The following is a 115,343-nucleotide window of genomic DNA, read 5'->3' as shown; positions in this document are numbered from 1 at the left end:
GATTCTTGTCGGCACTGTCGCCCGGATAGATGCTGTTCATGTTCCACGCCATATCTAGGAAGAGTTCAATCTGATACTCTGCCGGCTTGATGTCGCCCACGTTCAGAATCCAGAATTTCTGGATGCCCTTGTGCCAAGCCATCGACATCTGCTGATACATCACCGATGGCGAGAAGGTACCGAGCCAGAGGTAATCATGCGGACGCCCCCAGTAGCTCACGTGGTAGTAGATGCCGTTGCCACCCTTGCGGGCACGCTCTGTGGCAGTCGGGAAGTGGCGCACCATGCCATAGTTGTCGTCACACCATACCAGGCACACGTCCTCCGGCACCTGCAAGCCTGCATGATACACGTCGAGCACCTCCTTGTAAGGCACGAACAACTGAGGCACCTGCGTCACATCCTTCTCCACATATTTTCCCAATAACTCTCTCTGCGCCTTCAAGACGCTATCTAATACTGTTTTTTGCTCCTTCACGGTCTTGGCTCCCTGCATCGCTCCGTCGTGTACGCCTCGCATACCGATGGTGTAGAGGATAGGCTGACCAGCCACCTCCTTCACTCTGTCTTCCCAGAACTGGAGCACGTTTTCCCTGTTATGCACAAAGTCATACTGTCCCTTGCCTCTTGCCGGCCATTCGCCAGCCGTGCTCGAAGCCATCGGCTCGCAATGGGAACCGCCGATGTAGATGCCATACTGCTGGGCCACCTCTCTGTTGCCCTGAGTCAGGAAGAAAGGCTTGGTGCATTCGTGCATCGCCGGCCAATAGGTGTTGGCACGAAGACGGAGCAGCAGCTCGAAGATGCGGGCGTTGGTCTTCGGACCGATATGCCCCTTGATATCCGATGGCTCGTAGGTCTTGCCCGACCATGGCATCAAGCCCCAATCCTCATCGTTGATGAAGATGCCTCGGAACTCCACCGATGGTGCCTGCTCGTTGCGATAGCCATCCTTCAGGCAGAAGCCGTTGAGATGCTTCGGCTTGGCATCCGCCCACCATTCCCAAGGCGATACGCCCAGCAATCTGGAAACTTCCAGGATGCCGTAGGCGAGTCCGTGGTCGTCGCTACCTTTTATATATAGGTTGCCATTCTCTGCTTTTATCTGAAACGCCTCCTTCTTGTAAGCGAAGGCTGCAGCATCCTTAAAAAGAATGATGATGTTCTTATCAGAACTTCCCTCAGAAGATTCATTCTTATCAGAAGTCTTGCTGAGAGAAGACATCTGCAGTTTCATCTCACTTCCCAGCACCTTCTTGATGTCGCCCTGCAACATTTTCAATGCAGTCTTAGCCACAGGTGCCATCTGCGTGGTATCTCCTTTTATAATCACTGGGCTTTCAGTCTTGAGGTCGAAGGCAAATGATGATAGGCTCATCCATGCAGCCAGACCTGCGAATAATATCTTTTTATATCTCATTTATATCCATCATTTAAAGGTTATTTGCATTTTCTTCTGCAAAGGTAATACTAATCAATAAATTGGAATGCGTAAAATTCATCAAAAAGTAGTAAAATTCATCAATCATTGCATTTAAAGGTATGGCTTTTCGAGTTATTTTTTGTATTTTTGCAGCCGATAACGCATCTGGCGAATAAAGACAGAAGCAAAAACAGTTTTTAAAAAGAAAGATAAGAAATAACAAAGAAAAGAGATAAAATGAAGAAAATATTATATTTTGTGGCAGCCTTGGCTGCAACTTCCTTTATCACGACGATGGGCACAAGCTGCAAGTTTGCACCCGATCAGCACGACGGCGACACGGTAGCTGCCAGCGAGTTCTATCCGGAAGATACCGCTGCCATCCATGCCAAGAAGACGGCGAAGATGGCTGCAATGAAAGCTATCAAGGACAGCGTGGGCATCTACTACATAGGAAGCGGTTCTACCAAGGACATCATCCAGCTGATCTCCTACCCTTCCCGTCGCGACACAATGATGTTCGGCAAGACCCGCCACGTGAAGGTGAAGGGTAATGCTGACATCAACCACGTGGTTAGAGTGGATTACTACCTGCTCAACGGCAAGGATTCACTGGTGAAATATGTGGAGGAAGTGGAGCTCAAAACAAATCATTGAGCACCACTTCATTCTGGGCAATGCCTGAATACATATTCCGCTGAAGACCATAACTGCTGATAAACGTCAACTGTATCGACTTTCGGGTCTTCGTTTCCTCCATAAAGCGGACGATTTTATTTCTCAGAATCTTCTCGTAATCCTTATTGATGGCAAACTCACTTTCCGAAAACTTCATTTCGCAAAGATTGATGGTATTGTCACCACGCTCTATCACCATGTCTATCTGGGCTGCCCGCTCCGCCGATCCGGCATCACTCTTGCTTCGCCAGGAATACAACTGGGTGGCCACACCAGAAATTCCCAACCGCTGCTTCACCTGGTCGATATGATTCATCGCCAATATCTCGAAAGAGACTCCAGCCCAGGCATAAAAACGGGGCGTGCGCTGCAACTTGCTCCAATACAGAAGATTACGGAATGAACTATCGCGCAGGAAACGGAAATAGAACAAGGTGAAGAAATCTACCAACTGATAGAGAGACTTTCGGGTAGAACAGCCATAGTTTACATACTTTCTGATGAAACCGCAAGATTCCAGATTGTCGAGAATCGTGGTCAACGATTTGCCCGACTTCATCCCTGTGGCATCGGCTATTTCCGAGCGCATCATACCATAACCACGCTCGTTCAGGCATTCTACCACCTTGACGTATGCCTCAGAATCCTTAAACAGAGAGCGATAGAGAATCGTAAACTCATTGTACAACTGACCATTGGGATTGAACAGCAGACGATCTATATTCTGAGCCAAACTTAACCGTTCATCCAAAAGATTCAGGTAATACGGAATTCCTCCCAATATCATATAAAGTTCTGCCAGTTCATATCTAGACAACATCATCCCCTTGGTCTTCAGAAATGCTTCCGACTCCCCAAGAGAAAAAGGCTGCAGGAAAAGACGATGAGTAAGACGACCATAAAGTCCGCCATGGTTATTGATGAGTTTATCCATCATCCAGGAAGTGGCAGAGCCGCAGACTATCAGAACGATGTCACGACGTGCAGAGGCCCATCCATTCCAGAAATGTTCCAAGGCAGAGATAAAATTAGAGCCTGCAGTATCCATCCAAGGCAGTTCATCAAGAAAAATCACCTTACGTTCTATCCCGTTCAAAGAATCAAGATAAGTGATAAGCATTTCGAAAGCATCGAGCCAGTCGTGGGGAACAGAGGTTACATTCCTGTCGTAACGTCGAAGCGTATAAAAGAAGTTTTTCAACTGCTCCTGTGTGTTTCCACCCGCCAATCCTGATGTCTGAAACACCATTTCCTGCTCAAAGTATTCGCGCACAAGAAACGTTTTCCCCACTCTGCGGCGTCCGCATACTGCCACAAATTCCGACTGCCTTGACTCGTATATACGTGCCAAGGTATCTTGTTCACTCTTTCTGCCGATAATATTATTCTTCATTTTCTTATTCTCCTGCTTAAATTTCTCACTCAAGTTTCGCATGTAAGCTCCACACGCCCTGAAAGGGCAGAAGCTCCTAGCCCAGGGCATCGCCCTGGGTAATTACGGACACAAACTTGTCGCCCTGTAAGGGCAAAAGCTTTAAAATACTGGGCAATATACAAAGCTTTTGCCCTTTCAGGGCGCCTTGCTGATTGCCATTATCCCCAGGGCGATGCCCTGGGCTAGGAGCTTTTGGGCCTTCAGCCCGTTCTTGAACCACATGCGAAAGTTCAGTTTCTCATTCTCCTGCTTTAATTTCTAACCATTTGCAAAAATAACAAGAAAAAGCAATTATTGGCTAATTATTATATAACTTTTAGCCAATAATACATATTTTTAAGCATTATTGGCTAAAATAAGTGGTATATTTAGCCAATAACCAGAAAATCTGCAAAAAAAAATAAAGGCTAGCATGCAAAAACGCACGCTAGCCTTTTTCGTATTTTATCTAACCTGAATTTCAAATCACTTAATAGCCTATCAACTATAAACTAAGCCTAAGCCTATAAACTATAAACTAATCATAAAATCCTGGCTGCTTGTACTCTATGCCCAGCTCATCATCCACGGTAGCAATCACGCCCTGAATCTGACCCATGGCAAACATGCGGCCCAGAAGGGTGTAACCGGCATTGTGGCCGTGGTTGCTCTCATCGAATACGCCACCAGGCTCATCGGTGAAGGTCATGCCATGATCTACTCGCATAGGCAAACGGCGACCCGAATTGCACTTGCCTTCCTGCTCTGCCTTCTCAAAAATGCGGCAAAGATCTATCAGATGGCCACGACCACCCAGGTGGGAAGCCTCAGTGAAGTTGCCGTTAGGGAAGATGTAGCAAGAACGAAGGTGAACGAAATGGGTGCGGTCGGCAAACTGCTTCGCCATAGCCACACAGTCGTTGTGCTCCCCGGCAGAGAATGAACCTGCACAGAAAGTCAAACCATTATGCTTGTTTGGCACAGCATCCAACATCCACTGGATATCCTCGGCACGACCGATGATTCGTGGCAAACCGAATACTGGATAAGGAGGATCATCCGGGTGAACACACATGTTGATATCGTACTCATCGCAGATAGGCATGATGGCCTCCAGCCAATACTTCATGTTCTCCTGCAACTTCTTCTTGTCGATGCCATCGTAAAGCTTCAACAGGTCGCGGAACTTCTGCACAGGAGCAGCATCACCCTCGCTGAAGTTACCGGATACGAAGCCCTGGGTCTTGATGATGATGTTCTCTACCAAGGCGTGATCCTGCTCTGGTGTAGAAGTCTTCTTGATTTCATCAGCCTCAGCCACCAGGTCTCTGCCCCACTTGTGCTCCTTAGAGAACTCAGCCCAATCCTCACGGGCACCTTCACGCTGGAGGATATAGATATCGAAGTAGGCAAACTCGCCCCAGTTCATATAGAGGTTGTTGGCTCCGTTAGGATTCTCGTGTGCCAAATCGGTACGAGCCCAGTCCAAAACCGGCATGAAGTTGTAACAGATGCACTTGATGCCTTCCTCGCCCAGGTTGCGGAGACTCTGCTTATAGACCTCAATCTGATGGTCACGGTCGGGGCCGCCATACTTCAAGGTTTCAACCACTGGCAAAGACTCTACCACGCTCCATTTCATACCATAAGACTCGATGTACTCCTTGAGTTCATGAATCTTCTCGCGTGTCCAAACCTCGCCCAGAGGAACATCGTGCAATGCGGTAACGATGCCCTCAACACCTATTTGCTTCAACTGTGCAAGTGTAATCTTATCCTTCTTGCCAAACCAGCGCCATGTTCTTTCCATATATATTATATAATGTATAAGTTTAAAAATGAATTATCTTGCTGCAACATATTTATGCAATGTCTGTCTTACGGCACCCTTGCCGGCGAAGAGTTCCTTCACCATGCCTTCTATCTGCTCACCGAAGCCAGCCTCGTAGAGATCGAGTCCGAACACATCCTTGCGAGAATAGAGATTCTTCAGGCAAGAATAGTCCTGCTCTGCCTTGCCTACCTCCAGAGGAGCCACGATGGCCTGGAGTTCTGCCAGCAATGGGTCGGAAGATGGCTCGAATGGCTTCAGGTTATCATCCAATGCCTTGAGATAACGGGCGTAACCTGCCAATACCAATGGAATCAATACCAGATTGCTCTTGTCGAGACCACGGTCGATGTACTTCTTGATGGTCTCACCGAAACGGATAGAGAGCTTCTGGCTGGTATCGGTAGCGATGCGCTGAGGAGCATCTGGCATGAATGGGTTAGGCAGACGCTTGTTGATAACGGTACCGATAAACTCGTATGGGTTCAATACGCCTGGATCTGTAACCACTGGCATTGCCTCGATGTAACCTATCTTCTGGATGAAGGCACGAAGGTCCTCATCAGCCATCTCGGCAGAAATCAGAGTATAGTCGAGCATGCAGCCATAGATAGACATCGCAGTATGCAATGGGTTCAGACAGGTGGTTACCTTCATGGTCTCCACCTCATCCACAGTCTTGCGGGTGGTATAGAGCGCACCGCCCAACTCCAATGGCGGGCGACCGTTGGTATAGGTATCCTCGCAAACGAGATACTGCACTTCCTCTGCATTTACGAAAGGAGCGGTGAAGGTATGCTTTTCGGTGATGATGGTATCGTTGTCCTCGAAACCATCCTCGGCAAGCATCGCCTGTACCTTCTCGTGAGGACGAGGAGTAATCTTATCAATCATAGACCAAGGATAGGTTACCTTGCTGCTGTCGTTGACGTAATCCAGGAATCCAGCCTCAACAATGCCATCCTTTACCCAGCGCTCGGCGTAAGCCTTGACACCAGCCTTTACATGGTCGCCATTGTGAGAACAGTTGTCTGTTGACTGAAGGGTTACAGGCAACTTGCCAGCCTTATAACGCTCGTAGAGAAGAGCCGTGAGCTTACCCATGGCGAAGACTGCATCGAGGCCACGAGCCAAATCGGCATCATTGAAAGAATATCCCTTCTCTGTGATGGTGAAAGTTACCATCTGCAGACTTGGTGCCTGGAAGATCTGAACCAAGCGAGCCCAATCCTCCCCAAACTGCTTATCAGCTTTGAGGCTTTCTGTGATAGAAGCGATAACCTTCTTCTCGATGGTTCCGTTGCTCTGGAGGCTGACGAGAAGCGAGAGGTTATGATAAGGGCGATAAGCCTTGTCGATGATTTCGTAGTCGAAGCTTTCGGCCACGATTACGCCACGATCGTACTTGCCCGTGTTGAGCGCATCGTTGAGGATGGCTGCCGGGAAAGCACGGAAGATGTTACCTGCGCCGAAGTGAACCCAAGTAGGCTCGTCGTGAGTCTTCTTAGCTACGGCTGCGATGTCATACTGAGGAAGCTGATAACCTTTAGCTTCCCATTCTGCAGCATTAAAGCTGTCTGAGAGAATTTCGTTCAGTTTCATGATTATACGGTATTTTTTGATTGTTCCATGTATGCGCCTATCTTTCCGAATAGGCGTGGCAAAAGTACAAAGAAAAATCGAAACCCGCTCATTTTTAGAGAACTAATTTCAAAAATTGAACGATTAGCAAATACTTTTGAACAATATGGTAAACCAGGAAAAGAAAATGTTACGATTCCTCCAGCGATTTAATCTGCTTCTTCGGCGTAACGCCCAGCCCTTTCAGGCTTTCCACCCTGCGCATCACGTTGCCGCTTCCATCGTAAAGCTGCTTTCTTGCCTTGTCGAAGGTGCCGGAAAGACGGGTTATCAGATCGCCGATGCCCTGGAAGGTATCTTCGAAAGTCGCTACCTTATCATATAGGTCGGCTGCCGTCTTCACGATTTTCTCCACATTCTTGTTCTGGCGGTCGTACTGCCAGAGATTGTACGCCAGCTGGAGTGCCATAAGCAGATTGCTTGGCGAGATGATGATAATCTTCTTCTGATAAGCATAGCGACTGAGATCCGGCTGCTGCTTCATGGCAGCGATATAGCTGGTCTCGTTAGGGATGAACATCAGGACGAAGCCGATGGCATCATCCACCAGTTTGGAGTAATCCTTTTCGGCAAGTTCGTCGATATGCTTACGGACACTGAGGGCATGCGCCTTCATCAACCGCTCGCGTTCCTCATCACTCCCGGCAGCCAGGGCATCGGTATAGGCGGTGAGCGAAACCTTGGAATCTATCACCACGCTTCTGCCCTCAGGGAAGCGGACGATGACATCGGGACGGAAGTTCTTGCCGTTCTCGTCCTTGGTGTTTTCCTGAATGAAGAACTCTTCGTCCTTTCGCAGACCGCTATTCTCCAGAATGGTTTCCAGCACCATCTCGCCCCAGTCGCCCTGCATCTTGCTATCGCCCTTTAATGCCTTGGTGAGGTTGGCGGCATCGGATCCTATCTTCGAAGTCTGCTCTTTCAGACTCGATACAGCCTGCTGCTGCTCCTGCTGGAAGAGTTTCATCGTAGCCTCGAAGGTATTCTGCAGTTCCTTCTTGTTCACTTCGTTCTGGGTCTTGCTCTCTTCTACCGATTTCTTGAAATCGGCGAATTGCTCCTTGATTGGTTTCAGAAGCTCGTCCATCTGAAGTCGGTTGTTTTCCTGCAAGGCAGATTGCTTGGCTGCGAGCTGTTCTGCCGCCACGCGCTGCTGCTCGATGGTCATGCGTTGCATCTCCTGCTTCAGGTTTTCGAGTTTCTGTGCCCACTGCTGGTCGCTTTCCGCCCTGAGTTTCGCCGCATACTGCCGCTCGTTCTCCATCTGAACTTTTAAGGATTGAACTTCTACAGCATGAGATTGCTTCAAGGATTGAACCTCAGAAGCATGATGCAGATTGCTCTGTTCAATGTTAGCCTGCAGCACCTGCGCCTTCGCAACAAGCTGCGTTTTCTCCTCTCCCGCCTTCTTGGCTTCCAGCAGTTTGCCCACGAAGAAGCCGATGGCAAGACCAATGACTATTCCTATTATTTCCATTATCTTTATTTTAAATGATTCTGTAAATCTGCAAAAAATTGTTTTGCAAAATTAATGTTTTCAAAACATAACACCAAACATCATGGGGGATTCTTGTAGATATTTAACTCTTCTGCATTTAACTATGCAAACAAAAAGAGCGCACCGCTATTGGCACGCTCTTTTCTTTAACTCATCATCTTTTAAATATACATTACTGAAGTTTCGCAAGTAGTTCAAGTACGGGCTGAAGGCCCAAAAGCTCCTAGCCCAGGGCATCGCCCTGGGTATAATGGCAATCAGCAAGGCGCCCTGTAAGGGCAAAAGCTTTGTATATTGCTAGGTATTTGAAAGCTTTTGCCCTTACAGGGCGACAGTTTTGCGTCCATAAACACCCAGGGCGATGCCCTGGGCTAGGAGCTTCTGCCCTTTCAGGGCGTGTGGGGCTTACTTGCGAAACTTGAATACATTATCGGTTGGCAGTAGGCCACTGATAAGTATCAGTGCAATGGATATCGGCACTCTGGTCAGCAATCATCAACTTGAAGTCGCCTTCCTCCAATCTCCATTTGCCATCCCAACCAACGAAGGCCAAATCGTCTGCCTTTAATTCAAATGTCATGGTCTTGGTCTCACCAGGCTGAAGTTCCACCTTGTCGAAGGCACGGAGACGACGGCCATCAGGCACCATACTAGCGATGAGATCGCTGCTGAACAGGAGGACACTCTCCTTGCCTGCCACCTTTCCCGTATTCTTCACATCCACGCTCACCTTGATGATGTCGCCGTGGCGGAAATCAGACTGAGAAACCTTCAGGTTGCTATATTTGTAAGAGGTGTAGCTCAAACCATATCCGAAGCCCCACTGCTGAGTAATCTTCGCATTGTAGTCGTAAGCACCTTCCATCGTACCCACCTCCTCACTCTTCTTGAAGTCATAGTTGGCGAGCGAATTGATTTCCTTTGGATAAGTGTAAGGCATCTTGCCACTGAAATTTGACTTGCCCGATACCAAGTTTGCCAAGGCATCGCCACCCATGTTGCCAGGGATAAGGATGTCGATGATGCCCTGTGCCAATGGTTCGATGTCGGCGATGAGACGAGGACGACCTTCATTCAATACCAGAACGACAGGCTTACCGGTCTTGGCGAGTTCCTTCACCAGATTGCGCTGGTTCTCTGAGAGCCAAAGGTCGGTCAGGTTGCCCGGAGTCTCTGTGTAAGAGTTCTCGCCAATGCAAGCCACGATGATGTCAGCATCCTTTGCTGCATCAACTGCGCCCTGAATCTGAGGTTCGTTCTCCTCCCAGTATTTTCCCTTCTCATTATAGGTAACACCCTGGTTCAAGATGACATTCTCCTTGCCATACTCATTGCAGAATGCCTCATAGATGGTATTGTACTTGCCGGCAAACTCATCGGCACGATGACCCTGCCAGGTATAGCTCCATCCACCGTCCAGGCAGCGCATCTGATTGGCATTAGGACCCGTGAGGAGAATCTTCTTGCCATGCTGCAAAGGAAGGATATTACCCTCGTTCTTCAGGAGCACCATACTCTCGGTAGCTCCCTCCAAGGCGAGCTTGGCAAACTCCTCGCCACCAAACTTAGGATAATTCTTCAGTTTCTGGGTTGGGTTCTTGAAGAGGTCGAGACGGTACTTCATGCGAAGCACACGGCGACAGGCATCGTCGATGCGACTCATCGGAATCTTACCTTCCTTCACCAATTCTATAAGGTAGCCACAAGCATCGCAAGAATAAGGTTCCATAATCATGTCGATACCGGCATTAATGGCGATGCGGAGCGCATCCTTCTTGTCCTTTGCTACCATCTCACGAGTATAGAGATTGTTGATGTCTGCCCAGTCGGTGATGAGCACACCATCCCATCCAGTCTCTTCCTTCAGCCATCCTGTCAGGATGTCCTTGTTGGCATGCATCGGCATACCATTGACGGAAGCGGAATTCACCATCACGGTCAAGGCTCCAGCCTGCAGACCCGCCAGGAAAGGAGCGAAGTGCTTCTCTCGCAAGTCGGCTGGAGAGATATAGGCTGGCGTACGGTCTTTACCGGTCCAAGGCACACCATAGCCCATGAAGTGCTTCATTGAAGTGGCAATGTGATACTGGTCGATGTTGTTTGGATCCTCGCCCTGGAAACCATAGACCATCGCCTTGCCCATCTCAGAACTGAGGTAGCAATCCTCGCCAAAGTTCTCCCAGATGCGAGGCCAACGGGCATCACGACCGAGATCAACGGTAGGACTGTAAGTCCAAGGCACGCTCACCGCACGAGTCTCATAAGCGGTAGCCTCAGCCGAACGGCGAGCTATCTCACGATTGAAGGAGGCAGCCACATTGATGTTCTGCGGGAAGAGGGTTCCGCCCTGTGTATAAGTAGAACCATGGTTCTGGTCGAGACCGAAGACACAAGGAATGCCGATGCGCTTCATCGAGATCTTCTGGATTTGTGCGATGTACTTCTCCCACTGCTTGGCTGTAGGAGCGCAGGTATTTGGAGCGTTGAGGATAGAGCCAATCTTATAGCGGGAAAGGATAGAATCGGTCTTGTGCTCGTCGATATAGAACACACCGTTCTTGTCGTTGGCACCAAAAAGGTCAGTCACCAATTCCATCATCTGACCTATCTTTTCCTCCAAGGTGAGTTTCTTCAGGGTTTGTTCTACCTGAGCCTCTATCTTAGGGTCGCTCTTGATAACTGGAACATTGGCACTGGCTGTATAAGCCAATGCCAACATTGAAATAGATAATAATATTTTCTTCATAAATTCAAAGGTTTGACGTTTTATGATATAAACGGAAATCTTTCTAATATATTATTCAATAGTTACTTTTTTTACGGTGTAACCGTCACCCACGAGGAAGAGGCCATTCTGCTCAGTCAAGATTAATGATGATTGCTCCTCATCATAATAGTTCTCATACCTAAAGATAAAAGTATTCATCTCTAGATAAAAGTTTCGTTCAACGACGTTGAACCGACATTCAGCGACGTTGAACGCACATTCAGCGTCGTTGAACACACATTCAACGTCGCTGAACGAAACTTTCTATTAGGCAAAAGCACATTTTTCCCTAATAGCAACGAAGACTTTTCCTAAGATTAACACAAAAATAATACTGGAAGGAGTGAGTCCAGCATCAGTACATTTTGCTTTCTTACCCTAAAATAACTAAAAAATAAGGAGATGCAAGCCGTATTCCGAAAAAAAGTATTATTTTTGCAAAAAAGAAACGAATAAAAGTGCAAGACACTTACATGGAATAAAAATTAAAAAGATATGATTAAAAGACTATTATCCTTTCTTGACGCTTCGCCAGTGAATTTCCTGGCTGTCAAGAACATGGCGGATGAACTGGAGAAGAATGGTTTCCGCCACATCAATCCGCAGGAGCCACTGGGCAAAGTAGAGGCTGGTGATAAGTTCTTTGTCACCAAGAACGACTCTTCTATCTATGCCTTCCAAATCGGAAAGAAGACGCTTGCCGATGCAGGCTTCCACATGATTTGTGCTCACTGCGACTCCCCTACCTTCCGCATCAAGCCTAATGCCGAGATGCTCTGCGAGGGCGGTATCGTAAAACTGAATACTGAAGTTTATGGTGGTCCTATCATGTCCACCTGGTTCGACCGTCCGCTGACCCTGGCGGGTAGAGTCATCGTGAAGGGCGAGGATGCGATGAATCCCCAGACACTTCTTCTTCATGTAAAGCGCCCATTGTTGCAGATCAGCAATCTTGCTATCCACTTCAACCGTCAGGTGAACGATGGCGTGAAGTTGAGCAAGCAGAAGGATGTACTCCCTATCCTCGGCATCATCAACGATGAACTGGAAAAGGGCAATCTGCTGATGAACGTGATTACCAGCGAACTGAATATCCAGAAAGAAGATATCCTCGACTTCGATCTCTATCTGGCTGATGCCACTCCAGCCTGCACCTTCGGCGTACACAATGAGTTTATCTCTTCTGGCAGACTCGACGATTTATCGATGTGCTGGGCTGGCATAGAGGCGATGATTGCATCAGATGCCAATGATACCACCCAGGTTCTCGCCATCTTCGATAATGAAGAGACGGGGTCTCAGACCAAACAGGGAGCCGGAAGTCCATTCCTTTCATATATGCTCCAGCGCATCGCCCTGGCACAGAGCCATACAGAAGAGGCTTACTATCAGGCTGTGGAACGTGCCTTCATGATTTCTGCCGACAACGCTCATGCCTGGCATCCTAACTATAGCGAAAAGTTTGACCCTACGAATCATCCGATGCTGGGTGGTGGTCCGGTCATCAAGTTCAATGCAGCACAGAAGTATGCGAGCGATGCTGTATCAGCAGCCATCTTCGCCAACATCTGCGATGCAGCCGGTGTACCATGCCAGCGTTTCGTAAACCACAGCGATGTAGCAGGTGGCAGCACCTTGGGCAATATCCTCGCCTCTTCCATCCCATTGAAGGGTGTGGATATGGGCAATGCCATCCTCGCTATGCACAGTTGCCGCGAAACCGGTAGCGTCATCGACCACGAATACTGCGTGAAGGCTTTCACCAAGTTCTATCAGTTGTAATATAAGCAATCCCGATTTATCTCTTCACTCTTCACCTTCTCGCCCGTAACCTCTCTGTTTATCGGGGTTTCGGGAGGTGAAGAGTTTTCTTTATCTCTTCACCCACTCTTCACCCCTCTTCACCCATTTATCTTTTTTCTCATTAAAAATTATTTAAAAATCAGTTTCTCCGTTCTATCAGCCAGGAAAAGAGGGATGTTGATAAAGGAATCATCCCTCTTGAGATTAAGCATCGAATATCTGATGCGCAAACCAGGTGAGTACCTTTTGTTATACTCTATCAAACTACGCCCCATGACACTGGTACCCGACTTCACTTCCACCGGAATAACTTCCAAACCACGCTGAACAATAAATTCCACTTCTGCTTTATTACCCGAAGCCCAATAATGGGAACAATTAACGCCATTAGCCACTAGACTCTGAAGAATATAATTCTCTGCCAAAGCGCCCTTATATTCTTTAAATATAGGATTATCAACCAGATAAGCCTCAGGACTCAAATCAGCAAGCACTCTCAATAATCCCACATCAAGACTATAAATCTTGAAGATGCTCAAATCTTCATACGATTTCAAAGGAACTTGCGGAGTAGAGCACAAGCTTACCTTATATATCAATCCCGCATTTTTAAGCCATGTAAGAGCATCCTCATATTCCCTCGCTCTTGCACCAGGACGAACCAGCTGATAAACAAACTTTCTATTTTCCTTAGCCAACTGTGACGGCAAAGACTTCCAAACATGCGAAATCCTATTAGCCAGTAAAGGCGTAGCATGCTTCACAAAGTCCAAGGAATAATCTTGCAAGATATTACGTAGAGTTGTTTCCACGCCACTCAGATCCTTTTCTATCATCTTCATTGCCGCAGCTGGCATTCCACCAGATATACGATAGGCAGTAAATGCCTGAGAAAGTCTATCAAAAAAAACGTCAGGAAGAGGTTCCAAGCTATCTATTGACATATAATATTGGTAAAGCCTTTCATCTCGCTGCTCCAAAAACTCAGAAAAAGTGACAGGATACATATTTATATGGTCAACCTTACCCACAGGAAACGAAAAGCCTTGATGCCCAAAAGCCAACCCCAAAAGAGAACCAGCACAAGCCACAACATATTCCGGCGTCTTTTCGCAGAAATATTTCATTGCGCTAATGGCTTCCGGACAGTCTTGTATCTCATCAAGAATAAGCAAAGTCTTCTGAGGCAAAATAGGTTCTGAAGTAAGATATGACAATTGCTCGATGATTTGCAGCGGGTTCTTGGTCTTGCGAAAGATATCGCAGACTCCCTCTTCTTCATCGAGACTAAAATATGCGCAATGCTCAAAATATTCTTCTCCGAACTTCTGAAGTACAGAAGTCTTTCCTACTTGTCGAGCGCCCAGCATAATCAATGGCTTACGGTCTTTTTTAGCTCTCCATTGTTTTAATTCTTGAATAATTATTCTATTAAACATTTTTTAGCACCTCCATCGTTAAAGTGCGGAAAATGTGTAAGTTTACACATTTCTGATACTTCTTTTGTGAAATTCTCCACATTTTCCACACTTGAGTTTTATTTTTCATCGCAAAGATACTAAAAAAACGACAAGCAAACAAGCATTTACTACATTTTTAACCAACTTTATCACATCATTTATTTCAAGAGGAGCATAAGACCATCCGTAAGATTCTTTCTAGCTCATTAAAAAAAAGAGGAAAAGCATGGCGGTTTGGAAAAATAATCGTAAATTTGCAATTGGAAAACAAAGATTAGGAATTATGATAGAGACAAACGATAGAATATTGCCGGTAGGCATCCAGTCTTTTGAGAAAATCAGAAAGGGTGGATACCTTTACGTTGACAAGACAGATATCATCTGGCAACTTGCCAACAGAAACAAAACATATAATTACCTGAGCCGCCCACGCCGCTTTGGTAAATCGGTGCTGGTAGATACGCTAGAAGCCTACTTCATGGGCAAGAAGGAACTCTTCGAGGGGTTGAAGATCATGCAGATGGAAACGGAATGGGTGAAGCGACCTGTCATTAGACTGGATATGAGCCGTGCAGGCGCAGAGCCGGAAACATTGCGCTCTTATCTCAATAATATATTCAGACAATACGAAGGAGAATATTCATTGGCTCCTGACCCTACAGATAGTCTTGCTGACCGCTTTGATGCAATAATCGTGGGGGCATATAAGCAAACCGGACAGCAGGTTGCCATCCTCATCGATGAATACGACTCTCCATTGCAGCATTCCTGGAAGACTCCTTATCACGAAGCATGCACCGCTATCTATAGGGAGGTGTTTGCCATTCTCAAAGCAGACGACAAATACGAGAAGTTTGTCTTCATTACCGGCATCACCAAGTTTACGCAGATTTCTCTCTTCTCTGTGCTCAACAATCTGAGCAACATCAGCTTCGAGCCGGAATACGCTGCCATCTGCGGTATCACGAAGGAAGAAGTTTTACGTGATTTCAAGCCGGAAATCAACAAGTTGGCAGAATACGAAGACTGGACATTCGATGAAGCTGTAGCACAACTGACCGCCTACTATGACGGCTATCATTTCAGTCGCCGTAACATGGTGGATGTCTTCAATCCGTTCAGCCTCATCAATGCATTGGCAGATTCTGATTTGAAAAACTACTGGGCTTCATCGGGCGCAACCTCGCTGTTACCTAAGTTTGTGGATGACATGGAACTGAAATTGGGTAATTTTGATCCTTGCACCATTCTCCGTCAAACTATCGAGACTTCGGATGTAACGGGCGGAGGAGCAGAACTGTTTCTCTACCAGTCGGGTTATCTTACGATAAAGGATTACCAGATGGGAGTTTATATTCTGGGATTCCCTAATTCTGAGGTAAGACAAGCACTTTACGAAACGGTGTTACCGGCACTTATGCTGCGAGGCAATGGTGACATCCAATCTACTCAGTCTGGTTTATTTCTTGCCCTTCAGCTTGACAATCTCCCCGAAGCCATGAAATGCCTGAAGGCACTTATTGCGGATGTACCTTACAGCAACAAGAAGCTTGCCAGCATGGATATGGAAGAGCGCTACCGCCTGATTCTGAGCACCATCTTCAATGCCATCGGCTGCCGGGTGGAAGTAGAGAAGATGATTGCTACGGGCAGGATTGATATGGTGGTAGAAACTACCAACTTTATCTATGTGCTTGAATTGAAGCTGAGCAACAATGGCGGTGTGGATGCTGCCACGGAGCAGATAAAAGCCAAGCAGTATGCCGAGCCTTTCCAGGCTGATAAGCGGAAAGTAATCGCCCTTGCCATAGAGTTGGATGATAAGGGAAAAGGATTGGTAGATTGGAAGGAAGTATAAGGAAGAAAGCGGAAAAAGCCCCCGAAGCGTAATAGCTCCGGGGGCTTTCTGTTCAGCAGCAAACGCCAGCATATAACTTATCTATAGGGAATATCAAATCCCAATTTTTTCCCCAAACGATATTTCCAAACTCTATCTTGAACTTTTTGAATTTGTTTTCATTCAAGTAAGAGTTATATTGCGGATGTGGGTGATTTCTAATAAAAGCCCCAACATCTATCGTCTTAACAGTGTCATCATTAAAGTGTAATTCAACTTTTAATGGTGCCACATATCTTGCAGAAACAATACTTAAGTTCATAGTTTCTTCGTTATTTTAGTTGAACGTATTCTTTTCTTACTCAAGTTTCGCAAGTAAGCCCCACACGCCCTGAAAGGGCAGAAGCTTCTAGCCCAGGGCATCGCCCTGGGTGTTTATGGACGCAAAACTGTCGCCCTGTAAGGGCAAAAGCTTTCAAATACCTAGCAATATACAAAGCTTTTGCCCTTACAGGGCGCCTTGCTGATTACTTTTATACCCAGGGCGTTGCCCTGGGCTAGGAGCTTCTGCCCTTTCAGGGCGTGTAGAGCCTACTTACAAAACTTAAATTATTTAATAATTATATAAATACAGGCAGCAAAGGTGCTGCCTGTCGGGGAATACGATAGAGAATCAGGGGCTAGTCTGCCCAAATTCCCTTATTTGTTGAATTATCCCAGAAATCCTTCACATTTTCATCGCTGTAATCCTCATCTGACGCCCTCTGGATAACAGAGCCGGCGAGGATGGCTGTGGTTTCCATTTCCATGACGCTAACCACTGGCTTGATATATCTTTTCTTTTTCATATCTGTTTTTATTACTATTTTTTATTACTTAATGATAACCTTCATGGTCTTGCCGCCACGCTTCACGATGTTCACACCCTTCTGCAAATTCTGGAGGCGACGGCCCTGGAGGTCGTAGTATTCAGCCTTGCTATCTGCTGTAGTCTCCAACTGCTCGATGGCTGTGGTACTGCCGCCGACGCTGATGCTGAACATTCTGGCACCTGCGGCAGGAGCAGATGAGTTACCTACCATGTAAGCACGGAAAGGCTTGCTGCCCACAAATTCTGTTGATGTACCCAACAGCTTGGCTGGGTTCATCAACTTGTCGCCCTTCACGATGTAGCAGTTGTTATCAGTATCCTTGCTGAACATCTTTTGGGTATAGAGTCCCTGGAGCTGATAGTTGCCATTAGCTGTTTCTGCCGTCTTTACTTCATTTGCAATCTCCTTGTTGGCTACAGTGAAGTTGAGCTTTGTTGCTCCATCCTTCATCTTGATGATAACAGGAGTACCAGCAGCGATACTTGTCTTTATCTCTTCGAGTTCTACGGATTCTGTAACATCATCAGCCGAAAGGAGTTTGAAGGCACGGAAGTTCTGATTTGCGAGCGATACCTCGAATGGCAGGCAGAGCGTAGCCCAGGTGGTGCCAGCATTCATTGTGCGGTTGTAAGATGCAGCCTTGGCTGCGAATGGCTCGTAAGCCACGAAGTCCTTGTCATCGTCAAGAACGAGATTATCCGTAGCAAGAGTTTTTCCCGCTGCTCCTATCTTCTCATCGCCATTCTTGCCTACCAGCTTGGTAAAGTAGCCAGTCGTGTAATTGGCGTAGGTGTAATCGGTCTTGCTCGCGTCATATTCAGTTATTGCCCCTTTAAGTTTTTCGCAACCAAAGAACAAGCTATAATTTTTATTGTTTATTACAAACTTATCGCTAACGTAGATGGTTGTAAGATTTCGGCAGTTAGAGAACATATTGCTCATATCCGTCACATTAGCGGTATTGAAATTAGTAACATCAAGCGAGGTGAGTGAAGAGCAACTATAGAACATATTGCGCATACTCGTCACATTCTCGGTATTGAAATGTGTAACATCAAGCGAGATGAGACCTGAGCAGCCATAGAACATATTGCTCATATCCTTCACATTCTCGGTATTGAAATGTGTAACATCAAGCGAGATGAGACCTGAGCAGATATAGAACATATCGCTCATATCCTTCACATTCTCGGTATTAAGATTCTCTATGCCTGCTATTTGCGTCAGATTTCTGAAACTCTTGAACCACGCATAACAATTCGTAGGTCTTGCATTGGCAAACGAGGCTTCGAATACAACTTTGGAAATTTTACGGTTGTAAGTGTTCCATGCTGGCAGATACTTGTCACTATTGAGTTCATACTCATTTTCGCCCAAAGTCTTCTTGTAGCCCCAACGGAAAGTCAGCGTGCCGTCAGCATATTTCACCCAAGGGCGGTTATCATAAGCCTTGTCACGAAAGTATCCGCCATCTGTCTTGGCATAGGTCTTATCGACTGCTTTATCTGACCAATCGATGTCACCGGAGAGAGATTCACAATATGCAAACATTTGGTAGCTGTTTGTCACAGCATCAGTGACAAACTTGTCTGATACGTAAATTTCCTTCAAATTATGGCAGCGACAGAACATATACCCCATATCCGTCACTTTAGCGGTATTGAAATTAGTAACATCAAGCGAGGTGAGTTTATCGCAATTACAAAACATATCGCGCATACTCGTTACATTCGCAGTATTGAAATTAGTAACATCAAGCGAGGTGAGACCTCTGCAAGCATAAAACATACTGGTCATATCCTTCACGTTCGCTGTATTGAAATGTGTAACATCAAGCGAGGTGAGACTTGTGCGACCAAACATAGCGAGCATATTCGTTACATTAGCGGTATTGAAATTAGTAACGTCAAGCGAGGAGAGACCTTTGCAACACTCAAACATATACTCCATATTCTTCACGTTCGCTGTATTGAAATGTGTAACATCGAGTTCTGCGAGTTTATTGCAAGAACTAAACATATAAGCCATACTCGTTACATTCTCGGTATTAAGATTCTCTATGCCTTCTATTTGATTCAGAAAAGTGAAATTTTTGAACCACGCATAACAAGTCGTAGGTCTTGCATTGGCAAACGAGGCCTCGAACACAACTCGGGTAATCTTATTTTTGTGAGTGTTCCATGCTGGCAGCTCCTCGTCACTATTGAGTTCATACTCATTTTCGCCCAAAATCTTCTTGTATCCACAACGGAAAGTCAGCGTACCGTCAGCATATTTCACCCAAGGGCGGTTATCATAAGCCTTGTCACGGAAGTATCCGCCATCTATCTTGGCATAGGTCTTATCGACTGCTTTATCTGACCAATCGATGTCACCGGAGAGAGAGCCACAATATGAAAACATGTTTTTGCTTTCTGTCACAGCAGCAGTAGTGAATTTGTCTGACGCATAGATAGTCTTCAAGTTGGAACAGTTACTGAACATTTTGTTCATATTCGTTACTTTCGCAGTATTGAAGTTAGAGAGGTCGAGCGAGGTGAGCTTTTGGCAATGATCGAACAGGAAACTCATATTCGTCACATTCGCTGTATTCAAATATTCCAGACCTGTAATTGTTTCCAACTCAGAGAGGGCTGCAAAGAAACTGCTTAAAGTTGTTGGAGTGAATGTTTTGAAACTCTCATTGATAACAATGTGCTTGATATCCCGTAGAGAAGAACCGAACATTTCGAACACCGACGTACCATCTTCCACCCATTCACTTTCACTATCGCTTGGAAGGCTTTCACCCTCATATTTCTCGAAAGTCAAGGTTTCGGTGTCGGAATCAAACGTTGCTATATACTTAGAACTGGAAGCTTCCTTCTGCGCCACCATGCGAGCAGGCAGAAACAACAACATGAGCAATATCATTGGGAAGAACAGGGCGAATCTTCGGAGCATGGCTCTTCCCATCAAAGAATGGCCGCGGTGCGACCCATTGGATTGATTGATAAAATGATTCATAAAAACTATTTTTATTTAATAATTATATTAATACAGGCAGCAAAGGTGCTGCCTGGGGGTACGATAGAGAATCAGGGGCTAGTCTGCCCAAATTCCCTTATTTGTTGAATTATCCCAGAAATCCTTCACTTTTTCGTCGCTGTAATCCTCATCTGACGCTTTCTGGATAACAGAGCCGGCGAGGATGGCTGTGGTTTCCATTTCCATGACGCTAACCACTGGCTTGATATATCTTTTCTTTTCCATATCTATTTTTATTACTATTTTTTATTACTTAATGATAACCTTCATGGTCTTGCCGCCACGCTTTACGATGTTCACACCCTTCTGCAAATTCTGGAGGCGACGGCCCTGGAGATCGTAGTATTCAGCCTTGCTATCTGCTGTAGTCTCCAACTGCTCGATGGCTGTAGTGCTACCACCGACGCTGATGCTCAACATTCTGGCACCAGCTGCAGGAGCAGAAGCAGAAGAGTTATCTACCATGTAAGCACGGAAAGGCTTGCTGCCCACAGACTCTGTTGTTGTTTTATCCAACAGTTTGGCTGGGTTCATCAGCTTGGCGCCCTTCACGATGTAGCAGTTGTTATCAGTATCCTTGCTGAACATCTTTTGGGTATAGAGTCCCTGAAGCTGATAATTGCCATTAGCGGTTTCTGCAGTCTGAACATCTTTTGCAATCTCCTTGTTGGCTACAGTAAAGTCGAGCTTTGTTGCTCCATCCTTCATCTTGATGATAACAGGAGTACCAGCAGCGATGCTTCCCTCAATCTCTTCGAGTTCTACGGTCTCAGTACCCTCATCAGCCGAAAGAAGCTTGAAGGCACGGAAGTTCTGATTTGCGAGAGATACCTCGAATGGCAAGCAGAGCGTAGCCCAGGTGGTGCCAGCATTCATTGTGCGGTTGTAAGATGCAGCCTTGGCTGCGAATGGCTCGTAAGCCACGAAATCCTTATCGTCGTCAAGTACGAGATTATCCGTAGCAAGAGTTTCTCCCGTTGCTCCTATCTTCTCATCGCCATTCTTGCCTACCAGCTTGGTGAAGTAGCCAGTCTTGTAATTGGCGAATTTGTAGTTGGTCTTGCTCGCGTCAAAATCTATAGCCCCTTTTAGTTTTGTGCAACCAGAGAACAAGCTATAACTTTTATTGGTTATATTGGTTATTACAAACTCATCGCTAACGTAGATGGTTGTAAGAGATTTGCAGCCAGAGAACATAACGTACATATTCGTCACATTCGCAGTATTGAAATGAGTGAGGTCGAGTTCTGTGAGATTTGAGCAGCCAGAGAACATACCGTTCATAATCGTCACTTTCGCGGTATTGAAATGAGTAACATCGAGTTCAGCGAGATTTGAGCAGTCATAGAACATATAGGACATATCTGTCACTTCCGCGGTATTGAAATGAGTAACGTCGAGTTTTACGAGATTTGAGCAGCCATTGAACATTTCGTACATATTCGTCACATTCGCAGTATTGAAATGAGTAACGTCGAGTTCTGCGAGATTTGAGCAGCCAGAGAACATACTGTCCATAGTCGTCACTTTCGCGGTATTGAAATGAGTAACGTCGAGTTCTGCGAGATTTGAGCAGCCTTTGAACATATAGGACATAATCGTCACTTTCGCGGTATTGAAATGAGTAACGTCGAGTACTGCGAGATTTGAGCAGCCTTTAAACATATGGGACATAATCGTCACTTTCGCGGTATTGAAATGAGTAACGTCGAGTACTGCGAGATTTGAACAGCCTTTGAACATATAGGACATATTCGTCACATTCGCAGTATTAAGATTCTCTATGCCTTCTATTTGATTCAGAAAAGTGAAATTTTTGAACCACGCATAACAAGTCGTAGGTCTTGCATTGGCAAACGAGGCTTCGAATACAACTTTGGAAATTTTACTGTTGTGAGTGTTCCATTTTGGCAGTTTCTCGCCACTATTGAGTTCATACTCATTTTCGCCCAAAATCTTCTTGTATCCACAACGGAAAGTCAGCGTGCCGTCAGCATATTTCACATAAGGGCGGTTATCATAAGCCTTGTCACGGAAGTATCCGCCGCCTGTCTTGGCATAGGTCTTATCGGTTGCTTTATCTGATGTCCAATCGATGTCACCGGAGAGAGAGCCACAATATGAAAACATGTTTTTGCTTTCTGTCACAGCAGCAGTAGTGAATTTGTCTGACGCATAGATAGTCTTCAAGTTGGAACAGTTACTGAACATTCTGTTCATATTCGTTACTTTCGCAGTATTGAAGTTAGAGAGGTCGAGCGAGGTGAGCTTTTGGCAATGATCAAACAGTGAACTCATATCCGTCACATTCGCTGTATTCAAATATTCCAGACCTGTAATTGTTTCCAACTCAGAGAGGGCTGCAAAGAAACTGCTTAAAGTTGTTGGAGTGAATGTTTTGAAACTCTCATTGATAACAATGTGCTTGATATCCCGTAGATAAGAAGAACCGAACATTTCGAACACCGACTTACCATCTTCCACCCATTCACTTTCACTTTCACTTGGAAGGCTTTCACCCTCATATTTCTCGAAAGTCAAGGTTGCGCTTTCGGGATCATACATTGCTATATACTTAGAACTGGAAGCTGCCTTCTGCGCCACCATGCGGGCAGGCAGAAACAACAACATGAGCAATATCATTGGGAAGAACAGGGCGAATCTTCGGAGCATGGCTCTTCCCATCAAAGAATGGCCGCGGTACGACCCATTGGATTGATTGGTAAAATGATTCATAAAAACTATTTTTATTTAACTAAACTTTCGCATGTGACTTCCCCACACGCCCTGAAAGGGCAGAAGCTCCTAGCCCAGGGCAACGCCCTGGGTAATTACGGACGCAAACCTGTCGCCCTGTAAGGGCAAAAGCTTTCAAGTACCAAGCAATATACAAAGCTTTTGCCCTTTCAGGGCGCCTTGCTGATTACTTTTATACCCAGGGCGTTGCCCTGGGCTAGGAGCTTCTGCCCTTTCAGGGCGTGTGGAGCCTACTTACGAAACTTAAATTATTTAATAATTATATTAATACAGGCAGCAAAGGTGCTGCCTGTCGGGGAATACGATAGAGAATCAGGGGCTAGTCGGCCCAAATTCCCTTATTTGTTGGATTATCCCAGAAATCCTGCACCTTTTCGTCGCTGTAATCCTCATCTGACGCCTTCTGGATAACAGAGCCGGCGAGGATGGCAGTGGTTTCCATTTCCATGACGCTAACCACTGGCTTGATATATCTTTTCTTTTTCATATCTGTTTTTATTACTATTTTTTATTACTTGATGATAACCTTCATGGTCTTGCCACCACGCTTCACGATGTTCACACCCTTCTGCAAATTCTGTAGGCGACGGCCCTGGAGGTCGTAGTATTCAGCCTTGCTATCTGCTGTAGACTCCAACTGCTCGATGGCTGTGGTGCTGCCGCCGACGCTGATGCTGAACATTCTGGCACCTGCTGCAGGAGCAGATGAGTTATCTGCCATGTAAGCACGGAAAGGCTTGCTGCCCACAGACTCTGTTGCTGTACCCAACAGCTTGGCTGGGTTCATCAGCTTGTCGCCCTTCACGATGTAGCAGTTGTTATCAGTATCCTTGCTGAACATCTTCTGTGTATAGAGACCCTGGAGCTGATAGTTGCCATTAGATGTTTCTGCAGTCTTTACTTCATTTGCAATCTCCTTGTCGGCTACAGTGAAGTTGAGCTTTGTTGCTCCATCCTTCATCTTGATGATAACAGGAGTACCAGCCTCGATCCTTCCCTCAATCTCTTCGAGTTCTACGGTTCCTGTAACATCATCAGCTGAAAGGAGATTGAAGGCACGGAAGTTCTTGTCGGCGAGAGATACCTCGAATGGCAAGCAGAGCGTAGCCCAAGTAGAGCCTTCCTTCATTGTGCGGTTGTAAGATGCAGCCTTGGCTGTGAATGGCTCGTAAGCCACGAAGTCCTTGTTGTCGTCAAGAACGAGATTATCCGTAGCAAGAGGTTCTCTCGCTGCTCCTATCTTCTCATCGCCATTCTTGCCTACCAGCTTGGTGAAGTAGCCAGTCTTGTAGTTGGCGTTATCAATTCCCGTTTGTGGATTATTCTTATCTAAAGCATTGGCTCCCTTGAGTTTGTTGCATCCCTGGAACATCGTGCCATCACCAGTATCGCCTGTTCCTACAGCAAACTTATCGCTCACGAAAATGGTAGTAAGTTCTTTACACGTATTAAACATGTCGCCCATAGTACAAGTTTTTTCCCTAGTATCAAAACCAGACAAGTCAAGTGTCTTTAGGGAATGGCATCTTTTGAACATCCTAGTCATACTTTTTACATTTCTAGTATCCCAACCCGACAAATTAACAGACAAAAGGTTAATACAAGATTGGAACATCGAAGCCATAACAGACACTTTTGATGTATTAAGATGAGAGAGATCAAGTGACGTCAGCCCAATACAACTATCAAACATGCCTCTCATATCCGTCACTTCCGACGTATTGAAATTTGAAATATCCAGCGATTTCAAACTATCACAGTTGTAAAACATATAACTCATATCCTTTACTTTTCGAGTGTCGAAGCCAGAAAAGTCTGTTGTTTGGAGATGATAACAATTATAGAACATATTATGCATATCAGTAACCTGCGATGTATTCAAATATTCGATACCCTCTATGTTCGTGAGGTTTTCGCAGCCTTGGAACCATGCATAACAGTTGGTTGGTCGCGCATTTGCAAAGGCGGGATCAAACACTACCTTGGTAACCTTGGTAACGTTAGGGTTTTTCCACACCCAGTCAGGTTTCGCTCCCAAACCATAGATTCCATACTCATTTTCTCCCAAAGTCTCCTTGGATGCGAGAAAGAAGGTCAGCGTGCCATCAGCATATTTTACCCTAGGGATTGCACGACTAAAATATCCACCTTCTATCTTGGCATAGGTCTTGTCGGTAGCCTTGTAGTTTGTACATACTTCTTCGCCTTTGAGTTTTTCACAATTCTTGAACATACCGCTACTATTAGATACCTGGGTTGTTACAAACTTACTGCTGGCGTAGATGGTGGTGAGAGATGAGCAGTCAAAAAACATGCATCCCATATTCGTCACATTCGCGGTATTGAAGTTTGTGAGGTAGAGCGAGGTGAGTTTTGAACAGCCAAGGAACATATAACTCATATTCGTCACATTCGCGGTATTGAAGTTTGTGACATCTAGCGAGGTGAGAGATAAGCAGTCAAAAAACATGTTTCCCATATTCGTCACATTCGCGGTATTGAAGTTTGTGACATCGAGTGAAAGGAGAGCAGAACAGCCAGTGAACATATAACTCATATTCGTCACATTCACGGTATTGAACTTAGTGACATCGAGAGAGGTGAGAGATGAGCAGCTGCGGAACATGCAGCTCATATCCGTCACCTTCTCAGTATTCAGGTATTCCAGGCCTGTAATTGTTTCCAGTTTTTTGAGATTCGCAAAGAAATAGTACAACGATGTAGGAGTGTATGTGCTAAAGCTCTTATCGAAAACAATGTGCACGATTGTACCATTCCCTAATTTCGTATTCATATTCTCCACCGTCATCTTATCTTTCACAACAACACTATTGCTAGGAAGGGTTTCTCCCGCATATTCCTTGAAAGTCAAGGTTTGGGTGGAGGATTCATACGTTGCTATATACTTAGAACTGGAAGCTGACGTCTGCGCAACCATGCCGGCTGGCAGAAGCAACAACATGAGCAACATCAATGGGAACAGGGCAAATCTACAGAACTTTGCCCCCCCATTGTACATACGGCCGGCTTGCGACCCATTGGATTGATTGGTAAATCTTTTCATAAATTAATACTATTTTTGTTATTATTTTTTATCAATAAATTACTGAATACTGATTGCCATCAGACTGACTACCAGACACACGAACGTGATAAACACTACGCCGAGAATGAGGCAGATATAGAAACGCCCTCTCCTGATGAAATCACCCAAGCTGAAATGATACATCGGGTAATCATCAAGATAGGTCCTATATTCCCTCACCATGACATTAATCATGGTGCCAACATAAATGAGGAGAAACAAAGCTACTATCAGGATAGCCTGTTCTTCTTTGGCAAATGAATCTATTATACTTTTCATGGTGCAAAGATAGTGTTTTTCTTTGAAACAAGGTGTCCAGTTGCCCCCACTAGGTGTCCAGTTGCTACAAAATAGGTGTCCATTTGGTGGGCAAATGGACACCTTTTATACATTCTTTAACAGTTCTTCTCTCTCCAAGCCGTAGGAGAACAGCCTTCTTTCTCTTTGAACATACGGTAGAGATTGGAGCGGGAAGAGAAGCCGCACTCGGCAGAAATCATATCATTGCTATAGTTGGGGTTCTCCAAAATCATCTTTTTGGCAGCCTCAAAACGTACCTCGGCAAGCCAGAAACGGAAGGTGGTATTGAGACCCGAGAAGTATTTGGATAGCTCCGGCTTAGGGATATCCAACGTGCGTGACAGGGTAACCATATTCAATATGGTATCCCTGTATCCTCCATTGGCACACCAGGTTTCCAGTTTCTCGCGGATGATTTTCTGCCGTCTTTCAGCATACTGCAATTGTAAAGTTTCTTTGTTATCAGCAACTTCTTCTTCCTGCGGTTCTAAAACGGCATCGTCTCCCACGCTTTCCATGGCAGCATCCTCTTCTTCCTCCTTATCCAGAAGTTCTTCGGAAGGTACGTAATTATAGCCCAAAGCCATAAAACTGAGCGTGAAGAAAAAGACGGCAAGCAGTCCCAGAGGTCCGATTACATATAGAGATTTGGTGGAAAGAACTGCAAAAGGCAGGGCTACTGCAGGGAAAAAAACGATGAATACACTGGCTCGCGCATATCTCACGTAAGGCAGGATATCGTAACCAGCCATCACCTCAAGCATCCTTCTGCGCTTTCTGATTTCCACTATTATCATATAGATGCAATAGGCTACGTTGATGCCGAACAGGACTATCATCACATAAATCCAGCTGCCGATATGGAAGTTTCCGCTCTGGATAAAGCCGATGCAGAAGGCAGCCAATATGGCGGCATAAATGCTGGCGCAGACGATGTTCATCTTCCGGCGGTTGGCATGCGTTGCCTCGATATTGTAAATGCCAATAGAGATGAGCGAGAAGCAAGGGGGATAGGCCAGCATGTTGAATACGGCTCCCACTGCAGCGTCTTGAGCCCGGAAGCCCAGAAGCATCTGCATGAGAAATTGTATGGCCAGTCCTACCATGGCTCCGATAATCAGCCATCGTGACACTTCATATCGCCGATTCATCCACTTCATGTGCAGGCGGGTAATACCCAGGATGAGGATATTGATGAACATAAATAGGAAACAGGCGAACTGCAATAAATATAATGTATCCATTTCTTTCTTATTTTTGTATTTGGCATCTGCCAAGATTACTGTTTAATCGTCTTAATACGCATGCAAAAGTACAAATTTTATTTTTAAACGGAGGGGAGAAATGGGGAAAAAGTGAATAAAAGGACGAAAAAAATGGTTTTATTTAAATGTATCCTCGCTTGAGGAATGATAAAAGGACACAAATATAGTAAAAATCTACATAAATTTTGCGGGATTAAAATTTATTTGTAACTTTGCACCCGGTTAGCAGAGAGCTAACTAAGGGGTGCTACCGCCGGAAATGAGAAAAAAGCGGATGCTGAGAATATACCCATCGACCTGAACCAGGTAATGCTGGCGTAGGAAAATAAGGCAAATTCCCCCTTATATGATGTTTTTAATTTAAATAAATGAAAAGATTCAACGGGATCGCACTCAGTGTAGCGTTTTGCTCTTTGGCAAGCCAGGCTGCACTGGCACAGACAAAAATCGACACCTTGAAGGTGCAGAATTTGAACGAAGTGATTGTAAAAGGCGTACGTGCCACAAAGGAAGCTCCATACGCCGTGGCTAACATCAGGAAATCAGAACTCAAACAATTCTCTTGCTCAGGTCAGGAATTGCCATTTCTCCTTTCTCGTACACCGGGCATCCTCGCCTGGAGTGAGAACGGTATCGGCACCGGTACTACCTATATGCGCATTCGTGGCGCTGCCGGAAGCCGCATCAATGTAACACTCGACGGAGTGGCCCTCAACTCACCGGAAGACCAGACCGTTTTCTGGGCTAACATGAACAGTTATTCTTCGCTCCTGGGCAGCATCCAGGTACAGCGCGGCGTAGGCTCTTCTACCAATGGCGACGGTGCCTTCGGCGGAAGCATCTCTATGGCTACAGCTGCTCCTTCGCTCACCCCTACTGCAGAAGTTACCGGTTCTTTCGGTTCTTACAATACCTATCATACAGGCGCCAGCTTCTCTACAGGTCTGCTCGGCAAGCATCTGATTTTTGACGGTGCTTATCACGAGACAGCTACCGACGGTTATGTAGACGGCACAGCAGGCCGCTCAGGTTCTTACTATGGCGGACTGACCTGGCTGGGCGATAACTTCAAGATAAGCTACAAGAACATCGGCAACTTCGAGAAGACCGGTCAGGCTTGGAACGGTGTGCTGGGCGGAGATTACAACTCTAACTTCAGCCTCCTTCAGGATGGCATCCGCACTTATAAAGATATGTATAAGGCTGGTCTGGATAAGTTTAACGTGCTGACAGGCGATATGGTTCGCAACGACAAGGGCGATTATACCATCACTCCTTATACCCTGCGCGACGGAAGCAAATGGGACAAGACTACTGATAACTTCTATCAGAACCACAACATCCTTTCGGCTACCTGGACACCAAGCAGCCACTGGAGCCACAGCCTCTCACTGCATTATACCTATGGCTACGGCTACTACAAGGAGTTCAAGAACAACGCCAAGTTTGCCAAGTTCGGACTCGTTTACAAGGATGCAGAGGGTAATTTCATTAAGAAGTCTGACTTCATCCGCAAGAAGGGACTCACCCAGCATACCTACGGCATGGTATACAATACCAACTACAAGGATGAGCACTGGGATGTTATCGGCGGATTGAACCTGCAGCAGTTCCGCGGCAACCACTGGGGATACCTTACTTATATCGCCAACCAGGATGCCGAGAAGAAGTTCTTAGGCAGCAACGGCCAGTATAAGTACTATGATTCTGATGCCCACAAGTATGACTACAGCGCCTTCGTCAAGGCAAGCTATCGCTTTGCAGACTACTGGAATGCCTTCGCTGACCTGCAGTATCGCCGTGTAGAATACAAGACCGACGGTATCAACGATAAATTTATCGCCCAGGCAGACGGCAGCTACAAGAACCAGGAGCTGAACATCAACGAGAAGTACAACTTCTTCAACCCTAAGGCAGGTATCAGCTTCAACAAGGATGGCCACAAGGCATACGCATCTGTAGCCTACAGCAACCGCGAGCCAGAGCGCAACAACTTTACCGACAACTTCAACTATCCATTCCCTAAAGAGGAGAAGCTGCTCGATGTAGAGTTCGGCTATCAGTATCAGGGCGACAACTGGCATGCAGGCGCCAACTTCTACTATATGGATTATGACAACCAGCTGGCTCAGACCGGACAGCTGAGTGACATCGGCGAGGCACTGACCACCAACATCAAGGATTCTTACCGTATGGGCGTAGAGCTGACAGCCGGCTGGGCACCATTGTCATGGTTGTCTGTAGAAGGAAATGCCGCTTTGAGCAAGAACAAGATCAAGGACTTTGATGAGTTTGTAAGCAACTGGGAAGACGATAAGAAGCCAGGCGTAGTACATTACGACAACTCAACCCTGTCTTATTCTCCATCAGCCATCCTGAACGGATTCATCGACATCCACTATGCCGGTTTCTCAGCTACCTGGCACACCAACTTTGTAAGTCGCCAATATATTACCAACACAGAAGACCGCGACTTCTCACTGCCATGCTATTCACAGAGCGACCTGAGCCTGAACTACAGCACTAAGGTAACCAAGGTACTCGGCATCAAGGAGGTAAGCTTCGGTGTGGACATCAACAATATCTTCAACCGCCACTATGCAGCCAGCGCATTCACCTGGGGGAATGCTATCGGTTACGGATATACATTGGACAACAGATTCAAGCAGATAGCCTACATCCCGATGGCAGATACCACCTGGATGACGCATCTTACATTGAAGTTCTAATCAGAAATCATCATGATGGATTATATTGCATCACATGGTTTAGACATCTTTACCACGGTACTCGGACTGGTTTATATCCTGTTGGAGTACCGTGCCAGTATCTGGCTCTGGCTGGTAGGCATCATCATGCCTGCCCTGGACGTATGGCTCTATTGGAGCCATGGTCTTTATGGCGATGCAGGTATGGCGGTCTACTATACGATAGCCGGTATATATGGTTATGCCGTATGGAAATATGGCAAGAAGCACAACCAGAAGGAGAAAGAAGAACTTCCGATTACCTATATGAAGAAGTCGCTCTATCTCCCTACACTTCTGTTCTTCCTGGCAGCCTGGGGCATCACCTATTATATACTGATAACTTTCACCAACTCTACGGTTCCTATGCAAGACAGCTTCACCAATGCCCTGAGCTTTGTGGGTCTCTGGGCGCTGGCACGCAAATATATCGAGCAGTGGTTCTTCTGGATTATCGTAGATGCCGTTTGCTTCTATCTCTATATCGTCAAAGGCATCCCTTTCAAGGCTGGACTTTACGGTCTCTACGTCATCATCGCCGTAGCCGGATACTTTAAATGGAAGAAGATGATGATGAAAAAGAGTTGATAGTTTACAGTTAACAGTTTATAGACGGAAAAAGGAAGCCAAGGCAAATACAAACTTGCCAGACTTCCTTTTATTTCATTTATATAAACGAGAACCACTATACCAAGGTTCCGTGCTTATCTATGTGATCAGGGCTTCTTTAGAAAAAAAACGCCCTAGAATTACTTCTTTATTTTCAAGCCGCTCTCGATGCTTGCCAGTTCATCGCTGAACTCAGCGTCCACCTTCAAGCGTTCCTCCACCTTTGTAGTACTGTGGATAACGGTGCTATGATCACGATTACCAATCAGTTTGCCCACTCTCGAAGCCGGCATCTTGATAAGTTTCTGTGCCAGATACATCGCCACCTGACGTGCCTCCACATACTCACGCTTGCGACTCTTGCTGTTTACGGCAGCCACCGTCACCTTATAATGAGAGCATACAGCCTCTACCACTTCATCAAGGGTGAGAGTCTTGGTACTCTCCTCTACCTTCACGGCACGCTTTACCACACGTTCAGCCAACTTGATATCGATGCTGCTGTTGTAAACGATGCTATAAGCCAACAGGCCATTGATGGCACCCTGCAAGTCACGAACACTGCCGTTACAGGTCTGGGCGATGTAAGAAACCACATCCTTAGGAATCTTCAAGCCGTCTTTGCGAACCTGACTGCTCACGATATCGACACAAAGTTCCACATTTGGCTTCTCCAACTCAGCTACCAATCCACAAGAGAAACGGGTAATCAGACGATCAGGCATGTCCTTCAACTCCACAGGAGGTCGGTCGCTTGCCAGAATGATTCGCTTACCATTGCGGAAGAGGTGGTTGAAAATATGGAAGAAGGTGTTCAAGGTCTTAGCCTTTCCTGCCCAATCCTGCACATCATCCACAATCAGAATATCGATAGACTGATAGAAGTTGATGAAATCGTTGCTTGCATTATGCAGCACAGCATCCGTATATTGCGTTTGGAAGAGACGGGCACTTACGTAAAGCACTCGTTTCTGAGGATACAACTGCTTGGCTCTCAATCCGATGGCATTCACCAAATGAGTCTTTCCGCTACCAGAAGGACCATAGACAAACATCGGGTTAAACTGCGTAGTGTTCGGATGCTCAGCAATAGACAATCCCACCGATCGAGGCAGCTTGTTGCTGTCTCCCTCTACGTATGTATTAAAGGTGAGCTTTGGGTCAAGCTGGGTATCAATGTCTTCCTGCTGCTGAACATCGGCTGGCATTCCTACCTGATGATTCATCGCATTTCGCGAGGTATCAACATCGTCGCTCGCTTCGGCATCTACTCCCTGCGCCACAGGCTGCTGTTTATCAGCAGCTACCACACGATAGGTGAGACGGATTCCGTCGCCAAAATTTCGATGAAGCACCTTACTTAACAAGCCAACATAATTCTGTTCCAAGTACTCGTATACAAACGGACTTGGAACTTGAACCAATAAAGTCTTAGTCGAAGGTTTATACGACTCGAAGACTATTGGTCTAAACCATGTATTATATTGCTGCTCCGAAACATTATCCTTTATGAACAAAAGACTATTGTCCCAAAGCGCCTTTGGACTTGCTAACATTGACACTTATTACCTAATATTTTAAATTGTTTAATTAACCTATTTTTAAAGATTTTGAAATATCTCCACACCACCTGGATGCGAAATCGGTTGCAAAGTTACGAAAAAAAACGGAGAGTAGCAAATCACCCCATTTATAATATTTTAAGACACACTTACAACCAACTGAGAATCAAGCAACTAAGAAAGTTATCCACAGTTGCGTTTTAGTGACAGTGAAACAATTTTGCAACACCCCGAAATGGCTAAACTACAACAAGTTCGGTTCACATTTCGGGGCGTGAAACATCGTCTTTATTATTTAGACAAAATTAATTTAAGCTGTTTCCTGATTTCCTAGCATTTTAGGACAAAAACGCCCCTTTTACTTGTCTTTCTTGCCGAAGATAGAGAAGTGAACATAACGCTTTGGATGCGCCTTCAGGTCGATGACCAGAGAATCTGCGTGCGACATCGTAGAGGTCAGGTTGTCATAGAGCTTGGTATCGTTCATCAACAAGCCCAGACTACCCTTTCCGCTGTTCAACTGGTCGGTAAACTTCTGCGCACCCTCCAGTGTGGCATTCACTCTGTTGAGTGTGCCCTGCACATCGAGGCTAGCCAGGTTTGCCGTCAGTCGATTGGTATTATCGAGCACACCATTCGCCTTGCCAATCATGCCAGGCACCTGCTTGTTGAGACCAGCCATCAGCGTATTCAACTCTCGGGTAGAAACGGTGAGGTTGTTGGTGATGGTCTCCACGTTGTGAAGCGAAGCTGCCAGGGCAGGATCAGCCAGAAGGGCATTCACGTTTGTGAGGATGGAATCCAACTTAGGCAACATCTTCTCTACCACCGGCACCAGTTCGGCCGCCTTTCCCATCATTCCGGCGTTCACATAGCCAGGAATAATATCACCTGGTTCTATTCTCTGGCGCGGATTGTTGGCAAGCAGAAGGTTCACCTGGAGATTGCCCATGATGTCTTTCTCTATCTCAGCCTTGCTCCCCGCAGGAATTCTCAAATCCTTATTGATGTCGGCCTTCACCTTGATAGGACCATCACCCGAATAGTCGAAATCCACCTTGTCTACCGTTCCCACCTTGTAACCATCGGCATAGATAGGAGTAGAGGCGCCCAGACCCTGGATGTCATCAAACGTCATATAATAGGTGTTGTTGGTGGAAAATAGGTTGATGCCTTTCAGAAAATTGATTCCGAAATACATCACCAAGATACCAACAACAGCTACCAACGCTATCCTAATTTCCTTTGTAAGTTTCATATCTATCTAATTTTGTTCTTTTTATTATCTGTTCCTATTCTGCTTGAATTCTCGGATAGCCTGATTCACATCATACTTCTTCCCATTCTTGAAGGCGATAATGAATGCTTCCGGGAACTTCTCCATCTTTTCCTTGCGCAAGCGATAAATCTCATTATAGTTGGTAGATGCCCCCAAGGTGTATTTCACCAGGTTGCCCTCCTGGAAACTGTCGAATTCCGTCTCACCCTTGAAATGAGCATCGCCCTTTCGGAGATTCCGATTGCCTACGAATATCTGAAGTTTGAACACCGGTGCATCTTTCGGAGCATTTCGCGACTGAGAAGCTACCGTATCAGCCTTTCTGTCAGAATCATCAGTTTTTGATGCTCTCGTTCTCCTTACGGGTTCCTGCTTCTTCACCCTTCTGTTTTCCGCCTCTTCCTTATAAGAATCCGGAACGATTTTCGGCAGGGTGCTTTCCTGTCGATTCGCAGCACGATAAGGCACGGAAACCGACCGGTCGTACTTGTTCTTATACTTGGCGAAAGCCTCGTAGATGCCTTTGGCGATGTCGTCAACCTTGGCATTATCATTCAAGAGCCGCTCCTCATCAGGCGTAGTGATGAAACCCAACTCTATCAAACAGCTCGGCATCGAAGTTTCTCTAAGCACCAGGAATCCAGCCTGATGAACGCCTTTGTCAGGACGGCAACCGCTATCGCACACGCTGCGCTGAATCATTCGAGCCAGATCCACGCTGCGCTCCATATTCTTACCCTGGATGAACTCGAAGATGATGTAACTCTCAGAAGATTTCGGGTCGAAACCTTCGTAAGTCTGCTCAAAGCCCTTCTCCATCGAAATCACCGAGTTCTCTCGCATCGCCACATCCAGATTGTCCTTGGCGCGGTGCATACCCAGCGTATAGGTCTCGAAGCCACGTGCCACCTTGCCTGCCGGAAGCGCATTGGTATGCACAGAGATAAACAGGTCGGCATTGGCACGATTGGCGATATTCGCACGCTCGTGAAGCGGAATAAACACATCCTGCTTTCGGGTATAGATAACACGCACCTCAGGCATGTTCTGTTCCACGTATTTACCGAAGCGCAGAGCCACGGTAAGATTGATATTCTTCTCCATGGAGATGGCACCTCTTGCACCAGCATCATGGCCGCCATGTCCTGGGTCGATAACCAGCGTAAAACGCTTGTTGGCTGCGAACGCCGTCACTACCAGCATACACATCAAAGCCAACAGCAATGTTATTTTCTTACACATCATTCAGATGATTTTGCAAAATTACTACTTTATTATCAGAAAACCTAAATCTACAGTTAAGTTTTATCATTTGTTAATACAACTTCCACCCCAGCGCCGTCACTATCGGCTCCCATCGGCGGATTTATCTTGGTAACAGACAATTGTATTTCCTTGATGGAAGGATAGGCGGCAAAGAGCGAATCGCCGATTCTGCCAGCCACATGCTCAAGAAGCTTGCTAGGCTTCGCCATTTCTCTTTTCAGCAGTTCATACACCTCAGCGTAATTGATGGTGCCGCTGAGTTCATCGGTCTGCATGGCACGGGTGAAATCGTATTCCAGCGACAGATTGACGAGATAATCGTTGCCCACCGTATTCTCTTGCTCCAGCACTCCATGATAGGCATGGAAGCGAATATTCTTAAGAAAGATCTTACTGCTCTTCACCATCGCCAGCATTTTCTAGAGAGTTATTTTCTTCAACACCGTTCCTTTCATCAACAACGTTCTTCTCCTCTCCATTCTCTTCGTTGAGATACTTCTTAAGGGCTCTCTCCACTCCCACACGCCAGGTGTTGAGGGTTTCAGAGGTAAGCTGAAGCTGATCAACCAGTTTGATGACGTTGGCGATAGGCATGCGATAGCGCAGCACGCCGGAAATCAGCTTGGCATAGTTCCAATACTCCGGATTGAACTTCTCGCTCAATCCCTCGACGGTAATCTTATAGCCACGCTTGTTGACAAACTGGAAGTCGTATCGTTTCTGTCCCTCTCCGGTCACAGTCTTGATAATCTTTCCCTTGGTCACGGATTTCGGGAGCATGATGCCTTCGTCTTCATCCTGCAAACCGGTAAATATCTCGTATGGATGCCCGTTGAGCAATCCCACCAGGGCAACCCATTTTTCTTTATTATTCTGGTATCTCACCACATCACACTCCAATTCCTTAGGGCGCACTTCCACCACCTCCGGGTCGCAGAGGGTACCATGCGTCTCATTAGAGATCATTTTAGCCAAAGGTAGATGGAGTTTTTCCCAATCGGTGGTTTCTCCATCAAAATGCTCGTGAAGAGTAGCCAAACCGGCCTTCATCTCCGCCAGAAAAGCCTGGCTAGCTTCTTCGAAGCTCATATCTTCAGTATATTTCATATCAAACGTTTAATAATTAGCTGCAAAATTAAAACAATATTTCTAAAATATGAAACGTTTGGGCAGATATTTCTTCAAAAATTCGCTGATTGAACGATAATTAACCAAAAATTACTATAGAAGACGGCCGTTTTCGGAAAACTTTCAGTATCTTTGCATTAAAAAAGGAAAAAAGATATGGAATCAATCAAGAACAGAACCTCTATCCGCAAATATGCCGACAAAGAGGTAACAGATGAACTTTTGAACCAGTTGCTCGAAGAGGCGATGCGCACCCCTACCATGGGCAACCTGCAGCTCTACAGCGTGGTGGTAACCCGAAGCGAAGAAGGCAAGAAAGCCCTGGCTCCTGCCCACTTCAACCAGCCGATGGTAACAGGCGCTCCTGTGGTGCTCACCATCTGCGCCGACTATCGCCGCACCACCCTCTGGGCGGAAAACCGCAATGGTACTCCGGGATACGACAACATCCTCTCGTTCATGAATGCGGCTACCGACGCCCTGCTCTTCACCCAGACATTCACCAACCTGGCAGAAGAGGCTGGTTTGGGAACCTGCTTCCTGGGCACCACGGTCTACATGCCAAAGATGATCATCGACACCCTGAAGTTGCCGAAACTCGTGATGCCAGTTGCTACACTCACCGTAGGATGGCCAGCCGAACAGCCTGCCCAGACCGACCGCCTGCCATTGCGCAGCATCATCCACAACGAGCATTTCGAGGATTACAACCCAGAAAAGATAGATGATTTCTACGCCGAGAAGGAATCGCTGGAAGAGAATAAGGAGTTTGTACGCATCAACAACGTAGAAACCCTCGCCCAGGTATTCACCGACATCCGATATACCAAGAAGGATTGCGAAGCCATGAGCATCGGTTTTCTCGATGCCCTCAAGCAACAGGGATTCCTCAAGTAAACAAAAAAGCGCATCAGAATTCTGATGCGCTTTTTTGTTTACTTGTTAAAACCGGTAATCTCCACGTATGGAGCCTGACCTCTGCCATCCTCATTGCGATAAGATACCTTAATCTTCTTGCACTCATTCGGCATCAGACTGAAGTAGTTGTCGCTGTAGATAACAGGCAGAATCTGCTCGCCATCACCACCCTTCAGGTTCAAACGGATCAAGAGAGCTGGCACATTGCCCGTGTTGCGGATTTCAACCTCGCCAATCCACTCTTCACCCTGCTGAACAAAGCGCTTGCCACTGATGGCAACCGTTGCCTTTGGCAGTTTAGAGAGTGCCTGGAGATTGTCCTCCTCCTTACCCATCACGTAAAAGTTGTCAGATACCACCTGGTTGTTCTGCTGAAGCGTCAACTTGATGTAATAAACAGTCTCATCCGGCTCGCTTACGCTTACCGCATCAAGAGTCTGGTCTTCATCCACATTCACTTCCTGGCTATCCTCCTTAATCAGTTTTCCGTACATATCGAAAATCTGAGCCTTAGCCACCAGACCGTTCTTGGCACCACCGGCAAAGTTAACCACCTCGGCAACCTTCTTCACTGGATTATACTGGATATGCAATGGCTCGCAAGCCTTCTTCACACCAAAGTAAGCGGCGGTTGGCTCGAAGTAATAATCGTAGGTACACCAAACCATGCTTGGCCAGCAGGCATGACTCATCCAGATGAGCAAACCGAGACGGTCTTGCTGAGAAGACTCGTACATCGCACGGTAACCATCATAGTTCAGCCACTGTGCCCACTTGGTAAACTGCTCTGCACTCTGAGGCTTGCCATATCGCTTTTCCATGATGTTGTTGAAAGATTCACCTCCCTGGGCACCCTTCAATGTATAATCATGCTGTCCCCAGGCATCGTTTTGTGGCCACAGATGCTCCGGTTCCATCATTCTGCTCAGCGATTCGAAGGTAGGAACATTAGGCATACCACGCTCCGAATGCAGCTTATGGCTCTGGTTAGCGAAGTAGAAAGATGGTGACTTCATCTGGTAAGGACCATGGCCGCTCACACCCAGGTCGGCGGAGCTAGGAATATAGCCCAACTGTGGATGAATCGCCTTCACCTGCTCTCTCAGCACCTTATCAATGGATGCAGGAGGGAAGCCCTCATTTCTGCCGCAATAGATGCCGATACATGCATGACTACGGATACGGGAGATGTAATCGGCAGAGTTCTCGAGGAACATCTTGTCGTCATCAGGGTCTGGTCCGTCCCATGGGTTCGCCAGCCAGAAGTCCTGCCATATCATGATACCATGCTTATCGCATGCCTCGTAAAGTTCCTCATCGCCAATCTGTCCTACCCAGTCGCGAATCATATTGTAGTTCATCTCCTTATGGTAACGAACGGCTGCATCATATTCACGTCCGCGATAGTTGAGGTTGGTCTCCGAGAAGCCCCAGTTACCGCCCAGCGGATTCAGTCGCTTGCCATTGATGTAAATCTTGGTCTGGGTCTCCAGGTCGGTATAGCTCATCTGGCGGATACCAGCCTTATAGGTCAGCTCAGAAAGCATCTCGCCAGATACCTTGTCAGATACCTTGAATCCGGCATCATATAAATAAGGTGAACCATAGCCGTTAGGCCACCAGAGATTCATGCGCTGGTTCTTGAGCTGTGGATAATCAGCAGGCGCAAAAGCCACCTCACGCTTTTCGTTTGGCTGCAGACTTACTTCCTTCTCAAACTTGATTTTCCCTATATAACCCGTCAGTTTCACGGTCTTTGCCACAGCGTCCGCATTCTGCAGGAACACAGATGGTGTCATCGTTGCCAGGGTATCAGGCAAGTTCAGGGTGGATGTAACCACTGGGTCTGAAATACTTACACCATTGTCATGAGTAAGATACACATCATTCCAGATACCGATTTCACGACCTGGGGTATTGGTAATCCAGTCCCATCCGATAGATGCGTGGAAGGTAGGGTTATCAGCACCCAACTCACCACCATTCAAATCGGTGTTCTGAAGATTTTTCTGCTTCACTACGCCGAAGTGGGCATTCTTGATAACATGCACCTCCAACTTGTTGGCACCTGGTTTCAACTTATTCGTCACATCGATGCGGGAACGGATAAATGCACCATCGATACGTCCTATCTTCTGACCATTCAGAAGGATATCTGCCTTCCAGTTGATACCATCGAAGTTAAGATAGGTATGCTGGTTCCTGTTGGCAGAAGGCTGATGGTTGATGGTGGTACGATACCAGAAATCAGAATTGAAGAACGACTCGGAAATCTGTCGCATATTATCATCGTAGCGGTTATCAGGCACTGCCCCGATATTCATATAGCTGGTAAGCACAGTTCCAGGAACGGTAGCCTGAATCCAAGCATTGCTTCCCTCGCGGCGCAGCTGCCACTGGTTGAGCATCTGCTTGCCGTTTTTTGAAGCCAGCGTATTGGCTGCCTCGGCATGCAAACCGCCCTTACCCATCACCTGCATCTCAGACAAGGCGAATCGGCCGGAAGCATCTGGTTCAATCAACTGCAGTCTCACATATCTGCCATGACCCTTGCAAGCCACCTTCTCTACCAGTCCCTTCTGTTTCTGATGTCCCAGAGTAGCAATATCGCTCCAGTTCTTGGCATCATTGGATACCTGAATCTTTCCGTGGCGAGCCTTGTTCACCCAGAAGAGATTCACCTGGTCGAAGTCGGCCTCTGTACCCAAATCTACATAGAGCCACTGCGCTTTGGCATCCTGCTTATGGGTCAAGCCGGATTTCCAGACACTTGAAAAGTGCATGGATGGACGCCATGAAGTGGTGTTATCGATGAGTTTGATACGCCACCATGCCGCACCCTTCATCTTCATTTCGATGCGAACATGCTCATAGTTGCCCTGCTTCTTCAAAGGAATGTTAACATTCAGTTTTCTAAGCGGCAGGCGCACCACGTCCTGGAATTTATTAGGGTCGGAGCTCACCTGCTGCTTGGTAGCCTCACCAGGAAGTCCGGCGCCTTTCTCCTCGCCGAGCACCTCCCATTTGGTACCATTATGCGAACCCAAAACACGAATCACATAACCTTCGGAAGCCTTTTCCTTGTAGTAAGCCAGCTCACCGGTGAACTTCAGATTCTTGAGGTTCACCTTCATGGCATCCCAATTGAACTCCACGAAAGCATCTTCACCTTTAATATATTGGCTTGTCACCGTATTGCCGTCAATCATCTTCTCCTTGTCACGGTTAGACAGCTCTCCCTCATTGGTTTTCACGCACAAGAACGAAGGAGCCTTACTGGTGATGATTCCATCGGTTACGAGATGTCCCGTAAGATTGAAATCAGCGTTGGATGAAGTATATACCATTCGGTTCAAGGCGATGTTCCTATAGGTTTGATCCTTCACCATTTTAGGAGCCGTAAACTGCGATGGGCGTCCCGGATACTGTCCGATGCCCCTAGTCTCGGTCAGATTATCAGCAAACGTCAAGCCTAGACTTTGGCTGAGTAAAGCTAAAAACATAACTGCTTGTTTCTTCATTTTTGTTTATTGAATAATTGATCTTACTAAGTTTTTGTGCAAAGTTACAAAAAAAATAGATACCTCGCTATATTTTAAACTAATTTATTTATTCTTGTAGATTTTAAGGGCAGGAAAAGGGGTATCAGATTAATAAGAAAAAGCGCATCGGCAACTTTTATAAGTCCGATGCGCTTTTATATTTGATATACGAATCAACAGTCAACGATAAACAGAGTGTTAACTATAAACTGTTAACTATAAACTATTAATTGTTAACTGTTAACTATAAACTACTCCACAACAATAGGCTTGTACTTTGGTACCAATGCTTTCATGATGCACCAGCCTACGAGGTAAGCCACACTACAGATGCAGAATACAATCATGTAGGCTCCTGGCTTGCCATCGAAGCCCATGAAGGTGAAGGCTGAACCCTGACCCTCAGCGTAGGTGAAGAGCATACCGGAACCCTTGTTGATCAGGAAAGAACCGATACCACCTGCCATCGCACCAATACCTGTGATGGTAGCAACGGTTGACTTAGGGAACATATCACCAATAGTAGAATAAAGGTTAGCAGACCATGCCTGATGACCTGCACCAAGCAAACCGATGATGATAGCTGGCCACCATGCACTGTACTCACCCATAGGCTGAGCAATCAAACCGAGCAATGGGAAGCAAGCGAAAATCAACATCGCACGCATTCTACCGATATATGGATTCATACCCTTCTTATCTACAAAGTAAGTTGGCAAGTAACCACCACCAATACTCAATACGGTTACAATCGCATAGAGAGTAAAGATGAGAGCAATACCCATACCAGAATCTGAAGAATAACCATACTGATCTGAGAAGTAAGCAGGAGCCCAGAAAAGGAAGAACCACCATACACCATCAGTCATCAACTTACCCACGATGAACGACCAGGTCTGGCGATAGCTGAAGCACTTCAGGAAGCCGATGGTCTTCTCCTCAGTTGCCTCTGCGTTCTGATTCTCAGCCTCAACCTTGTCAAGGTCTTCATCCTGCTCAATGTAAGTAAGCTCAGCCTTGTTTACATGCTTGCTCTGAGAAGGCTTCTCATAAAGCCACATCCAGAGACCCATCCATACATAACCGAGCACACCGATGATGATGAAAGCCCACTCCCAGCCCATGCTGCGAGCCAACAATGGAATGGTGGCTGGAGCTGCCAAAGCACCTACAGAGGCACCACTGTTGAAGATGGCAGTAGAGAACGCACGGTCTTTCTTTGGGAAATACTCGGCTGTTACCTTGATGGCTGCAGGGAAGTTACCAGCCTCACCCACTGCAAGAATCAAACGGCAAGAGAGGAACAACCATACGCTGATGGTGGCGATAGCTACGGCTGCATCACTACCAGCCTGTACCATGCGGAGTGCCTCGATAGAGTCATAACCCTCCATCTGCATAGCTACCCAACCGCAACCTGCATGCATCACGGCACCTGTTGACCATACGAAGATGGCAATGAGATAACCCTTCTTGGTTCCCATCCAATCCACAAACTTACCTGCAAAGAGGTTGGCGATGGCATAGAAGATGGAGAAAAGACCGGTAATCGTACCGTAGTCGTCATCAGTCCAGTGGAATTCTGGAGCGATGAAGTCTTTCCATGTTAACGACAGAACCTGACGGTCCATATAATTCACTGTGGTCGCAATGAAGAGCAACGCACAAATCACCCAACGGAAGTTGGACATTTTACTAGTTGAAATAGAGCTCATTTGCTAAGTTTTTAAGCGTTTTGTTATTCTAATGTAGGAATCTTCACTACCTGCATATCGTTATAGATAAGGTTTTCACCTGCCATACCCCAGATAAAGGTATAGTTGCTGGTGCCGGCAGCGCAGTGGATTGACCACTCTGGAGCAATCACGGCCTGCTCGTTGTTCAGCCAGATAGGACGGGTCTCCTGTGGCTCACCCATTACGTGAAGAATCTTCTGACCCTCTGGTACATTGTAATAAAGGTATGTCTCCATGCGGCGGAGGTGAGTATGAGCTGGCATGGTGTTCCATACAGAACCCTCCTTCAACTCGGTGACACCCATCTGCAACTGGCAGGTGCGAACACCAGCCACACCATCGATAATCAACTGATGAATCACGCGGTCGTTGCTCTCCTTCAAGCTACCAGCCTTGATGTTGTTGGCATCCTTCAGAGTCACCTTCTTGGTAGGATAAGTCTGATGAGCGCAGGCACTGTTCATATAGAACTTAGCTGGCTTGGCTGCATCCTTGCTGCTTACCTCGATGTTCTTAGCACCACGACCTACATAGAGGGCCTCCTGGAAACCAAGGGTATATTTCTTGCCATCCACGTTAACAGTACCCTCGCCACCGATGTTGATGATACCCAACTCACGGTTGTCAAGCAGGTTCTTCTGATCGTTTGGCTTGTCTGTATAGAGAGGAGCGATTGAAGTCAGCTTCAAAGGAGCGGTTGTTGGCTCTGCACCACCGATGAGGAAACGGTCGAACATGGTGTAGGTCCAGTTTACCTCACCAGGAGCGAACACCTTCTCGATAGCGAACTCGCTGCGGAGGCGATCTGTTGTGTAATGCTTGGCATCCATAGGGTTGCTAGCATAACGAACGTTGTAGTTGGTGTAGGCATTCTCAGCCTTCACCTCGTATCCACACTTACCACACTGGCCAAAAGCCTGACTTGCTGTTAATACCATTGCTGCTAATATTAATGTTAATTTTTTCATTACTTTTTTATTTTACTTTTTTACCTTTTTACTTTTTTACCATTCTCTCTTCCTTCACGATGCGCTGGCGGTTGATAACCATCAGGGCGATGGTGATGATGGTGAGCACGCCCATACCGATGTAAGAGAGCTTCACGCCACGATAGATAACCCATCCAAAGAGAGAGGAGGCGAAATCGAGGGCACCACCAGCGAAACCGTCAGGGATATGAGCAGCATTATCGCCTGTAGCTGCATAAACCTGGTTGGCTGCCATCGTAAAGTCGGGAGCCATATCGGTTACGAAATAGAGACCGATAATTAGGGCTACCAAACCGATGATCAGGGTCTTCACCACATTACCCTTGGTAAATGGCAAAATCATTGGGAAGAGGTAGAACATACCTGCCAATGATGCCAATGGCAAGAACTGGTTGCCTGGCAGGAATACGGCGATGGCAAGAATAACCGGAATCAGGATGACCGATACTACCAAGGTAGTAGGATGACCAATCACCAGGGCTGGACTCATACCGATATGCACCTTCTTGCCGTTGAACTTGGTCTTCACCAATTCCTGGGTCTTCTCAGAGATAGGCTTCAAACCGTCAATAAACAGAGAAGTGATACGAGGAATCAGCTCCATCACGGCTCCCATGGTCACACCGAGGAAGAGAATCTTCTTGATGTCGAGCTGTGCTGCCCAACCAATCAAGGCTCCCACGATAACACCCAGAACCAATGGCTCACCCAGCACGCCAAACTTCTTCTTCAATCCCTCTGCATCGATATCGAGCTTAGAGAAACCAGGAATCATATCCATTGCCTTGTTGAAGAGGATGGCGAATGGCATGAAGCTCTGGCAGAATGGCTGCGGAATGGAGATACCATCCAAGTCGTAGTACTTCTGGAACTTCTCTGCGGTCAAATCTGCACATACCAATGTAATGATGTAGCAGACGATGGCTGCAAAGTAACCCCAAAGCAGACTCTCACCCATCACGAAGTAAGCCACGGCTCCGATAAAGGCGAAATGCCAGTAGTTCCAAAGGTCGATGTTCACCGTACGGGTGGTCTTGGTTATCAACATCAGGAAGTTGACTCCCAAGCAGATTGGGATAATCAAGGCACCCACCGCTGTGTTATAAGCCACGGCAGCGGCTGCAGGCCAACCCATGTCAAACACGTTCAACTGTAGGTGATAGATGTCTGAGATTGCCTTCAAAGGGTCATTGAAGTTGGTTGTCAGCAAAGCCGTCACCACACCCAAGCCCACGAAACCCACACCTACGAAGAGTCCCGATTTCAAAGCCTTTCCGAATTTCATGCCGATACACAAGCCGATGACCGTGAAGATGATTGGCATCATCACGCTCGCTCCCAAGCTTATGATATAGCTAAATACCTGTTCCATTATTACTTTTGAATTGTTAATTAGTTAAGGAAATACATGCAAGTGTACCCCTTCACTTGTTTTTAGATGATTTGTTGGTTGCAAAGATACACTTTTTTCTTCAATTTTAATACGTTTTCTTAGAAAATATTACTTAAAAAAAATCCCATCCGAGCTTTTCGGACGGGATTTCCCTATTTTTATACGTTTTTCTAACGATTTTTATCCTAATCTTGATAGTAAACTCGCTTCACTCGGCTGCTGATGGTGGTCAGCACTTCGTAAGGAATGGTGTCAAGAATATCGCTCAGCGTCTGAACTGGCAGATGTTCGCCGAAGATTTCTACGGAGTCGCCTTCCTTGCAGTTGATGTCGGTTACATCTATCATGGCTACATCCATGCAGATGTTGCCCACATACTCTGCCTTCTGTCCGTTGACCAGACAGTAGGCATGGCGATTGCCCAGATGGCGGTTCAAGCCGTCGGCATAACCGATAGGAATGGCGGCGATGACGCTGTCTCTGTCGAGGATGGTCTTGCGGCTGTAGCCCACGCTATCCCCAGCCTTGATGTTGTGCATCTGCAGGATGGTGGTCTTCAGGGTGCTCACGCAGTTGATGGTCTCGTTGTTGCGTGAGTTGATGCCGTAAAGTCCCAGACCCAGGCGGCACATATCCAACTGGCGCTCCGGGAAATGCTCAATACCTGCCGAATTACAGATATGGCGCAGAATCTTATGGTCGAAAGCTGCCTGCAACTGCTTGCTGCCCTTGTCGAACAGTTCAAACTGATGGGCTGAGAAATCATCGAAGCAATCGGCATCACTGCCCACGAAATGAGAGAACACCGAACGAGGGATGATGGCATTCTGATGCTTCAACTTGCCTATCAGTTCCTCCATATCGTTCTCTGGGTCGAAGCCCAGACGATGCATACCTGTATCCAGCTTGATGTGGACAGGGAATCCGGTGACTCCCTCCTTCTCGGCTGCCTTGATCAGTGCATCGAGCAGACGGAAGGAATATACCTCAGGCTCTAGGTCGTAATCAAACATGGTCTTGAAGGCGGTCATCTCAGGGTTCATGATCATGATGTTGCTGGTGATGCCGTTCTTGCGAAGGGTAACACCCTCATCGGCCACTGCCACGGCAAGATAATCCACACGGTGGTCCTGCAGGGTCTTGGCTATCTCCACGGCTCCTGCTCCATAACCGTCTGCCTTGATCATGCAGACCAGTTTGGTTTCCGGCTTCATAAACGCACGGTAGTAGTTCAGATTGGCTACCACGGCATTCAGGTTCACTTCGAGCGTGGTTTCGTGTACCTTCTGAACCAGCAACTCCGTCAACTGGTCGAAACCAAACTGGCGGGCGCCCTTCAGCAGGATTACCTCGTCACGAAGCGATGCAAACACCTCGCTCTTGATAAACTCCTCCACGTCCTGGAAGAAGAACTTTTCTGAAATCTGAATGGCATCATGCTGCTGGCAGAGTTCTGGTCCGATACCGATGAACTTCACCACGCCACGCTTGCGAGCCAGGTCGCTTACTTCCTTATAGAGAGCCTCAGGCGACAGACCGCTCTGATAGATGTCGCTCAATATCAGCGTATGGCGACGGCCACGGTGGTCAGGACGGCGGTTCATGAAGTCGAGGGCGATGTCGAGCGAATTGATATCGCTGTTGTAGCTGTCGTTGATAAGGGTGCAGCCATGCTGTCCCACCTTCACTTCCAGTCTCATCGCCACAGGTTCCAGTTTTGCCATGCGCTTGTCGATATCCTCGGCAGAAACACCGAGCTTCGAAGCCACCACGGCACTGATGATGGAGTTCTGGATAGATGCATCATCGATGAATGGGATGGAGAAGCTGTCAATCTCTCCTTTATAGATATAAGTGATGACGCTCACGTTCTGCTGCTTCTCGATGTTCTTCACATAGAAAGGAGCCTCAGGGTTCTTGAGCGACCAGAAAAGTTTTTCTCCCTTATAATCTGGATATTCAGCCACCACCTTGGTAATCAGTTCGTCATCGCCATCGTAAACCACGGTCTCTGCATCATGGAAGAGGATAAGCTTTTCTCTGCACTTCTCCTCCAGGGAAGAGAAGTTCTCCTGATGGGCAGAACCCACATTGGTGAGTACGGCGATGGTAGGCTGGATGATGTCACGCAGGGCAAGCATCTCGCCCGGCTGACTGATACCAGCCTCGAACACGCCCACCTGGGTCTGCTCGTTCATGAGCCAGACCGACAATGGCACACCTATCTGCGAATTGTAACTGCGTGGACTGCGGGTAACGAACATGCTCGGTGAGAGCAGCTGATAAAGCCACTCCTTGACCATGGTCTTGCCATTAGAACCCGTAATACCCACGATAGGGATGTTGAATTCATCACGATGACGTTCTGCCAGGCGCTGGAGAGCCTCCAGCGTGTTGACAACCTTCAGGAAGTTGGCTCCCGGATAATCAGAAGCATACCCCTTAGGGACATCAGTCACCACAAAGTTCTTGACTCCACGACGATACAACTCCGGAATGTAGTTGTGACCGTCATTACGCTCAGACTTGAGCGCAAAGAACAGAGTTTCCTCTGGGAAACAAAGTGAACGACTATCGGTCAGGATAAAACCGATGCTGGTATCATTGTCTCCATAGCGACGCGCACCTATCAGTGTGGTTACCTTTTCAATAGTATATGTCATTGTCTTTATACTTTAATGTTTCTATTATCAATAAGAGAAAATCATCTTTATTTTATAGAAGATGATACTTCTCCTCAAATTGTCTTTTCTTCTCTTCCGTCCGGACGATGAACTTCTGATGTTCCTCGCTTTCGGGGTGGAAGGGCTTGTGGCCGAGTGCTTCCCGGATGGGTCTCCAGTCTTCCAGAAACTGTTCTGCGGCTTTGCCGAAATAGGTGGAACGGAACTTTTCCCAGATATACTCCACAGCCTGCTGGCTCGGATGCAGCATGTCTTCCTGATAGAAGCGATAATCACGAAGTTCATCGTTCATGATTTCGTAAGCAGGGAAATAACTCACCACTCCCGGATTCGCCTTCACCAGTTTATCTGCTGCCAACTGGAGCGTTGCCTTCGAAAGCTGGCTCCCGTGGTAGCCGTATTTGGCGTAGCGGATGGGACTGACGGTTATAATCACCTTTTCAGCTTTCAGCAAATCAACGGCCTTCTGCAGATACCCGGCACATTCCTCCACGCTCAATTCCCTTTCCTCGAAAAGGCGCTGCGGACGCTTTTGGCAGTTATCCACAATCTCGCCCGTTTCCTTCAGAATATACACGTGGTTCGTACCCAGCGTAAACACAGCCACACGAGGCTGAACCTCCAGGCTCTTCTCCACGGTATGGAGAATGCTTGCCGGATTATACATCACCCCGAAGGGATTCACCGTGGCACGGAAGCGGTTTTCCACAAACCTGCGACCCAGATTGTCGGCAAAGCAACTGCCCACAAAGAGCATTTGCTCTGCCGGTTGTATCTCGAAGTCGGCCTTCGGAATCTCTATTTCAGTTCGAAACAGCATCTTCTGGCTCCCTTCTATTCCTTCACTTCCTGTGAAGCCTTCTTGCGTCTCTTCACTTTCACTCCTATACCTATTATAATAAGGAGTACGAGAACGCCGTAACCGATGTAAGCGATGGTCTCGGTGTTCTTCAGCGACTGAGGATGGAAGTCGAGCACCACCTTGTGGCTGCCTGCCTTCACGTTCAGGGCACGCAGAATGTAATCCACTCTGCCCAGTTCCACAGACTCTCCATCCACCGTAGCCGTCCAGCCAGGATAGTAAATCTCAGAGAAGACGATGACACCACCCTTGCTTGACTTCACCTCGTAAGTCAGGTTGTTTGGCTTATACTGAATCATCTTCACCACCGAAGTATCATCCTGCTTTACGCTCTGATCCAATTGCTCCTTGAACTTGGCATCAGCCACAGCCACATGGCGGAGGTTCACCTTGCCCACGCCCTCGATTTCCTCGTTGGCATTGTTCACATACTTCACCTCATCCACAAACCAGGCATTGCCGTAAGCGTATGGATTCTGCACCGGAACAGTCTGACCGCCCTGCAGAGGCATGATGAAATATTTGGTGTTCAGCATGTTCAACACAGGGAAGATGCTGTCGCCGTTCACTTTGGTCATGTCGCCGCCGGCAGCAGCCACAGCCTGCATGGTCTTCTGCATCTCCGGAGCGATATGCGCATCAATCATCTCCTGATAACGGCGCAGCTTGGCAGCATGATAACCGCCGATGCTCTTATGATAGTAAGAGGTCTCGTTCTCATTGAAGGTATTCGATGCCAGATTGAGCACACGATAGTCGAGCGACTTGTCACGACAGATAATCTTGTCGGTCTCCGTCATCTGCTGAGGTGCATCACGCTCAATCTTATCTACAAACATATCATCGTAGAGATAGCGCTTGTTCACCATCCACATATCCACCAGACAGAGCACGGCGATACCGGCAATCATGAACTCGGCGCCCAGCTTCTTCATCTTGTAAAGCATCAGGAAGCCGAAGCCGATGAGGATAATCCAGAACGAACGCCAGCAGTCGGATGTAAAGATGCCCTTACGGATTTCGATGAGGTTGCTCATCAGCGGACCCTGATATTCGGCAGGCAACTGCTGCAGTGCCTGGGTCTCCTGCACGGAGATGAAATCAGGGAAGAATACGCCTGGCATCAGGGCGAAAAGCAGGCAGAAACCTGCCGTCAGACCCAAGCTGGCATATACATATTTTATCTTGGTGGTCAGCACCTCAGGCTCATCCACCAGTTTCTTCAGCGCCATCATCGCCAGCAGCGGAATGGTAAACTCGGCTATCACGAGGATGGATGCCACCGTTCGGAACTTGGCATACATCGGGATATAATCCAGGAAGAAATTGGTAAACGGCATGAAGTTTCTACCCCAAGAGAGCAGGATGCTCAGGATGGTGGCAGCCAGCAAAGCCCACTTCATCGGACCCTTTACGATAAAGAGACCCAGGATGAAGAGCATGCAGACGAAGGCGCCCACGTAAACCGGACCGCTCGTGCCAGGCTGGTTACCCCAGTACTGACCCAACTGCTGATAAATCTGCACAAAGTTAGGATCAGCCTTCTCCATCGCCTTCTCGTTATGAGAAAGAGGCACAGAAGCGCCACCCTTGGCATCAGGAATCATCAGAGTCCAGGTTTCGTCGATGCCGTAACTCCACTGGGTAATATAGTCTCTATCCAATCCGCTACTGGTCTGATTGGCAGCGTTTTTCTTCACCAGTTCACTCTTGCCGCGCATGGTTTCCTGTCCATACTGCCAGGTGTGATAAAGGTTCGTCAGGTTGAGCGAGATACCGATGAGGGCACCCACCACGCACACTGCCGTAGCCTTTCCGAAACGGGCGAGTTCTCCCTTCCTGATGGCATCCACCAGGTAGGCAATCACCATGAAGAGGATGATGAAGAGATAGTAGTAAGTCATCTGCACGTGGTTGGCATTCACCTCGAAAGCCAAGAAGATGGCGGTGAGGAGCAAGCCTTTCAGATACTTACCCCGGTAAGCCAGCACCACGCCCGCAATCATTGGCGGCAGATAGGCAAGTGCCCACACCTTCCAGATATGACCGGCGGCGATGATAATAAAGAAGTAGGATGAGAATGCCCAGATGATACTTCCCAATGCTGCCAGCGACTGTCGGAAATCGAAGGCTCGCAGCATGATATAGAAGCCCAGAAGATAGACAAACACATACCATACATAGTCGGGTAACCACAGATGATAAGCCTTCGTCACCTGGTCGAGCACCTTGGTACTTCCATACGAAGGTGCAATCTGGTAAGTTGGCATACCACCAAACACGGAGTTAGTCCAGCGAGTCGTCTCGCCGGTCTGCTGCTGGAAGAGTTCCTTCTCGTGTCCCAATCCCTTGCTTGCCGCAGAGTCGTGACGGAAGAGGATTCGTCCGTCCATGTCGGCAGGCATAAAGTACACGAAGGAAATCACCGCAAAAACAATCACCACTAGAATATCTAGCAGATACTTCTTCAAAAAATTCATTTTCCTGTATAAACGTTTATAATTTGCTTGCAAAGATAATGAGAAATGAAGAATCTACAAAATAAAAAAAGAAACTTTTTACTTTTTTTATGGCATAAACCGGTTTATGCCCCCAACGGCTTACCCATATAGGGGTTTTCCCCCATTTTTTAGGGATTCCCTCGCAGCAGCTTTCTTAAAATATATTACCTTTGCATTGACAAGACAATATTTCTTCACCCCCATACGTTATAATAGTCAGTAACATTAAAATAAAAGGAACAAAAAAACATGAAAAGAATTGTATTCTTCCTGATGGCAATGCTCATGATAGCACTCCCATCATCAGCACAGAACTATAAGAATAGTCAATACTACAACGAGAAGACGGGTCATCTCGACTACAAGTTCAACAACTATCTGGGCGAAGCCTACCTGGGCGTGCGCCTCGGTCCTGCCTTCACTTACGTTACTTCCGACGATGCCCGCCTGGATGGCGGCAAATGGCAGACCGGTCTCAACGTGGGTGTAGTAGGCGGTTTTGCGCTCAGCGAGTCAACTCCTGTATTCATGGAGACGGGTCTCTACTATATAGAAAAAGGTGGAAAGAAAGACCTGGGCGGAGGCAAGAAGATGACCTACGACCTCAACTACCTGGAGATTCCGGTGCTCGTGAAATACAAGTACGAGGTGGATGATGAGTTCACCGTAGAGCCATTTGCCGGTGGATATTTCGCCATGGGCGTGGGCGGCAAGATCAAGAACTTTGCCGAGCGTGAGGCTCAGAGTTCCTTCAGAAGCAACAACTTCAGAAGATTCGACGGCGGTCTGCGCCTCGGATGCGGCGTGGGCTACGACATGTTCTATGCCGACCTCACCTACGACCTGGGACTTGCCAACATCTGCCACGACGATTTCGACAAGGCAAGAAACAGAGCCCTGATCTTCAACTTTGGCGTAAACTTCTAATTTTTCAAAACGGGAAAGAAATCAGCAGATAACAGATATCAGAATATATCATTAGAAATGAGAATAGGAATTATCGTTGCGATGGACAAGGAGTTCGCGCAACTCAAGACATTATTGACAGAATCGCAGACAGAGCGAAAGAATCAGAAAGACTTCGTCATCGGAAAGATTGGTGCCAACGAAGTGGTGATGCAGCAGTGCGGCATCGGTAAGGTGAACAGTGCCATCGGAGCGGTGGAGATGATTGATAACTATCATCCCGACCTCGTCATCTCTTCAGGCGTTGCCGGAGGTGCCGATATCAACCTCAATGTAACCGAAGTGGTGGTAGCCACCAACTGCGTATACCACGATGCCTACTGCGGCGACGAGTGCGACTACGGTCAGATTCTCGGCATGCCAGCCACCTTCAAGACTCCACAGGAGTATGTGGAAAAGGCACTTGCCATCAACAACCTGCCCGACAACAAGCACCCTAAGATTCATGCCGGACAGATTGTAAGCGGCGAGTGGTTTGTGGATAGCAAGGAGAAGATGCGTTCCATCCTGGAGCACTTCCCTCATGCCATGGCCGTGGATATGGAGAGCTGCTCCATCGCCCAGACCTGCCACATCTACAAGACGCCGTTCATCTCCTTCCGCATCATCAGCGATGTGCCGCTGAAGGACACCAAGGCGCAGATGTACTTCGATTTCTGGGCAAAAATGGCAGAAGGCTCGTTTAATGTCACCAAGGCTTTCCTCGAAAGTCTGTAAACTATAAATTGTAAATTATAAACTATATGAATAAGATTCCAAGTTTCACCATCAATCATAACAAGTTGCTCCGCGGCATCTACGTAAGCCGCAAGGACGAAGTAGGCGGAGAAGTAGTAACCACCTTCGATATCCGCATGAAGGTGCCTAACCAGGAGCCTTGCCTCCACAACGGTGCCATCCATACCATCGAGCACCTGGCTGCCACTTACCTCCGCAACGACGAGGAGTGGAAAGACCGCATCATCTATTGGGGACCGATGGGATGCCTCACCGGCAACTACCTCCTCATCCGTGGCGACCTGCAGAGCAAGGACATCGTGCCGCTGATGCAGCGCACCTTCCAGTTCATCGCCGACTTCGAAGGCGAAATTCCAGGACAGGCTGCCAAGGATTGCGGCAACTATCTGCTCCACGACCTGCCAATGGCCAAGTATGAAGCCAAGAAGTATCTCGAAGAGGTACTCAACTGTATCACAGAACAGAATCTGATTTATCCTACACAGGATTAATCATCCATCGGCTTAGGATATCACCCATATTATCACCAGCGCCCGCAAATGAGAATTTGCGGGCGTTTATGTTTAATTAACCAGAAAAGTTTTGCAGCCATCCATAAAAACTATATCTTTGCAGCTGAAATTTATTATTAACAATCGCCAGTTTTGACAATATATAAAATAACTATAACAATAACTATAACAATATATCAACTTCTCTTATGATAAGAATAAAGTGTATCGATTTAAATACGACAACCATGAACATCAAAAAAGTTTTTGTCGGAGTGTCTCTCATCATGTCTGCCATGGCGGGTCACTCCCAGAGTGCATTCCAAGTTAAGCAGCAGTCGTTGCCGAACCCCGACAACGAGCCTAACGCTGTTTTCCCTGTTCCAAGCGATCGCCAGATGAAGTGGCAGGAGACGGAGTTCTACGCCTTCTTCCATTACGGCATGAACACCTATACCAACCGCGAGTGGGGACTGGGAAGTGAAGATGTTACCCTTTTTGCGCCTACTGCAAAGCCTAATCCGGCTCAGTGGCTCAAGGCGGTGAAGGCAGCGGGCATGAAGGGCGGCATCGCCGTGGTGAAGCATCACGATGGCTTCTGCCTCTGGCCTACAGCCACCACCGACCACTCCATCGTCAATGCCGGAAACGAGAACGGAAAGAATACCAACATTCCGCGCGACTTCGCCCAGGCTGCACGCAAACTGAACATGAAATATGGTTTCTATGTCTCTCCATGGGATAGAAACAGCGTATACTATGGCACCGAGAAATATGTGAACGATGTCTTCCTCCGCCAGTGCGCAGAATTGGCTCAGTACGGAAAAGACCAGTTTGAAATGTGGTTCGATGGTGCCAACGGAGGCGACGGATACTATGGCGGCCGCAACACCACCGTCAACGTAGACCGTTCCACCTATTATGATATCCCGAACCTCAGAGACTCCATCCACAAGGTTTGCCCTGATATTATCCTCTGGGGTGTGGGCGCCGAGTCAAGATGGATTGGCAACGAGGCTGGATGGGCTGGCGAAACCAACTGGCTCACCGACGAGAGAGGATATGCCCCTGAAAGCAACGGCATGTATGGCACTGAAGACGGATGGCAGTGGGACCCGGGAGAGAGCGATGCCAAGCTCACCGACAAGGGATGGTTCTGGCACGAAGGCGAGAAGCCTCTCTCTGTGGAGCGCCTCTTCCAGATGTATCTTGAAACCGTGGGTAGAAACGCTACCCTCATTCTGAACTGTCCTCCCGACAAGAGAGGTTTGCTACCTGATATCGACGTGCGCGTGCTCAAGGATATGGGCAACATGATCCGCATCCGTCTGGGCAAGGACCTGGCTCAGAAGGCCAAGGTTTCCGTTAGCAACACCCGCCAGGCAGGAGCCAAGCGCAACTATACCGCCAGGAACCTGACCGACAACAACAAGAATACCTATTGGGCCACCGACGACGGCGTAAAGCAGGCCACCATCACCTTCAGCTGGGATAAGCCACAAACCCTGCGCTATGTGGATATGATGGAGTACATCCGCAAGGGGCAGCGAGTAAGAAAGTTCCATATCGAAATCTCTGAAGATGGAAAGACATGGAAGCCTATCGCAGAAAAGTGCACCACTACCACCATCGGATACAAGCGCATCATCCCGCTGAACGGCAGCACATCAGACAGTTACGGCAAGGGCTATCAGGCTAAGGGTTTGAAGATTGTCATCGACGACAGCAAGGCTTGTCCGCTGCTGCATTCCATAAAAGTATTTTAAACTTTTTCTCTACACCAAGAACATGAAGAAATTACTCATAGCATTGTGCCTGTTGCCATTGGCAGTAATGGGACAGGAAATTAAGTTCGACACCCAGGATTACAAATCCGTGGGAGTATACGACAGATGGGAGCATTCCCCATTCCGCACGGGAGAACTGGCTGGCAACTGCGCAGTAGTGGATAATCCCGACCTCACCAACAATCCCAACACGAAGGTGCTCGCCTTTCAGCGTTCACGCCTGGCATCCAACATCTTCGGTGCAAGAATTGATCTGAAGAAGCCGATTGCACTCGGCCCTGCAGGAAAAGTGGTTCACGTGCTCATCAACCGTCCGATGGAAGGCCGCGTGATGCTGGTTGGTCTCGGCAAGCGCAGAGACAGAGCCGGACAGTCGCAGGAAGTAGAGCAGTTCTGGATTAAATCCACCACTCCGGTTCCTGCCGGTCAGTGGGCTGATGCCGTTTTCCCTATCAAGAGTGCCGAGGGTGTGGATATCTACAGTCTGGTAGTGGTTCCTCACGCCGAGTCACCTCACGAGATGAAGCAGGATGCCGTGGTGTATATCGATGATATCAATATCCACCTGACCAACGCCCCTCGCATCACCCTGCTGAAGACAGAAGGTGCAGCGAAGAAGAAGGCTCACAGCGACTTCGTATCCGTTACCGAGGCCAACCGCAACGGTATGGTGACAGCCGCCGACGGAACCACCCTCAACAACCACAAGGTGGCATACGGCAAGGCATTCAAGGTAAAGATGGTACCTGCCCCAGGCTTCACCTACGGCGATTTCACCATCACCCACGGCGACAAGGTAGAATCGCTCAAGAAGACGGATATTGCCAAGGATGGCACCTATACCATTCCTGCCCAATGGATGGATGGCAACGTAACCATCGAGTGCATCTTTATTTCTACAAGCAAATAAAATCCTTGATTTCTACAAGCAAATAAAATCCTCTATATATAAAATAAGGTATGGTATCAGTTGATGCCACACCTTATTTTATATTTCTACCATTTCAGTCTTCCGTATTTCTCTTTATACCATAGCTGCCAGCCATTCACCAGGTTCTGCCAAACCACATAGGCACCCGGTGCTACGGCGGCAAGAGGATTCAGGAAAGTTAGAGTGAGCCAGATGCCCACAATGGTATTCTTCTGTCCCAACGCCTGACCGGCACTGATGCTCGCATCATAATGTCTGCCCACCGCCTTGCCAATGGCAAACTGGATAAGACATACCAAAAGGGGTACCAGAAGCAGCAAGGCTAGAATCCATCCCGAAACCTCGGCATGGAGGATATTGCGAACCGTCTCGCCCATCAATATCGTCAGGTTGAAGCACCACATATAGAATCCCAGATCCTTCACGCTCTTCACCTTATCCACCCATTTAGGCAGAAACTTGCGGCTCAGCAGAGCCAGAAGCAAAGGCACCACCAGTACCGTGGTCACGTTTCGGAACACCATCGCACTCATAAAAAGAAAGGAAACATCCGCCCCCTTCTCCACCATCGGGAAGAGACTCGGAATAATCACCATCGTGAATACATTCGCTATCACCGTATAAGTAGTCAGCGAACCGATGCTTCCACCCAACTTCTCCGTCACCACCGCCACGGCAGCCGCCGTAGGACAGATAAAGCAGATAAAGGCTCCCTCCAGCACCAGCTTGGTTTCATAATCATCGCCGAATTCGAAAATCAGCACCACCATCGCCAATGCCAGACTGGTTCTGATCAGCTGCAATACAAAATGCCACGCCTTCGGCTTCATCTCCTTGATTTCTATCTTGCAGAAAGTAACATAGAGCAGGGCGAAGAGCACCACCGGCATCAGATCTACCAGTTTCGGTCCCACCGCATCGCCCAGAGGTTCCAGAAACGGAACATTGGCAAAAATCAGATAGCCCACGGCTCCCAATACCAGCGAGCAGGGCAACGAGAATTTCCTAAAGAATTTCCACAACCACATACGCTTACATTAAAATAAAGAATCCCCTGCAAGCAGACTGCCCTGGGCAATCGGCAAGAGGGGAATTCTTACGGATCCATTTATATATAAGCTATAACTTATTCCTTGTTACTGCGCTTGCGCTCCAAGTGATCGAGAATCACCTTGCGCATACGCATGCTCTTAGGGGTAACCTCTACATACTCATCCTCGCGGATATACTCCAGGCACTCCTCAAGGCTCATCACGGTCTTTGGAATCACGCGAGCCTTATCATCAGAACCGGAAGCACGCACATTGGTCAGCTGCTTTGCCTTGGTTACGTTAACCACCAGGTCGTTGTCGTGAACATGCTCACCAACAACCTCGCCGCCGTAAACCTCCTCACCTGGGTCGATGAAGAACTTACCGCGATCCTGCAACTTATCGATGGCGTAAGCATAGGCAGTACCTGTCTCCAGCGCAATCATGCTACCGTTAGAACGGCGGGTAATCTCGCCCTTGTATGGCTGATACTCCTTGAAGCGGTGAGCCATGATAGCCTCGCCCTGAGAAGCAGTGAGCACATTGGTACGCAAACCGATGATACCACGTGAAGGAATATCAAACTCGATATCCACACGCTCGCCCATGTTCAGCATGGAAGTCATATCACCCTTGCGGCGGGTAACCATATCAATCATCTTAGAAGCAAACTCCTCTGGCACGTTGATGGTCAACTCCTCGATAGGCTCGCACTTCACGCCGTCAATCTCCTTGTAGATTACCTGAGGCTGACCCACCTGCAGCTCGTAGCCCTCGCGGCGCATGGTCTCGATGAGCACAGAGAGATGGAGCACACCACGACCAGAAACAATCCACTTATCGGTGGTATCCTCGTAAGGCTGAACACGAAGAGCCAGGTTCTTCTCCAGCTCCTTGTTCAGGCGGTCCTGAATGTGGCGTGATGTACAGAACTTACCCTCCTTGCCGAAGAAAGGAGAATCGTTGATGGTGAAGAGCATACTCATGGTAGGCTCGTCCACAGCGATAGGAGGCAGTGGCTCCGGGTTCTCGTAGTCGCAGATGGTATCACCAATCTCGAACTTCTCAAGGCCGACAACGGCGCAGATATCGCCAGAATCCACATGGTCTGTCTTCTTATGACCCATACCCTCGAAGGTATGCAGTTCCTTGATCTTGGTCTTCTCCTGGGTTCCGTCACGGTGGCAGATGGTAACGTTCATACCATCCTTCAGAGTACCACGGTGTACACGACCCACGGCGATACGACCAGTGTAAGAGCTATAGTCAAGAGATGTAATCAAGAGCTGAGGAGTACCCTCCAGCTGCTTAGGAGCAGGGATAATCTCCACAATCTTGTCGAGCAGATAGTCAATGTTATCAGTTGGCTTGTTGTAGTCATCGCTCATCCAGCCGTTCTTAGCCGAACCGTAAACCACAGTAAAGTCAAGCTGTTCCTCTGTAGCATCGAGGTCGCACATCAGGTCGAACACCATTTCGTACACCTCTTCAGGGCGGCAATTAGGTTTATCCACCTTATTAACCACCACGATAGGCTTCAATCCGAGCTGCAAAGCCTTCTGCAGCACGAATCGGGTCTGAGGCATCGGACCCTCGAAAGCGTCGACGAGGAGGAGGCAACCGTCTGCCATGTTGAGCACGCGCTCCACCTCACCACCGAAGTCAGAGTGTCCAGGAGTATCGAGAATATTAATCTTAGTACCTTTCCAATTGATAGACACATTCTTTGAAAGAATGGTTATACCACGCTCTCGCTCCAAATCATTGGAATCGAGCACTTCGCCGCTGTTATCCTGGCCGTCACGGAACAGCTTACCGGCGAGCATCATCTTGTCAACCAGGGTAGTTTTACCATGGTCAACGTGTGCAATAACTGCAATGTTTCTAATGTCTTGCATTTCGTTTACCTTAAATACTTAATGAATTTGGGTGCAAAATTACAAAAAATTCCCGAAAAATTTGCATAATTCATGGAAAAGTTGTACCTTTGCACCGCATTTTTAAGGAAACCGCCGTGAGGAAGGTCCGAAATTGCATCATATTACATTTATAACAATTAAATTTTTAAGTATCACAGCTATGTATTTAGACAAAGCAAAAAAAGAAGAGATCTTTAGCAAGTACGGAAAGTCTAACTCTGATACTGGTTCAGCAGAGAGCCAGATAGCATTGTTCTCATACCGTATTGCTCATTTGACGGAGCACGTTAAGAAGAACCGTAAAGATTATACTACAACACGTGCGTTGACACAGCTTGTAGGAAAGCGTCGTGCATTGCTCGATTACTTGTATGATCGCGACATCAATCGCTATCGTGCTATCATCAAGGCCCTCGGTCTTCGTAAGTAATCAGCGAAAGCAGACACATTGCTTAACAGAATTAAAAATCCCATCACTCGCAAGAGCGATGGGATTTTTCTTTTTAAGATTCTATCTTCCATTCCAGGCTGTTCACCTCATCCTTCACCGAGAAGTTCAAGCCTATCTTCACCATCTTCTTGCCGCTCATCTTGAAAGCATCGACATAGTGTTTTGCCTCTATCTGAGCGAGAGCCTCCTCGGCACTTTTGTTGAATTTCAGCTCCATCACGTAGATGGTATCTGCAGTCTCCATCGTGATATCGATTCTGCCCTTCGCCGTATGCTGCTCCACGAGGATATCATAGTTGGTGAGCAGGGCAAACATGATGTAGAGCGTCTGCTGCCAATGACCCTCATAGTGTGTGTTGTCGCAGTAAGGCACCGTCTCCAGAAAGTTGTTCAGCAGGCAGAAGGCTGCATCCATATCCCCCTTCTTCACCAATACCGACATCTTGGCGATGGTCGTGTTAGCCTTTGCCGACTTGTCCGTCAGATAATGAGGCAAGAGACTTCCATATAGCCCCACCCTTATCTCCTGGTTAGGCAATGCCAACAGGTACAATTTTGTAGGCTTGTCATATCCCTTGATGGTGACATACCCGCTCTGATAAAGCAAAGGTACGATGGTGGTCATCGTTTCGGTGGGGGCATCAAAGTCCTTCTTGCCCACCTCTATGGCCTCGCCAAGGTCAGCTGGCAGGAAATCATACTTTCTCATCATATTGATAAGATAGGTAGGTGTGCCCGATCCGAACCAGTAATCATCCATTCTGCCATCAGCAAAGCAATTAAGCAGACTGTAAGGATTGAAGACATCAGGCGATGGCCAGCAGAAATGATAGCCATCATAATGGTCTTTCAGTTCCTGGATGGTCTCCTCCCTGCTCAGTTCCAGATGCTCGGCAAGTACGTCGATATCATCGCTCATCTGGGTCAACAGTTCCTCTTTGGTGATGCCGCAGATACCGGCATAAGGCTCGTCCATGCTCACATTCTTGATATTGTTCAGTTCGCTGAAGATGCTGAGCTGCGAGAACTTCGTGATGCCCGTCATGAAGACGAAGCGCAGCATGGACTCGTTTCCCTTCAGAGGACTATAGAAGTTGCGCATCGTGTTGCGGAGCTCATCGAGTTTCTCCTTCTCATGCGCCACATCCAGCAGCGGTGCGTCATATTCATCAATGAGCACCACCACCTGCTTGCCCGTTTTCTGGTAAACGACATTTATCAAATCGTCAAGACGAATATTAACATCTATTTTATTGCTCTTGCAATCAAACCTTGCCTCTTGTTTCTCAATAATATCCAACAAATAACGATTCAGCTGCTCCTTCTCCATGTGCTTGCCCTTGCTCAGGTCGAAGTGCAGCACGGGATATTCGTTCCACTCCTTCTCCAGCTTCTCGATGGCAAGCCCCTCGAAGAGTTCCTTCTTGCCCTCGAAATAACTCTGAAAAGTGGAAACCAGCAGCGACTTGCCGAAACGGCGTGGTCGACTCAGGAAGAAATACTTTCCATCGGTATGTGTCATGCGATAGATGTATTCCGTCTTGTCGATATAGAGGTTGTCCAACTTGCGGATTTCCTCAAATGTCTGAATTCCTATAGGATATAATTTTCTTGCCATAATCAAACGCTATCTAATGAATTGCAAATATACATTAAATCCCTGAAACCGCCAAGTATTTCTACGATTTTAACAAAAAATAAATCCCGACCCAGAGATTTCGTTAGGAATCTTTAAGTTTTTCACCAAAGGCTGCTGCAATGTGGGTTAAGAAAAATGAGGGTGTGTCATAAGTCCATGACACACCCTCATATCACTCCAGGCGGAAGATTACTGAGCTGAAATCGCCTGATTGCGAATCTCGATGTAATAGCTGCCTGCCATATCACTGAACTCAAACTTCAGAATGCTGAACTGGGTGGCTGCATCGGATACGCCCGTAACCACAAACTTTGCCTTTACAGGAATGCCCTTCACCAGACGGATATTGGAATACTGACCCCATGTGCCGTTGGCTACAGGCGACATGTCGCCGTTCAGACGGCATGCCTCACCCTCGTTGTCATAGATGGTAACCGTGCCGGAAGTATCAAACTCCAAATCCTTGCCGCCCGTGTTCTTCAGCATCGCCGTGATAATCACATTGTCGCCCAAGCGCTTGCACTCCTTCAGGGTGAATGCCAACTGAGGCATGGTGCACACAATGTTGTCGGCACTGGTGTTTACCACTGCAGCAGGAGTCTTCGCGCCAATGTTCCAGGTAAACTGCTCGGACGAGTTGTTGAACTTGCCCTTGATGACGCACGATCTGATGCTTGCCACCGAGCGCTCCACATCCTTCACTACCACCGTGAGCTTCACAGGAACCTTTGAAGGGATGTTCTTGTTGCTGTAAGTGCCCATACGCTCGCCACCCACGATAAACTCGATGGTGTGCTTGGCACTCTTGCTGTCCACCGCATAGGTGTTGTTGCTGCCGGCATCAAACCACAACGGGGCATCCTTGCCCAACTGGCTTGTGAGCACATAGTTGATGTGCACATCATTGCCGTTGCGCTTGCAGTCGGTGTACTTCAGCGTACAGTCAGGAATGGTTCCGCTGGCATCATCATCCAACAGCGTGCTTGCCACCTTGCCCAAAGTCTTGAGCCATTTCTGTGCCTGAATCTGCTGAACGCCTACACAGGCAAACAGCAGGATAAATACGATCAGTTTTTTCATACGTATCTTGTTTTAAAATGAATAATCCGAAATATCTTGTATCTAAAAATGAATCATCTAAAATAGCTTGGATTGCTTCCAGGTGGAGGTCAACTCGCCCGATGCATTCACCGATGGTGTCTGACTCTTCTCGTTGACGACGATGGATTTCTGTGCCACCTGCGTCCTTACGTAGTCGAAGAGTTCGCCGAAGGTTGTATTGCCCTTGGTTTTCTGCAACTTCTTGAGCAGGAAATAGGTGAAGAGTCCGTGGCGCTTCTCCCGGTAAGGATAGGCCGTCTCGTTGCCCTGTGCCGCACTTATCACCAGCATGTTTCCCTTGGGAGCCTCAGCCTTCGACTTGATGGCCACGCCTCGGGCAGAAGCCAGCATGCCTTCGCCTCGCTTGGATCCGCTGAAGCAGGCATCCATCACCACCGTCACATTCTGGGAGCCCAGGGCATGGAGCTGGTCATAGAGCTTGCCGATGCTGTAGCCCGTGGCCAAGATGCTGCTCTTGCCGTCTACGGGCAGCAGATAGGCAGTGCCGTTGCTTTCGTCAGGCACGCCATGTCCGGCATAATAGAAGATAAACCTAGCCTCGTCGCCATAGGCCTTGGCGATGTTCTGCATCCAGCTGATTTCTGCCAGGATATTGTTGAGCGTGGCATCCTGGCGCACGTGCACATTCTCCTGAGGGATGCCCAGCGTCTTGGTGCAATACTGGCTGAAAGCCACTCCGTCGTTGAGGGCGAACTCCACGTTCACCTCCTCCTCGTAGTTCTCGTTGGCGATGATTACGGCAAAGGTCTTCTCCTGCTTCGCCTTGGAAACGGGGATGTCGATATCCACATCCGACCTCAGATTGCCTGCCAGTGCCTGGAGATGATTGGTTTTCCTGGCTCTGTTCATGCGGCTTCCGTCCTGGTTCACTATTTCCTGCGCGCTGGTAGAATCGGTTCGCATCACCACCACGCGCCCCTTCTTGCCCACCGAGATTCTCTGAGCCTCGGCAGGCTGCGCCGCCATGCACAGCAGAGCGACAAGACTTGCGAGATATAGATAGATTTTCATAAGCTTCCTGTTATTTACCAATTATCATCAAAGCCTTCAGAAGAATCGGCGAGCAGAGCTTCCTTCATCACGTCGATGATGGAGTTCTGGAAGGCAGAAGCCATCACGAAAGCCTTGCTGGAAGCCTTCTTGTGCTTGTCTTTCTGCACATAAGGATAGCACATGTTGATGTCCCATTCCTCGTCGGTGCCCTTGGTTTGCTCGGAGCTTTCCTCGGCTTCTTCGCCTGTGGCTACAGATGCCAGGGTGCTGGCTATGGCACTGGTCCATCCTCCGCCGGCGGTAACGGTAACCAGATAGGAACCCATATATACGCTGATGCGTGCCTTTTCTTCCTTTACGTCTACTCGGATGTAAGGGGCGATGTCTACCTGATAATGGTTCATTCCGGCATTCTGAATGGCCACTTTCTCGATGTAGGCACGTGCCACGATGAGTCCTTCTTCCTTGTTTTCCTCCTGTATCACGCCGTGGGTATCCTTGCTCTTGAAGGCTTTCTTGAACCAGGCCATCGCCTTGCCGTAGATCTGGTCTTTCGTCTGTCCAGTGCAATCAATCACTTCCTGGTAGTTGAGTCGGTTCTTGTTGTCGAGAGCCACCTCCTGATGCAGGTTGTCAGCCGCCTTGGTCCAGTTGTCGCCATATTTATCCTTGGCGTATTTCTCAAGTTGGTCGGCGCTGAATGTCTGTGCGCTGGCAGTGAGTGCGAGTGCAAAGAGGATGATTGCTGTGAATATTTTCTTCATTTTCTTTATTATTTATAAGATGATTATTTTTTGTTCATGTTAAGTTCTCTATGAGTTCTTATGAAGTTCGCTACTGCAAAATTAAGAAATAATCTCGATTTTTCAAAGCTCTGAGCATTCATTTTTACCATTTGGTGCCTTTTTACGCTATTTTTTTACCATTTGACGCATGGCCGTAACAGAAATGAAGTTTTTTCAACGGATTTATCAGCCATTTCAATTTCAGTTATTTCTGTTTTCAGGGAGCCATCATGAGGTACTTATAAAATGAGAAACATGGTATGGGTAAACAAAAAAGCTTCCTCTCAACGGAGAGAAAGCTTTCTTGTTATTGTAGCTTGCGTATCCATCACGGACACTTTTCTTCCATCAAGGGTATACCCCTCTACCTTATTCGATGAGGCATCTCTTGGCTTGGATATGATCATCACGCCCCAAACTGGCGAATAGATCTTCACATTCTTCATACTCTTCTCTTTCACCTTGACATCTTCCATGCCTGCGGTGCTGCGAGTCTGCGTCAGGAAGTATCTGCCGTGCTCGTTTGGCTGCACCTTGATTTCTTCGCCATCCTTTATCTCCTGATACTTTCGGGTGGCGGCATCATAGAGATAGAGAGGAGAAGAGAGACGATTGACGCCTTCTATCTTCAACTCTACGGAAGAAGCCCCTACTACTCCCAGCGGCAACCAATCCACATTCGGCAGGGTATTCAGCGCCACAGCCTCATCGCCTGCCACCATATAAACCACCGGAACTTCCTTCAGCTGGGCATCATAGAGCAGCTGGGCATCCACGGCATCATCATAATCTTCCGAAGCTGATGCATCAAGAACAATTCTCGAACGGCTGCGATAACCCGATGCAGATGCTGCAGTGAGGGTTAAAGTGATGTTGTCCTCACCCTGCCCCTCATCCGATGCCGTCTTTACTCCGCCAAACACTTCTCTATCTACCGTCATCGCCGACGTAAAATTAAGCTGCGATGCACTCTGTCCATCCTGCAGACGGACAAAGAACGACTGCATCGGCGAAATCTTCACGTCATTCTTCGACTCATACGTGGTGGTCGACATATCCAGCTTATCATAAAGTTTCAAGGCTCCATCCTCGTAAACATAGAAGCTGGACTGTAGCGATGGATTTGCCTTCAGGAACTTATACATGCTGAGCGTCGCCATATAAGGATTACCCACCAGATAATAATTGTTGCCATCCTGCAACTGCACCAGCGAATAGCTCATCTTGCCCAAAGCATTCTCCTGAGCATCGGCATTCACCACCAGGCGATAAGCATTCTTCTTATCCACAGAAGCAGATAGAGAACTCTGCGGCTGCGAAGCTGATACATAAGTATATTGCGTATCTGCCTTCGGCAAACGGAGCAGCACTTCGGATGCATTGCCGGATGCACTGCCCGATGCACCCACCGTATATTTATCTCCCATCCTGATAGCCACGCCCTCCAGCGGCTGATATTTCCTATCCACCTTATTATATACGTGGCTCCAGTGGGCTGAAAGCGCATTGAGATCCTGTTTCTCGAATGTGATGCCGGTGCCGGCATAGTCGTAGGCATCGTAGCTGCCGCCCAAGGTTACTTCCTTGGCAGAAGCATCATCCCAGCTGCGCTGATATACAGGACTGGTAATGCGATTGTTTACCGAGGGTGAGAACGTGATTGGCTCGAACGCCTCCGACTCCTGTCTGCCCGATGCAGCCGGCACATAGATGTCACCCGCATAGGTATCCTGCAAAGGCGAGGTGAGCGCATACCAGGTGTTTGGCTTCATCTGCTTCTCCACCCATGCCTTGTTGTATATCAGATAGCACTGGTTGAGCAGTTCGCCTCCCGGCTTGAAGTAAATCTGGTCGCAGGTGTTGCCATAGAAGGGTTCACACTCCAGATTGCCTTCGGCATTCAACCCGTGGCTTTCGGTATTGGCATCCCATTGGGCAAGCATATCATATTGGATATTCGCAGTAGCCGCATCGCCCTTGGCATTGCTCAGACGGGTAGCGATGCCCGTGGATTTCTGATAGGCAATGTATCCCAAAGACGGGAAATACAAACCGCTCAGATTTGGTATCGTTACCTTGGTAAACTTCATCGGTACGTATCCGCCACCCCGATAATCCGTATATTGGTTTTCCTTTTTATAAAGTTCACTACGTACAGAACGGTGCCAGTTGCCATCATTGTTCCATGCCGCACTCATCTTGTTGTTGGCCGTAGGATTCCAGGTGGCATATTCCGGCACCACCGCAAAGCGGATATAGGTTTCACCCGAACAGAGCACCGTGGTTCCCTTGGAGCCATCTTCACGGAATATCAACACACCTTCGTACCAGTATCCCTCATGCAACTCCACATTCTTGGAACCCGCAGTAGATGTGGCAGATTCATTTCCCGTTTGCGGCGTAAACTTCAACTTCAGCTGCTTGGAACCTCTATCGATATAATTATTCTCAAGATTCGCCAGAATCAAGCTTTCCCCTATCCTATTCCGATAGGCAGGGTCGTTGGTATCCGAGAGATACATCACATTTGTATATTGCGACGCATCCAACTTATCCTTACCGCCCGCCTTCACGAAGTAGAGACGGGTGGAATTAGTTGCCACCAGGCTCTCACCGCTGATAGGCACGCAGAAATATCCGCCCTTGCCCTTGGTTTCCTGCTTAGCCAGCAGGGCTACCTGAGGCAGACCGATGCGAACCGTACGGGTGTAATTATTCGGATAAGCCACACCAGCATTACCCAGACTCAACTGCGGACCATTCTTGACAACACGAAGCTTGAACGACATCTCATCCAGACAAATCTGATAATCTACTCCACCCTGGGTGATGGTTCCAGATGCATTTGCAGGAATCACACGAATGGTATGCTCACCCACACTCAGCAGAATATCCTTGAACTCCGCGCTGTTTCGCAATGTCGGAGTCTTAGCATCATCCACATACCAATCATAAAGCACACCATTCAGCTGGATGCTGCCGCCATTGTTCTGGTCAACGGTCTGTAACTGCGCCTTGATGTTATATTTCGGGGTAGTGTTGTCATCGCAGGGAATGGTGACGGTGGTGGTGATGCTTCCGTTGGCATCGGTAACCAGCACCTTCTGCTGCACCATTTGGAAGTTGGCGCTATAGAGCGAGCACACATCCGAAGGCTTTCCCCACGAAAGCTGGGTCTTATCCGCCACCGAATCATCCTCGAAGGCGAAACTAACATAGTAAGTCTGGTTCGACCGCAGATTGAAGTATCTGTTGGCAAGCACCACATACCATTCATCGTTGATTTTCTCGTACATCGGCTTTCCATCCACCTTTCGGGTATCATCCACATAATTATATATAGTGGTGGTTCCCCACTGGTTGTTAGGATTTTCAGCCGTGCCATAGTTCACGTTCTTTGCCGGATTTCCCTCGGCATCCACGAAGCGGAAGTAGAGTTTCTTCTCTGTAGCCGGGGCGATGAGTGCCGCCATGGTTTCCTGCAAAGCCCTCAGTTTGGTGAGGATATTGCTGGAAACGGAGGAATCTTCTGCCGTGTTCTTATCAGGGCAGATAGGCGAGCTCTGGATGATATCCACCTTAGATGATTTGGTGTAAATGCGAAGATCATCGAAGGCATAGTCGGCACCAGAGGTAGATTTGCACATGTTATCCACCACCAGTTTGAAGTCGGTGAAATTATTGACACCGCTCTCCTTCTGCAACACCATTTTTCCATAAACCTGATACCATTTTCCTACATTGGCAGCATCAGTTCCTTCACGGTTTCCCGAAAAATTGCCGGATGAGAAGGAGTGCAGCAACCTGCGCTCCGTTTCCTGGTTGTTCTCATCGTAATTCACGCCATAGAGCTTGAAAAGCAACTGCGGGCGCTGCGAACCGGTGGTCATATCTGCAATGGCAGCACTGAAAATCACCTGCGAACCCACACAGAGGTCGGCCTTGAAATCTGCCTCGGCAATCTGCCGGCTCTCGTCGGCTGCATCGATATAGAGGATATCTATTTTATCGTAATTTATAGCATTTTTATTCCTATATTCATTTTTATCGCATGATTGAATCATTTACCGCTTTATTGAATCGTCATCATTTCATACGCCTTTCTTGCAGCATCGGCTTCCTGGGATTCGCCTGCTCTATCCAGATAAGGCTTGGCAGCCTCGGCATCGCCATTATTCAGACGGATGATGGCGGCATTCAGATTGGCGGTTTCATCCTCCGGATACATGCGCACAGCCAGCTCCATCACCTCGTTGAACTCCTTGGAACCCACTTCGTAGGTCTGGGCTACCATGAACAACTCGTTGAGCGACAAGAGCTGCGGCTTGGTCTTCATGATCTGCTTTGCCTCCTCCACATCAAATGGCTTAATCTTATAAGTAATATGGTAGTCGCTATGGCGGAGAGCCGGATAACAGTTGGTAAGCAAGCTGCGATACTGCACCGGATATAGTTTCTTCATTTTCGCATCCCGGGCATCTGGGGTCAGGGTTTCATCCTGCGCTACCGCTAAGATCTGCTGCTTCTTCTCCAAATCACTCTGCTGGATATATTCACGCAAGCCATCCCAATCCTCGGCAGTGGATGATACGGTGAAGATGCTGTCGGGCAGCTGCACCATCTTGCGGACATACTCCGTAAGAGTGCGAGCACGGTTCTTTGCCAAGTAGTCGTTGTGCTGATACTTGCCTTCCGGCGAAGCAAAACCATGAATATTGATCGCCATCACCTGCAGGTTCTTATCTGCCTTCAGGGCATTGATGGTGGTGATGATGCTATCCAACTGCGCTGGATTGCGGCGATAGTCGGCACGTAACTCTATCCTGTTCACCGGGAAGTCGATATAGGCACGCTTATCCAAATGACGAATCTTAGGAGCTTCAGCAATAACAGCCTGCAACTGGAGCACCGGCTTCAATACGTTCTGCTTAGGCTGCTGAATGGTCTCGATGATCTGAGGCACATCGTTTTCACGATTTTCTTCAACTTTGCCAGGGATTAAATAGATGAGGGAGAGAGCCACTTTGGTGGGACCCACATAGTTCTTATGAGCAGATTTCAGCTTTTCGCCACACATTCCGCATTCGAATTTATCGTAGGCTGTATGGATATATCCCAATCCGAGCGAAGCCTCAAAGTTCCAGTGCTTAGAAAGATTCCATTGCTTTCCGGCTGTGATGCCGCCTCCGGCATACCAACCTTCATAGCGATGGTTGCGCAATCCTTTCAACAATCCGAAAGGAAACCTTACGCCGCCCACGTTATACTGGCCGCCCAAGGCATGAGCGCCCACAAACCATCCCTCAAAGCTTCGGTTGAACCAGTAGCGATATTCCGGCATCACCAACCAGTGTCGGAGCCTAGACTGATCTCCTCCACTCTGCTTCCAGGGATTCAAGCCCAGGAATACCTGAGCTGTATGCTTCTTGCCTACTTCCATTTCCATTCCCATATTAGGGGTGGTAGTAGCCCAATAAAGCACATTAGTCTTGAAGCCTATCTGCTGTGCTTGCGTTGATTGGATACAAAGGCACATCAGAATGGCTACAGCCATTAACTTATTTACTTTCATATTCAATTATACCTTCTGACATACATTTTTCAATTATACCTGATATACAAATATCTTTATTTTTACTTTTATTTACTGCTTAATATTTTTATTATATTACTGCTTAATATTTAAGCTATATTACTGCCAACTTTTATTTCGGGTGCAAAAATAATAAAAAAGCTGCAAAAAACACTCACAAAATTAGTTAAAGTAAGCAAAATCAAATAAAAAGAAAGCAGAAAGTTTTCTCTTTCTGCCTGACTTACAATAAATTACCTGAGTATTTCCTTCAGCGGTTTCATCACGAAATCACGTTCTTCCATCAAAGGATGGGGAACATGCAGATCGGGCTCATTGATTACCAAGTCATCAATCATCAGGATATCAATGTCGATAATGCGGTCGTGGTATTCACCATCCACCGACTTCAGGGTTCTGCCCATCTCTCGCTCTATGCGCTGAGTTGCCTCCAGCACCTGGCGGGGTGCCATGGTGGTGAGAACCAGCACGCAGGAGTTGATGAAGTCGTTGGGCGAAGAATAGCCCCATGGCTTGGTTTCATAAAGAGCAGACTGGCGATCTACCACGCCAATCTGCTCTCCTATCTTTTCTATCGCCTCGCGAATGTTGCGCTTACGGTTGCCCAAATTCGTGCCGAGGCTTAAATATACATGATACATAAGGATGATTCAAAATGGTTTAGTCTGGAAGTATCAACAAAGAATCGCCGTAGCAACCAAACATATAACCATTCTTCACTGCCTTCTTGTATGCCTCATATACAAGGTCGTAACCGCCGAACGCTGCTGTACACATCATCAGGGTTGACTCTGGATGATAGAAATTGGCAACGGCACAGTCGGCAAGTCCGAATTCGTATGGAGGGAAGATGAACTTGTTGGTCCAGCCATCGAATGCCTTCATCATACCATCGGTGCCTACGGCTGTCTCAGTGGCCTTCATCACGCTGGTACCGACGGCACATACACGATGTCCCTCAGCCTTGGTTCTGTTCACCAGGTCGCAAGCCTCCTGAGAGATAATCATCTGCTCTGAATCCATCTTGTGCTTGGTCAAATCCTCCACTTCAATCTCGTGGAAGTTGCCCAATCCGCAGTGCAGGGTGATGTATGCCTCGTTGATTCCGTTGATTTCCATGCGCTTCATCAGCTCACGAGAGAAGTGAAGACCTGTGGCAGGAGCCGTTACGGCACCTTCCTTCTCGGCAAAAACGCACTGGAAGTCTTCCATATCCTCTTCTGTGGCATGGTGACTCTCGCGGGCATCAATCACATAGCGTGGCAATGGTGCCTCGCCCAGGGCGAAGAGCGAACGCTTGAACTCATCGTGCTTGCCATCCTCATCATAGAGGAAGCGGAGCGTACGGCCACGGCTGGTGGTGTTGTCGATTACCTCGGCAACCATCTCGTTTACATCGTCGAAGAAAAGCTTGTTGCCGATACGGATCTTACGGGCTGGCTCTACCAGTACATCCCAAAGGCGCATCTCAGGATTGAGCTCGCGGAGCAGGAACACCTCAATCTTGGCATCTGTCTTCTCCTTGGTTCCGTAGAGACGGGCTGGGAACACCTTGGTATCGTTGAAGATGAAGGTATCTCCCTCCTCGAAATAGTTCACGATGTCCTTGAACTGCAGGAATACCGGATTGCCATCGGCATCCTTCATTTCCTTGCCGTTCTCATCGGTCTTATACATCTCGATGGTTTCCGACTTCTTGTGGATGACCATCAGTCGAGCCTCGTCGCGGCGAGTAATCTCGAATACACGTTCACCACTAGCTGTCTTAACCACACGTTTTGCCTTATGTGGGTAAAGTGCCACCTGAGAAGCTGGCAACTTGAAGTTGAATTGCGATAATTTCATGTTATATCTTTTTTCTCCTTTCTATGATTATTTACTAAGATTCTTTTTCTGGGATGCCTGTTGGCTTTCAGCAATGCTATCCTCCAACGGCTGGGCATCGAGCCATTCCTGGAAATGGTCGAAGTCGATGCAGGTTTCTACGTTGAAACAGCCTGCCTTGGTACGGCGCAGGGCGGTGAGGAAGGCTCCACTATCCAGGGCACGGCCGATGTCACGGGCGAGGGAACGGATATAGGTTCCCTTGCCGCAAACCACACGGATGCTGGCGGTCTTTTCCTCGTCGTTATAGTCGGTGAGCTCTATCTCATCCACTCTCACGGTCTTTGGCTTCAGCTGCACTTCTTCGCCTGCACGGCGGAGGGCATACGAGCGGTCGCCGTTCACCTTCACGGCACTATAGGTAGGTGGCACCTGCTGAATCTCGCCAACAAACTGCTTCAGCACCTCCTCTACCAGCTCACGGGTGATGTGCTTGGTTGGGAAGGTGTGGTTCACGCTGTGCTCCTTGTCGTAGCTGGCGGTGGTAGCACCGAACTGCAAGGTTGCCGTATATTCCTTGGTATGGGTCTGCAACTGCTCTATCTGCTTGGTACACTTGCCTGTGCAGAGCACCAGTACGCCAGTAGCAAGGGGATCGAGCGTACCGGCATGTCCTATCTTCACCTTAAAGCCGAGTTTCTTGCTGAGCAGATAGCGCACATGCGCCAAGGCTCCGAAGCTCGACATGCGATAAGGCTTGTCGATGGCTATAATTTCTCCTTTTCTGAAATCCATATTCCTATTTTAGTCAACCATCTGCATATCTACACCGCAAAGGCCGCAGATGATGATGATGAGTCCTACTACGATACGGTACCAGCCGAAGGCTGCGAAACCGTACTTGGTGACATAGTTGATGAAAAACTTGATGGCTAGAATAGCAACGAAGAATGCTACCACTGAACCCAGGAGCAAGGTAACCAGATTGTTGCCCTGAGTGAGCAACGAACCGCCGCCATGGCTGATGAGCTTATAAACCTCCAGGCAGGTGGCACCAAACATGGTAGGCACAGCCAGGAAGAATGAGAACTCGGCAGCCGCCTTGCGGGTGAGTCGCTGAGACATACCTCCCACAATAGTTGACATGGAACGAGACACACCTGGAATCATTGCAATACACTGGATGAAACCGATGGTCAGGGCACGCTTGTAAGTAAGCTTAGTCTGCTCGCTGCCCTTATTGAAAATCTTATCGCAGAAGAGCATGAACACACCGCCAATGACAAGCATCCATCCTACCAGCTGCACATTGCCCAGGTTTGACTCGATGAAATCATTGAAGGCAAGACCCAATACCACGGCAGGCAGTGTACCAACCACCAAGCGGGCATAGAAATCGAACATCGCCTTCCAATAGGTCTTCTCTCCTGTCTTCACTGCATCCGGATAGAAGAATCTCTTCCAATACAGGCAGATGACAGAAAGAATGGCGCCAAACTGGATGATGACAGTAAAGGCGTTGACAAACTTATCCTGGATATCTACACCCAACAAGTTTTCGGCAATAATCATGTGACCTGTACTAGACACTGGCAAGAACTCGGTCAATCCCTCTACAATAGAGATAATGATAGTCTGAATAAAATCCATCTAATAATAATATGTATATTAACTATAAACTCTAAACTCTAATCTCTTAATTGTCTTTCGGCTTGCGTATAACCGCATAAATGATTGAGAGGAAACCAATCAGGGTAACGGTTGGTGCCACTACAATACGGCGAGTACTGAAAATATCAGCATCGAAAGAATGCTCGTTAGAGCCAGCGCCGCTCATCAGGAGGAAACCGATGATAACAATTGCCATACCTATTGCCAACAAGATGAAGTTCATCTTGTCAAATGCTAAATTCTTCTTATCCATTATATATAATGCTTAATGTTTAATGTTTAATGTTTAAATTTTATACAGGTCACCCGCCTTCATCTTGAGGAACTTGTTCACAGAGATGTTGGCACAGAGGGCTGTGATGATGAGACCAAAGAGGAAGACGGAACCACCGGTGATGGCGAGTTCCTGCCAACCGAGCACATTGAGCAATTCCGGCTCGTGTACCGACCACGCATAGAGACACCCGCCCAGGAATCCATCGGCTATCAGTGCCGAGATAAAGCCCACCAACATCGCACTGGCCAGGAACGGCTTGCGGATGAAGCCCCACGATGCACCCACCAACTTCATGGTATGGATAGAGAAGCGACGGGCATAGATGCCCAGGCGCACCGTGTTGTTGATAAGCGAGAACGAGATGAAAGTAAGCAGGGCAGCAACTATCAGCAGTCCGATGCTGATCTTGGTAAGCGAATTGTTTACCTGCTCTATCAGGTCGTGCTGATAACTTACCTCGGTGACACGAGGATAGGCCTTCAACTCCTTGGAAATCCAAGCCAGGGAGTCGTTGTTGGCATAATCAGCCTGCGTTGTAATCTCAATGGAAGGTTGGAAAGGATTCACACCGGCAAACTCGCTCGGATTGGTACCTAAATCGCGGGTAGCTTCCTTCAAGGCCTGCTCCTTGGTGATATAAGTCAATCCCTTCACGTAAGGACGCGCCTTGAGATGCTTGCACATCTGCAAGCCCTCAGGATTGGTCATATCCTGCTCCAACATCACCTGAACCACCAGGTTCTCCTTGACGTAAGACGAGAGGTTTCTTCCCATAAGCACGGAGAAGATGACCAAGCCCAGCAAAACAAGCACCATGGCGGTGCTGATACACAAAGTAACAACCTGCAATCCACGATGATTACGAGGCTTATATTGTTTCTTTCTCATGTTCTATTCTATTTATTTCTGACAGAAAAGGGGATAATTACCCAAATTGTTTGCAAAGGTACACATAAACGAAGAGATAACAAAATAAAATTGCATTTATTTGCATTTATTCAATTAATTATTAAGGGAAGAGAGATTCTTTTGTTGCTACCCTTCATAGAATTTGTTGCTAAGCCTAGATGATTTTTTCGTTCATAAGCTTTGAATGTAAGTTCAAAGCTTTTGAATATAAGTTCAAAGCCTTTGAACATAAGTTCAAAGCTTATGAACGGAGATTTCTATTAGGGATAGTATCTTTTTCCATGTATCCCCCATACTATCAAACATACTATCACCCAAGCTATCAAACATGAAAAAGGGCCAACCTCACGGCCAGCCCTTTCTTAAATATCGAAAAATTCAAATAGGTATGACTTGAATTTTTACAACTAACAACAAATCGAGGTGAGAACCTCAATCTTAAAAACCAATTACATTTTAGTGATGACACCCTTCTCTGAACTCTCCAGGAACTGGATGATGTTCTGAATCTCCGGACTATCTGGCACCTGATCCTTGATCTGGTTGATGGCATCGAAGAGGGATGTCTGACCATGGAATACCAGTCGGTAGGCATTAGCAATATGCTTGCGAACCTTCTCGGTAACCTCGGCTGCTTCCATGATGATGGTGTTAGGACCTGCATACTTCACAGGCTTTCCACCGGCAATGATATAAGGAGGAATATCCTTAGAGAAGGTGGTACCTGCCTGAATCATCGCCAAGTCACCTACTCTAGTCTTGGCGTTCTCTACTACGGATGTTGAGTAGATGATACCATTACCAATCACGCAGTCGCCTGCAATCTTGGTACCATAACCGAATACGCAACCGTTGCCGATAACTGTATCGTGAGAGATATGGGCACCTTCCATCAGGAAGTTGTTGTTGCCCAGAACGGTCTTGCCACCCTTGTGAGTACCACGGTTGATAACCACGTTCTCACGGATGGTATTGTTGTCGCCAATCACTACCTCACTCTCCTCACCAGTGTAGTTGAAATCCTGTGGGAGGGCAGCGATAACGGCTGCCTGGAACACCTTATTATTATTACCCATGCGAGTACCGTTCATGATGCTCACGAAGGGATAGATGGTACAGTTGTCGCCGATGACCACATCGTCCTCGATATAGGCGAATGGATAGATCTTGCAGTTGTCTCCAATCTTAGCCTTTGGAGAAACCTCTGCCTTTGGACTTATTATACTAGCCATAACTATAAACTATTAATTATTAACTATAAATTACTTAGCTCCTCCACCCAATGCATAGTAGAGATTAACTACTGCCTGCATCTTGTAGAAGTCATCAGCTACCTTAGAAAGCTGTACGTTGAGCAGTGAAGACTGTGCCTGGATTACCTCCAGATAAGAACCGCCAGCCTCTGACATCAACTTACGTGTATCCTCTACGTTCTGCTCGAGTACGGCGATGCGCTTAGTCTCCACCTTACCCTTCTCATCAGAATAGTTGTAGAGCACGAGGGCATTGCTCACCTCGCTACCAGCCTTCAGTACGGTGTTCTGCCAGGTATTGTAAGCCTGCTCATACTGCATCTTAGCCACCTTCAATCCGGCAATGATAGTACCATTTCTGAAGATTGGCTGAACCAATGAACCAACAGCAGAAAGCAACCACTTACCTGGGTTCACGATGCCTGCACCAGCAGAATTGGTGAATGCACCTGTACCAGAAATGGTGATGGATGGATAGAACTTGCTGCGGGCAGTCTCAATGCCATAGAAGCACTGAGCCAGATTCATCTCGGCAGCGTGAACATCAGCACGGTTGTTGAGCAACTGGATGCCTACACCTGTAGAGAATGTTGCAGGAAGACTCTGATTCTCCAGTTTGCCACGGGCAATAGAATGAGCCTGGTCGCCGATGAGAAGACTTAGGGAATTCTCTGTCTCGCGAATCTGACGCAACAGGTCGGTCTTCTGAGTCAACACAGCATAGTAGTTGCTCTCGGCAGCCTGCACGGAAGTTCCGCGATAACCAAGCTTGGTATCCTTCAATACCTTCATCATCTCCCAGGTATCCTTGGTCAAGCCTTCCATATTGTTAACCAGCTCCACCTGCTTGTCGAGCATCAACAAGGTATAATACATGTTGGCGATATTGGCGATGAGGTTGGTCTGTACAGACACCTGATAGTCCTTCAACTGGAGCAGCGCCATCTGGGCACTGCGCTTCTGAGAGAGCAGGTTGCCGAAGAGGTCAACCATCCAACTGGCAGTGACAGGCATGCTGTAAGTCTTGGTGGCAGCATTGCCATCCCAGGAAGCGATGGTTCCCTGAGGAGAGAAAGACAAGGAAGGCACAAACGCCAACTTGGCACACTTCAACTGCTCTTCAGCCATCTTCACGTTCAAAGCCGCATTGAGCAGGTTGACATTGTTGTTCAATCCCTTCTCAATGATCGACTGGAGCTGAGGGTCGGTGAAGACACTGCGCCAAGGGATATTGGCGAAGGTAGTAGTATCCTTTACAGCCAAAGTATCTGTATCAGAAGCTACATCGCGAACGATACCGCTGGTCTTCACATCCGGACGCTCATACTTTCCGTAGAGAGTCTTGCAGCTGCTCAGAGAGAGCGCTGCGAGACCCAATATGATGATATTTAAATTCTTTTTCATTGTTTCCTTTGAAGTTACATTGCGTTATTACTTCTTCTCGATACCCTTCTTCTGATGAGCGGCGTTGGCATACTGCTCCAACTCTACAGCTACCTCCTCGTTCAACTCATCCTCGAACTTCATTGGGGTCAACTTCTCCTGCAACCACTGGAAGACTGCGAAGAGAGCAGGAACCACGAAGATCTGACAGAGAGTACCGATCAACATACCACCTACGGCGGCAGCACCCAAAGTCTGGTTACCATTCTTACCTACACCAGATGCGAACATCAGAGGCAACAGACCGATAACCATCGCCAGAGAGGTCATCAGGATAGGACGGAGACGGGCACCGGCACCCAGGATAGCTGAGTACTTGATGGCCATACCCGTACGACGACGCTCGAGGGCGAACTGTACGATCAGGATGGCATTCTTAGCCAACAGACCGATCAACATAATCAACGAAATCTGCATGTAGATATCGTTAGAGTGACCGAAGAGGTTGGTGAAGATGAACGCACCAGCCAAACCGAATGGGATAGACAATACTACAGACAATGGCAAGATGTAACTCTCGTACTGGGCACTCAAGATCAAGTAAACGAATACGATACAGAGTGCGAAGATCAAACCTGTAGAGTTGCTGGACTCAGCCTCAGAACGGGTCAAACCAGAGTACTCATAGCCGTAACCCTCTGGCAATGTCTCCTTGGCAACCTCAGCAATCGCCTTCATACCGTCACCTGTAGAGTAACCGCTGTTAGGAGTTACAGATACATCCATAGAGGTAAACAAGTTGAATCGGGTGATGTTAGACGGACCATAAACCTTCTTCAAGTTCACGAACTCGCTTACAGGAGACATGGTGCCATCAGCACAGCGAACGTAAATCTTGCTCAGATCGTCTGGACGCATACGGCTCTCAGGACCAGCCTGAATCATCACACGGTAGAGCTTACCATAAGCATTGAAGTTAGATGCGTAGAGACCACCGAGATAACCCTGCATGACAGACAATACTGTTGATGGAGAGATACCAGCCTGCTTGGTCTTGGCAACATCTACATCCACCATATACTGAGGATAGTTAGGGTTATACTGAGTCTGAGCGGTCTGAATCTCAGGACGCTTGTTCAACTCAGCCAGGAACTTCTTCACATTATCAAAGAACTTATTCAAGTCGCCACCGGTCTTATCCTGCATGGTCATGGTAATACCATTCTGCATAGAGAAACCGGAAATCATAGGTGGAGCGAAGGCAAGAACCTGTGCATCCTTGATGGCAGCAGTCTGCTTGTAGATCATACCCAACACAGAAGTATATTCCATTGGGTTGACAAACAGCGCCTCAATACCGCCACCGGTACAAGCCTCCTTGATACGGTGGAAGAATCCACCCGGACGCTCCTCGAATGGCTTCAGCTTCACGATGATGGTACCCTGGTTAGAACCGGCACCACCGATAAAGCTATAACCCATGATGGCGTTACGGGTTGCGATGGCTGGGTTGCTAGCCAGCATCTTATCTACCTGCTTTACCACCTCTGCAGTACGTTCCTGAGAAGTACCAGGAGCTGTAGAGATACAAGCGAAGATAGTACCGGTATCCTCATCAGGCACCAGACCCGTCTTGGTAGTACCCATCAGGGCAACCAGACCTACGATACTGACAGCCACCAGGCTACCAGCGATGATGCCATGGTTGATAACCCACTTGACACCACCCTTATACTTATTGGTAATCTTATCAAACTGATAGTTGAATCCTGCGTGGAATCGGTCCACGAAAGACATCTTCTTCTCGTGACCCTCCTCGTGTGGCTTCAGCAACACGGCACAGAGTGCAGGAGACAAGGTCAACGCATTGATAGCCGAAATAACGATAGATACAGCCATGGTTACACCGAACTCACGGTAGAAGTAACCGGAAGTACCACCGATGAATGATACAGGAACGAACACGGCAGACATCACCAATGTAATAGAGATGATGGCACTGGAAATTTCGTTCATCGCATCGATAGATGCAGTAAGGGCACTCTTGTAACCCTGGTCGAGCTTGGCGTGAACCGCCTCGACCACCACAATGGCATCATCGACCACAATCGCAATGGCCAGCAGCAGGGCTGACAGCGTAAGCAGGTTGATGGAGAATCCGAAGATCCAGAGGAAGAGGAACGTACCAATCAAAGCCACAGGTACGGCAATCATAGGAATCAGCGTAGAACGGAAGTCCTGCAAGAAGATATACACTACGATGAACACCAGTACCAGAGTGATGATCAAGGTGAAGATAACCTCCTCGATAGATGCAAACAAGAACTCGGTAACATCCATCAGGATGACATTCTTCAACCCTGGAGGATAACTCTTCTCCAGTTCATCAAGCGATTTCTTTACGTCGCTTGCAATCTGGGTAGCGTTGGAACCGGCAATCTGCTGAACCATACCCATCACGGCAGGCTGACCATCATTGAGCAGGTTTACGTTATACTGCAAACCACCCAGCTCAACCTTGGCAATTTCGCCCAGACGTAGAGTCTGACCGGAAGTATTGCTCTTGATGAGGATGTTCTCATACTCCAATGGAGTCTTCAAACGACCCTTGTAACGCAAGGTATATTCATACTGCATATCAGAGCTCTCACCAAAGCTACCAGGGGCAGCCTCGATATTCTGCTCTGCCAAAGCCTGAGAAACATCAGAAGGAACCAGTCCGAACTCCTTCATCTTCTCTGGCTTCAACCAGATACGCATAGAGTAGTTACGGGTAGAAGGGCTCTGCACATCACCCACACCATTGATACGCTTCAACTGAGGAATGACGTTGATCAGGGCGTAGTTGGTAACAAACTGGTCGTCGTAACGTCCATCGTCTGTAGTCAGAGCGAACATGATAACGTTGGAACTCTGTCGCTTGGTTACGGTGACACCCACCCTGGTAACCTCGGCAGGCAGCAGAGACTGCGCCTGAGATACACGGTTCTGTACGTTGACCGCAGCCATATCAGGGTCAGAACCCTGCTTGAAGTAAACGGTGATCTGAGCAAAACCAGAGTTAGACGCAGAAGAGGTCATATAAGTCATGTTCTCCACACCGTTGATACTCTCCTCCAGCGGAGCAACGACTGAGTTCAACACCGTCTGGGCATCTGCACCCGTATAGGTAGCAGTTACCGTGATGGTAGGCGGCGCGATATTCGGATACTGCTCGATAGGCAGCGATACCAAGCCGATAATACCCAGCAAGACGAAGAAGATGGAAACCACCGTCGAAAGTACCGGGCGCTTTATAAAGTTTGTAAATGACATAATTTACTATTTTTCTTTATACCTTATTATATATTACTTCTTTCCGCCCATAGCAGTAGCGAAGGCATGAGCGTTATCCTGAGACTCAGCCAACTTGGCAGCCTCAGCAATCTTCTGATTGTAGCGCTCCAGAGTGATAGGCTTGATCTGCTGACCATCGGTCAACTTGGTGATACCCTTCAGCACGATGCGGTCGCCAACATGAAGACCAGAAGTTACGATATAATTCTTGCCATCATCCTGTGGATTTACCTTGATCTCAGAATACTTCACCTTGTTATCCTTGGTTACGATGTAAACGAAAATCTTATCCTGAACCTGAGAGCAAGCCTCCTGAGGGATAACGATAGCACTGTTGTGATCGTTAGGAACCACGATAGAACCTGCACCACCACTCTTCAGCAACTTCTCTGGGTTAGCGAAGTGAGCGATGAGAGAGATAGAACCGGAAGTAGCATCGATGACACCACTCATCTTGACTACCTTACCTGGATGATTATAGATAGAACCGTCTGCCAACTGCAACTTAACAGCTGGGAACGCTGCGATGGCTGCCTGAACACTACCGTTGGTCTTAGACATGCTCAAGATCTGAGACTCAGAGAGTGAGAAGAATACCTCCATGGTGCTGTTGTTGGAAACAGTGGTCAAAGCCTGACCAGAAGCGCTAACCAAAGCACCTACCTTGAAAGGAAGGCTACCTACAACACCGGCAGAAGGACTGGTAACAGTGCACCAAGCCAACTGCTCGCGAGCTGAAGCCAGAGAAGCCTCTGCCTGAGCCACCTGTGCCTTGGCTGTAGCCAAACCATTGGCTGCGGTAGAAAGCTCATATTCACCGATAATCTTGCTATCATACAACTTCTTGTTGTTCTGGTAAGTCAACTTGGCAGTATTAGCCTGTGCCTTAGCTGTATTCACAGCGGCAGCTGCAGAACGAACGGCAGCCTGATAAGTCTCGCTATCGATAGCGAACAATGGCTGACCAGCTGAAACAGTCTGACCCTCATGCACATAAACCTTAGTAATGAAGCCAGAAACCTTAGGACGAACCTCTACATCCTGAATACCCTTGATGGTAGCAGGATAGGTAGTCTGCAATGCGGCACTGGAAGTGCCGATGGTAGCTACGGCAAACTCATCATCGCCGAAGTCAGGTAAACCACCCTTCTTACTTCCACCACATGATGTCAAAGTTGCGAGTACACAGACTGCTGCAACGAACAAAACGTTTTTAATTTTCATACCTATTTTTATATTATAATTTATTATTTTTGTCATACCTTAATATATACATACCGCCCTCTGGCGGAAACTCTAAACTGATTTTGAGTTTTAAAACGCTGCAAAATTACTAATAATATATGAATAACGGCTCGCAAGGAGCCGTTATTTAACAAAAATTATTCTCTATTTAAGTTTTCTACCATAGCCAAGCCCATATCCTGTGCCTTCTTCATCAGAAGTTCCATCAAAGGTTCCCGCTCGTTTGCCACTCTGTTATCCAGTACGGCATCCTTCAGATACTGCTTCAAGGTTCCCACTTCGCGGCATGGCTTGAGCTGGAACATCTCCATGATTTCGTTACCGTCAATACAAGGCTGAAGCAATCGCTTGTAGTCGCGCTCCTGCAAGTCTGCCAGCTTCTCGCGCACCATCTTGAAGTTATCCAGGAACTTCTGCTTGCGCACCTGGTTCTTGCTGGTGATATCAGCCTCGCAAAGCGTCATCAGGTCGTTGATGTCATCACCTGCATCGTTCAGCAGTCGGCGGACCGCGCTATCCGTCACCTCCTCATCGGCTATCACGATAGGACGCATGTGGAGTTCCACCAGTTTCTGCACGTACTTCATCTTCGCATCCATCGGAAGCTTCATGCGGCGGAAGATGCCTGGAATCATCTTGGCACCTATTATATTATGACTGTGGAACGTCCAACCGATATTGTTGTCCCAGCGCTTACTCTTCGGTTTGCCGACGTCGTGGAAGAGTGCCGCCCAGCGGAGCCAGAGGTTATCGCTGTGCTTGCACACATTCTCCAAAACCTCCATCGTATGGTCGTAATTGTTCTTATGGGCTCTGCCATTGCGGGTTTCCACCTTATCCATCGCCACCAGTTCGGGCAGGATGAGGTCGAGCAGACCGGTATCCTTCAGATAATAAAATCCGATGCTTGGGTGCTTGGAGAGCATAATCTTGTTCATCTCGTCGCAGATGCGCTCGCCGCTGATAATCTTCAGTCGGTCGGCATTACGGGAAAGTGCCTCGTAGGTTTCATCCTCTATCTGGAAGTTGAGCTGGGTGGCAAAGCGCACACAGCGCATCATGCGGAGCGGGTCGTCAGAGAAGGTGACATCCGGGTCGAGCGGAGTGGCGATGATGCCGTCTTCCAAATCATAGACACCATCAAAAGGGTCGACGAGTTCTCCAAAACGGTCCTTGTTCAGGCACACCGCCATGGCATTGATGGTGAAGTCACGACGGTTCTGGTCGTCCTCCAGGGTTCCATCTTCAACAATCGGTTTGCGGGAATCGCGGTTATAGCTCTCCTTTCGGGCTCCCACGAACTCCACTTCTGTATCCTTATACTTTACCTGTGCTGTTCCGAAATTGCGGAACACAGAGAGATGCGCCTTTTTTCCGAGCATCTTCTTCAAGGTGGAAGCCACCTCAATGCCGCTGCCCACGACAACGACATCAATATCATTGGAAGGTCGTTCCAGGAAGAGGTCACGCACATATCCACCTACTACATAACATTCCACAGACAGCTCGTCTGCCGCCTCTGAAATCTTATGAAAAATATCCTTATCCAGTATCTGTGCCAGTTCGGCATTGGTCAAATTTCTCATACTCTTTTTTCTTTCGGGGTGCAAAGTTACTGCAAAATATGTAAAATACAAAATAAATATTTGGCTATTTCATAATAAATGCGTAAATTTGCACCGAATTTCGAAATTATTATGGCAGATTTATTGAAAACAGAACAGCAGTTTAAGGATGTCATGAGTGAATGCAGGACATTATTTGAGAAGAAGCTCCACGATTACGGAGCCTCTTGGAGAATCTTGCGCCCTTCTTCCCTGACAGACCAACTCTATATCAAGGCGAAGCGAATCCGCTCGCTCGAAATCAAGAAAGAATCTTTGGTAGGTGAGGGCATCCGCCCCGAGTTCATTGCCCTTATTAATTATGGTATCGTAGGACTCATCCAGCTGGAAAAGCCTTTCGCGGATGAAGTGGATATGACACCGGAAGAGGCGATGAAACTCTACGACCGCCATGCGCAGGAAGCGCTGCAGCTGATGCTCAAGAAGAACCATGACTACGACGAGGCATGGCGCTCGATGAGAGTAAGCAGCTATACCGATTTCATCCTCACCAAGATTCAGCGTGTAAAGGAAATTGAGGACATCGCAGGCGCTACCCTCGTTTCGGAAGGCATCGACGCCAACTACATGGACATCATCAACTATGCCGTGTTCGGAGCCATCAAGATGAATGAGAAATAATCAAGAGGAGTGAGAAATAATCAAGAGGAGTGAAAAATGATGAAGATAGCAATCAAGATAGCGGTAAACATCGGGCGACTGCTCATGGCAGCAACGTTCATCTTCTCGGGATTCGTGAAGGGAATAGACCCGCTGGGCACGCAATATAAGATAACCGACTATCTGGAGGCACTGCATATCGACTGGATGTTCCCGTCGTGGAGCACACTGGTGATGTCGGTTCTGCTTGCCATGTGCGAGTTTGCCATCGGCATCTTCCTGCTCTTTGCCATCCGCAGAAGACTGGTGAGCAAGCTTACCCTGCTCGTGATGGCTGTGATGACGCTGATAACACTCTGGATCGTCATCGCCGACCCGGTGAAGGATTGCGGCTGCTTCGGTGATGCCATCGTACTCAGCAACATGGAGACGTTCATCAAGAACATCATTCTCCTTGCCATCGCCATCCTCATCTGGAGAAGACCGATGGACATGCCGCTGCTGGTATCCAGGTCAACCCGATGGATTGTCATCAACTATACGTTCCTCTTCTCCATCGTGATGAGCGCCTGGAGCCTGTGGTATCTTCCGCAGTTCGACTTCCGCCCTTATCACATCGGCGCCAACATCGCCAAGGGAATGGAGATTCCGAAGGGAGCCAAGCAACCTAAGTTTGACACCACCTTCATCCTGGAGAAGAACGGAGAACGGAAGGAGTTTACGATAGACAACTATCCCGACTCCACCTGGACCTTCATCGACAGCAAGACGGTGCAGACGGAAGAAGGCTACGTGCCACCTATCCACGACTTCAGCATAGAAGATACGCAGACGGGCGCAGATATCACCCAGGAAGTGATTCACCGCAAGGGCTACACCTTCCTGCTGGTATCACCCCACCTGGAGTTTGCCGACGACAGCAACTTCGGCAGCATCGACGAGATATACGAATACGCCAACGACCATGGCTATCCCTTCCTCTGCCTCACGGCAAGTACGGAGAAAGCCATCAGGCACTGGCAAGACATCACGGGAGCAGAATATCCCTTCTATATCACAGACGAGACAACGCTGAAGACCGTGATACGCAGCAACCCGGGACTCCTGCTGCTGAAAGACGGAACCATCATCCGGAAATGGAGCCACAACGACCTGCCTGGCATGGAAGAGATAGCAGGCAAGCCACTGGAACAAACCGAGATAGGCAAGATGCCGGAAGTAAGTGCCGCCAAGAAGATAGCCGGCATCATCTCCTGGTTTGTCATCCCGCTGGTACTCCTTACCATCGCCGACCGGCTTTGGGCATGGGGCGCCTGGATCAGAAAGAAAGAGAATTCAAACAGAATATTATCAACTTTTAAAAAGAAAAGAAAAATGAGAAAGAAAATTGTAGCAGGTAACTGGAAAATGAACATGAACCTGCAGGACGGTGTTGCTCTCGCTAAGGAGATCAACGAGGCATTGGTAGCTGACAAGCCAAACTGTGACGTAATCATCTGTACTCCATTCATCCACTTGGCTTCTGTAGCTCAGGTTTTGGATTCAAAGGTAGTAGGTCTCGGTGCAGAGAACTGCGCAGACAAGGCTAAGGGTGCTTTCACTGGTGAGGTTTCAGCTGAGATGGTAAAGAGCACAGGTGCTCAGTATGTTATCCTCGGTCACTCAGAGCGTCGTCAGTACTATGGCGAGACTGCAGAGATCTTGAAGGAGAAGGTAGAGTTGGCTTTGGCTAATGGTTTGAAGGTTATCTTCTGCTGCGGTGAGACTCTCGAGGAGCGTGAGGCTGAGAAGCAGAACGAGGTTGTTAAGGCTGAGTTGGAGGGTTCAGTATTCCACTTGAGCGCTGACGCTTGGAAGAACATCATCCTCGCTTACGAGCCAATCTGGGCTATCGGTACAGGTAAGACTGCTACTTCTGACCAGGCTGAGGAGATGTTGGCATACATCCGCTCTATCGTAGCTGAGAAGTATGGCAACGAGGCTGCTGAGGAGACATCTATCCTCTATGGTGGTAGCTGCAAGGCTAGCAACGCACCTGAGCTCTTCGCTAAGCCAAACATCGACGGTGGCTTGATCGGTGGTGCTTCTTTGAAGGCTGCTGATTTCAAGGGTATCATCGACGCTTGGAAGAAGTAATCTCAACAAGAAATATTTTGCGGGGATGCCCTTTCTTCGTGGGAGGGCATCCCTTTTTAATCAAAAAAAAGACTGCTTTCATATCAAAAAAAGCGCAATTTAAGGAAATAGTCATGAAACAATTCCTCACATTATTAATATTCATCCTCTGCTCTACATTCACAGCGAATGCGCAGAACTACCTGGACCATCTGAAGAAGAAGGAACCGGGAAAGGGTGTTGTGACCGTGAACCAAAGCAAGGCTATCGACGAATTGGTAAACGGAAAACCTGTGCAGGCTGCAGAAAAGAAGCCTACTGCACAGGATGACAAGACCAAGACTAAAACTACCCCACAACCACAAAAGACCCCAACAGACACTCAGCACAAGAACACTGAGCACCCACAAAGGGAGAATACTCCTACCCCTCATCCGCAGCATGAAAACACAAAGGAGGGCACCCATGCCAACAACGCAAAGGAGGACACCCACGCCAACAACGCTGCCAAGGCTGAGAACAGAAAAGAAGAAACTGAAATGCCGATAGTGGATATGCGCAAGAAAGTGATGCGCAAAAGCTACAAGGTTACAGGATATAGAGTACAGGTATATGCCGGCGGTAACTCCCGCAACGACCGACTGAAGGCGGAACAGACAGGCAACAACATCAAGATGAAGTTCCCAGACCAGCCGGTTTACGTTCACTTCTACTCCCCAAGATGGATTTGCCGCATGGGCAACTTCCGCAATTTGGGCGAAGCCCAGAAGGTTCTTGCCAAGGTGAAAGCCCTGGGTTACAGACAGGCATGCCTGGTAAAGGGACAGATTACGGTACAGTACTAGTTAATAGTTTATAGTTGATAGTTAACAGTTTACAGCATTGATGCCGTAGGCCTAACTATAAACTATTAATTGTAAATTATTAACTATTAATTAAGAATTATAAATTAAATAAGATGAATCCAGAAACAGAATTTCGCGAGGGATTGGACGAACTCGCAGGACACTATAAAGAAGTATTGAAACTCCTGGGCGAAGACCCAGAGCGCGAAGGTTTGGTAAAAACCCCGATGCGCGTGGCTAAGGCGATGCAGATTCTGACCCGTGGCTATACACAGGATGCCCACAAGGTATTGACAGATGCCCTTTTCGAAGAGAAATACGACCAGATGGTTATCGTGAAGGACATCGATTTCTTCTCGATGTGCGAGCACCACATGCTGCCTTTCTATGGCAAGGTTCACGTGGCTTACATTCCTAACGGCAAGATCACCGGTCTGAGCAAGATAGCCCGCGTGGTGGATATCTTCAGCCACCGCCTCCAGGTGCAGGAGCGCCTCACCCAGCAGATTAAGGACTGCATCCAGGAAACCCTGAATCCTCAGGGGGTCATGGTGGTGATTGAGGCTAAGCACATGTGCATGCAGATGCGTGGCGTGGAGAAGCAGAATTCCATCACCACAACCAGTGATTATAGCGGTGTATTCAACTCTTTGAACACCCGCCAGGAGTTCATGAGCCTGCTGAGAGGAGAAAGTAAAAGAATCTAATATATAGTTAATAGTTTACAGTTGATAGTTTATAGAGCATTCTTGCCATCAACTGTAAACTATTAACTTTTAACTATAAACTATAAAAAAATGAAGTTTATATCCTGGAACGTAAACGGCCTGCGTGCTTGCGTGGGCAAAGACTTCGAGAACCAATTCAAGGCACTCGATGCAGACTTCTTCTGCCTGCAGGAAACCAAGATGCAGGAAGGACAACTCGACCTGAAGTTTGAAGGCTACGAAAGTTATTGGAACTACGCTGAGAAAAAAGGATATTCCGGCACTGCCATCTATACCAAGCACAAGCCTTTGAGCGTAAGCTATGGCATGGGCGTGGAGGAACACGACCACGAAGGCAGAATCATCACACTGGAATACGATCAGTTCTACCTCGTCACCTGCTATACACCAAACTCGCAGACAGAACTCAAGCGACTGGATTATCGCATGACTTGGGAAGACGACTTCCGCAAGTTCCTGAAAAATCTGGATGCCCAAAAACCGGTAGTCATCTGTGGCGACTTAAACGTGGCACACGAAGAGATAGATATCAAGAATCCGAAGACCAACCGCCGCAACGCCGGTTTTACAGACGAAGAGCGAGAGAAAATGACAATTCTCCTGAACGATGGCTTCACCGATAGCTTCCGCTATCTCCATCCAGAGGAAGTAACCTATTCGTGGTGGTCTTATCGCTTCAAGGCACGCGAGAAGAACGCCGGCTGGCGCATCGACTATTTCCTGGTATCAGACAGCATCAAGGACAAGATTACAGAAGCAAAGATCCATACCGACATCATGGGTAGCGACCACTGCCCGGTGGAAGTAGACTTAAACATCTAACAAGAAATCAGACTTTCTTATATAAATTAGATTGTTGATAAAAAAAAGATGGGGATCACCTTCCTCACGGAAGCCATCCCCATATTGGTCATATCAACATAAAATTTTAATTTATATAAGAGAGATTTTTCAATTCTAATGAAGAAATCAACTGCCCCATGTAACGGGGCATTGATTTGCTGGTCAACGGATTACAAGAGACCCTTAATCTCAGAGAGATTCTTCTTTACAGAAGTACCGTCCTTGTAAGTAACCATGAAGTAATCGTGAACAGACTTGCCGTTTCTGTACTGCACAACTGCCACGCCACCTTCGCGGAGCTGGAGAGTGAAGTAACCCTCACGCTTGCCATTGACATACTTGCCATGCCACTTCTCCTTACCATTCTTATAATAAGTGGTCACTTCACCGTTGAAAACTGTATTGCGGTCGTTACCGAGGTCAATGAAGCTATAGCCTCCCTCAGCACGGAGATTACCATTCATATAGAAATCCTGGAAAACGTCCTTCTTATTGAGGCCAGCGCCGGTAGTCATCAGCAATCTGTAATAACTAGCCTGATCGGCACTAGCTACATTGCTCATATTTTCTGCATAGAAAATAGTGTCAGCTACTACTGTTGCATTCTCTACGTGCTTGCGACCGAAAGCTGCTACGGTCATTAAAGCCATCAATGAGAATAATATAACTCGTTTCATATTTTTAATTTTTAGGATATTATTAATTGTTTATTATTATTTCTTTTTTCTGGTGCAAAGATAATACAATTTTCGATAGGTTGTATCAATCCTTAACGCTATTTTATCTATTTTTTCGGGTCGGTTTTACTTTTTACTAGAAAGAGTTTTCCAAATTACAAATTGTTATTTAAGGGGTCTTTTTTATACACTTTGACAGAAGGTATTTCCTGATAACCCCCATAAATCCCCATCTCAGTTTACACATTGTAAGCAGCCTATCTCATTACCCCTCAGGAGCACCACCACTTTTTTGAACCCATTTACAAACTTTTTCGCCCTTTTTCTAGCGTATGTACTTTTTATTTTGTACTTTTGCAGAGAAATATATATAATATAAGGTACGCGAATGAAAAAATATACAATAAAGGCACCTAGCCAAATGAATGCAAGTATCAACTTGCCAGCATCTAAGAGTATCAGCAACCGAGCCCTCGTCATCAGTGCGATGGCTGGAAGCAGCATACAACCTAGCAACTTGAGCGACTGCGATGACACCGAGGTTATCATCGCCGCCCTCAAGGATATGCCTGATGTCATCAACATCAAGGCAGCAGGCACCGCCATGCGATTCATGACAGCTTATCTTGCCTCTACACCGGGCGAACATACCATCACGGGTACTGATCGCATGCAGAATCGCCCTATCCGCATCCTCGTAGACGCCCTGCGCTATCTGGGTGCAGACATCTCCTACGAGAAGAACGAAGGCTATCCGCCTCTCCACATCAAAGGCAAGTCTTTGGAAGGCGGCCACCTGGAGGTAGTAGGCAACATCAGCTCGCAATACATCTCTGCACTCCTGATGATAGGTCCGATGCTGAAGAATGGACTGGAATTGAAGCTTACTGGCGAAATTGCCTCACGCCCTTACATCGACCTCACCCTCTGGACCATGAAGGAATATGGAGCAGATGCAGAATGGACGGATATGGACACCATCACCGTGAAGCCGCAGCCATACAAGGCGACTCCTTACATGATTGAGAACGATTGGAGTGCCTCGTCTTACTGGTACGAGATGATGGCCCTGAATGCCAACATCGACTCTTCTATCAAGCTGGAAGGCTTGATGGACAGTTCAAAGCAGGGTGATTCTGTGGTGAAATACATCTTCAGTCTGCTGGGTGTGAAGAGCGAATTTGAGAATCGCGACACCATCACGAATGTAATGCTGAAGACAAACCGCTGTCTTCTCCCTAAGTTTGAATACGATTTCACGGGTTCCCCAGACCTGGCTCAAACCATCGTAGTAGCATGCTGTGCGCTCGGCGTGAAGTTCAAGTTCACAGGCCTTGCCAGTCTGAAAATCAAGGAAACCGACCGCATCGAGGCTCTCAAGACCGAGTTGAAGAAGGTGGGCTACATCATCCACGACGAGAACGACAATACGCTCTATTGGGATGGCGAGACCTGCGAAGCAAGCTTTGCCCCTATCGACACCTACGAGGATCACCGCATGGCGATGGCTTTCGCCCCACTCGCCTTCAAGTTCCCTCAGATAGAGATCAACAACCCGGAAGTAGTGAGCAAGTCATACCTACACTATTGGGAAGACCTCAAGAAAGTAGGATTTGAGATAGTTGAAAGTTAATAGTTGATAGTTAATTGTTTATGCTATATTTAGTTTTAGCCTTGGTGGCTCTAGGCCTGATAAGCGCCATATTCGGTATCGTCTCCCATCGTAAGGGAGAGGACGAGGAACCTTTACAGGAAGGCGTATCGTGCAACACTTGCAATGGAGAGAACTCCAAGTGCGAGCAAGACTGCATGATGGAGGCAGCCACCAAGGAAATAGAATATTACGATGACGAAGACCTCGACCGGTTTGCAGGACGAGAGGCTGACGACTATACCGACGAGGAAGTGGAAGAATTCTCGGAAGTGCTCTACACCATGCAGCCCGATGAGGTGGCAGGCTGGAACAGAAGTCTGATTCTGCGAGGCATCAACCTGCCTAACCAGCTGAAGGATGAAGTCATCAACTTTTTAAATAGCTAGGAGTCATATATGGACATATTGCAATATACATTTTTCCAGAACGCACTGATAGGCGCCTTCTTGGCAAGCATCCTGTGCGGATTCATCGGAACCTACATCGTTACCCGCCGTCTGGTCTTCATCAGCGGCGGCATCACCCATGCCTCTTTCGGCGGCATCGGCATCGGTGTGTTCTCGGGCATCAACCCCATCCTCTCCGCCATGGTATTCGCCATCCTCAGTGCCTTTGGCGTACAATGGATTTCGCGTAAGAAAGATGTGCGCAAAGACTCCGCCATCGCCATGTTCTGGACCCTGGGCATGAGCGTGGGCATCATCTGCTGCTTTCTCACCCCGGGATTCATGCCCGACCTTCCCTCCTTCCTCTTCGGCAGCATCCTCGCCATCGACAGCGCAGACCTCTGGTTGCTGGGCATCCTCACCCTGGTGGTGGCACTGCTCTTCACCTTCCTCCTGCGCCCCATCCAGAACATCGCATTCGACAGTACCTTTGCCCGGTCACAGCATCTGCCGGTCACCCTCATCGAATATCTGATGATGACGCTCATCGCCATGACCATCGTTGCCACCCTCAAGATGGTGGGCATCGTACTCGCCATCAGTCTGCTCACCATCCCGCAGATGACCGCCAACCTCTTCACCTACAACTACAGGCAGATGATCTGGGCAAGCATCATCCTGGGCTGGATAGACTGCATCGTGGGGCTCTACGCCAGCTACATGCTCAATGTGCCGTCGGGAGCCACCATCATCTTCGTAAGCATCATCATCTTTGCCATCGCAAAATTGTGGAAAGGAATCCAGAAAAAATGAAACAGCATCAGCACCCTACAAGAAACCTGGCATACGCCATCGTGCTCATCATCATCTCGATGAGTACCATCGGATGTTCTACGCAGAAGAATACGGCGCAGAGCAGATGGTGGCATGCCTTCAACGCCCGATACAATACCTATTATAATGGTACACTCGCCTATATTGATGCCTCGCTGGAGAAAGAAGCAGGCAACAAGGACAACTATACCGAGCAGATTCCACTCTACACCGTTACCAACAAGAGTAGCCGCGAAATAGGTAAGAGTAACTACGACCGTGCCATCGAAAAATGCGAGAAAGCCATTCACCAGCACAGTATCAAGAGCCGACCTGAATGGACAAAAAGCAGAAAGAAGACCGAAAAGGATATTGAATGGCTCAGCCGCCGTGAGTACAACCCCTTTCTGTGGAAAGCCTGGATGCTGATGGGTAGATCGCAGTTCTTCAAGGGCGACTTCAATTCGGCAGCCACCACCTTCGCCTACATGAGCCGCCTCTACGCCACCCAACCTGCCATCTACGGCAAGGCTCGTGCCTGGCTGGCTAAATGCTACATAGAACAGGACTGGATGTATGATGCAGAAGATGTAATCCGCAACATCAGGCGCGATTCCATCCACTGGAGTGCCCAGAAGGAATGGGATTATACCCTTGCCGACTACCATATCCGCAAGGGCGAAGCGGCACAGGCGATTCCTTATCTCAAAAAGGTAATCAGCCACGAGATGCGCCGCAAGCAGAAGGCACGCGAATGGTACCTGATGGGACAGCTGCAGGCTTCCATCGGCAACAAGCAGGAAGCCTACAAGGCTTTCAAGCACGTGGTGCGCCTCAATCCTCCTTACGAACTGGAGTTCAACGCCCGCATCTCGATGACCGAGGTGATGGCGGCAAACAACAGCAGAAAGATGATAGGCAAGCTGAAGCGCATGGCGGCATCCGACAACAACCAGGAATATCTCGACCAGGTATATTATGCCATCGGTAATATCTACCTGGCTCAGAAAGACACCCTGCAGGCCATCGGAGCCTACGAGAAAGGCGTTGCCAAGGCCACCAGAAGCGGCATAGAGAAAGGTGTGCTCCTCCTGCATCTGGGCGACATCTACTGGATTAGAGAGAAATTCTCCGATGCCCAGCGCTGCTACGGCGAAGCCATCGGCTTGCTCGACAAGGAGCGCAAGGACTACGAGCAGCTCTCCAACCGCTCCAAGGTGCTCGACGAACTGGTACCCTTCACCGATGCCGTAGCCCTGCAGGACTCCCTCCAGGCATTGGCAAAGATGGATGAGAAAGACCGCAACGCTGCCATCGACCGCGTGATTACCGCCCTGAAGAAGAAAGAAAAGGAAGAACGCAAAAAACAGGCTGAGCAGGAAGCTGCCAATAACCAACAGGGAGGAAACGGAGGCAACTTTGCCAACAATGCCAACAAGAAGCACAACGCTACCAACAATGCAATGAACGGCATGAACGGCATGGATAAAGGAAAGTGGTATTTCTATTCTCCTGTTGCCGTAACCCAGGGTAAGGCGCAGTTCCAGAAACTCTGGGGAAAGCGAGAGAATGTAGACAACTGGCAGCGAGTCAACAAAACCGTGGTTGCTTCAGCACAGGGTGCCGAGGAGATGACCGACGAGATGAGAGATTCACTCGCCAACGTAGCCGCCCAGGAAGATTCGCTCAAGCAGATTACCGACAGCGCCGTGAACGACCCGCACAAGCGGGAGTACTACATGGCTCAGATTCCATTCACCCCGGAACAGCTGGCAGAAAGCAACCAGCTGCTTGAAGACGGACTCTATCATTCGGGCGTCATCTTCAAGGATAAGCTCGACAACCTGCCACTCAGCGAGAAGGCGCTGCGCCGACTGACTGACCACTATCCGGAATATGAGCACATGGATGATGTCTACTATCATCTCTACCTGCTCTATTCCAGAAAGAAGCAGCCGGATGTGGCAAGTACCTACGTGGAGAAACTGAAGAAGGACTACCCTGAAAGCCAGTGGACCATCCTTCTTTCCGATCCATATTATATGGAGAATGCCAAGATAGGCGTTCATCTGGAAGACTCCATCTATACCCTCACCTACCAGGCATTCAAGGAGGGTAAATATGAGGTAGTGAAGGCGAATGCCACCGTATCGGAGAAGCGGTTCCCTACGGGCGAAAACCGTGACAAGTTCCTCTTCATCAGCGGTATGACCCAGCTCAACGAAGGCAACGTAGATTCATGTATGACCATCATGAACACCGTGGTGGAGAAATATCCTAACAGCCGACTCAGCGAGATGGCGGGTATGATAGTGAATGGAGTCAACGCCGGCAAGCGACTCTACGGAGGCAAGTTCGACCTGAGCAATGTATGGTCGATGAGAAGCGACGTTATCAACAACAACGATTCTACCCAGCACAAGGGCTTTAACGACGAACGCAACGACAAGTTCGTGTTCCTCCTGGCCTATGTTCCTGATTCCGTAAACGAGAACCAGCTGCTCTTCGAGGTGGCAAAATACAACTTCACCTCGTATATGGCACGTAATTTCGACCTCAACATCGAGGATATTCAAGGTCTGCATCGTCTGAAAGTAAGCGGTTTCCGCAACTACGATGAGGCTCGCCAATATGCCAACGAGGTGTATAAGCAGGCAGGCATCACCCGTCTGCTGAACAAGGCAAGAGCCTTTGTCATCAGCGAGCCGAACCTGGAGTTTCTGGGCACCAAACTGTCGTACGACGACTACGACAAGTTCTACGCCAAGCACTTTGCCCCATTGAAGATCAGCCAGCTCCGCCTGCTCATCGAGCCAGCAGAAATAGCTGTAGATAGAGATCAGGAAGATGCATCTAGCAAGGTTCCAGAAACGGGCGATCATCCGCTTGATGAATTGGAACCAAAAGAAGATCTGATTCTCGGTCCTGTAAATCAGAATTCTGAGCAGCAGAAGACGCAGGAAGAGGAAATCACGCTGCCGGTTAACAAGGAAGAGCAGACTACCCAGGAAGAAGAATTCACTCTTCCTGTAACCAAGGAAGAGCAGAAGACTCAGGAAGATGACGATACCTTCGAGATTCAGCCTCAGCAGAAAGAGGAGAAGACCGAAGATACCGGTATCGACTTCGAGGAGAAGAAGCCTGAAGATTCCGGACTGGAAGACGAATACTTCGAACTCGACGGATTCTAGAGGAAAACTAAAAAAGAGAGAGGGTGTGTCATTAAACCATGACGCACCCTCTCTCTTTTTCTACTTATTATAGTACTGACGTATTGTAAGTATATAATTCAAATTTCACAACGAACAGAAGAACGTGACCAGGAACGGAACGGAGAAATCTACGCAGAAACCATGGAAGATGGAAACGATGATGAAACGCTCGCCCGAACAGCGGGTGATAATCGGCAACGTGGTATCCATCGTCGTGGCTCCACCCACACTGATTGGTGCCAACTTGCCAAAATATTTCACCAGCAAAGGCGCACAGAGCAGGGTGAGTATCTCTCGGCAGATATTAGCCAGCAAGGCTATCGTGCCCAACTCCGGTCCACGATATTGCGTGATGAAGATGCTCGACAACGAGTAATACCCGAATCCCGAACCTATTGCCAGACAATCCGTCAGCTGGCGATGTCCCAGCAACAGGGAAGCCGCAGCGCATCCGGCAAGGGTGCCCAGGACAGTCATCACCGGCAACATCATTAATCGGGGATTCACATCCTTGAAACTCTTCAACACCGAAGTATCGCATCCGATGCTGATTCCTACACAGAACATCAGGCAGCAAAGCGCATAATAGCTCACGTCGCCATCCAGCAAACCCGCAGGAACCACATCGCACACACCCACGATGATGCCCAGCACAAAGAAACCCACGATAATCAAGCTACCTTTCATCCCTCGTCTCCTTTCTGCAAATCATCCCGCAAGACATCCCCAGACTTATCCTTCACTACTGCCTTCGCTCCTCTACTACTCACGTATCTCCACAATGCCCAGGCAAAAAGCACACTTCCGGCACTGCCGCCCAGCGTCAGGATTACTGCCTCCAGTCCCAAGGTCTGAAGTCCGTTGATGATACGGGGATTCGCTCCCACCTCGATACCGAGCAGGAACAGGAGTACCCAGATAAGTGCCGTGATGATACGGCCTATGAAACTCATTTTCTTGTTGCGAAGCAGATACCCCGTACCTATTCCGCACAGCATAATCATTACAATCTTGAGCATTGCTTTCTTATAATCTTCTTATTCTTCTTTAATTAATCATACAGGATTTATCAATCATAAAGGGTATCGTTTCGAATCACCCACTGAATCATAATAACGGATTCCGAGCCTTTATAGTATATCCGAAGGCAAAGATTCCTTAAAAATACTTACGTTATCAAGTCCTGAACTTAAAAACAAAAAACACTTAACATTCTTTACGACAAGATTCTTCCTGCATTCAAGAATTCTTTGTAATTTAGCACCCCGAAAAAATATAAGGAGAAAAAATATGAGCAACGGATTATTATTATGGGTGGATGATGAGATTGAACTTCTCAAGGCTCACATCATTTTCTTGGAGAAAAAGGGTTACGAGGTAGTTACCGTGAGCAATGGTGCAGATGCCATCGACCAATGCAGACAGCAGACCTTCGACCTCATCCTACTCGACGAGATGATGCCCGGATTGAGCGGACTGGAGACCTTGCAGCAGATCAAGGACATTCAGCCTGCCACTCCCGTAGTGATGTGCACCAAAAGCGAGGAGGAGAACATCATGGACCAAGCCATCGGTTCCAAGATAGCCGACTATCTGATCAAGCCTGTCAACCCCAGCCAGATATTACTGTCGCTCAAGAAGAATATCCACCGCAAGGACATCGTGACCGAGGTGACACAGAGCGGATACCAGCAGGACTATCAGCAAATAGCCATGCAGATGATGGATTGCCGCAACTGCCAGGACTGGATGGAGGTATACAAGAGACTGGTGAAATGGGAACTGGAACTGAGCGATACCGACAGCAACATGACCGAGATGCTCTCCATGCAGAAGGAGGAAGCCAACATCGGCTTTGCCAAATACATAGCCAAGAACTATCTGAACTGGGTAGACCCCAAGAATATAGGAAAGCCAGTGGATGGCAAGCCGGTGATGAGTCCTGATATCTTCAAGACCAAGATATTCCCGATGCTCGACAAGGGCGAAAAAGTATTCCTCATCGTCATCGACAACTTCCGCTACGACCAGTGGAAGATGCTCGCCAAGGACATCGGCGACAGCTTCGAGATAGAGGAAGATATGTATATGAGCATCCTGCCTACCGCCACCCAATATGCCCGAAACGCCATCTTCAGCGGACTGATGCCGAACAAGATAGCGGAAATGTTTCCGGAACTCTGGGTGGATGAGGACGAGGAGGAAGGCAAGAACCTGAACGAGAAGCCACTGATTCAAACCCAGATAGACCGGTTCAGAAAGAAATACAGCTTCAGCTATCACAAGGTGAACGACTCGGCGGGTGCCGACAAGTTTATGGAGCACTACAACGAATGCAAGGACAACAACCTGAACGTGCTCGTTATCAACTTCATCGACATGCTGTCGCATGCCCGGACGGAATCGAAGATGGTGCGTGAGCTTGCCAACAACGAGAGTGCCTACCGCAGCATTACGCAGAGCTGGCTGCGCCATTCGGTGCTTGCCGAATTCTTCAAGCGACTGGCACAGAGCGACTTCAAGGTGGTTATCACCACCGACCACGGCAGTATCCGTGCATCGAAGCCTATCAAGATTATCGGCGACCGCAACACGAATACCAACCTGCGCTATAAACTGGGCAAGAACCTGGCTTACAACGCCAAGGAGGTGTTTACCATCAAGGAGCCGCACAAGGCCCAGCTACCTGCGCCCAACCTGAGCACTGCGTATGTATTTGCCTACGGTGATGCCTTCTTCGCCTATCCGAACAATTACAACTATTACGTATCCTACTACAAGGATACCTTCCAGCATGGTGGCATCTCGATGGAGGAAATGCTCATTCCGCTCATCACCCTGACACCGAGAAAGAGAAACTAGTGATAGTTGATAGTTTATAGTAATCATAAAGTTCAAAGTAAAAATATGAAGATTAAGATTGATTCATTAGACAACATCCATGTAGCAGCCAAGGAATTCCTTGAGAACATGGGCGACGGCAAGGTCTTTGCCTTCTATGGCAAGATGGGTGCCGGAAAGACGACATTTGTAAAAGCAATTTGCGAGGAACTGGGCGTGGAAGACGTGATTACATCGCCAACCTTCGCGCTTGTCAACGAATATACAGCTGGCAATGGCGACCCTATCTACCACTTCGATTTCTACCGCATCAAGAAGATTGACGAGGTATACGATATGGGCTACGAGGATTACTTCTATGGCGGCAACCTCTGCTTCCTGGAGTGGCCTGAACTCATAGAAGACCTACTGCCAGAGGATTGCACCAAGGTGACAATCACCGTGGAGGAAGATGGTTCCAGAAGCGTGGAATTCTAAAAAGAGAAATAATAAAGAGAAATGAAAATGGATTGATTCCCATTCTTCATTTCTCTTTTTTCTTATTTTATCAAAAGAGACGCATGTCTTACAAAAGAGACTCAAACTTCTCCTTGAGAGTTGACTTGTTAGCTGCACCAACAAACTTGTCAACCAACTGACCACCCTTGAAGAACAGGATGGTAGGGATGTTGCGAACGCCAAACTCCATAGCGATGTCGTCGTTCTCCTCTACATCACACTTTCCAACTACCAACTTGCCGTCAAACTCCTCTGCCAACTCAGACACGATAGGAGCAATCTGGCGACAAGGACCACACCAGGTAGCCCACAAATCTACTACCAATGGCAACTCGCCATTCTTGTAACTCTCGAAATTCTCGGTTGTAATTGTTACTTCCATTTTTACACCTTTTTATATATTAATACTAATTGATTTGATAACTCATCTTCGGATGATCGTTGACAAACTGAATCAGTTCTCTGCTCACTCCCACGGTCCGCTCCTGTGCACGCATCAGGATATTGGTATTGCTCTCAGGGTCATGAATCTGCAGGAAGAGCTGTGCCTTGCCTTCATCATTCTCTATCACCGACTTCAGGTCGTTCACAAAGGCTTCGTTTACCTCAGTGCTATCCACAACAATGGTAAAACGCTCCAGGCGATTCTCCTTCACGGTCTGCAGATACTCCACGGTGCTCAGTTTGAAGTCCAGATAGTTGGCATTGCCATAGCGTGCCACGCATTTTGCCGTGCAGTAGATGGTACTTCCTTCCATCATGATGCCTCGCCATGCACCCCAATCCTCGCCAAAGAGCGCCAACTCGCCCGAGCCCTCGAAATCCTCAATGGTAACGAAGCCGCATGGCTTGCCCGTCTTGGTGAACTTTGACTTTACCTCGGTGATGATGCCGCCGAATACCACATCTTCCTTCTTGGAGAGTGCTACCTTATCCCTCAACTCACTGCAATGGGTGTTGCACATATTATGAAGGATAATCTCGTATTCGTCGAGAGGATGCGCCGAGAGATAGATGCCCACCAGCTCACGCTCCTTGTTCAATCTTTCGATGGTGCTCCAGGATTCAGCCTCAGGAATGGGCGGAGTAGCAATCTCTACGGCTTCCGCACCTCCAAAGAGTGAGGTGGCTGCCTCGCGCTGTTCCTGCTGATAAAGCTGACCATAGCGCACCAGGGTATCGAGGAAGGTATCACCCTTGCTGTTCTTGCCGAAGAACTGCTCGCGACGGATGCCGAAACTGTCGAAGCCACCACTCAGCGCCAAGGTCTCGAATGCCTTGCGGTTGACACAGGAGAAATCCACTCGCTCGGCAAAATCGAAGATAGTCTTATAAGGTCCGTTCTTCAGACGCTCGGCCACGATGGCATCGGCTGCCGGGGCTCCCATACCCTTGATGGCTGAAAGACCGAAACGGATTTCGCCATGCTCGTTCACACCGAAGGCACGGTAACTCTCGTTCACATCAGGTCCCAAGGTCTTGATGCCCATCGACTGGCACTCCTCCATCAGCTTGGTGATCTCCACAATCTGTGCAAAGCGTCTGGTCATCAACGCCGCCATATACTCGGCTGGATAGTGTGCCTTGAGATAGGCTGTCTGGTAAGCTACCCACGAATAGCAGGTGGCGTGCGACTTGTTGAAGGCGTAGGAGGCAAACTTCTCCCAATCGCCCCATATCTTCTCCAGCACGGCTGGGTCGTGGCCGTTCTCCGTTCCCTGCTTGATGAACTTAGGCTTCATCGCATCTACGATGGCCTTCTTCTTCTTACCCATCGCCTTACGCAGGGCATCCGACTCACCTCGGGTGAAGTTAGCCAACTGTCGGGAGAGGAGCATCACCTGCTCCTGGTATACCGTGATGCCGTAGGTATCCTTCAGATATTTCTCCATGCATGGGATATCATACTGGATAGGTTCCTGACCGTTCTTACGGGCGATGAACGATGGGATGTAATCCATAGGGCCCGGACGATAGAGGGCATTCATGGCGATGAGGTCTTCGAACACGGTAGGCTTCAGTTCGCGGAGATACTTCTGCATACCCGGCGACTCAAACTGGAAGGTACCAATGGTCTGTCCCTTCTGATAGAGCTGATAGGTGAGTTCATCGTCGATAGGAATGGTATCCAGGTCAATGATGTCGCCCGTGGTCTGCTTGATAACCTTGCATGCCTCCTTCATCTCCGAGAGGGTCTTCAAGCCCAGGAAGTCCATCTTGATGAGTCCCGTGGATTCAATCACGTGACCATCGTATTGCGTCACCGCCGTCTTCAGTCCCGGAAAATCAGGGTCATCGGCAGTGGATACAGGTACCCAGCTGCTGATAGGGTCTCTACAGATGATGAATCCGCAGGCATGGATACCCGTGCCTCGGATGGTTCCCTCCAGCATCTTGGCATATTTGATGGTATTGCTCTCACGAGGGTCGCTGGAGTACTCAGCCTCCTTCAACTCTGGCGTATACTTGATGGCATTGGGAAGATTCATCTTCGCACCATCTGGCAATCTGTCGGGTATCGCCTTGCACAGTGCATTCGCCTTGTCCAATGGCAACTTCTCCACTCGGGCCACGTCCTTGATGGAGTTCTTGGTGGCCATCGAACCGTATGTAATGATATGGGCACAGTTCTCGTGACCATACTTATCCATCACCCATCTCAGCACCTTACCTCGACCATCATCATCGAAGTCGGTATCAATATCCGGAAGGTTCACACGGTCAGGGTTCAGGAAACGCTCAAACAGCAGGTCATACTTCAGGGGGTCTATCTTGGTAATTCCCAGACAGTACGCCACTACGGAACCTGCCGCAGAACCACGTCCCGGACCTACCATCACGCCCAGTTCTTCGCGAGCCGCCTTGATGAAGTCTGACACGATGAGGAAGTAGCCCGGGAAACCCATGGTCTTCATGACATGGAGCTCGAAGTTGACGTGCTCATCCACGTTTGCCGGCAGCGGGTCGCCATAGAGCTTTTTGGCTCCCTCGTAGGCAAGATGGCGCAGATATTCTGCCTCAAACTTGATTCGGTATATCTTGTCGTAACCGCCCAGTCGGTCGATTACCTTCTGTCCTTCCTCGGGTGGCAGCTGATTCTCTCCGTTTTCATCACTGGTAAACTCCTTGTAGAGGTCCTGCTCCGACACCCGCTGGCGCAACTGTTCCTCCGTGCCGAAGCTTTCAGGAATGGGGAAGAACGGCATGATAGGTCCATGGTCGATGCTATAGATTTCTACCTTATCTAATACTTCGAGGGTATTGGACAATGCCTCGGGGATATCAGAGAACACATCGTTCATTTCCTGACGGGTCTTGAACCACTCCTGCTTGGAATAGCGCATACGGTTAGGATCGTCCAGGTCCTTGCCGGTAGCAATGCAGAGCAGGTGGTCGTGCGCCTCGGCAGTCTCCTTATCCTCAAAGTGGCAGTCGTTGGTGCAGACGAGCTTGATGCCGTATTCCTTGGCAAACTCGATGAGCACCTTGTTCGCCTTCTGCTGCAATTCGTAAGCCTCACGGTTGGCAAGCAGACTCGGGTCATCTGGCACCTTATGGCGCTGCAGCTCCAGGTAATAGTCATCGCCAAAGAGATTGTGATACCATTCGCAGGCTTCACGTGCCCCGGCGATGTCGCCCTTCAGAATCTTGGCAGGCACCTCGCCGGCAATACATGCCGAGCAGACAATCAGGTCCTCATGATACTTTTCCAGGTCGGCACGGTCGGTTCGAGGGCGCATGTAGTAACCATCCACCCACGAATTACTCACCAGTCTGATTAGGTTCTTGTATCCGTTATAGTTCTTGGCGAGCACGATGAGGTGGTAACCACTCATATCGCCCTTGTCCTTCTCACGGTCGCCCTTGGTTCTTCTAGCCACATACATCTCACAACCGATGATAGGCTTGAAGGGTTCCAGCCCTTCCTTCTTTCGGTCTTTGTTGACTTTTCCACAATAGTCAACGAGTTCCTTGATGCCGAACATCACACCATGATCGGTTACAGCCATACCCTTCATTCCATCCTTGATAGCCTTGTCAACAAGATGCGGAATCTTGGATTGACCATCGAGGATGGAATACTGTGTATGGACGTGTAAATGTATAAAATCTTCCATTTTCTGCCTTAAATTTCCTATTTTGACAACAAAGTTACTGCTAAAAGTTGATATTGCCAAAAGAAATGAGAGAAAAATTTGCAAAAGTGATAAAAATGCCGTACCTTTGCACCGATATAAACATAAACCTATCTCATGGGACAGAAAATTAAGAAATTAAAAAAGATAAGATTGCACCGCGAGGGCACCGGTCAGCTGGTGTACGGCGGTATAGCATTAGTAGCCATCGCAGCCATTTTATGGTATGCCTTCGACAGCAAGATTCCCTTCTGGGCATTCCTTGTTGTCTTCGGTGTGGTATATGGCATCGTACTCAATTTCTACCGCTGCCCTATTCGCTACCTGAACGTAGAGGATACCGAGAAGCTCGTTGTGGCTCCTGCAGACGGTAAGATTGTGGTAATAGAAGAAGTAGACAATGCGCCTTACTTCAACGACAGGCGCCTGATGATTTCCATCTTCATGAGCCTCTGGAATGTTCATGCCAACTGGTTCCCGGTGGATGGAAAGGTGAAGTTCGTGAAGCACGAGAACGGTAAGTACATGAAGGCTTGGCTGCCAAAGGCCAGCGAGGAGAATGAGCATGCCGACATCATGATCACGACCCCTGAGGGTGTGGATGTATTGTGCCGACAGATAGCTGGTGCCGTTGCCCGACGCATCGTTACCTACGCCAAGGAAGGCGAGGAGTGCTACATCGACGAGCACCTGGGCTTCATCAAGCTGGGTTCCCGAGTAGATGTGTATCTGCCTATCGGCACAGAAGTATGCGTCAAGATGGGACAGGCTACCACAGGTGACCAGACAATTATAGCAAAATTGAAATAAAAAAATGAGTATTAAGAAGCATATTCCAAACACGATTACATGCTGCAACCTCATCTCTGGCTGCATCGCTACATCGTTCGCCTTCGGCGGTAATCCCGAAATGGCTTTGTTGTGGATTATCATCGGAGCAGTTTTCGACTTTTTCGATGGCATGAGCGCTCGCTTGCTGCATGTTTCATCGCCTATAGGCAAGGAGCTCGACTCGCTTGCCGACGATGTTACCTTTGGTGTAGCTCCAGCCACCATCGTATTCTCTCAGCTCTTCGTCATGGAGTATCCTGAGTTTCTGGAGCCATTGCGCCCATGGTTGCCTTACGCAGCCTTCATCATCGCCGCTTTCTCGGCGCTGAGATTGGCTAAGTTCAACCTGGATGAGCGTCAGACCACCTCTTTCATCGGTGTGCCTACGCCTGCCAACGCCCTGTTCTGGGGTTCGCTGGTAGTGAGCAGTCCTAGCTGGATTACCAGCCAGAGCTGGTCGGTATTCCTCATCCTGGCAATGATTCTCGCCACCAGTTTCCTGCTGGTATGCGAATTGCCGCTGTTTGCGCTGAAGTTCAAGCAGTGGTCGTTTAAGGGCAACGAGGTGAAGTATGGTTTCGTAGGTTTTGCTGTGGCAGTTCTTGCCTTGTCGGTAGCTACCGAAGGCATCAGAGGCTTCCTGGAAGGCTGGTGGATTATCATCCTGATGTATGTCCTCCTCTCTTGGTTATTGTATAAGAGAAATAAATAAGGCTTATGGCAATAAGCCAAGAAAGGCTTGCTCCCGTTGGGTAGCAAGCCTTTCTTTTTTATATCCTATCAGTTCTACTGATTTTTTGTTTAATTGTGAACAAGGGTTCCAATCTCCTCACCTTCCATCACCTTCTTCAGGTTGCCCACGATATCCATGTTGAATACGTAAATAGGAAGATTGTTCTCCTTACACATGGTAGTAGCAGTAAGGTCCATCACCTTCAAGCCCTTGGTGTAAATCTCATCGTAAGTGATGTCGCTGAACTTGGTAGCAGTAGGATCCTTCTCCGGGTCGGCTGTATAGATACCATCCACACGAGTACCCTTGAGCATCACGTCTGCCTCGATTTCGATGCCACGGAGCGAAGAACCAGTATCTGTGGTGAAGTATGGACTGCCTGTACCGGCAGAGAAGATGCAGATATAGCCATCCTCCATAGCCTCGATAGCCTTCCACTTGGTGTAGAACTCACCGATAGGTTCCATGCGGATAGCTGTGAGCACCTTGTTCTTAACGCCCAATGCACCGAGTGCGCTGCTCAAGGCGAGGGAGTTGATAACGGTGGCACACATACCCATCTGGTCGCCCTTCACACGGTCGAAACCCTTCTGGCTTCCGCTCAGACCACGGAAGATGTTGCCACCACCGATAACGATACCAATCTGTACGCCCATCTCGTGAACTTCCTTAATCTGCTTTGCATAATCACTCAAGCGCTCAGGATCGATACCGAAACTCTGCTTGCCCATCAGGCTCTCACCGCTCAACTTCAAAAGAATTCTTTTAAACTTTGCCATAACGTATTATAATTTACAATTTACAGTTAATAGTTAACAGGAGGCTACGCCCTATAAACTATTAACTTTTAACTATTAACTAAAAATCTAATTTCACCGACAGCATACGAACGAATCATTCCCTTCTTGTCGTGAAGTATCAGATGACCATCATCTTCCACCTCTACGAAGGCACCCTCGAACTCTCCATCGGCATCTTCATAGCGATGAAAGCCCTTGCGGCGATAGAGTGAGAGATGGTAGATGCCCGATACATCCATGTAGTCGGCACGACGAAGCAGTTCATAATACTTCTTGAATGCCTCGATAATCTTCTGGAGCACTTCATCCCTATCCACCTCATGACCCAGGATCTGAGCCAAGGATACCGGATTAGGCGCATCGCTATGGAACTCCATCTGGTTGATGTTGACTCCGATGCCGAAGATGCAACGCTTGATGCCCTTGGAGTCGATGGAAGTCTCTATCAGCGTACCACTGATTTTCTTATCGTTCCAATACACATCGTTCGGCCATTTCAGTGTGATGCCGTCGGTATAGGTATCCAGTGCCTCCTTCACGGCAAGGGCTCCGGCCTCTGAAAGCAGGAACTGCTGGCGCACAGGCACCCAGGTAGGAGTCATCAGCATACTGAACAGGAGGTTCTTGCCCGGTTCACTCTCCCAGGTATGAGTTCCCTGTCCCCTACCAGCCGTCTGATAATCGGCCACAGCAACGACAATCGTATCATCATCGCAGTTTTTCATTCCCTTCAGGAAGGTATTCGTGGAATCCGCTTCCTGCATTCGTATCATCTTTGTTTCCATTTTCACATTAATAAATAATAATAGGTACTTGCCGGCAGAACGAAGTAAAGTATCAGCATCGGAGTTAAAGTATCAGCATGGGATTGAAGGCATCCTTCAGATGCTGGAGACTCTTCACCTGATGAGCGCACCCCACGATGGAGATGACATCAAAGCGCAGTTCTTTGTCCACCTGGCATTCCTTGACATAAGCATTGGCAGCAATGGCAAGATTCCTCATCTTGCCCCGGGTAACAGCCTCTTCGGGCTGCTGGTATTCCTCGCTGGTGCGGGTCTTCACCTCTACAACCACCAGCGTGTTGCCATCGGGAGTATAGGCAAGAATGTCGAGGTCACGCCGCCCTATCTTCCAGTCACGGTCGACAATCACGTACCCCTGGTCTTCCAGATAAAGCACCGCTTCATCTTCTCCCCATTTTCCCAATTCATTATGCTCTGCCATCGGTTATTTTTCTTAAGTTTAGCCCCCTGGCGACATTATTTTCCGCCCAAAAGGCACTATTACCATGCAAAAATAACACTTTTCTTTCACCCATCAAAGTTTTTTATGTATTTTTGCACAAAAAAGGAAAAGAGAAATCATAAAGAATAGAAATATGGTAGACAATCAGAAGAAAGACGAAGAATTCATGCGCCGTGCCCTGCTGGAGGCACAGGCAGCATTCGATGAAGACGAGATTCCCGTGGGAGCCGTCATTGTATGTCAGGACAGAATCATCTCACGTGCCCACAACCTCACGGAGATGCTCACCGATGTAACCGCCCATGCCGAAATGCAGGCTATCACCTCTGGTGCCAACATGCTGGGCGGAAAGTATCTGAAGGATTGCACGCTCTATGTCACCGTGGAACCTTGCGTGATGTGTGCCGGAGCCTTGGGATGGGCACAGATAAGCCGGGTAGTTTATGGTGCCAGCGACGAGAAGCGGGGGTATACAAAATATGCGCCCGATGCACTGCATCCTAAGACAACAGTTACATCGGGCGTATTGGAAGATGAGTGCCGCGCACTCATGCAGGATTTCTTTCAGAGAAAGAGATAATTCATTTCTTTAAAAGAGTTCATTCATCTCTTAAAAAGAGTTCACTACTTCACGAGTACAACAAGATACTTGCTGGTGCTCCAGAAGATCTGAGGGTTGGTGATGCGAAGAGTATACTGCTTGTTAGCATCACGAACCAATGTATAGGTGCTTGATGGATGAGTGGTGAGCACCTTGACATTCTTAGAGTAGAGCTTGATCTCAGAGAGGTCGCGTATATCTATCTTGGTGAAGTAATTCTTGTTGAAATTACCGGTCATCACCTTGTTACCCTCCAGGATATGCTGGTTTTTCAGCTCCTTCTTGGTGCCGAACACATACCATGCAGTGTTGATCTGCTTGTCCTGAGCATTGATCACCTCGCTCTTCTTGCTGCTTTCGCTAGCCAGGCGATTTGACTTGGTGTTCAGGTTATTGATAGTCTCATCGAGCGCAGCGATGTGGATATCCTTGCTGTCCAATTCCTCACGGAGAGCCTGAAGCTGCTTCTCCTTTTCCTCCAACTGCTTAGTGAGGTTGGCGATAGTCTTCTGGAGCTGCTCCGACTTGATAGAGCTGTTAGCCATCTGCTTCTGCAACTTGGCAATCAGCTCCTTGTTCTGCTTCATGCGTGTAGCGATGAACTGTACATCCTCCGTGAGCTTCTGCTTTTTGCTAGCGCCCTCACCATTCTTCAGAAGGGTAACGCGATTCTCGGCCTCATTAATCTGGTTGAGACCATCCTCAATCTCGTTGATAGTACCCATCAAGTCGTTCAACTCGCTGTCTTTCTGAGCAATGATACTGTTGAGAGAATCATTCTGAGCAGCACCAATACCTGCGGTAGTCTTACCATCCTTACAACCAGTTAATACCAAGGCTGCAAGGCATGCCATCATTAATAGCTTTTTCATAATCTTTACCTTTTATTAATTTATGATTAATAATAACATAACGAAGAAAAGAGCAGAAAATTTTATTCTTCTCTGTTTTTTCTGTTTTTTCTTTCTTCGCGTCGCTTTTCTTTCAATTCTTCTTTCAGTTGCTTCGGGTCCTTGCCAGCCAGGACGATAACGAACTCGCCCCTAGGCTCAGTCTCCTCGAAATGTGCAATCACTTCGGCAAGCGTTCCGCGAACGCTCTCCTCGTGCAGCTTCGAGATTTCCCTACAGCAGCTCACCTGACGGTCTTCGCCGAACACTTCGGCAAACTGCTGCAGCGTTTTCACCACCCGATAAGGTGACTCATAGAAAATCATGGTGCGCACCTCATCTTTCAGAGACTCCAGATAGGTCTGTCGCCCCTTCTTCTGCGGAATGAATCCCTCGAAGCAGAATCTGTCACAAGGCAATCCCGACGACACGATGGCAGGGATGCATGCCGTAGGCCCCGGAAGGGTCTGCACGGTGATGCCCGCCTTAGCCGCCTCGCGAGCCAGGTAGAAACCCGGATCGCTGATGCCTGGGGTTCCCGCATCACTAATTAATGCGATGGTTTCGCCAGCCTTCAATCGCTCTACGATGCCCGACGACGTGCCATGCTCATTAAACTTATGATGCGCCACTAAGCGATTTCGGATATCGAAATGCTTGAGCAGGACGCTCGATGTGCGAGTGTCCTCCGCGAGCACCAAATCAGCTTCTTTCAGAACCCTGATGGCTCGCATTGTCATGTCCTCCATGTTGCCCACTGGAGTAGGTACGATATATAATATGCCCATAAGTGGGTACAAATGTAGTTAATTAATCTTTCATAGCAAAAAAAAACTGCGTATCTTTGCATTTTTTAAAACCTTATTAGTAATTTTGCCCCCGAAATGACAGAATTACTATATGGGGAGGCACACCGTCCCGGCAGAATTGAAGTGGTGTGCGGATCGATGTTCTCCGGAAAAACCGAAGAATTAATCCGAAGAATGAAGCGAGCTAGCTTCGCCAAACAGAAGGTGGAAATCTTCAAGCCGGCGATAGACACTCGTTACTCCGAAGACAATGTAGTGAGCCACGACCAGAACTCTATCCGGTCGACTCCTATTGAATCTTCGGGATCGATACTCTTGTTGGCTTCCGACATCGACGTGGTCGGTATCGACGAAGCCCAGTTCCTGGACAATGGCTTGGTGGAGGTCTGCAACGAACTCGCCAACCGTGGCGTACGCGTCATCGTGGCGGGTCTCGACATGGATTTCAAGGGAGTTCCCTTCGGTCCGATTCCGGCTCTCTGTGCCATCGCCGACGAGGTGACCAAGGTGCATGCCATCTGCGTGAAGTGCGGTGCCCTGGCATACGTAAGCCACCGACTGGTGAAGAACGACAAGCGTGTGCTTCTCGGCGAGAAGGACGAATATGAGCCACTTTGCAGAGATTGCTACCAGAAAGCTATCCATAATGAATTATAAGAAGTGAGAAGATATGAGCAAGGAGATTACATTCGATAAGTTCATACGTTGGGCGGGTATCGTCGTCCTCGTATTAGCGGTACTATACATCATCAATTATCTGAGTGATGTACTGCTTCCTTTCTTTATAGCATGGTTTTTCGCTTACCTGCTCTACCCCGTCGTGAAGTTCATCGAGAATAAACTCCATGTCAAGGTGCGTGCCCTTTCCATTCTTCTGGCAATGGGTGCTGCAATAGCCATCGTGGGCGGAGTTATCTGGCTCATTATCCCACCAATGATTGACCAGTTTGACAAGCTGGGAATCGTCCTGACCAAATGGGTGCACCAGACTACCCACACCAACAACCTGACAGCTCTCATCAAGGAATGGCTGCAGGCCAACCAGTCCACCATAGAGCATTTCCTGAAGAGCAAGGACTTCAGCGATGCCCTTAAGTCCACGATGCCGAAGGTTTTCTCGGTGGTGAGTCAGACGGCTACCATTATCATGAGTATCGTTGCCTCGATGATTACCTTATTATATATGTTCTTCATCCTGCTCGATTACGAGACGCTGACAGCCAACTGGGTGCGCATCTTCCCGAAGAAGAACCGCCCGTTCTGGCATGCACTGATGAAAGATGTGGAAAGGGAGCTGAACAACTATATCCGAGGTCAGGGAATGGTGTCGCTCTGCATGGGCATCATGTTCTGCATCGGCTTCACCATCATCGGTTTCCCGATGGCGATAGGTTTGGGCATTCTGATTGGCATCATGAATCTGGTACCTTATCTTCATACCTTCGCCCTCATCCCTACGGCGTTCCTCGCCATGCTGAAGGCGGCGGATACAGGACAGAACTTCTGGGTAGTCTTCGGATTGGCATTCCTGGTATTCTGTGTGGTTCAGGTAATCACAGATATGGTGGTAACGCCTAAGATTATGGGCAAGGCGATGGGGTTGAACCCAGCCATCCTGCTCTTGAGTCTTTCCGTTTGGGGTGCCTTATTGGGCTTCATCGGTCTGATTGTAGCACTTCCTCTCACCACGCTCCTCATTGCCTACTGGCAGCGATACGTAACGCGAGAAAAGCCGCAATATGAGGAAGAAATGGCTGAAAAACCGCTGATTCCAGATAAAATTGAAGAAAATAAGCAAAAAAAACGGCTAAATATTTGGTTATTCCAAAAAATAGTCGTACCTTTGCACTCGCTTTTGAAATCAAAGGTTGGAGATTGACTCGCTAGCTCAGCTGGTAGAGCACAACACTTTTAATGTTGGGGTCATGGGTTCGAGCCCCATGCGAGTCACAGTCTCAGAAAAAGGACTTTCCATTAGGGAGAGTCCTTTTTTCGTTTCTATTCCTTTCAACATATCGATTTAAGTTCTATCCGCCATCGGCGGATAAAACCTTTTATTTACCAATTGGATAAATCAGCTTTCGCCTCTATCTTCTTTTCTACGTTATCCGGAAGTTTCGAGAAGAAATCGTAGCCGGTGATACGCTCCACCTCATCTATAGAGTTGACGAAGTCCTTCTTCTGGAGTCCCTTGGCTGATTGATTTCTGCAGATAAAGCCGATGGCCTGCGGATTCTTGCCAGTGCGGAGAATCACCTTGAAGAAGGCATCGGGCACCACCACCTTGTTCTTGCCCAACTTGCGATGCTGCTTATTCAGAAAGATAGGTCCGCAAACGATATATACCTTGCCATACTTCTTAGCCCAAGTGCGGCACTGCTGCTCGATGCTGTTCCATACGCCCGCATTCAGGGCATGAGTCTGCGGACACATGTTGGTCATCAGGAAACATTCATCCATCGCCTTCTGGCTCCACTTGTTATCGCCTGCTGGACACAGGTGGCCTCTGTCGAAACCCGTGTTGAAATAATCTGCCTTCGTACCCTTAGGTGATGGCATATCCATATCATCCTCAAAATCGCCACGCTTCAGTTTTCCCGATGCATGGGCACGGGTCAAAGTCCATGCCACCCAGTTCGGCTGTCGGGTACCATGGTTATAAGATACGGTATAAGCGAATCGACGCTTGATGGTTCCAGAACCAGTGACATTCGCAGCCTTACCATTCACCGCTTTCCCTTTCGCAGCCTTCTTCTGAATCACCGGAATCTCCAGTCCCGGAGCATCCGCCTGAGCTACCGGCAATTCATACGAAGACAACATAAAGGATGAGAGCAAGGCGATGAATCCCGCCATCATCCACATCTTGATTTTTCTACTTTTTCTTTCCATAACTCTATCTGATATTTTAAATAGCATCACAAAAGTAGTGCTTTCTACCATTTCTGCCAAGATTATCCGATAAAAAAGCTGTATCTTGCAGATATTCTTCTGTATTTTAACTGCTTTTAACAAAAACAGATGCAAGTTTTAGGCAATTCGGGAGTTTATTAATTAGGAATAGTGCGGAAAACGTGCTTAATCCTGTTCGACAAAGAAGAAATAAAAGAAAAAATAAATATCATCAAGAAAAAATGAAGAAGATTACATTATTCTCTATTCTGGCAGCCTTCGTGGCAGCCTTGTCTTTCACATCATGCAACACAGATAGCGACAACGGCTACAGCCCATTGAGCAAGGATGCACAGAGTAATTTTCAAATGGCAATGTCAGTAGGTTCTTACAACGACATGGTCGTTCTCTTCGAAAAGAAGAACGATGACAATGTCAACAACCAGACCGACTCTGTGGCTTCATCTGTACGCATCAGCATGACCGGTGATAGCACTATGAGCATCGCAAACTTCCCTATTGCTGCAATCGCAGAGCACATCTCTAATAAGGAATTGTCTCAAGCCATCGCAAAGGAGGCTCCAAGAGCCATCACCTGCAAGTATAACGTGATGCCAAACAGCACTTCAGAAGTGGCATATTACATCGCATGTCCTAACGTTATCGAGCTGAATTTGGCTTATGGCGCAGACAACAAGAGCCACAAGGTGCAGCTGGTATTCATTCCTAACCAGAACTATTACGGCTATTGCACCCTCAAGGATCCAAGAAAGCTGGGCTTCCAGTTCGCTCTCTATCAGATTTGGGTGGATGGTGCACAGACTGGCTATATCAAGAATTCTATCAATTCTAACTATAGCACAGTTGCCTTCGCTGTTCGCAATGCATGGAAGAAGACAGGCAAATAAGGACAAGCAAGAAAACGAAAACTCTATCCCAAGAGAGAGACATCTCTCACAAGATACAGAATACTCTAAAAGAAATATATAGTTAATACTCTCTTAAATAAAACAACTTACAAATATATGCTCTGAATTTATCACTCAGTGAGAAAACTAAAATAAAGGCGCGACAGTCGAGATAGACTATCGCGCCCCTTTTTTATATCCTAGTCAAAAGATAATTTTCTGATTATCATCAATCTTTCTTCTGAAATTCAATTAATCTTTCTTCCAAAGCTTGCTCATATCCTCCAAGCTCTTGCCCTTGGTCTCAGGAACCAGCTTCCATACGAAGATAGCGGCTACGATACAGATGGCTCCATACAAACCATAGGTAAACCAATGACCGAAGTCATCGCCCGGCGTTAAGTGCATATTGAACATCGGCACGAAGGTAGAGCTGACGATGAAGTTGAAGATCCACTGGAAGGCTACGGCTATCGCTACTGCTGCACCACGGATGGTGTTCGGGAAAAGTTCGGCAATAAGCACCCACGCAATCGGACCCCATGAGAACATGAAGCTGGCACTATATACCATGATGCTCAGCATCGTAACCGTACTCAAAGATTCATTGCCGAAGGTGAGGGCTACGCCCAATGCTCCCACTGCCATACCGATGGAACCGAAGATAAGCAATGGCTTGCGACCCAACTTCTCTACGGTAAACACGGCAACCAGCGTGAACGAGATATTCACAATACCCATAATCACAGTCTGAACCATCGGGTTACCCATGCCCATATCCTGGAAAATACGAGGCGCATAATAGAGCACGGCATTGATTCCCACAGCCTGCTGGAATACAGAAAGCATTACACCCACAAAGATACACATGAATCCGTAAGAGAACAGTTTCTCGGTCTTCACGGTCACCGTGTTCTTGATGTCGTGGATAATCTCGCGCGCCTTCTCTGCACCATTAATCTTAGCAAGAATGCCGTATGCCTTCTCATCCTGTCCCACCATCACGAGATAACGTGGAGTCTCTGGTACAAAGCAGATGAGGAAGGTGAACAAGCCGGCTGGCACACACTCACTTCCAAACATGTATCTCCAGCCCGTCTCGATGGTCCACTGCGCATCCACCATGTTGGCGATGGCACCCGCAGAATCATAGATAGGATTGGCATGCGAGCCCATGATGATGAAGTTGACGAAGTAAACCACCAGCTGACCGAAGATAATGGCAAACTGGTTCCAGCTTACCAGCATACCGCGGATGTTGCTAGGAGCCACCTCGCCGATATACATCGGACAGATGGCAGAAGCCATACCCACACCGATACCACCGAGCACGCGATAGAAGTTAAACACCACCAGGAGCGTCCAGTCTGGATGTCCCTGAGGCAGGATGTACGTTTCCGGTTCCATAGATCCCCACGCCGAGAGGAAGAAGCAGATACCCGCAAAGATGAGCGATCGCTTTCTACCAAAACGGCTGGCAAAGAGACCAGAAAGTGAACTACCTATGATACATCCAATCAAAGCACTGGAAGAAGTGAATCCGTGCATCACATCGGTGTATTCAAAATCCCCAGCACCCTTGAAGAATGCCTGCAAACCCTTCTCGGCACCCGATATCACTGCGGTATCGTAACCGAAAAGCAAGCCGCCCAATACGGCGACCATCACGATTGAAATTAAATAGGCCTTGGAGCCTTTTTCTTGCTGTTCCATTTTACTTTAGGTTATAATTTATCTTTTAATTTCTGATTTTTATCTTTTTCTCTATAAATATTACGGATAACGTGCGGTTTTCCCCCATTTTTTTTGTAAATTTGCAACCAAATAAGGGAAAATAGATATTACGTAATATGAACATTGCAGATTTTTTACATCAACAGGGCGATAAACGAGGCTTCTCGTTCGAGGTTCTGCCACCACTCAAGGGTAATGGCACAGCGGCACTGTTCCGCACCATCGACAGCCTCAAGGAATTCGCCCCAAGGTTTATCAACATAACCACACACCACAGCGAGTATGTATATAAGGAACTGGAAAACGGTCTCCTCACTCGTCAGCGTGTGCGCCGCCGCCCTGGCACAGTAGCCATCGCCGGCGCCATCCAGAACAAATACGATATCCCTGTCATCCCTCACATCATCTGTAGCGGTGCGTCGAAGGAAGACATCGAATATGAGTTGCTCGATCTCCAGTTCCTGGGCATCAGCAACATCCTTGTGCTCCGAGGCGACAAGGCGAAGGAAGACCGCCAGTTCACTCCTACCCCTAACGGTCATTCTCATGCCACCGACCTTCTGGAGCAGGTGAACCAGTTTAACGACGGTTTCTTCTTCGACGGCACTCCTATCAAGCACCCGGGAGAAAAATTCTGCTGCGGTGTGGCTTGCTACCCAGAGAAGCACGAAGAGGCTCCCAACCTGGAAATGGACATGCAGCAGTTGCTCCTCAAACAGCAGCTAGGTGCCTCTTACGCCGTAACCCAGCTCTTCTACGACAACGAGAAGTTCTATGCGTTCGTGGAGAAGGCACGCCAGATGGGCATCACCATCCCTATCGTACCAGCGCTGAAGCCTTTTGCCAAGCTGAGCCAGCTCACCATGGTGCCAAAGACATTCCACTGCGATATTCCTGAGGCGTTGGCACAGGAGGTATTGAAGTGCAAGACGGATGAAGATGCCAAGGCTCTCGGCATCGAGTGGACCACCAGCCAGGTGAAAGATCTCTTCGATCATGGTTACAACCATATCCACTTCTTCACCGTATCAGCAGTGGACAGCGTAAAGCAGATTGCAAAAATCCTATTTTAAAATTCAAGAAATAAAATGTTAAAGAAGGAAGTCATAGGTCAGCAAGATATATGGAACCGTCTGATGGAGATGGTTCGGGAGAATCGTGTGCCCCATGCACTGATGTTTTGCGGACCGCAAGGTTGTGGAAAACTAGCCATGGCATTGGCATTCGCCAGTTTTCTGCTGGGCGAAAGAGAAGAAGCCGATGCTGCAGCTGCCCAGGCATTGCCCCCAATGAGCGATGACCAGAAGCGCCGCGCCTGCTCCATGCTCGGCAAATGGGAGCATCCCGACCTGCACTTCACCTTCCCTACCATCAAGACATCGGATATGCCATCAGAGCATAAGCCAGTTAGTCTTGACTTCATTAGAGAATGGAGAGAGATGCTCCTGTCGCAAGGTCCTTATATTGTAATCAGCGAATGGATGAAGCGGATGGGAAAGGTGGATGCCGATTTCAATAAGCAAGCCATTATCACAGCAGAAGAAAGCAATAACATTGCTCGTGAACTGATGATGATGTCCAATCAGGGCGGCTATAAGATAAGTTTAATGTGGCTCCCTGAAAGAATGAATGATGAGAGCGCCAACAAGATACTGAAACTCCTGGAGGAACCGCCACGCCAGACACTCTTCCTCCTCGTAAGCGAG

89 protein-coding genes, 1 tRNA gene and 1 pseudogene (2 of these 91 running past the window's edge) are annotated in these 115,343 nt (G+C 47.9%); 32 read left to right on the top strand and 59 right to left on the bottom strand.

All coding sequences use genetic code 11. From position 1 onward, the window contains the following. On the bottom strand, nucleotides 1–1,420 hold the 5' portion of the coding sequence (locus V8Z93_RS05595; RefSeq protein WP_439432637.1) for a glycosyl hydrolase 115 family protein. It extends 1,022 nt beyond the left edge of the window; only the first 1,420 of its 2,442 coding nucleotides appear in the window; the start codon lies at nucleotides 1,418–1,420; its stop codon lies beyond the left edge, outside the window. Nucleotides 1,421–1,660: 240 nt separating this feature from the next. Between V8Z93_RS05595 and V8Z93_RS05590 the strand changes: the two genes are divergently transcribed. Next, nucleotides 1,661–2,080: a hypothetical protein gene (locus tag V8Z93_RS05590; protein WP_439432636.1), complete on the top strand. Its 420-nt coding sequence runs from the start codon at nucleotides 1,661–1,663 to the stop codon at nucleotides 2,078–2,080. On the opposite strand, the gene V8Z93_RS05585 is transcribed toward V8Z93_RS05590, so the two are convergent. The 5 genes from V8Z93_RS05585 to V8Z93_RS05565 form a co-directional block, all read right to left on the bottom strand. Next, nucleotides 2,064–3,494 (bottom strand): AAA family ATPase, encoded by a 1,431-nt coding sequence (locus V8Z93_RS05585; protein WP_439432635.1) that lies wholly within the window; start codon nucleotides 3,492–3,494, stop codon nucleotides 2,064–2,066. The genes V8Z93_RS05590 and V8Z93_RS05585 overlap by 17 nt on opposite strands. 559 nt (nucleotides 3,495–4,053) lie before the next feature. Further along, nucleotides 4,054–5,325, bottom strand: a complete 1,272-nt coding sequence (uxuA, locus tag V8Z93_RS05580; protein ID WP_439432634.1) for a mannonate dehydratase — start codon at nucleotides 5,323–5,325, stop codon at nucleotides 4,054–4,056. A gap of 33 nt (nucleotides 5,326–5,358) precedes the next feature. Then, complete coding sequence (locus V8Z93_RS05575) at nucleotides 5,359–6,948, bottom strand: mannitol dehydrogenase family protein (protein ID WP_203041635.1); 1,590 nt, start codon at nucleotides 6,946–6,948, stop codon at nucleotides 5,359–5,361. A gap of 169 nt (nucleotides 6,949–7,117) precedes the next feature. Continuing rightward, nucleotides 7,118–8,464: a DNA recombination protein RmuC gene (gene rmuC / locus V8Z93_RS05570; protein WP_439432633.1), complete on the bottom strand. Its 1,347-nt coding sequence runs from the start codon at nucleotides 8,462–8,464 to the stop codon at nucleotides 7,118–7,120. 448 nt (nucleotides 8,465–8,912) lie between these two features. After that, nucleotides 8,913–11,231 carry a glycoside hydrolase family 3 N-terminal domain-containing protein gene (locus V8Z93_RS05565; protein ID WP_439432632.1) on the bottom strand — a complete coding sequence of 773 codons (2,319 nt, stop codon included), beginning with the start codon at nucleotides 11,229–11,231 and terminating at the stop codon, nucleotides 8,913–8,915. Between the two features lie 516 nt (nucleotides 11,232–11,747). On the opposite strand from V8Z93_RS05565, the gene V8Z93_RS05560 reads away from it, so the two are divergent. Further along, nucleotides 11,748–13,034 carry a M18 family aminopeptidase gene (locus tag V8Z93_RS05560; RefSeq protein ID WP_439432631.1) on the top strand — a complete coding sequence of 429 codons (1,287 nt, stop codon included), beginning with the start codon at nucleotides 11,748–11,750 and terminating at the stop codon, nucleotides 13,032–13,034. Between the two features lie 149 nt (nucleotides 13,035–13,183). Here the strand turns inward: V8Z93_RS05560 and V8Z93_RS05555 are convergent, their stop codons facing one another. Continuing rightward, the gene (locus V8Z93_RS05555) at nucleotides 13,184–14,494 is read right to left on the bottom strand and encodes an ATP-binding protein (RefSeq protein WP_203050024.1); all 1,311 of its coding nucleotides are present in this window, start codon (nucleotides 14,492–14,494) and stop codon (nucleotides 13,184–13,186) included. Nucleotides 14,495–14,798: 304 nt separating this feature from the next. Between V8Z93_RS05555 and V8Z93_RS05550 the strand changes: the two genes are divergently transcribed. After that, complete coding sequence (locus V8Z93_RS05550; RefSeq protein WP_439432630.1) at nucleotides 14,799–16,373, top strand: AAA family ATPase; 1,575 nt, start codon at nucleotides 14,799–14,801, stop codon at nucleotides 16,371–16,373. 52 nt (nucleotides 16,374–16,425) lie between these two features. Here V8Z93_RS05550 and V8Z93_RS05545 read toward each other — a convergent pair whose 3' ends face one another. The 9 genes from V8Z93_RS05545 to V8Z93_RS05505 all read right to left on the bottom strand — a co-directional run bounded on the left by V8Z93_RS05545 (nucleotide 16,426) and on the right by V8Z93_RS05505 (nucleotide 27,637). Next, a complete protein-coding gene (locus V8Z93_RS05545) occupies nucleotides 16,426–16,674 on the bottom strand; it encodes a DUF2442 domain-containing protein (RefSeq protein WP_118254233.1) in 249 nt (82 codons plus the stop codon). 358 nt (nucleotides 16,675–17,032) lie between these two features. Then, nucleotides 17,033–17,200 carry a hypothetical protein gene (locus tag V8Z93_RS05540; RefSeq protein ID WP_439432629.1) on the bottom strand — a complete coding sequence of 56 codons (168 nt, stop codon included), beginning with the start codon at nucleotides 17,198–17,200 and terminating at the stop codon, nucleotides 17,033–17,035. A 24-nt stretch (nucleotides 17,201–17,224) separates the two neighbouring features. Continuing rightward, the gene (locus V8Z93_RS05535) at nucleotides 17,225–20,230 is read right to left on the bottom strand and encodes a BspA family leucine-rich repeat surface protein (RefSeq protein ID WP_439432628.1); all 3,006 of its coding nucleotides are present in this window, start codon (nucleotides 20,228–20,230) and stop codon (nucleotides 17,225–17,227) included. A gap of 78 nt (nucleotides 20,231–20,308) precedes the next feature. After that, the gene (locus tag V8Z93_RS05530) at nucleotides 20,309–20,476 is read right to left on the bottom strand and encodes a hypothetical protein (RefSeq protein WP_439432627.1); all 168 of its coding nucleotides are present in this window, start codon (nucleotides 20,474–20,476) and stop codon (nucleotides 20,309–20,311) included. A gap of 24 nt (nucleotides 20,477–20,500) precedes the next feature. Beyond that, nucleotides 20,501–22,987, bottom strand: a complete 2,487-nt coding sequence (locus tag V8Z93_RS05525) for a BspA family leucine-rich repeat surface protein (protein WP_439432626.1) — start codon at nucleotides 22,985–22,987, stop codon at nucleotides 20,501–20,503. 340 nt (nucleotides 22,988–23,327) lie between these two features. Beyond that, nucleotides 23,328–23,495, bottom strand: a complete 168-nt coding sequence (locus V8Z93_RS05520) for a hypothetical protein (RefSeq protein WP_439432625.1) — start codon at nucleotides 23,493–23,495, stop codon at nucleotides 23,328–23,330. Nucleotides 23,496–23,519: 24 nt separating this feature from the next. Then, entirely contained in the window at nucleotides 23,520–26,072 is a 2,553-nt protein-coding gene (locus V8Z93_RS05515; RefSeq protein WP_439432624.1) for a BspA family leucine-rich repeat surface protein, read from the bottom strand. A 39-nt stretch (nucleotides 26,073–26,111) separates the two neighbouring features. Next, entirely contained in the window at nucleotides 26,112–26,372 is a 261-nt protein-coding gene (locus V8Z93_RS05510; RefSeq protein WP_118063671.1) for a hypothetical protein, read from the bottom strand. Nucleotides 26,373–26,488: 116 nt separating this feature from the next. Further along, nucleotides 26,489–27,637, bottom strand: a complete 1,149-nt coding sequence (locus tag V8Z93_RS05505; protein ID WP_439432623.1) for a helix-turn-helix domain-containing protein — start codon at nucleotides 27,635–27,637, stop codon at nucleotides 26,489–26,491. 389 nt (nucleotides 27,638–28,026) lie between these two features. Here V8Z93_RS05505 and V8Z93_RS05500 point away from each other — a divergent pair, with 389 nt between their 5' ends. Together V8Z93_RS05500 and pnuC are read left to right on the top strand one after the other, a co-directional pair. Further along, nucleotides 28,027–30,387 carry a TonB-dependent receptor gene (locus V8Z93_RS05500; protein ID WP_439432622.1) on the top strand — a complete coding sequence of 787 codons (2,361 nt, stop codon included), beginning with the start codon at nucleotides 28,027–28,029 and terminating at the stop codon, nucleotides 30,385–30,387. Nucleotides 30,388–30,399: 12 nt separating this feature from the next. After that, entirely contained in the window at nucleotides 30,400–30,993 is a 594-nt protein-coding gene (gene pnuC, locus V8Z93_RS05495) for a nicotinamide riboside transporter PnuC (RefSeq protein WP_439432621.1), read from the top strand. A 161-nt stretch (nucleotides 30,994–31,154) separates the two neighbouring features. Here pnuC and dnaA read toward each other — a convergent pair whose 3' ends face one another. The 5 genes and pseudogenes from dnaA to V8Z93_RS05470 form a co-directional block, all read right to left on the bottom strand. Next, nucleotides 31,155–32,570 (bottom strand): chromosomal replication initiator protein DnaA, encoded by a 1,416-nt coding sequence (dnaA, locus tag V8Z93_RS05490; protein WP_439432620.1) that lies wholly within the window; start codon nucleotides 32,568–32,570, stop codon nucleotides 31,155–31,157. 364 nt (nucleotides 32,571–32,934) lie between these two features. After that, on the bottom strand, nucleotides 32,935–33,834 hold the full coding sequence (locus V8Z93_RS05485) for an MlaD family protein (RefSeq protein ID WP_203041345.1): 900 nt from the start codon (nucleotides 33,832–33,834) through the stop codon (nucleotides 32,935–32,937). Between the two features lie 24 nt (nucleotides 33,835–33,858). Then, nucleotides 33,859–35,097, bottom strand: a complete 1,239-nt coding sequence (locus V8Z93_RS05480; protein ID WP_439432829.1) for an N-acetylmuramoyl-L-alanine amidase family protein — start codon at nucleotides 35,095–35,097, stop codon at nucleotides 33,859–33,861. Between the two features lie 56 nt (nucleotides 35,098–35,153). After that, on the bottom strand, nucleotides 35,154–35,528 hold the full coding sequence (folB, locus tag V8Z93_RS05475; protein WP_203041343.1) for a dihydroneopterin aldolase: 375 nt from the start codon (nucleotides 35,526–35,528) through the stop codon (nucleotides 35,154–35,156). A gap of 82 nt (nucleotides 35,529–35,610) precedes the next feature. Beyond that, a pseudogene (locus tag V8Z93_RS05470) lies at nucleotides 35,611–36,051 on the bottom strand (adenosylcobalamin-dependent ribonucleoside-diphosphate reductase); the annotation flags it as partial. Between the two features lie 354 nt (nucleotides 36,052–36,405). Between V8Z93_RS05470 and V8Z93_RS05465 the strand changes: the two are divergent. Next, complete coding sequence (locus V8Z93_RS05465) at nucleotides 36,406–37,146, top strand: nitroreductase family protein (protein ID WP_439432619.1); 741 nt, start codon at nucleotides 36,406–36,408, stop codon at nucleotides 37,144–37,146. A 38-nt stretch (nucleotides 37,147–37,184) separates the two neighbouring features. Here V8Z93_RS05465 and V8Z93_RS05460 read toward each other — a convergent pair whose 3' ends face one another. The 7 genes from V8Z93_RS05460 to V8Z93_RS05430 all read right to left on the bottom strand — a co-directional run bounded on the left by V8Z93_RS05460 (nucleotide 37,185) and on the right by V8Z93_RS05430 (nucleotide 50,853). After that, nucleotides 37,185–40,688 (bottom strand): glycosyl hydrolase 2 galactose-binding domain-containing protein, encoded by a 3,504-nt coding sequence (locus V8Z93_RS05460; protein ID WP_439432618.1) that lies wholly within the window; start codon nucleotides 40,686–40,688, stop codon nucleotides 37,185–37,187. 272 nt (nucleotides 40,689–40,960) lie between these two features. Then, the gene (locus V8Z93_RS05455) at nucleotides 40,961–42,424 is read right to left on the bottom strand and encodes an MFS transporter (RefSeq protein ID WP_203050046.1); all 1,464 of its coding nucleotides are present in this window, start codon (nucleotides 42,422–42,424) and stop codon (nucleotides 40,961–40,963) included. A gap of 23 nt (nucleotides 42,425–42,447) precedes the next feature. Continuing rightward, a complete protein-coding gene (gene kduI, locus V8Z93_RS05450) occupies nucleotides 42,448–43,413 on the bottom strand; it encodes a 5-dehydro-4-deoxy-D-glucuronate isomerase (protein WP_203041339.1) in 966 nt (321 codons plus the stop codon). Nucleotides 43,414–43,441: 28 nt separating this feature from the next. After that, a complete protein-coding gene (locus tag V8Z93_RS05445; RefSeq protein ID WP_217762627.1) occupies nucleotides 43,442–44,806 on the bottom strand; it encodes a PTS galactitol transporter subunit IIC in 1,365 nt (454 codons plus the stop codon). Between the two features lie 206 nt (nucleotides 44,807–45,012). Then, the gene (locus V8Z93_RS05440; RefSeq protein ID WP_203050049.1) at nucleotides 45,013–47,490 is read right to left on the bottom strand and encodes a bifunctional UDP-N-acetylmuramoyl-tripeptide:D-alanyl-D-alanine ligase/alanine racemase; all 2,478 of its coding nucleotides are present in this window, start codon (nucleotides 47,488–47,490) and stop codon (nucleotides 45,013–45,015) included. 52 nt (nucleotides 47,491–47,542) lie between these two features. Beyond that, complete coding sequence (locus tag V8Z93_RS05435; RefSeq protein WP_439432617.1) at nucleotides 47,543–48,331, bottom strand: GSCFA domain-containing protein; 789 nt, start codon at nucleotides 48,329–48,331, stop codon at nucleotides 47,543–47,545. Between the two features lie 14 nt (nucleotides 48,332–48,345). Then, nucleotides 48,346–50,853, bottom strand: coding sequence for a YfhO family protein (locus V8Z93_RS05430; protein WP_439432616.1), 2,508 nt, complete (start codon nucleotides 50,851–50,853; stop codon nucleotides 48,346–48,348). Between the two features lie 270 nt (nucleotides 50,854–51,123). On the opposite strand from V8Z93_RS05430, the gene V8Z93_RS05425 reads away from it, so the two are divergent. The 5 genes from V8Z93_RS05425 to V8Z93_RS05405 all read left to right on the top strand — a co-directional run bounded on the left by V8Z93_RS05425 (nucleotide 51,124) and on the right by V8Z93_RS05405 (nucleotide 55,766). After that, entirely contained in the window at nucleotides 51,124–51,801 is a 678-nt protein-coding gene (locus V8Z93_RS05425) for a porin family protein (RefSeq protein WP_203041334.1), read from the top strand. 57 nt (nucleotides 51,802–51,858) lie between these two features. Continuing rightward, nucleotides 51,859–52,557 carry a 5'-methylthioadenosine/adenosylhomocysteine nucleosidase gene (locus tag V8Z93_RS05420; protein ID WP_439432615.1) on the top strand — a complete coding sequence of 233 codons (699 nt, stop codon included), beginning with the start codon at nucleotides 51,859–51,861 and terminating at the stop codon, nucleotides 52,555–52,557. 26 nt (nucleotides 52,558–52,583) lie between these two features. Then, nucleotides 52,584–53,069, top strand: coding sequence for an S-ribosylhomocysteine lyase (locus tag V8Z93_RS05415; RefSeq protein WP_203041332.1), 486 nt, complete (start codon nucleotides 52,584–52,586; stop codon nucleotides 53,067–53,069). Between the two features lie 248 nt (nucleotides 53,070–53,317). Beyond that, nucleotides 53,318–54,835 (top strand): alpha-L-fucosidase, encoded by a 1,518-nt coding sequence (locus V8Z93_RS05410; RefSeq protein WP_439432614.1) that lies wholly within the window; start codon nucleotides 53,318–53,320, stop codon nucleotides 54,833–54,835. Between the two features lie 22 nt (nucleotides 54,836–54,857). Beyond that, nucleotides 54,858–55,766: a hypothetical protein gene (locus V8Z93_RS05405; RefSeq protein WP_439432613.1), complete on the top strand. Its 909-nt coding sequence runs from the start codon at nucleotides 54,858–54,860 to the stop codon at nucleotides 55,764–55,766. A gap of 86 nt (nucleotides 55,767–55,852) precedes the next feature. Here the strand turns inward: V8Z93_RS05405 and V8Z93_RS05400 are convergent, their stop codons facing one another. Together V8Z93_RS05400 and typA are read right to left on the bottom strand one after the other, a co-directional pair. Further along, a complete protein-coding gene (locus V8Z93_RS05400) occupies nucleotides 55,853–56,815 on the bottom strand; it encodes a bile acid:sodium symporter (RefSeq protein WP_203041329.1) in 963 nt (320 codons plus the stop codon). Between the two features lie 98 nt (nucleotides 56,816–56,913). Next, a complete protein-coding gene (gene typA, locus V8Z93_RS05395; RefSeq protein ID WP_118313128.1) occupies nucleotides 56,914–58,716 on the bottom strand; it encodes a translational GTPase TypA in 1,803 nt (600 codons plus the stop codon). A gap of 181 nt (nucleotides 58,717–58,897) precedes the next feature. Between typA and rpsO the strand changes: the two genes are divergently transcribed. Continuing rightward, nucleotides 58,898–59,167, top strand: a complete 270-nt coding sequence (gene rpsO / locus V8Z93_RS05390) for a 30S ribosomal protein S15 (protein ID WP_022122065.1) — start codon at nucleotides 58,898–58,900, stop codon at nucleotides 59,165–59,167. 73 nt (nucleotides 59,168–59,240) lie between these two features. On the opposite strand, the gene V8Z93_RS05385 is transcribed toward rpsO, so the two are convergent. The 17 genes from V8Z93_RS05385 to V8Z93_RS05305 all read right to left on the bottom strand — a co-directional run bounded on the left by V8Z93_RS05385 (nucleotide 59,241) and on the right by V8Z93_RS05305 (nucleotide 82,804). Next, nucleotides 59,241–60,806 (bottom strand): ATP-binding protein, encoded by a 1,566-nt coding sequence (locus V8Z93_RS05385; RefSeq protein ID WP_439432612.1) that lies wholly within the window; start codon nucleotides 60,804–60,806, stop codon nucleotides 59,241–59,243. 210 nt (nucleotides 60,807–61,016) lie between these two features. Beyond that, complete coding sequence (locus V8Z93_RS05380) at nucleotides 61,017–61,907, bottom strand: hypothetical protein (protein WP_203041327.1); 891 nt, start codon at nucleotides 61,905–61,907, stop codon at nucleotides 61,017–61,019. Between the two features lie 57 nt (nucleotides 61,908–61,964). Further along, on the bottom strand, nucleotides 61,965–62,960 hold the full coding sequence (locus V8Z93_RS05375) for a caspase family protein (protein ID WP_439432611.1): 996 nt from the start codon (nucleotides 62,958–62,960) through the stop codon (nucleotides 61,965–61,967). A gap of 14 nt (nucleotides 62,961–62,974) precedes the next feature. Next, nucleotides 62,975–63,706 carry a DUF4468 domain-containing protein gene (locus tag V8Z93_RS05370; RefSeq protein WP_439432610.1) on the bottom strand — a complete coding sequence of 244 codons (732 nt, stop codon included), beginning with the start codon at nucleotides 63,704–63,706 and terminating at the stop codon, nucleotides 62,975–62,977. Nucleotides 63,707–64,011: 305 nt separating this feature from the next. Then, complete coding sequence (locus V8Z93_RS05365) at nucleotides 64,012–67,791, bottom strand: hypothetical protein (RefSeq protein ID WP_439432609.1); 3,780 nt, start codon at nucleotides 67,789–67,791, stop codon at nucleotides 64,012–64,014. Between the two features lie 8 nt (nucleotides 67,792–67,799). Next, nucleotides 67,800–69,299 carry a DUF3575 domain-containing protein gene (locus tag V8Z93_RS05360; RefSeq protein ID WP_439432608.1) on the bottom strand — a complete coding sequence of 500 codons (1,500 nt, stop codon included), beginning with the start codon at nucleotides 69,297–69,299 and terminating at the stop codon, nucleotides 67,800–67,802. 254 nt (nucleotides 69,300–69,553) lie between these two features. Then, nucleotides 69,554–69,961: a 2-amino-4-hydroxy-6-hydroxymethyldihydropteridine diphosphokinase gene (gene folK, locus V8Z93_RS05355; RefSeq protein ID WP_203050071.1), complete on the bottom strand. Its 408-nt coding sequence runs from the start codon at nucleotides 69,959–69,961 to the stop codon at nucleotides 69,554–69,556. 19 nt (nucleotides 69,962–69,980) lie between these two features. Beyond that, nucleotides 69,981–71,165 carry a tRNA preQ1(34) S-adenosylmethionine ribosyltransferase-isomerase QueA gene (gene queA, locus V8Z93_RS05350; protein ID WP_118312658.1) on the bottom strand — a complete coding sequence of 395 codons (1,185 nt, stop codon included), beginning with the start codon at nucleotides 71,163–71,165 and terminating at the stop codon, nucleotides 69,981–69,983. 27 nt (nucleotides 71,166–71,192) lie between these two features. Further along, nucleotides 71,193–71,939, bottom strand: a complete 747-nt coding sequence (gene truB, locus V8Z93_RS05345; protein ID WP_439432607.1) for a tRNA pseudouridine(55) synthase TruB — start codon at nucleotides 71,937–71,939, stop codon at nucleotides 71,193–71,195. Nucleotides 71,940–71,948: 9 nt separating this feature from the next. Next, nucleotides 71,949–72,794 (bottom strand): undecaprenyl-diphosphate phosphatase, encoded by an 846-nt coding sequence (locus V8Z93_RS05340; protein ID WP_439432606.1) that lies wholly within the window; start codon nucleotides 72,792–72,794, stop codon nucleotides 71,949–71,951. A gap of 46 nt (nucleotides 72,795–72,840) precedes the next feature. Then, nucleotides 72,841–73,068, bottom strand: coding sequence for a DUF3098 domain-containing protein (locus tag V8Z93_RS05335; RefSeq protein WP_089544002.1), 228 nt, complete (start codon nucleotides 73,066–73,068; stop codon nucleotides 72,841–72,843). Nucleotides 73,069–73,101: 33 nt separating this feature from the next. Continuing rightward, nucleotides 73,102–73,980, bottom strand: coding sequence for a cell division protein FtsX (locus V8Z93_RS05330; RefSeq protein WP_203040952.1), 879 nt, complete (start codon nucleotides 73,978–73,980; stop codon nucleotides 73,102–73,104). Nucleotides 73,981–74,450: 470 nt separating this feature from the next. Then, the gene (gene lpxA, locus V8Z93_RS05325) at nucleotides 74,451–75,233 is read right to left on the bottom strand and encodes an acyl-ACP--UDP-N-acetylglucosamine O-acyltransferase (protein ID WP_439432605.1); all 783 of its coding nucleotides are present in this window, start codon (nucleotides 75,231–75,233) and stop codon (nucleotides 74,451–74,453) included. Nucleotides 75,234–75,263: 30 nt separating this feature from the next. Further along, nucleotides 75,264–76,658 carry an efflux transporter outer membrane subunit gene (locus V8Z93_RS05320; RefSeq protein WP_439432604.1) on the bottom strand — a complete coding sequence of 465 codons (1,395 nt, stop codon included), beginning with the start codon at nucleotides 76,656–76,658 and terminating at the stop codon, nucleotides 75,264–75,266. A gap of 27 nt (nucleotides 76,659–76,685) precedes the next feature. Beyond that, entirely contained in the window at nucleotides 76,686–79,952 is a 3,267-nt protein-coding gene (locus tag V8Z93_RS05315; RefSeq protein WP_439432603.1) for an efflux RND transporter permease subunit, read from the bottom strand. A gap of 33 nt (nucleotides 79,953–79,985) precedes the next feature. After that, complete coding sequence (locus V8Z93_RS05310) at nucleotides 79,986–81,197, bottom strand: efflux RND transporter periplasmic adaptor subunit (RefSeq protein ID WP_439432602.1); 1,212 nt, start codon at nucleotides 81,195–81,197, stop codon at nucleotides 79,986–79,988. A gap of 158 nt (nucleotides 81,198–81,355) precedes the next feature. Beyond that, complete coding sequence (locus V8Z93_RS05305) at nucleotides 81,356–82,804, bottom strand: CCA tRNA nucleotidyltransferase (RefSeq protein WP_203050084.1); 1,449 nt, start codon at nucleotides 82,802–82,804, stop codon at nucleotides 81,356–81,358. Nucleotides 82,805–82,915: 111 nt separating this feature from the next. On the opposite strand from V8Z93_RS05305, the gene V8Z93_RS05300 reads away from it, so the two are divergent. From V8Z93_RS05300 to V8Z93_RS05280, 5 genes are all read left to right on the top strand, one after another. Then, a complete protein-coding gene (locus tag V8Z93_RS05300) occupies nucleotides 82,916–83,464 on the top strand; it encodes a DUF1599 domain-containing protein (RefSeq protein ID WP_238405277.1) in 549 nt (182 codons plus the stop codon). A gap of 39 nt (nucleotides 83,465–83,503) precedes the next feature. Next, nucleotides 83,504–85,579, top strand: coding sequence for a BT_3928 family protein (locus tag V8Z93_RS05295; protein WP_439432828.1), 2,076 nt, complete (start codon nucleotides 83,504–83,506; stop codon nucleotides 85,577–85,579). A gap of 113 nt (nucleotides 85,580–85,692) precedes the next feature. Then, nucleotides 85,693–86,403 carry an SPOR domain-containing protein gene (locus V8Z93_RS05290; protein ID WP_203050088.1) on the top strand — a complete coding sequence of 237 codons (711 nt, stop codon included), beginning with the start codon at nucleotides 85,693–85,695 and terminating at the stop codon, nucleotides 86,401–86,403. 113 nt (nucleotides 86,404–86,516) lie between these two features. Beyond that, entirely contained in the window at nucleotides 86,517–87,110 is a 594-nt protein-coding gene (folE, locus tag V8Z93_RS05285; RefSeq protein ID WP_203040945.1) for a GTP cyclohydrolase I FolE, read from the top strand. Nucleotides 87,111–87,200: 90 nt separating this feature from the next. Beyond that, nucleotides 87,201–87,953 carry an exodeoxyribonuclease III gene (locus tag V8Z93_RS05280; RefSeq protein WP_439432601.1) on the top strand — a complete coding sequence of 251 codons (753 nt, stop codon included), beginning with the start codon at nucleotides 87,201–87,203 and terminating at the stop codon, nucleotides 87,951–87,953. Nucleotides 87,954–88,144: 191 nt separating this feature from the next. On the opposite strand, the gene V8Z93_RS05275 is transcribed toward V8Z93_RS05280, so the two are convergent. Next, complete coding sequence (locus tag V8Z93_RS05275; protein ID WP_203040943.1) at nucleotides 88,145–88,651, bottom strand: hypothetical protein; 507 nt, start codon at nucleotides 88,649–88,651, stop codon at nucleotides 88,145–88,147. Between the two features lie 388 nt (nucleotides 88,652–89,039). Here V8Z93_RS05275 and V8Z93_RS05270 point away from each other — a divergent pair, with 388 nt between their 5' ends. The 4 genes from V8Z93_RS05270 to V8Z93_RS05255 are packed head-to-tail and all read left to right on the top strand — an operon-like array spanning nucleotide 89,040 to nucleotide 94,695. Further along, nucleotides 89,040–90,284 carry a 3-phosphoshikimate 1-carboxyvinyltransferase gene (locus V8Z93_RS05270; RefSeq protein ID WP_439432600.1) on the top strand — a complete coding sequence of 415 codons (1,245 nt, stop codon included), beginning with the start codon at nucleotides 89,040–89,042 and terminating at the stop codon, nucleotides 90,282–90,284. Nucleotides 90,285–90,304: 20 nt separating this feature from the next. Then, nucleotides 90,305–90,691, top strand: coding sequence for a hypothetical protein (locus tag V8Z93_RS05265; protein ID WP_203050094.1), 387 nt, complete (start codon nucleotides 90,305–90,307; stop codon nucleotides 90,689–90,691). A gap of 9 nt (nucleotides 90,692–90,700) precedes the next feature. Further along, complete coding sequence (locus V8Z93_RS05260; RefSeq protein ID WP_203040940.1) at nucleotides 90,701–91,504, top strand: metal ABC transporter permease; 804 nt, start codon at nucleotides 90,701–90,703, stop codon at nucleotides 91,502–91,504. Then, nucleotides 91,501–94,695: a tetratricopeptide repeat protein gene (locus V8Z93_RS05255; RefSeq protein ID WP_439432599.1), complete on the top strand. Its 3,195-nt coding sequence runs from the start codon at nucleotides 91,501–91,503 to the stop codon at nucleotides 94,693–94,695. The genes V8Z93_RS05260 and V8Z93_RS05255 overlap by 4 nt, the downstream gene beginning before the upstream one ends. 105 nt (nucleotides 94,696–94,800) lie before the next feature. Here V8Z93_RS05255 and V8Z93_RS05250 read toward each other — a convergent pair whose 3' ends face one another. Next, nucleotides 94,801–95,403 (bottom strand): lysine exporter LysO family protein, encoded by a 603-nt coding sequence (locus V8Z93_RS05250; RefSeq protein ID WP_439432598.1) that lies wholly within the window; start codon nucleotides 95,401–95,403, stop codon nucleotides 94,801–94,803. Further along, the gene (locus V8Z93_RS05245) at nucleotides 95,400–95,735 is read right to left on the bottom strand and encodes a LysO family transporter (RefSeq protein ID WP_203040937.1); all 336 of its coding nucleotides are present in this window, start codon (nucleotides 95,733–95,735) and stop codon (nucleotides 95,400–95,402) included. Before V8Z93_RS05245 ends, V8Z93_RS05250 begins: the two co-directional genes overlap by 4 nt. 271 nt (nucleotides 95,736–96,006) lie before the next feature. On the opposite strand from V8Z93_RS05245, the gene V8Z93_RS05240 reads away from it, so the two are divergent. Together V8Z93_RS05240 and tsaE are read left to right on the top strand one after the other, a co-directional pair. Beyond that, nucleotides 96,007–97,578, top strand: a complete 1,572-nt coding sequence (locus V8Z93_RS05240; RefSeq protein WP_439432597.1) for a PglZ domain-containing protein — start codon at nucleotides 96,007–96,009, stop codon at nucleotides 97,576–97,578. A gap of 45 nt (nucleotides 97,579–97,623) precedes the next feature. Beyond that, nucleotides 97,624–98,034, top strand: coding sequence for a tRNA (adenosine(37)-N6)-threonylcarbamoyltransferase complex ATPase subunit type 1 TsaE (tsaE, locus tag V8Z93_RS05235; protein ID WP_203040935.1), 411 nt, complete (start codon nucleotides 97,624–97,626; stop codon nucleotides 98,032–98,034). A gap of 88 nt (nucleotides 98,035–98,122) precedes the next feature. Here tsaE and trxA read toward each other — a convergent pair whose 3' ends face one another. Continuing rightward, entirely contained in the window at nucleotides 98,123–98,437 is a 315-nt protein-coding gene (gene trxA, locus V8Z93_RS05230; protein WP_203040934.1) for a thioredoxin, read from the bottom strand. A 25-nt stretch (nucleotides 98,438–98,462) separates the two neighbouring features. After that, complete coding sequence (gene dnaE / locus V8Z93_RS05225) at nucleotides 98,463–102,173, bottom strand: DNA polymerase III subunit alpha (RefSeq protein ID WP_439432596.1); 3,711 nt, start codon at nucleotides 102,171–102,173, stop codon at nucleotides 98,463–98,465. 135 nt (nucleotides 102,174–102,308) lie between these two features. On the opposite strand from dnaE, the gene V8Z93_RS05220 reads away from it, so the two are divergent. After that, a complete protein-coding gene (locus tag V8Z93_RS05220) occupies nucleotides 102,309–103,001 on the top strand; it encodes a phosphatidylserine decarboxylase family protein (RefSeq protein ID WP_203050108.1) in 693 nt (230 codons plus the stop codon). A gap of 4 nt (nucleotides 103,002–103,005) precedes the next feature. Beyond that, nucleotides 103,006–103,734, top strand: a complete 729-nt coding sequence (gene pssA, locus V8Z93_RS05215; protein WP_203040931.1) for a CDP-diacylglycerol--serine O-phosphatidyltransferase — start codon at nucleotides 103,006–103,008, stop codon at nucleotides 103,732–103,734. 89 nt (nucleotides 103,735–103,823) lie between these two features. Here the strand turns inward: pssA and pyrH are convergent, their stop codons facing one another. The 3 genes from pyrH to V8Z93_RS05200 all read right to left on the bottom strand — a co-directional run bounded on the left by pyrH (nucleotide 103,824) and on the right by V8Z93_RS05200 (nucleotide 105,782). After that, a complete protein-coding gene (gene pyrH / locus V8Z93_RS05210) occupies nucleotides 103,824–104,534 on the bottom strand; it encodes a UMP kinase (protein WP_203040930.1) in 711 nt (236 codons plus the stop codon). Nucleotides 104,535–104,602: 68 nt separating this feature from the next. Further along, nucleotides 104,603–105,340, bottom strand: coding sequence for a biotin--[acetyl-CoA-carboxylase] ligase (locus tag V8Z93_RS05205; protein ID WP_439432595.1), 738 nt, complete (start codon nucleotides 105,338–105,340; stop codon nucleotides 104,603–104,605). 64 nt (nucleotides 105,341–105,404) lie between these two features. Then, nucleotides 105,405–105,782 (bottom strand): YraN family protein, encoded by a 378-nt coding sequence (locus V8Z93_RS05200; protein ID WP_439432594.1) that lies wholly within the window; start codon nucleotides 105,780–105,782, stop codon nucleotides 105,405–105,407. Nucleotides 105,783–105,936: 154 nt separating this feature from the next. Here V8Z93_RS05200 and V8Z93_RS05195 point away from each other — a divergent pair, with 154 nt between their 5' ends. After that, the gene (locus tag V8Z93_RS05195; protein ID WP_439432593.1) at nucleotides 105,937–106,383 is read left to right on the top strand and encodes a nucleoside deaminase; all 447 of its coding nucleotides are present in this window, start codon (nucleotides 105,937–105,939) and stop codon (nucleotides 106,381–106,383) included. Between the two features lie 44 nt (nucleotides 106,384–106,427). Here V8Z93_RS05195 and V8Z93_RS05190 read toward each other — a convergent pair whose 3' ends face one another. Further along, entirely contained in the window at nucleotides 106,428–107,276 is an 849-nt protein-coding gene (locus V8Z93_RS05190) for a hypothetical protein (RefSeq protein ID WP_203040926.1), read from the bottom strand. Nucleotides 107,277–107,338: 62 nt separating this feature from the next. Next, nucleotides 107,339–108,082 (bottom strand): 16S rRNA (cytidine(1402)-2'-O)-methyltransferase, encoded by a 744-nt coding sequence (gene rsmI, locus V8Z93_RS05185; RefSeq protein WP_203040925.1) that lies wholly within the window; start codon nucleotides 108,080–108,082, stop codon nucleotides 107,339–107,341. A 96-nt stretch (nucleotides 108,083–108,178) separates the two neighbouring features. Here rsmI and V8Z93_RS05180 point away from each other — a divergent pair, with 96 nt between their 5' ends. The 3 genes from V8Z93_RS05180 to V8Z93_RS05170 all read left to right on the top strand — a co-directional run bounded on the left by V8Z93_RS05180 (nucleotide 108,179) and on the right by V8Z93_RS05170 (nucleotide 110,053). Beyond that, nucleotides 108,179–108,760, top strand: coding sequence for a thymidine kinase (locus V8Z93_RS05180; protein ID WP_203050115.1), 582 nt, complete (start codon nucleotides 108,179–108,181; stop codon nucleotides 108,758–108,760). 13 nt (nucleotides 108,761–108,773) lie between these two features. Then, nucleotides 108,774–109,982 carry an AI-2E family transporter gene (locus tag V8Z93_RS05175; RefSeq protein WP_439432592.1) on the top strand — a complete coding sequence of 403 codons (1,209 nt, stop codon included), beginning with the start codon at nucleotides 108,774–108,776 and terminating at the stop codon, nucleotides 109,980–109,982. Then, nucleotides 109,981–110,053, top strand: a tRNA-Lys gene (locus tag V8Z93_RS05170). The genes V8Z93_RS05175 and V8Z93_RS05170 overlap by 2 nt, the downstream gene beginning before the upstream one ends. A gap of 108 nt (nucleotides 110,054–110,161) precedes the next feature. On the opposite strand, the gene V8Z93_RS05165 is transcribed toward V8Z93_RS05170, so the two are convergent. Continuing rightward, nucleotides 110,162–110,995 carry a DNA/RNA non-specific endonuclease gene (locus V8Z93_RS05165; protein WP_439432591.1) on the bottom strand — a complete coding sequence of 278 codons (834 nt, stop codon included), beginning with the start codon at nucleotides 110,993–110,995 and terminating at the stop codon, nucleotides 110,162–110,164. 242 nt (nucleotides 110,996–111,237) lie between these two features. Between V8Z93_RS05165 and V8Z93_RS05160 the strand changes: the two genes are divergently transcribed. After that, on the top strand, nucleotides 111,238–111,903 hold the full coding sequence (locus tag V8Z93_RS05160; protein WP_439432590.1) for a DUF4840 domain-containing protein: 666 nt from the start codon (nucleotides 111,238–111,240) through the stop codon (nucleotides 111,901–111,903). A gap of 252 nt (nucleotides 111,904–112,155) precedes the next feature. Here the strand turns inward: V8Z93_RS05160 and xylE are convergent, their stop codons facing one another. Next, the gene (gene xylE / locus V8Z93_RS05155; RefSeq protein WP_439432589.1) at nucleotides 112,156–113,616 is read right to left on the bottom strand and encodes a D-xylose transporter XylE; all 1,461 of its coding nucleotides are present in this window, start codon (nucleotides 113,614–113,616) and stop codon (nucleotides 112,156–112,158) included. A 137-nt stretch (nucleotides 113,617–113,753) separates the two neighbouring features. On the opposite strand from xylE, the gene V8Z93_RS05150 reads away from it, so the two are divergent. Beyond that, the gene (locus V8Z93_RS05150) at nucleotides 113,754–114,710 is read left to right on the top strand and encodes a methylenetetrahydrofolate reductase (RefSeq protein WP_439432588.1); all 957 of its coding nucleotides are present in this window, start codon (nucleotides 113,754–113,756) and stop codon (nucleotides 114,708–114,710) included. Nucleotides 114,711–114,725: 15 nt separating this feature from the next. Continuing rightward, nucleotides 114,726–115,343, top strand: partial view of a DNA polymerase III subunit gene (locus V8Z93_RS05145; protein ID WP_203040919.1) — the 5' portion only. The gene runs 564 nt beyond the window's last position; 618 of the gene's 1,182 nt are visible here — the first part of the coding sequence; its start codon is at nucleotides 114,726–114,728; its stop codon lies beyond the right edge, outside the window.

The sequence above is a fragment of the Segatella copri genome (genome assembly GCF_051861805.1).
Taxonomy (GTDB): Bacteria; Bacteroidota; Bacteroidia; order Bacteroidales; family Bacteroidaceae; genus Prevotella; species Prevotella copri_M.
The sequence above is the reverse complement of the archived record's forward strand: the minus strand, read 5'-3'. Positions and strand labels throughout refer to the sequence as shown.

Excerpts from the sequence above, each read along its gene's own strand:
- V8Z93_RS05465 (WP_439432619.1), top strand. The coding sequence starts at position 36,406 with ATGGAATCAATCAAGAACAGAACCTCTATCCGCAAATATGCCGACAAA.
- V8Z93_RS05310 (WP_439432602.1), bottom strand. The coding sequence starts at position 81,197 with ATGAAAATTAAAAACGTTTTGTTCGTTGCAGCAGTCTGTGTACTCGCA.
- V8Z93_RS05525 (WP_439432626.1), bottom strand. The coding sequence starts at position 22,987 with ATGAATCATTTTACCAATCAATCCAATGGGTCGTACCGCGGCCATTCT.
- xylE (WP_439432589.1), bottom strand. The coding sequence starts at position 113,616 with ATGGAACAGCAAGAAAAAGGCTCCAAGGCCTATTTAATTTCAATCGTG.
- pyrH (WP_203040930.1), bottom strand. The coding sequence starts at position 104,534 with ATGGCAAAGTTTAAAAGAATTCTTTTGAAGTTGAGCGGTGAGAGCCTG.
- V8Z93_RS05200 (WP_439432594.1), bottom strand. The coding sequence starts at position 105,782 with ATGGCAGAGCATAATGAATTGGGAAAATGGGGAGAAGATGAAGCGGTG.
- folK (WP_203050071.1), bottom strand. The coding sequence starts at position 69,961 with ATGTATCATGTATATTTAAGCCTCGGCACGAATTTGGGCAACCGTAAG.
- V8Z93_RS05430 (WP_439432616.1), bottom strand. The coding sequence starts at position 50,853 with ATGAATTTTTTGAAGAAGTATCTGCTAGATATTCTAGTGGTGATTGTT.
- V8Z93_RS05280 (WP_439432601.1), top strand. The coding sequence starts at position 87,201 with ATGAAGTTTATATCCTGGAACGTAAACGGCCTGCGTGCTTGCGTGGGC.
- V8Z93_RS05420 (WP_439432615.1), top strand. The coding sequence starts at position 51,859 with ATGAGAATAGGAATTATCGTTGCGATGGACAAGGAGTTCGCGCAACTC.
- V8Z93_RS05565 (WP_439432632.1), bottom strand. The coding sequence starts at position 11,231 with ATGAAGAAAATATTATTATCTATTTCAATGTTGGCATTGGCTTATACA.
- V8Z93_RS05370 (WP_439432610.1), bottom strand. The coding sequence starts at position 63,706 with ATGAAGAAAATATTCACAGCAATCATCCTCTTTGCACTCGCACTCACT.
- V8Z93_RS05160 (WP_439432590.1), top strand. The coding sequence starts at position 111,238 with ATGAAGAAGATTACATTATTCTCTATTCTGGCAGCCTTCGTGGCAGCC.
- V8Z93_RS05460 (WP_439432618.1), bottom strand. The coding sequence starts at position 40,688 with ATGAAGAAACAAGCAGTTATGTTTTTAGCTTTACTCAGCCAAAGTCTA.
- V8Z93_RS05425 (WP_203041334.1), top strand. The coding sequence starts at position 51,124 with ATGAAAAGAATTGTATTCTTCCTGATGGCAATGCTCATGATAGCACTC.
- dnaA (WP_439432620.1), bottom strand. The coding sequence starts at position 32,570 with ATGTTAGCAAGTCCAAAGGCGCTTTGGGACAATAGTCTTTTGTTCATA.
- V8Z93_RS05365 (WP_439432609.1), bottom strand. The coding sequence starts at position 67,791 with ATGATTCAATCATGCGATAAAAATGAATATAGGAATAAAAATGCTATA.
- V8Z93_RS05360 (WP_439432608.1), bottom strand. The coding sequence starts at position 69,299 with ATGAAAGTAAATAAGTTAATGGCTGTAGCCATTCTGATGTGCCTTTGT.
- V8Z93_RS05515 (WP_439432624.1), bottom strand. The coding sequence starts at position 26,072 with ATGAAAAGATTTACCAATCAATCCAATGGGTCGCAAGCCGGCCGTATG.
- folB (WP_203041343.1), bottom strand. The coding sequence starts at position 35,528 with ATGGTGAAGAGCAGTAAGATCTTTCTTAAGAATATTCGCTTCCATGCC.
- V8Z93_RS05375 (WP_439432611.1), bottom strand. The coding sequence starts at position 62,960 with ATGAAAATCTATCTATATCTCGCAAGTCTTGTCGCTCTGCTGTGCATG.
- V8Z93_RS05535 (WP_439432628.1), bottom strand. The coding sequence starts at position 20,230 with ATGAATCATTTTATCAATCAATCCAATGGGTCGCACCGCGGCCATTCT.
- V8Z93_RS05340 (WP_439432606.1), bottom strand. The coding sequence starts at position 72,794 with ATGGATTTTATTCAGACTATCATTATCTCTATTGTAGAGGGATTGACC.
- V8Z93_RS05410 (WP_439432614.1), top strand. The coding sequence starts at position 53,318 with ATGAACATCAAAAAAGTTTTTGTCGGAGTGTCTCTCATCATGTCTGCC.
- V8Z93_RS05385 (WP_439432612.1), bottom strand. The coding sequence starts at position 60,806 with ATGGCAAGAAAATTATATCCTATAGGAATTCAGACATTTGAGGAAATC.
- V8Z93_RS05555 (WP_203050024.1), bottom strand. The coding sequence starts at position 14,494 with ATGTTTAATAGAATAATTATTCAAGAATTAAAACAATGGAGAGCTAAA.
- dnaE (WP_439432596.1), bottom strand. The coding sequence starts at position 102,173 with ATGGAAGATTTTATACATTTACACGTCCATACACAGTATTCCATCCTC.
- V8Z93_RS05485 (WP_203041345.1), bottom strand. The coding sequence starts at position 33,834 with ATGAAACTTACAAAGGAAATTAGGATAGCGTTGGTAGCTGTTGTTGGT.
- typA (WP_118313128.1), bottom strand. The coding sequence starts at position 58,716 with ATGCAAGACATTAGAAACATTGCAGTTATTGCACACGTTGACCATGGT.
- V8Z93_RS05405 (WP_439432613.1), top strand. The coding sequence starts at position 54,858 with ATGAAGAAATTACTCATAGCATTGTGCCTGTTGCCATTGGCAGTAATG.
- kduI (WP_203041339.1), bottom strand. The coding sequence starts at position 43,413 with ATGAAAAAATTAACATTAATATTAGCAGCAATGGTATTAACAGCAAGT.
- V8Z93_RS05175 (WP_439432592.1), top strand. The coding sequence starts at position 108,774 with ATGAGCAAGGAGATTACATTCGATAAGTTCATACGTTGGGCGGGTATC.
- trxA (WP_203040934.1), bottom strand. The coding sequence starts at position 98,437 with ATGGAAGTAACAATTACAACCGAGAATTTCGAGAGTTACAAGAATGGC.
- V8Z93_RS05500 (WP_439432622.1), top strand. The coding sequence starts at position 28,027 with ATGAAAAGATTCAACGGGATCGCACTCAGTGTAGCGTTTTGCTCTTTG.
- V8Z93_RS05320 (WP_439432604.1), bottom strand. The coding sequence starts at position 76,658 with ATGAAAAAGAATTTAAATATCATCATATTGGGTCTCGCAGCGCTCTCT.
- V8Z93_RS05400 (WP_203041329.1), bottom strand. The coding sequence starts at position 56,815 with ATGTGGTTGTGGAAATTCTTTAGGAAATTCTCGTTGCCCTGCTCGCTG.
- queA (WP_118312658.1), bottom strand. The coding sequence starts at position 71,165 with ATGAAATTATCGCAATTCAACTTCAAGTTGCCAGCTTCTCAGGTGGCA.
- lpxA (WP_439432605.1), bottom strand. The coding sequence starts at position 75,233 with ATGGCTAGTATAATAAGTCCAAAGGCAGAGGTTTCTCCAAAGGCTAAG.
- V8Z93_RS05510 (WP_118063671.1), bottom strand. The coding sequence starts at position 26,372 with ATGAAAAGTATAATAGATTCATTTGCCAAAGAAGAACAGGCTATCCTG.
- V8Z93_RS05275 (WP_203040943.1), bottom strand. The coding sequence starts at position 88,651 with ATGAAACGAGTTATATTATTCTCATTGATGGCTTTAATGACCGTAGCA.
- V8Z93_RS05250 (WP_439432598.1), bottom strand. The coding sequence starts at position 95,403 with ATGAAAGGTAGCTTGATTATCGTGGGTTTCTTTGTGCTGGGCATCATC.
- uxuA (WP_439432634.1), bottom strand. The coding sequence starts at position 5,325 with ATGGAAAGAACATGGCGCTGGTTTGGCAAGAAGGATAAGATTACACTT.
- V8Z93_RS05150 (WP_439432588.1), top strand. The coding sequence starts at position 113,754 with ATGAACATTGCAGATTTTTTACATCAACAGGGCGATAAACGAGGCTTC.
- V8Z93_RS05380 (WP_203041327.1), bottom strand. The coding sequence starts at position 61,907 with ATGAAAAAACTGATCGTATTTATCCTGCTGTTTGCCTGTGTAGGCGTT.
- V8Z93_RS05190 (WP_203040926.1), bottom strand. The coding sequence starts at position 107,276 with ATGAAAAAGCTATTAATGATGGCATGCCTTGCAGCCTTGGTATTAACT.
- V8Z93_RS05440 (WP_203050049.1), bottom strand. The coding sequence starts at position 47,490 with ATGACATATACTATTGAAAAGGTAACCACACTGATAGGTGCGCGTCGC.
- folE (WP_203040945.1), top strand. The coding sequence starts at position 86,517 with ATGAATCCAGAAACAGAATTTCGCGAGGGATTGGACGAACTCGCAGGA.
- V8Z93_RS05195 (WP_439432593.1), top strand. The coding sequence starts at position 105,937 with ATGGTAGACAATCAGAAGAAAGACGAAGAATTCATGCGCCGTGCCCTG.
- V8Z93_RS05520 (WP_439432625.1), bottom strand. The coding sequence starts at position 23,495 with ATGAAAAAGAAAAGATATATCAAGCCAGTGGTTAGCGTCATGGAAATG.
- V8Z93_RS05220 (WP_203050108.1), top strand. The coding sequence starts at position 102,309 with ATGGGACAGAAAATTAAGAAATTAAAAAAGATAAGATTGCACCGCGAG.
- V8Z93_RS05205 (WP_439432595.1), bottom strand. The coding sequence starts at position 105,340 with ATGGAAACAAAGATGATACGAATGCAGGAAGCGGATTCCACGAATACC.
- V8Z93_RS05335 (WP_089544002.1), bottom strand. The coding sequence starts at position 73,068 with ATGGATAAGAAGAATTTAGCATTTGACAAGATGAACTTCATCTTGTTG.
- V8Z93_RS05445 (WP_217762627.1), bottom strand. The coding sequence starts at position 44,806 with ATGGAACAGGTATTTAGCTATATCATAAGCTTGGGAGCGAGCGTGATG.
- V8Z93_RS05575 (WP_203041635.1), bottom strand. The coding sequence starts at position 6,948 with ATGAAACTGAACGAAATTCTCTCAGACAGCTTTAATGCTGCAGAATGG.
- rsmI (WP_203040925.1), bottom strand. The coding sequence starts at position 108,082 with ATGGGCATATTATATATCGTACCTACTCCAGTGGGCAACATGGAGGAC.
- pnuC (WP_439432621.1), top strand. The coding sequence starts at position 30,400 with ATGATGGATTATATTGCATCACATGGTTTAGACATCTTTACCACGGTA.
- V8Z93_RS05255 (WP_439432599.1), top strand. The coding sequence starts at position 91,501 with ATGAAACAGCATCAGCACCCTACAAGAAACCTGGCATACGCCATCGTG.
- truB (WP_439432607.1), bottom strand. The coding sequence starts at position 71,939 with ATGGATTTCAGAAAAGGAGAAATTATAGCCATCGACAAGCCTTATCGC.
- V8Z93_RS05270 (WP_439432600.1), top strand. The coding sequence starts at position 89,040 with ATGAAAAAATATACAATAAAGGCACCTAGCCAAATGAATGCAAGTATC.
- rmuC (WP_439432633.1), bottom strand. The coding sequence starts at position 8,464 with ATGGAAATAATAGGAATAGTCATTGGTCTTGCCATCGGCTTCTTCGTG.
- V8Z93_RS05550 (WP_439432630.1), top strand. The coding sequence starts at position 14,799 with ATGATAGAGACAAACGATAGAATATTGCCGGTAGGCATCCAGTCTTTT.
- V8Z93_RS05480 (WP_439432829.1), bottom strand. The coding sequence starts at position 35,097 with ATGTGTAAGAAAATAACATTGCTGTTGGCTTTGATGTGTATGCTGGTA.
- V8Z93_RS05165 (WP_439432591.1), bottom strand. The coding sequence starts at position 110,995 with ATGGAAAGAAAAAGTAGAAAAATCAAGATGTGGATGATGGCGGGATTC.
- V8Z93_RS05315 (WP_439432603.1), bottom strand. The coding sequence starts at position 79,952 with ATGTCATTTACAAACTTTATAAAGCGCCCGGTACTTTCGACGGTGGTT.
- V8Z93_RS05455 (WP_203050046.1), bottom strand. The coding sequence starts at position 42,424 with ATGAGCTCTATTTCAACTAGTAAAATGTCCAACTTCCGTTGGGTGATT.
- V8Z93_RS05540 (WP_439432629.1), bottom strand. The coding sequence starts at position 17,200 with ATGAAAAAGAAAAGATATATCAAGCCAGTGGTTAGCGTCATGGAAATG.
- V8Z93_RS05305 (WP_203050084.1), bottom strand. The coding sequence starts at position 82,804 with ATGAGAAATTTGACCAATGCCGAACTGGCACAGATACTGGATAAGGAT.
- V8Z93_RS05300 (WP_238405277.1), top strand. The coding sequence starts at position 82,916 with ATGGCAGATTTATTGAAAACAGAACAGCAGTTTAAGGATGTCATGAGT.
- V8Z93_RS05180 (WP_203050115.1), top strand. The coding sequence starts at position 108,179 with ATGACAGAATTACTATATGGGGAGGCACACCGTCCCGGCAGAATTGAA.
- V8Z93_RS05545 (WP_118254233.1), bottom strand. The coding sequence starts at position 16,674 with ATGAACTTAAGTATTGTTTCTGCAAGATATGTGGCACCATTAAAAGTT.
- V8Z93_RS05290 (WP_203050088.1), top strand. The coding sequence starts at position 85,693 with ATGAAACAATTCCTCACATTATTAATATTCATCCTCTGCTCTACATTC.
- V8Z93_RS05435 (WP_439432617.1), bottom strand. The coding sequence starts at position 48,331 with ATGCTGTTTCGAACTGAAATAGAGATTCCGAAGGCCGACTTCGAGATA.
- V8Z93_RS05240 (WP_439432597.1), top strand. The coding sequence starts at position 96,007 with ATGAGCAACGGATTATTATTATGGGTGGATGATGAGATTGAACTTCTC.
- rpsO (WP_022122065.1), top strand. The coding sequence starts at position 58,898 with ATGTATTTAGACAAAGCAAAAAAAGAAGAGATCTTTAGCAAGTACGGA.
- V8Z93_RS05265 (WP_203050094.1), top strand. The coding sequence starts at position 90,305 with ATGCTATATTTAGTTTTAGCCTTGGTGGCTCTAGGCCTGATAAGCGCC.
- pssA (WP_203040931.1), top strand. The coding sequence starts at position 103,006 with ATGAGTATTAAGAAGCATATTCCAAACACGATTACATGCTGCAACCTC.
- V8Z93_RS05585 (WP_439432635.1), bottom strand. The coding sequence starts at position 3,494 with ATGAAGAATAATATTATCGGCAGAAAGAGTGAACAAGATACCTTGGCA.
- tsaE (WP_203040935.1), top strand. The coding sequence starts at position 97,624 with ATGAAGATTAAGATTGATTCATTAGACAACATCCATGTAGCAGCCAAG.
- V8Z93_RS05505 (WP_439432623.1), bottom strand. The coding sequence starts at position 27,637 with ATGGATACATTATATTTATTGCAGTTCGCCTGTTTCCTATTTATGTTC.
- V8Z93_RS05415 (WP_203041332.1), top strand. The coding sequence starts at position 52,584 with ATGAATAAGATTCCAAGTTTCACCATCAATCATAACAAGTTGCTCCGC.
- V8Z93_RS05560 (WP_439432631.1), top strand. The coding sequence starts at position 11,748 with ATGATTAAAAGACTATTATCCTTTCTTGACGCTTCGCCAGTGAATTTC.
- V8Z93_RS05245 (WP_203040937.1), bottom strand. The coding sequence starts at position 95,735 with ATGCTCAAGATTGTAATGATTATGCTGTGCGGAATAGGTACGGGGTAT.
- V8Z93_RS05590 (WP_439432636.1), top strand. The coding sequence starts at position 1,661 with ATGAAGAAAATATTATATTTTGTGGCAGCCTTGGCTGCAACTTCCTTT.
- V8Z93_RS05330 (WP_203040952.1), bottom strand. The coding sequence starts at position 73,980 with ATGAGAAAGAAACAATATAAGCCTCGTAATCATCGTGGATTGCAGGTT.
- V8Z93_RS05295 (WP_439432828.1), top strand. The coding sequence starts at position 83,504 with ATGAAGATAGCAATCAAGATAGCGGTAAACATCGGGCGACTGCTCATG.
- V8Z93_RS05260 (WP_203040940.1), top strand. The coding sequence starts at position 90,701 with ATGGACATATTGCAATATACATTTTTCCAGAACGCACTGATAGGCGCC.
- V8Z93_RS05530 (WP_439432627.1), bottom strand. The coding sequence starts at position 20,476 with ATGGAAAAGAAAAGATATATCAAGCCAGTGGTTAGCGTCATGGAAATG.